109 protein-coding genes and 1 pseudogene (1 of these 110 running past the window's edge) are annotated in these 115343 nt (G+C 50.3%); 19 read left to right on the top strand and 91 right to left on the bottom strand.

Annotation, left to right across the window (positions count from 1 at the left end; translation table 11 throughout):
* From KJS57_RS12565 to KJS57_RS12545, 5 genes are all read right to left on the bottom strand, one after another.
* Positions 1–327: the 5' end (the start) of a carbohydrate ABC transporter permease gene (locus KJS57_RS12565; protein ID WP_211020765.1), read on the bottom strand. Its footprint begins 534 nt before the window's first position; only the first 327 of its 861 coding nucleotides appear in the window; the start codon lies at positions 325–327; its stop codon lies beyond the left edge, outside the window.
* Positions 328–345: 18 nt separating this feature from the next.
* Positions 346–1263, bottom strand: a complete 918-nt coding sequence (locus KJS57_RS12560; RefSeq protein WP_213655051.1) for a carbohydrate ABC transporter permease — start codon at positions 1261–1263, stop codon at positions 346–348.
* Positions 1264–1347: 84 nt separating this feature from the next.
* On the bottom strand, positions 1348–2820 hold the full coding sequence (locus KJS57_RS12555; protein ID WP_213655050.1) for an ABC transporter substrate-binding protein: 1473 nt from the start codon (positions 2818–2820) through the stop codon (positions 1348–1350).
* Between the two features lie 29 nt (positions 2821–2849).
* Positions 2850–3764 (bottom strand): N-acetylmuramic acid 6-phosphate etherase, encoded by a 915-nt coding sequence (gene murQ, locus KJS57_RS12550; RefSeq protein WP_213655049.1) that lies wholly within the window; start codon positions 3762–3764, stop codon positions 2850–2852.
* A gap of 206 nt (positions 3765–3970) precedes the next feature.
* Positions 3971–4843 carry a MurR/RpiR family transcriptional regulator gene (locus KJS57_RS12545; RefSeq protein WP_213655048.1) on the bottom strand — a complete coding sequence of 291 codons (873 nt, stop codon included), beginning with the start codon at positions 4841–4843 and terminating at the stop codon, positions 3971–3973.
* A gap of 302 nt (positions 4844–5145) precedes the next feature.
* On the opposite strand from KJS57_RS12545, the gene KJS57_RS12540 reads away from it, so the two are divergent.
* Positions 5146–5865: a L,D-transpeptidase family protein gene (locus KJS57_RS12540; RefSeq protein WP_213655047.1), complete on the top strand. Its 720-nt coding sequence runs from the start codon at positions 5146–5148 to the stop codon at positions 5863–5865.
* Positions 5866–5935: 70 nt separating this feature from the next.
* Here the strand turns inward: KJS57_RS12540 and KJS57_RS12535 are convergent, their stop codons facing one another.
* Complete coding sequence (locus tag KJS57_RS12535; RefSeq protein ID WP_211020771.1) at positions 5936–6979, bottom strand: HD-GYP domain-containing protein; 1044 nt, start codon at positions 6977–6979, stop codon at positions 5936–5938.
* A 218-nt stretch (positions 6980–7197) separates the two neighbouring features.
* Between KJS57_RS12535 and KJS57_RS12530 the strand changes: the two genes are divergently transcribed.
* The 4 genes from KJS57_RS12530 to KJS57_RS12515 are packed head-to-tail and all read left to right on the top strand — an operon-like array spanning position 7198 to position 11390.
* A complete protein-coding gene (locus KJS57_RS12530) occupies positions 7198–8790 on the top strand; it encodes a spore germination protein (protein ID WP_211020772.1) in 1593 nt (530 codons plus the stop codon).
* Positions 8791–8796: 6 nt separating this feature from the next.
* Positions 8797–10002 (top strand): Ger(x)C family spore germination protein, encoded by a 1206-nt coding sequence (locus KJS57_RS12525; protein ID WP_213655046.1) that lies wholly within the window; start codon positions 8797–8799, stop codon positions 10000–10002.
* 17 nt (positions 10003–10019) lie between these two features.
* Complete coding sequence (locus KJS57_RS12520) at positions 10020–10238, top strand: hypothetical protein (RefSeq protein ID WP_211020774.1); 219 nt, start codon at positions 10020–10022, stop codon at positions 10236–10238.
* A 30-nt stretch (positions 10239–10268) separates the two neighbouring features.
* Complete coding sequence (locus KJS57_RS12515) at positions 10269–11390, top strand: GerAB/ArcD/ProY family transporter (protein WP_213655045.1); 1122 nt, start codon at positions 10269–10271, stop codon at positions 11388–11390.
* A gap of 10 nt (positions 11391–11400) precedes the next feature.
* Here KJS57_RS12515 and KJS57_RS12510 read toward each other — a convergent pair whose 3' ends face one another.
* From KJS57_RS12510 to KJS57_RS12500, 3 genes are all read right to left on the bottom strand, one after another.
* On the bottom strand, positions 11401–12252 hold the full coding sequence (locus tag KJS57_RS12510; protein ID WP_213655044.1) for a prohibitin family protein: 852 nt from the start codon (positions 12250–12252) through the stop codon (positions 11401–11403).
* Positions 12253–12374: 122 nt separating this feature from the next.
* Positions 12375–13154: an ABC transporter ATP-binding protein gene (locus KJS57_RS12505; protein WP_211020777.1), complete on the bottom strand. Its 780-nt coding sequence runs from the start codon at positions 13152–13154 to the stop codon at positions 12375–12377.
* Between the two features lie 122 nt (positions 13155–13276).
* Positions 13277–14995: an ABC transporter ATP-binding protein gene (locus tag KJS57_RS12500; protein ID WP_213655043.1), complete on the bottom strand. Its 1719-nt coding sequence runs from the start codon at positions 14993–14995 to the stop codon at positions 13277–13279.
* 236 nt (positions 14996–15231) lie between these two features.
* On the opposite strand from KJS57_RS12500, the gene KJS57_RS12495 reads away from it, so the two are divergent.
* Together KJS57_RS12495 and KJS57_RS12490 are read left to right on the top strand one after the other, a co-directional pair.
* Positions 15232–16095 carry a class I SAM-dependent methyltransferase gene (locus KJS57_RS12495; protein WP_211020779.1) on the top strand — a complete coding sequence of 288 codons (864 nt, stop codon included), beginning with the start codon at positions 15232–15234 and terminating at the stop codon, positions 16093–16095.
* Between the two features lie 2 nt (positions 16096–16097).
* On the top strand, positions 16098–16865 hold the full coding sequence (locus tag KJS57_RS12490) for an RluA family pseudouridine synthase (protein WP_211020780.1): 768 nt from the start codon (positions 16098–16100) through the stop codon (positions 16863–16865).
* Positions 16866–16982: 117 nt separating this feature from the next.
* Here KJS57_RS12490 and KJS57_RS12485 read toward each other — a convergent pair whose 3' ends face one another.
* The 3 genes from KJS57_RS12485 to KJS57_RS12475 all read right to left on the bottom strand — a co-directional run bounded on the left by KJS57_RS12485 (position 16983) and on the right by KJS57_RS12475 (position 19349).
* On the bottom strand, positions 16983–17393 hold the full coding sequence (locus KJS57_RS12485) for a MarR family winged helix-turn-helix transcriptional regulator (RefSeq protein ID WP_211020781.1): 411 nt from the start codon (positions 17391–17393) through the stop codon (positions 16983–16985).
* A 207-nt stretch (positions 17394–17600) separates the two neighbouring features.
* The gene (locus KJS57_RS12480; protein WP_213655042.1) at positions 17601–18668 is read right to left on the bottom strand and encodes a branched-chain amino acid aminotransferase; all 1068 of its coding nucleotides are present in this window, start codon (positions 18666–18668) and stop codon (positions 17601–17603) included.
* A gap of 171 nt (positions 18669–18839) precedes the next feature.
* On the bottom strand, positions 18840–19349 hold the full coding sequence (locus KJS57_RS12475) for a hypothetical protein (RefSeq protein WP_213655041.1): 510 nt from the start codon (positions 19347–19349) through the stop codon (positions 18840–18842).
* Between the two features lie 138 nt (positions 19350–19487).
* Between KJS57_RS12475 and KJS57_RS12470 the strand changes: the two genes are divergently transcribed.
* On the top strand, positions 19488–20357 hold the full coding sequence (locus KJS57_RS12470) for a LysR family transcriptional regulator (protein WP_213655040.1): 870 nt from the start codon (positions 19488–19490) through the stop codon (positions 20355–20357).
* Between the two features lie 63 nt (positions 20358–20420).
* Here the strand turns inward: KJS57_RS12470 and gyrA are convergent, their stop codons facing one another.
* The 15 genes and pseudogenes from gyrA to KJS57_RS12395 form a co-directional block, all read right to left on the bottom strand.
* Positions 20421–22859 (bottom strand): DNA gyrase subunit A, encoded by a 2439-nt coding sequence (gene gyrA / locus KJS57_RS12465; protein WP_213655039.1) that lies wholly within the window; start codon positions 22857–22859, stop codon positions 20421–20423.
* A gap of 13 nt (positions 22860–22872) precedes the next feature.
* Positions 22873–24858, bottom strand: coding sequence for a DNA topoisomerase IV subunit B (gene parE / locus KJS57_RS12460; RefSeq protein WP_211020786.1), 1986 nt, complete (start codon positions 24856–24858; stop codon positions 22873–22875).
* An 80-nt stretch (positions 24859–24938) separates the two neighbouring features.
* Entirely contained in the window at positions 24939–25943 is a 1005-nt protein-coding gene (locus tag KJS57_RS12455) for a DUF2705 family protein (RefSeq protein WP_244861511.1), read from the bottom strand.
* Positions 25924–26907: an ABC transporter ATP-binding protein gene (locus KJS57_RS12450; RefSeq protein ID WP_213655038.1), complete on the bottom strand. Its 984-nt coding sequence runs from the start codon at positions 26905–26907 to the stop codon at positions 25924–25926. Before KJS57_RS12450 ends, KJS57_RS12455 begins: the two co-directional genes overlap by 20 nt.
* Before the next feature lie 18 nt (positions 26908–26925).
* On the bottom strand, positions 26926–27741 hold the full coding sequence (locus KJS57_RS12445; RefSeq protein WP_213655037.1) for a GDSL-type esterase/lipase family protein: 816 nt from the start codon (positions 27739–27741) through the stop codon (positions 26926–26928).
* 363 nt (positions 27742–28104) lie between these two features.
* Positions 28105–28611, bottom strand: a complete 507-nt coding sequence (locus tag KJS57_RS12440) for a DUF4178 domain-containing protein (RefSeq protein WP_211020789.1) — start codon at positions 28609–28611, stop codon at positions 28105–28107.
* Positions 28612–28651: 40 nt separating this feature from the next.
* A complete protein-coding gene (locus tag KJS57_RS12435; protein WP_211020790.1) occupies positions 28652–29326 on the bottom strand; it encodes a PspA/IM30 family protein in 675 nt (224 codons plus the stop codon).
* A gap of 147 nt (positions 29327–29473) precedes the next feature.
* Positions 29474–29917: pseudogene (locus tag KJS57_RS12430) on the bottom strand (CAP domain-containing protein); the annotation flags it as partial.
* 203 nt (positions 29918–30120) lie between these two features.
* On the bottom strand, positions 30121–31128 hold the full coding sequence (gene mglC / locus KJS57_RS12425; RefSeq protein ID WP_211020792.1) for a galactose/methyl galactoside ABC transporter permease MglC: 1008 nt from the start codon (positions 31126–31128) through the stop codon (positions 30121–30123).
* Positions 31129–31153: 25 nt separating this feature from the next.
* Positions 31154–32665 (bottom strand): sugar ABC transporter ATP-binding protein, encoded by a 1512-nt coding sequence (locus KJS57_RS12420; RefSeq protein ID WP_213655035.1) that lies wholly within the window; start codon positions 32663–32665, stop codon positions 31154–31156.
* A 164-nt stretch (positions 32666–32829) separates the two neighbouring features.
* A complete protein-coding gene (locus tag KJS57_RS12415) occupies positions 32830–33858 on the bottom strand; it encodes a galactose ABC transporter substrate-binding protein (RefSeq protein WP_211020794.1) in 1029 nt (342 codons plus the stop codon).
* Positions 33859–34046: 188 nt separating this feature from the next.
* Complete coding sequence (locus KJS57_RS12410; protein WP_213655034.1) at positions 34047–34868, bottom strand: MBL fold metallo-hydrolase; 822 nt, start codon at positions 34866–34868, stop codon at positions 34047–34049.
* A 112-nt stretch (positions 34869–34980) separates the two neighbouring features.
* Positions 34981–35961: a substrate-binding domain-containing protein gene (locus KJS57_RS12405; protein WP_213655033.1), complete on the bottom strand. Its 981-nt coding sequence runs from the start codon at positions 35959–35961 to the stop codon at positions 34981–34983.
* Positions 35958–37748: a sensor histidine kinase family protein gene (locus tag KJS57_RS12400; protein ID WP_213655032.1), complete on the bottom strand. Its 1791-nt coding sequence runs from the start codon at positions 37746–37748 to the stop codon at positions 35958–35960. The genes KJS57_RS12405 and KJS57_RS12400 overlap by 4 nt, the downstream gene beginning before the upstream one ends.
* Positions 37745–39406 carry a response regulator gene (locus KJS57_RS12395; RefSeq protein ID WP_213655031.1) on the bottom strand — a complete coding sequence of 554 codons (1662 nt, stop codon included), beginning with the start codon at positions 39404–39406 and terminating at the stop codon, positions 37745–37747. The genes KJS57_RS12400 and KJS57_RS12395 overlap by 4 nt, the downstream gene beginning before the upstream one ends.
* Positions 39407–39658: 252 nt before the next feature.
* Between KJS57_RS12395 and KJS57_RS12390 the strand changes: the two genes are divergently transcribed.
* Together KJS57_RS12390 and KJS57_RS12385 are read left to right on the top strand one after the other, a co-directional pair.
* Entirely contained in the window at positions 39659–40246 is a 588-nt protein-coding gene (locus KJS57_RS12390; protein WP_213655030.1) for a C40 family peptidase, read from the top strand.
* Positions 40247–40457: 211 nt separating this feature from the next.
* On the top strand, positions 40458–41333 hold the full coding sequence (locus KJS57_RS12385) for an AraC family transcriptional regulator (protein WP_213655029.1): 876 nt from the start codon (positions 40458–40460) through the stop codon (positions 41331–41333).
* 56 nt (positions 41334–41389) lie between these two features.
* Here KJS57_RS12385 and KJS57_RS12380 read toward each other — a convergent pair whose 3' ends face one another.
* The 14 genes from KJS57_RS12380 to lepB all read right to left on the bottom strand — a co-directional run bounded on the left by KJS57_RS12380 (position 41390) and on the right by lepB (position 59276).
* A complete protein-coding gene (locus KJS57_RS12380; RefSeq protein ID WP_244861510.1) occupies positions 41390–41845 on the bottom strand; it encodes a GNAT family N-acetyltransferase in 456 nt (151 codons plus the stop codon).
* On the bottom strand, positions 41842–43023 hold the full coding sequence (gene purT / locus KJS57_RS12375) for a formate-dependent phosphoribosylglycinamide formyltransferase (RefSeq protein WP_213655028.1): 1182 nt from the start codon (positions 43021–43023) through the stop codon (positions 41842–41844). Before purT ends, KJS57_RS12380 begins: the two co-directional genes overlap by 4 nt.
* Positions 43024–43208: 185 nt before the next feature.
* Positions 43209–46922 carry a dynamin family protein gene (locus KJS57_RS12370; RefSeq protein WP_213655027.1) on the bottom strand — a complete coding sequence of 1238 codons (3714 nt, stop codon included), beginning with the start codon at positions 46920–46922 and terminating at the stop codon, positions 43209–43211.
* 238 nt (positions 46923–47160) lie between these two features.
* On the bottom strand, positions 47161–47445 hold the full coding sequence (locus KJS57_RS12365; protein WP_211020803.1) for an NAD/NADP transhydrogenase alpha subunit: 285 nt from the start codon (positions 47443–47445) through the stop codon (positions 47161–47163).
* A gap of 34 nt (positions 47446–47479) precedes the next feature.
* A complete protein-coding gene (gene nth, locus KJS57_RS12360; protein WP_213655026.1) occupies positions 47480–48148 on the bottom strand; it encodes an endonuclease III in 669 nt (222 codons plus the stop codon).
* Positions 48149–48682: 534 nt separating this feature from the next.
* A complete protein-coding gene (locus tag KJS57_RS12355) occupies positions 48683–51409 on the bottom strand; it encodes an S-layer homology domain-containing protein (RefSeq protein ID WP_213655025.1) in 2727 nt (908 codons plus the stop codon).
* Between the two features lie 74 nt (positions 51410–51483).
* Positions 51484–52095: a GerMN domain-containing protein gene (locus tag KJS57_RS12350; RefSeq protein WP_213655024.1), complete on the bottom strand. Its 612-nt coding sequence runs from the start codon at positions 52093–52095 to the stop codon at positions 51484–51486.
* A 27-nt stretch (positions 52096–52122) separates the two neighbouring features.
* On the bottom strand, positions 52123–53565 hold the full coding sequence (locus KJS57_RS12345) for an N-acetylmuramoyl-L-alanine amidase family protein (RefSeq protein ID WP_213655023.1): 1443 nt from the start codon (positions 53563–53565) through the stop codon (positions 52123–52125).
* Positions 53566–53741: 176 nt separating this feature from the next.
* On the bottom strand, positions 53742–54344 hold the full coding sequence (locus KJS57_RS12340; RefSeq protein WP_211020808.1) for a GerMN domain-containing protein: 603 nt from the start codon (positions 54342–54344) through the stop codon (positions 53742–53744).
* Between the two features lie 44 nt (positions 54345–54388).
* A complete protein-coding gene (locus KJS57_RS12335) occupies positions 54389–55891 on the bottom strand; it encodes an N-acetylmuramoyl-L-alanine amidase family protein (RefSeq protein ID WP_213655022.1) in 1503 nt (500 codons plus the stop codon).
* 202 nt (positions 55892–56093) lie between these two features.
* Positions 56094–56684 (bottom strand): 3-isopropylmalate dehydratase small subunit, encoded by a 591-nt coding sequence (gene leuD / locus KJS57_RS12330; protein ID WP_211020810.1) that lies wholly within the window; start codon positions 56682–56684, stop codon positions 56094–56096.
* 27 nt (positions 56685–56711) lie between these two features.
* Positions 56712–58136, bottom strand: a complete 1425-nt coding sequence (gene leuC / locus KJS57_RS12325; RefSeq protein WP_211020811.1) for a 3-isopropylmalate dehydratase large subunit — start codon at positions 58134–58136, stop codon at positions 56712–56714.
* Between the two features lie 307 nt (positions 58137–58443).
* A complete protein-coding gene (locus KJS57_RS12320) occupies positions 58444–58680 on the bottom strand; it encodes a hypothetical protein (RefSeq protein ID WP_211020812.1) in 237 nt (78 codons plus the stop codon).
* A gap of 41 nt (positions 58681–58721) precedes the next feature.
* Positions 58722–59276, bottom strand: coding sequence for a signal peptidase I (lepB, locus tag KJS57_RS12315; protein WP_213655021.1), 555 nt, complete (start codon positions 59274–59276; stop codon positions 58722–58724).
* Positions 59277–59464: 188 nt separating this feature from the next.
* Here lepB and KJS57_RS12310 point away from each other — a divergent pair, with 188 nt between their 5' ends.
* Positions 59465–60373 (top strand): LysR family transcriptional regulator, encoded by a 909-nt coding sequence (locus KJS57_RS12310; protein WP_213655020.1) that lies wholly within the window; start codon positions 59465–59467, stop codon positions 60371–60373.
* Here KJS57_RS12310 and KJS57_RS12305 read toward each other — a convergent pair.
* A complete protein-coding gene (locus tag KJS57_RS12305; RefSeq protein WP_213655019.1) occupies positions 60361–61170 on the bottom strand; it encodes a carbon-nitrogen family hydrolase in 810 nt (269 codons plus the stop codon). The two genes, KJS57_RS12310 and KJS57_RS12305, sit on opposite strands and share 13 nt — an antisense overlap.
* 46 nt (positions 61171–61216) lie before the next feature.
* Positions 61217–61570, bottom strand: a complete 354-nt coding sequence (locus KJS57_RS12300; RefSeq protein ID WP_213655018.1) for a hypothetical protein — start codon at positions 61568–61570, stop codon at positions 61217–61219.
* A gap of 108 nt (positions 61571–61678) precedes the next feature.
* On the opposite strand from KJS57_RS12300, the gene proB reads away from it, so the two are divergent.
* From proB to mtnB, 4 genes are all read left to right on the top strand, one after another.
* A complete protein-coding gene (gene proB / locus KJS57_RS12295) occupies positions 61679–62785 on the top strand; it encodes a glutamate 5-kinase (protein ID WP_211020817.1) in 1107 nt (368 codons plus the stop codon).
* 30 nt (positions 62786–62815) lie between these two features.
* On the top strand, positions 62816–64063 hold the full coding sequence (locus KJS57_RS12290) for a glutamate-5-semialdehyde dehydrogenase (RefSeq protein ID WP_213655017.1): 1248 nt from the start codon (positions 62816–62818) through the stop codon (positions 64061–64063).
* A 35-nt stretch (positions 64064–64098) separates the two neighbouring features.
* Entirely contained in the window at positions 64099–64959 is an 861-nt protein-coding gene (gene proC, locus KJS57_RS12285; RefSeq protein ID WP_213655016.1) for a pyrroline-5-carboxylate reductase, read from the top strand.
* A gap of 72 nt (positions 64960–65031) precedes the next feature.
* Complete coding sequence (gene mtnB, locus KJS57_RS12280) at positions 65032–65682, top strand: methylthioribulose 1-phosphate dehydratase (protein WP_213655015.1); 651 nt, start codon at positions 65032–65034, stop codon at positions 65680–65682.
* 126 nt (positions 65683–65808) lie between these two features.
* On the opposite strand, the gene KJS57_RS12275 is transcribed toward mtnB, so the two are convergent.
* The 11 genes from KJS57_RS12275 to KJS57_RS12225 all read right to left on the bottom strand — a co-directional run bounded on the left by KJS57_RS12275 (position 65809) and on the right by KJS57_RS12225 (position 75744).
* The gene (locus tag KJS57_RS12275; protein WP_213655014.1) at positions 65809–66663 is read right to left on the bottom strand and encodes an undecaprenyl-diphosphate phosphatase; all 855 of its coding nucleotides are present in this window, start codon (positions 66661–66663) and stop codon (positions 65809–65811) included.
* Between the two features lie 57 nt (positions 66664–66720).
* Entirely contained in the window at positions 66721–67329 is a 609-nt protein-coding gene (locus KJS57_RS12270; RefSeq protein ID WP_211020822.1) for a DedA family protein, read from the bottom strand.
* A 30-nt stretch (positions 67330–67359) separates the two neighbouring features.
* On the bottom strand, positions 67360–69231 hold the full coding sequence (locus tag KJS57_RS12265; protein WP_244861509.1) for an ABC transporter permease: 1872 nt from the start codon (positions 69229–69231) through the stop codon (positions 67360–67362).
* 61 nt (positions 69232–69292) lie between these two features.
* Positions 69293–70063 (bottom strand): ABC transporter ATP-binding protein, encoded by a 771-nt coding sequence (locus tag KJS57_RS12260; protein ID WP_213655013.1) that lies wholly within the window; start codon positions 70061–70063, stop codon positions 69293–69295.
* Between the two features lie 79 nt (positions 70064–70142).
* A complete protein-coding gene (locus KJS57_RS12255; RefSeq protein WP_213655012.1) occupies positions 70143–71147 on the bottom strand; it encodes a sensor histidine kinase in 1005 nt (334 codons plus the stop codon).
* Positions 71144–71845 (bottom strand): response regulator transcription factor, encoded by a 702-nt coding sequence (locus KJS57_RS12250; RefSeq protein ID WP_211020825.1) that lies wholly within the window; start codon positions 71843–71845, stop codon positions 71144–71146. The genes KJS57_RS12255 and KJS57_RS12250 overlap by 4 nt, the downstream gene beginning before the upstream one ends.
* A 168-nt stretch (positions 71846–72013) precedes the next feature.
* Complete coding sequence (locus tag KJS57_RS12245) at positions 72014–72691, bottom strand: NAD(P)H-dependent oxidoreductase (RefSeq protein ID WP_213655011.1); 678 nt, start codon at positions 72689–72691, stop codon at positions 72014–72016.
* 39 nt (positions 72692–72730) lie between these two features.
* Positions 72731–73414, bottom strand: a complete 684-nt coding sequence (locus tag KJS57_RS12240) for a hypothetical protein (RefSeq protein ID WP_213655010.1) — start codon at positions 73412–73414, stop codon at positions 72731–72733.
* Between the two features lie 221 nt (positions 73415–73635).
* Entirely contained in the window at positions 73636–74733 is a 1098-nt protein-coding gene (locus tag KJS57_RS12235; RefSeq protein ID WP_213655009.1) for a hypothetical protein, read from the bottom strand.
* Between the two features lie 28 nt (positions 74734–74761).
* The gene (locus KJS57_RS12230; protein WP_211020829.1) at positions 74762–75214 is read right to left on the bottom strand and encodes an anti-sigma factor; all 453 of its coding nucleotides are present in this window, start codon (positions 75212–75214) and stop codon (positions 74762–74764) included.
* Positions 75211–75744: an RNA polymerase sigma factor gene (locus KJS57_RS12225; protein WP_244861508.1), complete on the bottom strand. Its 534-nt coding sequence runs from the start codon at positions 75742–75744 to the stop codon at positions 75211–75213. The genes KJS57_RS12230 and KJS57_RS12225 overlap by 4 nt, the downstream gene beginning before the upstream one ends.
* A 343-nt stretch (positions 75745–76087) precedes the next feature.
* On the opposite strand from KJS57_RS12225, the gene KJS57_RS12220 reads away from it, so the two are divergent.
* Positions 76088–77245: an asparaginase gene (locus KJS57_RS12220; RefSeq protein WP_213655008.1), complete on the top strand. Its 1158-nt coding sequence runs from the start codon at positions 76088–76090 to the stop codon at positions 77243–77245.
* Between the two features lie 148 nt (positions 77246–77393).
* Here the strand turns inward: KJS57_RS12220 and KJS57_RS12215 are convergent, their stop codons facing one another.
* The 23 genes from KJS57_RS12215 to KJS57_RS12105 all read right to left on the bottom strand — a co-directional run bounded on the left by KJS57_RS12215 (position 77394) and on the right by KJS57_RS12105 (position 100699).
* Positions 77394–78299 carry an ATP-grasp domain-containing protein gene (locus KJS57_RS12215; protein WP_213655007.1) on the bottom strand — a complete coding sequence of 302 codons (906 nt, stop codon included), beginning with the start codon at positions 78297–78299 and terminating at the stop codon, positions 77394–77396.
* 462 nt (positions 78300–78761) lie between these two features.
* Entirely contained in the window at positions 78762–79451 is a 690-nt protein-coding gene (locus KJS57_RS12210) for a DnaD domain-containing protein (RefSeq protein ID WP_213655006.1), read from the bottom strand.
* A 21-nt stretch (positions 79452–79472) separates the two neighbouring features.
* Positions 79473–80768: an asparagine--tRNA ligase gene (asnS, locus tag KJS57_RS12205; RefSeq protein WP_211020833.1), complete on the bottom strand. Its 1296-nt coding sequence runs from the start codon at positions 80766–80768 to the stop codon at positions 79473–79475.
* A 55-nt stretch (positions 80769–80823) separates the two neighbouring features.
* Positions 80824–82029 carry an acetate/propionate family kinase gene (locus KJS57_RS12200; protein ID WP_213655005.1) on the bottom strand — a complete coding sequence of 402 codons (1206 nt, stop codon included), beginning with the start codon at positions 82027–82029 and terminating at the stop codon, positions 80824–80826.
* Positions 82026–82898, bottom strand: a complete 873-nt coding sequence (locus KJS57_RS12195) for a 3-hydroxyacyl-CoA dehydrogenase family protein (protein ID WP_211020835.1) — start codon at positions 82896–82898, stop codon at positions 82026–82028. The genes KJS57_RS12200 and KJS57_RS12195 overlap by 4 nt, the downstream gene beginning before the upstream one ends.
* Positions 82899–83035: 137 nt before the next feature.
* Complete coding sequence (locus KJS57_RS12190) at positions 83036–84538, bottom strand: AAA family ATPase (protein ID WP_211020836.1); 1503 nt, start codon at positions 84536–84538, stop codon at positions 83036–83038.
* A complete protein-coding gene (locus KJS57_RS12185; protein ID WP_213655004.1) occupies positions 84531–85064 on the bottom strand; it encodes a hypothetical protein in 534 nt (177 codons plus the stop codon). The genes KJS57_RS12190 and KJS57_RS12185 overlap by 8 nt, the downstream gene beginning before the upstream one ends.
* A gap of 488 nt (positions 85065–85552) precedes the next feature.
* Positions 85553–86038, bottom strand: coding sequence for a cell wall elongation regulator TseB-like domain-containing protein (locus KJS57_RS12180; RefSeq protein WP_211020838.1), 486 nt, complete (start codon positions 86036–86038; stop codon positions 85553–85555).
* Positions 86039–86099: 61 nt separating this feature from the next.
* On the bottom strand, positions 86100–87401 hold the full coding sequence (locus KJS57_RS12175) for an amidohydrolase (protein WP_213655003.1): 1302 nt from the start codon (positions 87399–87401) through the stop codon (positions 86100–86102).
* Complete coding sequence (locus KJS57_RS12170) at positions 87379–88041, bottom strand: redox-sensing transcriptional repressor Rex (protein WP_213655002.1); 663 nt, start codon at positions 88039–88041, stop codon at positions 87379–87381. The genes KJS57_RS12175 and KJS57_RS12170 overlap by 23 nt, the downstream gene beginning before the upstream one ends.
* Before the next feature lie 37 nt (positions 88042–88078).
* On the bottom strand, positions 88079–90937 hold the full coding sequence (gene dinG, locus KJS57_RS12165) for an ATP-dependent DNA helicase DinG (protein ID WP_213655001.1): 2859 nt from the start codon (positions 90935–90937) through the stop codon (positions 88079–88081).
* A 187-nt stretch (positions 90938–91124) separates the two neighbouring features.
* Positions 91125–91754 (bottom strand): tetratricopeptide repeat protein, encoded by a 630-nt coding sequence (locus KJS57_RS12160; RefSeq protein WP_213655163.1) that lies wholly within the window; start codon positions 91752–91754, stop codon positions 91125–91127.
* Between the two features lie 108 nt (positions 91755–91862).
* The gene (panD, locus tag KJS57_RS12155; RefSeq protein WP_213655000.1) at positions 91863–92246 is read right to left on the bottom strand and encodes an aspartate 1-decarboxylase; all 384 of its coding nucleotides are present in this window, start codon (positions 92244–92246) and stop codon (positions 91863–91865) included.
* Entirely contained in the window at positions 92239–93144 is a 906-nt protein-coding gene (gene panC, locus KJS57_RS12150; RefSeq protein ID WP_213654999.1) for a pantoate--beta-alanine ligase, read from the bottom strand. Before panC ends, panD begins: the two co-directional genes overlap by 8 nt.
* Entirely contained in the window at positions 93141–94010 is an 870-nt protein-coding gene (gene panB, locus KJS57_RS12145; protein WP_213654998.1) for a 3-methyl-2-oxobutanoate hydroxymethyltransferase, read from the bottom strand. The genes panC and panB overlap by 4 nt, the downstream gene beginning before the upstream one ends.
* Positions 94011–94288: 278 nt before the next feature.
* Positions 94289–95263: a biotin--[acetyl-CoA-carboxylase] ligase gene (locus KJS57_RS12140; protein ID WP_213655162.1), complete on the bottom strand. Its 975-nt coding sequence runs from the start codon at positions 95261–95263 to the stop codon at positions 94289–94291.
* Complete coding sequence (locus tag KJS57_RS12135) at positions 95247–96569, bottom strand: CCA tRNA nucleotidyltransferase (protein ID WP_213654997.1); 1323 nt, start codon at positions 96567–96569, stop codon at positions 95247–95249. Before KJS57_RS12135 ends, KJS57_RS12140 begins: the two co-directional genes overlap by 17 nt.
* A gap of 25 nt (positions 96570–96594) precedes the next feature.
* On the bottom strand, positions 96595–97755 hold the full coding sequence (bshA, locus tag KJS57_RS12130) for an N-acetyl-alpha-D-glucosaminyl L-malate synthase BshA (protein ID WP_213654996.1): 1161 nt from the start codon (positions 97753–97755) through the stop codon (positions 96595–96597).
* Between the two features lie 39 nt (positions 97756–97794).
* Positions 97795–98508: a bacillithiol biosynthesis deacetylase BshB1 gene (gene bshB1 / locus KJS57_RS12125; protein ID WP_213654995.1), complete on the bottom strand. Its 714-nt coding sequence runs from the start codon at positions 98506–98508 to the stop codon at positions 97795–97797.
* A complete protein-coding gene (gene mgsA, locus KJS57_RS12120) occupies positions 98505–98927 on the bottom strand; it encodes a methylglyoxal synthase (RefSeq protein WP_211020847.1) in 423 nt (140 codons plus the stop codon). The genes bshB1 and mgsA overlap by 4 nt, the downstream gene beginning before the upstream one ends.
* A gap of 17 nt (positions 98928–98944) precedes the next feature.
* On the bottom strand, positions 98945–99748 hold the full coding sequence (dapB, locus tag KJS57_RS12115; protein ID WP_211020848.1) for a 4-hydroxy-tetrahydrodipicolinate reductase: 804 nt from the start codon (positions 99746–99748) through the stop codon (positions 98945–98947).
* Positions 99749–99779: 31 nt separating this feature from the next.
* Complete coding sequence (locus KJS57_RS12110) at positions 99780–100313, bottom strand: tetratricopeptide repeat protein (RefSeq protein WP_213654994.1); 534 nt, start codon at positions 100311–100313, stop codon at positions 99780–99782.
* 53 nt (positions 100314–100366) lie between these two features.
* Positions 100367–100699 carry a nucleotide pyrophosphohydrolase gene (locus tag KJS57_RS12105; RefSeq protein ID WP_211020850.1) on the bottom strand — a complete coding sequence of 111 codons (333 nt, stop codon included), beginning with the start codon at positions 100697–100699 and terminating at the stop codon, positions 100367–100369.
* A 152-nt stretch (positions 100700–100851) separates the two neighbouring features.
* On the opposite strand from KJS57_RS12105, the gene KJS57_RS12100 reads away from it, so the two are divergent.
* On the top strand, positions 100852–101715 hold the full coding sequence (locus tag KJS57_RS12100) for a YitT family protein (RefSeq protein WP_213654993.1): 864 nt from the start codon (positions 100852–100854) through the stop codon (positions 101713–101715).
* Positions 101716–101822: 107 nt separating this feature from the next.
* Here the strand turns inward: KJS57_RS12100 and KJS57_RS12095 are convergent, their stop codons facing one another.
* The 6 genes from KJS57_RS12095 to KJS57_RS12070 all read right to left on the bottom strand — a co-directional run bounded on the left by KJS57_RS12095 (position 101823) and on the right by KJS57_RS12070 (position 106302).
* Positions 101823–102725 (bottom strand): sporulation protein YpjB, encoded by a 903-nt coding sequence (locus KJS57_RS12095; protein ID WP_244861507.1) that lies wholly within the window; start codon positions 102723–102725, stop codon positions 101823–101825.
* A gap of 72 nt (positions 102726–102797) precedes the next feature.
* Positions 102798–103442 carry a DUF1405 domain-containing protein gene (locus KJS57_RS12090; RefSeq protein WP_213654992.1) on the bottom strand — a complete coding sequence of 215 codons (645 nt, stop codon included), beginning with the start codon at positions 103440–103442 and terminating at the stop codon, positions 102798–102800.
* A gap of 78 nt (positions 103443–103520) precedes the next feature.
* A complete protein-coding gene (locus KJS57_RS12085; RefSeq protein WP_211020853.1) occupies positions 103521–104399 on the bottom strand; it encodes a menaquinol-cytochrome c reductase cytochrome b/c subunit in 879 nt (292 codons plus the stop codon).
* A 65-nt stretch (positions 104400–104464) separates the two neighbouring features.
* Positions 104465–105136: a menaquinol-cytochrome c reductase cytochrome b subunit gene (gene qcrB / locus KJS57_RS12080; RefSeq protein WP_211020854.1), complete on the bottom strand. Its 672-nt coding sequence runs from the start codon at positions 105134–105136 to the stop codon at positions 104465–104467.
* Between the two features lie 16 nt (positions 105137–105152).
* The gene (locus tag KJS57_RS12075) at positions 105153–105695 is read right to left on the bottom strand and encodes a QcrA and Rieske domain-containing protein (RefSeq protein ID WP_211020855.1); all 543 of its coding nucleotides are present in this window, start codon (positions 105693–105695) and stop codon (positions 105153–105155) included.
* Between the two features lie 178 nt (positions 105696–105873).
* Positions 105874–106302: a DUF2487 family protein gene (locus KJS57_RS12070; RefSeq protein ID WP_213654991.1), complete on the bottom strand. Its 429-nt coding sequence runs from the start codon at positions 106300–106302 to the stop codon at positions 105874–105876.
* A gap of 71 nt (positions 106303–106373) precedes the next feature.
* Here KJS57_RS12070 and KJS57_RS12065 point away from each other — a divergent pair, with 71 nt between their 5' ends.
* Complete coding sequence (locus tag KJS57_RS12065; protein ID WP_211020857.1) at positions 106374–107645, top strand: MFS transporter; 1272 nt, start codon at positions 106374–106376, stop codon at positions 107643–107645.
* Positions 107646–107709: 64 nt separating this feature from the next.
* Here the strand turns inward: KJS57_RS12065 and KJS57_RS12060 are convergent, their stop codons facing one another.
* The 6 genes from KJS57_RS12060 to KJS57_RS12035 form a co-directional block, all read right to left on the bottom strand.
* Complete coding sequence (locus KJS57_RS12060) at positions 107710–107892, bottom strand: IDEAL domain-containing protein (RefSeq protein WP_211020858.1); 183 nt, start codon at positions 107890–107892, stop codon at positions 107710–107712.
* 22 nt (positions 107893–107914) lie between these two features.
* On the bottom strand, positions 107915–108421 hold the full coding sequence (locus KJS57_RS12055; RefSeq protein ID WP_211020859.1) for a gamma carbonic anhydrase family protein: 507 nt from the start codon (positions 108419–108421) through the stop codon (positions 107915–107917).
* A gap of 95 nt (positions 108422–108516) precedes the next feature.
* Entirely contained in the window at positions 108517–109605 is a 1089-nt protein-coding gene (locus KJS57_RS12050) for a hypothetical protein (protein WP_211020860.1), read from the bottom strand.
* A gap of 106 nt (positions 109606–109711) precedes the next feature.
* Positions 109712–110311 carry a histidine phosphatase family protein gene (locus KJS57_RS12045; protein WP_211020861.1) on the bottom strand — a complete coding sequence of 200 codons (600 nt, stop codon included), beginning with the start codon at positions 110309–110311 and terminating at the stop codon, positions 109712–109714.
* 122 nt (positions 110312–110433) lie between these two features.
* A complete protein-coding gene (locus KJS57_RS12040; protein ID WP_211020862.1) occupies positions 110434–111036 on the bottom strand; it encodes an anti-sigma factor in 603 nt (200 codons plus the stop codon).
* Complete coding sequence (locus tag KJS57_RS12035; protein WP_211020863.1) at positions 111033–111626, bottom strand: RNA polymerase sigma factor; 594 nt, start codon at positions 111624–111626, stop codon at positions 111033–111035. The genes KJS57_RS12040 and KJS57_RS12035 overlap by 4 nt, the downstream gene beginning before the upstream one ends.
* Positions 111627–111878: 252 nt before the next feature.
* On the opposite strand from KJS57_RS12035, the gene KJS57_RS12030 reads away from it, so the two are divergent.
* Complete coding sequence (locus tag KJS57_RS12030) at positions 111879–113081, top strand: GNAT family N-acetyltransferase (protein WP_213654990.1); 1203 nt, start codon at positions 111879–111881, stop codon at positions 113079–113081.
* A gap of 33 nt (positions 113082–113114) precedes the next feature.
* Here KJS57_RS12030 and KJS57_RS12025 read toward each other — a convergent pair whose 3' ends face one another.
* On the bottom strand, positions 113115–113993 hold the full coding sequence (locus tag KJS57_RS12025) for an ROK family protein (RefSeq protein WP_213654989.1): 879 nt from the start codon (positions 113991–113993) through the stop codon (positions 113115–113117).
* A 67-nt stretch (positions 113994–114060) separates the two neighbouring features.
* On the bottom strand, positions 114061–114846 hold the full coding sequence (locus KJS57_RS12020) for an SDR family NAD(P)-dependent oxidoreductase (RefSeq protein WP_213654988.1): 786 nt from the start codon (positions 114844–114846) through the stop codon (positions 114061–114063).
* Between the last annotated feature and the right edge of the window lie 497 nt (positions 114847–115343).

Here is a 115343-nt window from a genome sequence, read left to right as displayed (position 1 = left end):
GATTTTCGAAAAGGCATAGCCGGCCAGCGTCGCAAAGATCACATTGGATACGGTGACGCAGCTTGCGACGATCAGCGAATTCAGCAGCCAGCGGTAAGAATGTTCACTGTAATCAAAGAAAAACTTGTAGGAATCGAATGATATTTTACTCGGCCAAAGCGAATAGCTTAGAGCTCCCGCTTCCACCGGATCGCCGAAGGAGGAAATAATCATGAAGTAAATCGGAAACAGCGTCGCCAGCGCAAAGAGCAGAAGAACGACAGTTATCGTTGTATTACGGATGTATTTGACCGGTTTGTTGCCCGTATGTGTGCTATACAACGCCATGGATCATTCTCCTCTCCTCTAATATTCCACGTCATTGCCCAGGAATTTGAACTGAATCAGGGATATCCCGGCGATAATGACTGTCAGAATCAGGGATTGTGCCGCCGCTTCGCCAAACTCGAAGTACTTGAACGCATTGTTGAAAATAAGCAGACCGACCATCGTCGTGGCATTATCCGGTCCGCCGCCCGTCATCAGGTAAGCGTTCTGGAACACCTGAAACGAACCGATGACCCCGGTGACGAGAAGAAACAGCGTAGTCGGCTTGAGGCAAGGGATTACGATGTACCATAATTTCTGAAAAAAAGAGGCACCATCCAGCTCGGCCGCTTCATAATAACTTCCATCAATACCTAGCAATGCTGCCAGATAGATGATGATGCTGGTTCCATGACTCGACAGCCAAGCCATTAGCACGAGAGAGAACATTGCCGACGCACTGGACCCGAGCCAATTCTGATTGGAAATATCGAACAGTGCGAGGAACTGGTTCAGGATTCCGGATGTCATCGGATCGAAAATCCACAGCCATACGACCGACAAGGCTACGCCGGAAGCAACCGCAGGTAAATAGTAGACTGCTTTGAACGTCGTTTGCAGTCCCTTTTTGAGCGGAAGAATCATAATGGCGACAGCAAACGAGAGAAGTAGCGATACCGGTACGGTCAACACGGTATACACGATCGTATTCTTAATCGATTTCCAAAACAGGGAATCCCGGAAGGTGCTGGTGTAATTGTCGAAGCCGATAAACACGGAGCCGAGCGGCCGGTATTCCTGAAAGCTGATAATAAAGGCGCTGATTACCGGATAGGCCGTAAACATCGCATAGACGATCAACGCAACCGCGATAAAAGCATATGCCCAGCCTCCGTCTCCCTTCCATCTCCGCCGCTTTACGGGTTTAGCTATCGGTGCTTTTGCCAACTGAGCCATATGTCTGAACCCCTTTTTCATCACATTTGCAAAAAATGGACCGGATAGCCGCAGAATGACCCGCGACTATCCGAGCAGAATAGACTAATCGTTTACGATGCCGTCTTCGCCAAAGTTCTTGATCGCTGCGGCTTTAACGGCTTCATACATTTCTTCCGGAGAAATTTCGTCCGCAAGCAAGGCCTGCAATTTTGGAATGATGACTTCGTCTTCCATTTTGATCGCCTTGGCGCCAAGCTCGACCGGAATGTCCGGGCGGGCAGGATTGGCATGCGACAGCAGGGTTTCGACCGCGGCTACGTTGTCCGGATTCCGGTCAATGGTCATGCTTTCGGCGGCTTCCCTGCCCGACTTCGAAATATGAGCTGCAAACAGGTCATTGTTCGTCGTGGCCGCTACCTGGCCGCTGGCCAAGAAGTATGCCGCTTTTACCACATTGGCTTTGTGCTCCGCCGTAGGCTCTTTTTTGCCGCGGAAAGTAACATACCCGTCAACTACGGTACTCGAGACCGGCTCCTGACCGAGGAAGGTCGGGACCGGAAGGACGATGTACTCCACCGGAATGCTGCCCTGCACGGCGCTGCCGTCATTCGCCTTCAGTTTCTCATTGTTCTTGTTGGCCGAGTTTTCGAAAGTCGCCAGCCCTTTCCCGGTAATCATCGTTTGACCGGTGAGAAACATGTTCCAGCGTTTGCCCGCGTCCACCGAGCTGAGCTCCTTCGGCATCGAGCCGTCGTCGATCATGAGCCGGACCGCTTTTAAGACTTCCAGGTAGTTTTTGCTGGTGTAGGCATACTTCAAATCTTTGTTGAACGAAGCAGGCATGCCCGCGTTTTTGATCAAAATGTTCAAATAGTCCTTAGCTGTAACACCCGATGTTGCGAAGACAAAGCCGTACCGTTTCGTAGTGTCGCCTTCTTTGACAACGCCCTTTTTAATCGCTTCGCGGAATTCTTCGAACGTCCAGCCGTTCTTCTGCACGTTTTTCCAATCGATGCCTGCAGCTTCAAGATACTCCTTGTTGCCGCCGATGGCGTGCACTTCCATGTAGGCCGGGAAGCCGTAGAGGCCGTCGCCGTTCTTCATATATTCGAGCGGAGCGGGATCGTAATCCGATACCATCTCCGGGGTCGCCGTATCTTTAATGTCCATCAGCATACCCTGCTGCACGTACTTGGATATGCCGTCAGAGCCGATAAAGGCAATGTCGGGAGGGCTGCCGGCGTTGACTTGCGTATCGAGCTTCTGGGTCATGTCTTCCCAACTTGCCGGCTCGATTTTCAAAGTCAGATTCGGATATAGCGCATTAAAATCCTTTTCCATTTGCGCAAAATTGTTTTGGTAATTGCCCGAAACCGGCGGAAGCAGTGCAGTAATCGTATCTTTAGCTTCCGATTTCCCCGCGTTTCCGTTGGCTTCGCTGCCTGTAGAGCCCCCATTGCCATTTCCTGAATTCCCGTTCCCTGAATTGCTGTTTTTCGAACTGCATGCCGATAATGTCGTCAAGAGCATAAAGAGAGCCAATACGGAAGCCAATACTTGCATTTTTCTTGTCATCAGAAAAATCCTCCCCTCGGGATATCTTGCTAAACTACTTTATTGGTAGTACGAATAGCCATTTTCAAATTCCCATCGTTCTCTTGGAGCGCTCGCTCCGCTTTCTTTGCATCCAGTCCCGTTTTGATCATGAGTATCGCCAGCTTGCAGTTCATTGAGGCCAGCTCCAAATATTTGGCTGCCGTCTCGTTGTCCGCGCCTGTAGCGACTTTTATGATCCGTAAAGAACGGTCGTACAGCTTCTTGTTGCTAGCCTTTAAGTCCACCATCAGATTGTTGTACGTCTTGCCGAGCTTGATCATCGTGCATGTCGTCAGCATGTTGAGCACCAGCTTCTGCGCCGTACCCGCCTTCAGTCTCGTCGAACCCGTAATGAACTCCGGCCCGACGACGGGTGCGATGCATATGTCGCAAACGGACTCCAGTCTGGAGCCTTTGTTGTTAGCGACACCGATCGTTACCGCACCGAGTTCCGCGGCTCTTTGCAGCCCGGCGATAACGAAGCTCGCGGAACCGCTTGCCGAAATGCCGATTACGGCATCCTTTGCCGTGACGCCGACGCGATCGATTAGGGCCATCCCCTCCTCCGCACTGTCTTCGAACCCTTCCACGGCTACCCTTAAGGCCATATCCCCTCCGGCAATATGTCCTTGTACCAATGAGGGATCCACGCCGAAGGTTGGTGGACATTCGGATGCATCCAGAACGCCAAGTCTCCCTGAAGTACCCGCTCCTATATAAAACATTCTTCCACCGTTCTTTAACAATTGGTGTAGAACATCCACCGCCTTCCCGATTTGTGGAATTTCCGCAGCTACTGCAGCCGGAACCTTGGCATCCTCCTGATTGAGCAGTTGCAGCATTTGCTCGGTCGTGCACTCATCAATCATTTGCGTGTTTGGATTAATTTTTTCCGTAGTCAGTCCTGCAAAATATTGTTCCATAGCAGCAGATCCTTTCTCCTCACTGATGATGAACTCAAGGCCTCGTTTCTTGGTTTTTATATTAAATGGAAACCGCTTACATAGTCAATAGTTTTTGAAATAAAATTTTATCGTGAAATTTTATTTTGTTTTTTTAATTCTTTTTTCCTACAAAAAAAGACATCAGCCCTCGTGGGTCGATGCCTTTTTTAACGATAGGATTCAAGTCAGGATTTCCGGCTGCGGTGCTTCCCCGCTAGAATATTGTGCGTCTTGGTCAAATACTTCTTTACATTCTGGTAATCCGCGCTGGCCACCCCGGCGAATAATATGTCGATAACGGTCAACATAGCGATTCTGGAGCCCATGGCCCCGCTTCGCATCGTGACTTCCGGCGTTGAGATGCCGAGCAGTATATCCGCCTTGTCCGCCAGCTCGCTCTTGTTATACCTGGTGATGGCTATCGTGGACACATTATTTTTCTTCGCGATTTCCAGGGTCTCCAGAATTTCCACGGTATCGCCCGAATTGGAAACGAAAATAGCCACATCGCCTTTGCCCAGCAAGGTTGCCGCGGTAAGCTGGCTGTGTCCGTCCGTATAGGCGTGACAATGCTTGTTGATGCGGGAAAACTTCTGTTCCCCGTCCATACAAATTAAACCGGATGCTCCGATCCCGAAGAAAACGATCCTGCTGCTGGCGCGAAGCGCCTTGACCGCACGAGCCACCTCATTTCGGTCGATGACGCTCAGCGTATCCTCGATCGACTTGATATTGTTTCGCGAAATGTTGGAGGTAATGGTGAACAGATCATCCCCCGGCTGAATGTCGGTATATACGTCTTTCCGCTCCTCATCCATGGAACCCACTGCTGCGGAAATGCTCACGATAAAATTACGGTACCCGCTATAACCCATCGTCTTGCAAAACCTCAGCACGGAAGCGTCACTGGTCTTACTCTGTTTGGCAAGGCTCTTGATCGATAGATGGGGAATTTCCTCCGTATTGGCCAAAATATATTCGGCTACGAGTCTCTCTACCGGGGTCAAATTCTCTTTCATTTCCCGGATTTTGATCAAAATATTATCGTTAATCGCCATTGGCTTCCCTACTCACCCTATTAATCATTACTGAACTTGCACTCATATCTTAAGCGGTTTTCATTTAAAAGACAAGCGAAAAAGATATAAAATCTGGAAATTGTCATTGTTTTGTTGAAATTAAATTTCAGATTTTAACTATCATAATAAATTTTATTTCTGTATTTTATTGTTAGTTTCATGAATCGTATGCTATATTGGCCGCGATGCGAATTCTGTTCTTGGCAGCGGATCAGGGATACCTGGAATGAAAATAAATGTCATGGGTATCCTATCCTCAAATAATCATTTCGAGGACTGCCATGATCTCAACAATCGTTTGTCTTATGCGACGGGTTACTTTGGCGGCTTCCGTTCTGTTTGTGCTGTTGAACGGATATTCCGTTAATTTCGTAAACCCTCAACCGGTCGCTGCCGACCCTTCGTTGCCGATTCAGAAGGAGGACGGCATTTTTGCGATCGAAATCTATCCGCTTCAGCACAAGCTGGTCGTGCTCGTACAAGGGGAGCCTTTCAAAACTTACAGGATCGCCGTAGGCAATCCCTCCACCCCAACCCCTGTAGGCGAATATCAGGTTGTTTACAAGGGTAAGAACTGGGGGCCCGCTTTTGGCCCGCGCTGGCTTGGTCTCAATGTCCCTTGGGGCATTTACGGCATACACGGAACGAACCGGCCATATTCGATCGGCCAGCATCTCAGCCATGGCTGCATTCGAATGCAAAATCGAGATGTGCTTGATCTGTATGAGTTGATACCGGTCGGGACCAAGGTTACCATCTACGGACATGTTCTCGGCTATGCCAGCCAGGAGCCGCGAAATCTGGCTGAAGGCGATGTGGGCGGAGACGTCCAGCTCATTCAATCCCGCTTGAAAAGCGCAGGTTACTTCCAGGGAGTATGCAACGGCAAGTTCCGTTCGGACACCGCCTCCGCCCTGAGAAAATTTCAGGATGACCGCCAATTGCCCGTCAACGGGGTTGTCGACTTTCGGGTTTACGAAGAGCTTGGCTTAGTGGAATAACGACAGCGAGTACGACAATGCAAAAGCCGGGTTCCGCTTAAATGCGGAACCCGGCTTTTTAATGCCTTAACTACATAAAAATATCCTCTACAACAATGTCGCGTTCCACCGCCAAATCCCGAAAACGGTCTTTAACCTGGACCAGCGGTCTGAAAAAATCGCTCGGATTGTTCCAAACAATCGTTGCGGTTTCGCCATTGCTCAAGCGAGCCTGTTTCCCGATGAATTGCGGAATCAAATGGCGGGCAAGCGCCTGCACCGCCCGTTCGTTGAGTTCACCGAACCCAAGCTCGTACACTTTGCGGAGCACCGTTAGCAAACCTAAGCGGCCCTTCGCATTGTCTGGTGACGTCATTTCCACATAAGTATTGGCCACAGCGACAATTTGAGCGTACGGGTGAATCTCGTCCTTCTTCAATCCCTGAGGATAACCCGAGCCATCCTCGCGTTCATGATGCTGCAGCGCAACCAGAGCCGGAACTTCATCCGTCATGGAATCGCGGATAATTTCGTAGCCGTACCTCGTATGCCGCTTCAATTCGTCAATCTGCGCCTCATTGAATGGACCGGTATGATTGCGCAGTTCTTGGCGGAGTTTGCTTTTACCGATATCGTGCAAATACCCTGCCTTACTGATCTCGTAACATTCCGCCGGCGTGTATCCGAGCCAGGAAGCAATGTAATAGGACAAAAGACCCACTTGCAAAGAGTGCGTGTAAAGATTGGTGTCGTTTTCTCCAAAAGTGATCAACAGGGATACGACGTCTTTTTCACTGTCAATGATTTCGAGCATTGGCTGGAGCTTTTCTTCCACCATGGACTGGTTGAATTTCCCCGTCGTCAGCGCTTCGAGAAATATGGACTGGTAGCCCAGCACTGTGCGCTCGAAATTTTCTTTCAGCCGGTTCGTAAAATCCTGACGGTTCAGGCCTGAGAGAGACAGCTCGTCTTCTCTGGGCTCAATGTCCACATAGTTAATGTTTTGACGGATGAGAAGAGCAATTTCTTCTTTATGTATGCTTGTTCCTTTGGGAAGAACGTGGAGACCTGCCTGGTTAAATATGTCCGTCCGCAGCCGATCCCCTTCTTGAATTTCCATTACATGAGTTTTCAATTTAGCCCCCCTCTTATCTCGTTACTTCATTATATGATAGCGGATTCTCGCTGTTTGCCGGAATAAGGCGGATTTATGCTAGCTGCTATATCTTAAATATCGATCAAACGACATCACAAATAAATAGTTCCAAAGTCTGTATTTCCTTTCACAGAATAATTTTCCTGATTTTCGAGAATTTTATATGCATCATATGATTCACAAGGGAGGTCATCATTTTGCCAATTTGGAGACGTCCGAAGCATTCCGGGACCACCGGCGGAGACAAATCGAAGAAAACGGACGGGCAGCCGCCAAATACACTCCCTCCTTCCCGGCCATCGACTGGTAAGAGTCTCGAGAATAAGCTCGACTGGTTTCAACAACAATTTAAGAATTGCTCGGATGTGATCGTACGTCAATTTGATCTCAGTTCGGGACAATCCAGCGCTCTGATATACATTCGCGGATTGATCAACCAGACTACCGCCCAAGACTTCATCATCCGGAGCCTGCAAGAAGAAGCGGATAGCTTGGAAAAACCTGAAGATATTTATAAATTTCTGTTTGAAGACAAGGGACTGTCCGTATCCCAAAACAAGATTACTGAGGATATGAACGAAGGCTTGGACGCAATATTGGACGCAGGGGCTCTGCTGCTGATCGACGGGGACAACCGGATGATGACTTTTTCCATTTCGTCTTATCCGACCCGATCGATTGAGGAACCTCCAAATGAATCTGTCATCCGCGGACCACGTGAGTCATTCATTGAAGATTTGGAAATCAACCTCACCCTCATGCGCAGACGGCTAAAGAACAAGGGCTTTAAAACGGAATCCCTGATCATCGGGACAAAAACAAAGACCGACATCGTGCTCACATACATCGATGGCATATGCAAGCCCGAACTGGTAGATGAAATGAAGCGGCGCCTTTCCTATATCGAAATCGACAGCGTTCTTGGCTCGTCTTATATTGAGGAATCGATCGAAGACAACCCCTATTCTCCCTTCCCTCAGGTGCAATATACGGAGAGACCGGACGTCGTCGCCGCTGCATTGCTAGAAGGACGATTGGGGCTTTTCGTAGACGGAACGCCGATGGCGCTTATTGTTCCGGTCACGCTTACTATGTTGCTGCAATCTTCGGAGGATTATTTCCAACGCTTTATCGCTGCGACATGGATACGTTGGATCCGTTTCTTTTTTTCTTTCATTTCATTGCTGTTGCCTTCTCTGTATATCGCCATTACAACGTTCCATCCGGAGATGATTCCTCCGCAATTTTTAAGAACCATCGCAGCCGCTAGGGAGATCGTTCCGTTTCCTGCCTTTTTGGAAGCGTTCATGATGGAGCTGGCGTTTGAAGCACTCCGGGAAGCTTCGGTCCGGATTCCGAAATCAATCGGCCAAGCCGTCTCCATTATCGGAGCCTTAATCATAGGCACCGCCGCCGTGGAAGCGGGTATCGTCTCCGCCGCCATGGTCATTATCGTTTCGCTGACCGGGATCGCCTCTTTTATCATCCCGCATTTTGACCTTGGATTATCGTTCAGGCTCCTGCGGTTTCCGATCATGTTTCTTGCTGCGATGTTTGGCCTTTACGGTATCGCGTGCGGATTGATCCTGATCTATATCCATCTGAACAATCTGGCGTCGTTCGGAGTTCCTTATTTGTCCCCGGTAGCTCCGCTAGTGGTTTCGGACTTGAAAGATACCGTTGTCCGGGCACCTTGGTACAAAATGCATAAACGCCCGCTTCAAACAGCTGCTGTAAACCCCACTAGGCAGAAAAAAGACTCTCGAGGTTGGGCCAAAGATAAAGGATGATGAGATATGAAGCTTCTGACAAGACCGGCCTTTCGCGGAGCTTTGGCTATTCTGTTGCTGACCGCCATTTGCGGCTGCTGGTCGGCCGAGGAAATCAATAACCGAGCCTTCGCCATGATGATGATCGTAGATGAATCGGAGGACGGTCAAACGGAAATAACGCTTGGCTTTCCCCTGCCCAATCGGATGATACCAGGCTCGGCAGGAGGGGGAGGCGGAGCCACCACCGGTGATCCTTATACGTTTACGACCAGAAAGGCGAAAACGATTAGCGAAGCCGTGGAGTTGATCCAGCTTGATAACTCCAGAACGATCTCATTCGGTCAAACCCGGGTAATCGTAGTCGGCCGCAAGTTTGCCGAGAAGGGGATTGATCCAGTGCTGGAATTCGTTTCCCGGCAACCCGCCTTTCATCTTAGTTCCAATCTGTTCATAACTCCGAATAAGGCGACGGAGGTCTCACAAGTGCCAACCATATTCGAACGCTTCATTGCGGATATTTTACTGAAATTTATAACACAGAAGCAGACCCTCGACACGACGGTCAAGGATTTCTTAATGGCGAGGTACAAGGGCGGAGACATTCTTCTTCCGTTGCTAAGTTTTTCATATAAACCCGAAGTGGGCGCAGCGGATTCCTCTAAGATGAAACATTGGATGGGTACCGACGGAGCTGCCATTATGCGTGAAGGAAAAATGAGCAAAATCGTCCTGACTGATGAGGAATTAAGAGGCGCGCTCTGGATTAGTTCCCAGCTCGACACCTCCATCGTCACCTCTTCTTCTCCAACCGATGGAAAAGAGGTTACCGCCGTTGCGCAAGGCATTGGAACAAAAATCTTACCCGTCATAAAGAACGGCGAAATCTCCTTCAAAATCGAGAGCAGCGCGAGCGCATATATCCTCTCTTCCAGTTCCGATATCGATTTGAAAAGCCAGGAGGCGCTCAATCAGATGCAAGAAGCATTTCAAAAAAACATTGAGAAGAGACTGCGACAGGTCATCGATAAAACACGAAAAGCCAAATCCGATTCATTTTTAATGAATCAATACTTGTTCTGGAGATATCCAAAGGCTTGGAACCGGATAAAAGACGAGTGGAGAACCTATTATTCCGAGAAAATGCCGATCGATATATCCGTAAAGATCACCATTAAACGTACCGGCGGTGAAATTCGTTCGGTCAATTTACAAGAATATGAAGAAAAATAACGGAAGGCAGTGAAACAATGATCTGGATAGGTGCCATGTTTCTCGTGATCATCGTGTTCGAGTGGCTGAGTCAACGGAAGGCGAAGGTTAAACGCCGCGATAAGTGGATTGTGCTTGGGATTTCGGTCGGTCTGTTACTGCTTTCGGAAGTTTTATTTAAGCTCAAAGACAAGTGGAATGTAACCATGTTATTTGAGTTTGTCGGCAAATCCATTGATGTCTGGATATCTGGCTGAGGATCTTGAATAAGGAGGGAGTGAATCATCATGCAAAAGAGCGTTTCCAGCACCCAAATCTTTTCACTCTATAACTTGCATATTTTTACCACGGTCATTGCCTTTCTGCTCGGCATGCTGATCTCAAGCAGTCATTTTTCAGCTCCCGTTGCGACGGTGATCGGCGCATTTCTTGCCGTTGCGCTCGTCTACCCTTCTTATATAGTGGCTTCTTCCCGCCCGAATGAGTTTCTTACGGAATTCGGCGGGGAACTGGTCGGCAGAGGTCCGCACACGATATTTATTCTGATCATTGTGCTGATTAAATTGTTGCTTTCAGCCTTAAATCTGAGAGAGATGTCCGATTTCCTTTTGTCCATCTATTTGATCGATACACCTTCCTGGTCCGTCGTACTGATCTTCGGAATCTGCATCGCTTACGCCGTCAGATCCGGCCTGAGTACAATTTTCCGTGCGGCACAGGGCATATTTCTGATCAGTGCCATAGCGTTTCTGATGATCCCGTTTCTGGCCATGATGGAAATAGAAAAGGATGCTCTCATTGCGTTGGCAAGTCATTTACATTTCACAGACATAACCCATGGAGTAATTTACAACTTAGGAATGTTCGGCGAGCTTGCTTTTCTCTTTCTTCTGTACCCTTACTTAAAAGAACCCAAGAAAGTGATGAAAACCTATTTCTTTACGACGCTTAGTTCTCTCATTATTATCTTGTCCCATCTCATTCCCGTTCTGCTTACGTTCGGGGTGGACTTGGGTTCGAACCTCGTATATCCCGACTTGGAGTTAATTCGGTTTATTCGGGCAGGTTCATTTATAGAAACGCTTGACCCGATTCTGATTCTACTCTGGTTGACCAGCATTTTCGTCAAAATCTCATTCTTGTGCTTCACGGCCGTCATCTGTATAGCACAATTGACCGGGGTGAAGGATTATAAATCATTATCCCTGCCTATCGTTGCCTTCGTAGGCGTACTGTCCATCGCGATGGCCAGATCGCAGCAGGAACTGTCTAATTTCACGGCCAAAAATCTTTCTCCATTCGTGCTTACCGCTGAATATGTCATCCCAGCTATTTACATGATCATGTACTTCATACGGCGAAAAAAGAACAAATCAAAACCCGCCGAGACCAAGTCGGCGGGTTCCTGAGGGATATCGCTTACGGTTGTCCGCCGGTAAGCGACTGAATATCGATAAACGGAGTGGCTCCGCCTGTCACGGACGGCAAACGTCCGTCCCATTTCTCGAGTGCCTTCTCCTGCACCTCGATCTGTTTCAACTGAACCAGCTCAGGCGTTACTTCCTGTTTCTTCAATTTCAACGATTCCGCCTCGGCCTGAGCCTGCGCTATCTTCTGTTTCGCTTCGATCTCAATCCGCTTGAGGTCATTGCTCGCTTTAAGAGCTTGCTGCTGTGCCACTTGCTTGGCTTCGATCGATTGATTGAACGCATCGGAAAATTTAAAGTTGACGATGTTGATTTCATTGACGATCAAGTCGTATTTAGCCAGCCGATTCGTCAAATGCTCGCTGATTTCCCCGGCGACAACATCGCGCTTCGCAATCAGATCCTCGGCCTGATAACGGGCCGTTACTTCCTTGACGATCTCCTGTACGGCCGGGTTAATGATGATGGCGTCGAAGTTACCGCCGATATTATTCATCAGGTTATAGGCGGATTCCTTATTGACCGAGTAGTTGACCGCAACATGAGTCGAAACCGGCTGAAGATCCTTGGACGAGGCGCTCGTATCCGTCTCCGCCTTCGTAACTTGCGTGTTTACCTGAATCACCGACTGCACGAATGGAACCTTTAAATGGATTCCCGGTGATAATATGTTGCTGTTCAGCTTGCCGAACGTTTTATACAATCCGACATGTCCATATTCTACCTGTGCAAAGCTGCTTGCCCCTACAATGATCACTAGTAATCCGATGAGGACTGTTGCAGCCGCCCCCCGCAATTTGATTTCCTTTTTTGGCCCCTTGTTGGTTCCCGTTCCTGTCTCCATTTGCATCCCTCCGCTTTATCTATTGCTGCCGTTTCTCGGCTGTAACAGAAGATAACTTCCATTAACGGTTAATACGTACTAAGCGGAAAAAGGTGGCAAAAACAGAACGCGAAAAACATCTTTTATTTCCGGGACAACCAGGCGCGGTTTCCGTTCCAGTCAACCTGGACCGGCATTTCGAAAAACTCGGAAAGCGATTCGGTACTGAGCACCTCCGAGGTCTTCCCTTGCGTGAATTCCCGTCCCCGCCGGAGCAGGAGGGTGTGCGCGAAGATCGGCAAAATCTCCTCCGTATGATGCGTCACATAAAGCATGTTGGGAGCGTCAGGCTGACGAGCCAGTTCGTTGATGCTGTCCAGCAGCCCTTCTTTGGATATAAAATCAAGACCGTTGGTGGCTTCATCAAGAATGAGCAGCTTCGGCGAAGCCATCAACGCCCGCGCGATCAGAAGCTTCTGTTGTTCACCCTGGGAGCAGGTTTGATAAGTCCGGTCCTTTAAGTGTCCGCACCGAAGCTGTTCCATCAAGGCCGCCGCCCGGTCAAAGTCCTCGTCCTCCGGTTTGTCATACAAGCCGAAAGAAGCGAATTTGCCGCTGACCACCAGATGCTGGGCTTTTTCCCCGCTATGGATTCGTTCCTGGAGCGAGGAGCTTACCCAGCCGATCGATTTACGGAGCTCCCGCAAATCGATCTCTCCGAACTTATGGCCAAGAACGTGAATCTCCCCTGTGGTCGGCCAAATATATCCGCAAAGCAAATTAAGCAGCGTCGTCTTCCCGGAACCGTTCAAGCCGAACAGAGCCCAATGCTCTCCTTCGCCAACCTTCCAGTCAATCCCGTCGAGGACGGTTTTTCCCTCCCGCATCCAGCTGACATTCTTCATTTCAATGCATTCGTTCATGTGCCCTATCCCCCCGAAAAAAATAACAGTAACCTCAAGCTACTCCCGCATCTCCGGTTTGTCAACCCAGGGCTGCTTCGAAAACATTGATCTACGCATATGGTTCCAATCTGCAATTCAGATTAATTCGCCCCGAACTGAGCCTGATGCAAGCGGCTGTAATGGCCGCCGGCGCCGACCAGTTCCTGATGGCGTCCCTGCTCCGATATGCCTTCTTCCGTCACGACGACGATCCGGTCGGCATTTTTGATCGTGGCAAGCCGGTGGGCGATCACCAGCGTCGTTCTTCCTTCCGACAGTTCGGCCAAGGACTTTTGGATCGCCATTTCGGTTTCGGTATCCAGCGCCGATGTCGCTTCATCGAGGATGAGGATCGGCGGGTTTTTCAGGAACATCCGCGCAATCGCCAGCCGCTGCTTCTGCCCGCCGGACAGCTTGACCCCCCGCTCGCCGATTACCGTATCCATGCCTTCGGGCTGCGCCTGAATAAAGTCCTCCAATTGGGCGCGCCGCGCCGCCGCCCAGATTTCCTCCTCGCCTTGGCCAAGCTTGCCGTAGGCGATGTTCTCGCGGATCGTGCCCGAGAATAGGTAGACGTCCTGCTGGACGATCCCGATATTGCGCCGTAATGATGACAGCGTCATGCTGCGGATGTCTTTTCCGTCAATCGTAATATTGCCGCCGGCCAGTTCGTAGAACCTCGGCAGTAGACTGCACAGCGTCGTTTTCCCGGCTCCGGAAGGGCCGACGAAGGCGATCGTCTCCCCTGCAGCAATATTGAGGCTGATGTTGCTCAGCACATGCGCGCCGTCTTCATATCCGAAGCTCACTTCGTTGAACCGGATATCCCCTCGGAGCCAGCCGGCGTCGACCGCATCCGGCGCGTCGGCCACATCAGGCTCCGTATCCATGATTTCCAGGTATCGCTTGAACCCAGCGATCCCTTTCGGATAGCTCTCGATGATTGCATTAATTTTCTCGATCGGCCGGATAAAGACGTTGGCCAACAGCAGGAATCCGATAAACTCGCCATAGGACAGCTCGCCGCGAATGACGAACCACGTCCCGCAGATCATGACAAACAACGAAACTAGCCGCATCAGCATATAGTTGACCGACAGGCTGCCGGCCATGATTTTGTAAGCCCGGAGCTTGGTGCTCCGGTAACTGCTGTTGTTCTCGTTAAATAGTTCCTTCTCATGTTCCTCGTTGGCAAATGCTTGTACGACACGAATTCCGCCGATGTTCTCTTCGACCCGGGAATTGAAGTCCGCCAGGGCCGAGAATAGCCCTCGGTACGTGCTAGTCATTTTCCCGTTAAAATAAAGCGCGGTCCACACCAGCACCGGTACGACAAGAAACGTCAGAACGGCCAGTTTCCAGTTGATCGCCAGCATCAGCAGGAACGAACCGATCAGGGTCATCCCGGCGATGAACACGTCTTCGGGACCGTGATGCGCCACTTCGCCGATGTTGTCCAGATCGTTCGAAATGCGCGACATCAAGTGGCCTGTCTTATTGTTGTCATAGAAGCGGAACGACAGCTTTTGCAAATGATCGAACATGCTTTTACGCATTTTCGTCTCGATATTAACGCCCAGCATATGGCCCCAGTAGGTGACGATATAATTCAATACCGTATTCAGAACATAAACGCCCAGCAACGCGGCGCAAGCCCATACGATCATGGACCAGTTTTTGCCCGGCAGCAGTTTGTCCACAAACTGGTTTACAGCGATCGGAAAGCCGAGCTCCAGCAGCCCCGCTACCACTGCACAGGTAAAGTCCAGAATAAACAGTTTTTTGTACGGAATGTAATATGAAAAAAATCGGCGAAGCATCGTTACTCTCTCCCATCTATATGCATCTACTGCTGTTCAGACTATCACAGAACACCGTCTATTCAAAGACCCAGGTTGGCTTTAGTTGTTTCCTGCCCTTGACGCTTGGAGAATTTCGCCGAAGGCTGGCATGGCAATAGAAAAATAAGGTACAATAACTAGCGAACCCGAGAACTCTGGAATCGTTCAATTAGAGCGGCGCAGACCGTTCTTTAGACGGAAGGAAGGATTATGAAATGTACGTAGCAAACGACTGGCAAGATTATGAAGTCATTGATACCGGAGATGGCGAAAAGCTGGAACGTTGGGGCGATGTTGTCCTCCGGCGCCCGGATCCGCAAATTATATGGCCGATCCGCGAGGAGAGCCGGCAGTGGCGCGAAGTTCATGGCCACTACCATCGCAGTTCATCCGGCGGTGGACAATGGGAAATGAAGAAGCAGCTTCCCGAGCGCTGGACGGTTTCCTATGACCGGCTTAAATTTTATATCCGGCCAACCAATTTCAAACATACCGGTTTATTCCCGGAACAAGCGGCCAACTGGCGCTGGATGATGGACAAGATTTCCGCGGCCGGCCGCCCGATCCAAGTACTTAATCTGTTTGCCTATACAGGCGGTGCCACCGTGGCAGCCGCTTCCGCCGGCGCTTCGGTCGTTCATGTCGACGCGGCCAAAGGCATGGTGCAGTGGGCGAAGGAGAATCTAGCGTTATCCGGGCTTGGCGACAGACCTGTCCGCTTCATCACGGACGATGTTTTCAAATTCGTGCAGCGGGAACAACGCCGCGGCAACAAATACGACGCGATCATTATGGACCCGCCGTCTTACGGCCGCGGACCGAACGGCGAGATGTGGAAACTCGAGACGAGCCTGTATCCGTTTGTGGAATCCTGTATGTCGATCCTATCGGATACGCCTTTGTTCTTCCTCATCAATTCCTATACCACAGGAATTTCTCCAACGGTTCTTCACAACATTCTGTCGATGACCGTGAAGCGCCAGCATGGCGGAGTCATTTCCTCAGGCGAATTAGGCCTGCCGATTACGAAGTCCGGCCTAAATCTTCCTTGCGGGATTCTGGGCCGCTGGGAGGAATAAGCATGCCAGCCGAACCGTTGCACACGTCAGGGCACCCTCGGATGGCAATCCTCTACGAGGATAACCATTTACTCGGGATCGAGAAGCCGGTGAACGTGCCGACCCAGGAGGATGCCAGCGGTGACCCGGACCTGCTCAGCTTGCTGAAGGAAGATATCAAAGAGCGGTACGACAAACCCGGCAATGTGTATCTCGGACTAGTCCACCGTTTGGACCGTCCGGTGGGAGGAGCGATGATCTTCGCCAAGACATCCAAAGCGGCCTCAAGATTGTCCGAAGCGGTGCGCAGCCGTAAATTCGACAAGTCTTATATGGCGGTGGTCCGGGGGATTCCAGGTAAACAGAGCGGTAGGTTGACCGATTTCCTTTTGAAGGATGAACGTACCAACACCGTCCGGGTCGTTCCCAAAGGTACGCCGGACAGCAAAGAAGCGATTCTGGATTACCGCGTGCTGGGCAGCTCGCCTCAGGACAACTTGTCCCTGGTGCAGATCACGCTTCTTACGGGCCGGTCGCATCAGATCCGGGTCCAGTTCAGTCACATCGGCTGCCCGCTATACGGAGATCAGAAATACGGTAGCGCGGTCAACAAACCCGGTGAGCAAATTGCATTGTGGTCACTGTATGTCGGCGTCCCTCACCCAATCACGAAGGAGCCGGTCGATCTCATTTCGATGCCGCCGCGCCAGTATCCTTGGAATCTTTGGGAAGAGACGATTTACAAGCAGACTGCGGAGAATTGTACGGCGGGTTACAACGGTAACTTTTAATAACTAAAAAGAGAGGCTGCCCCGTAATCATTGGAATTCAATGAACTGCGGACAGCCTCTCTTTTACATCTCTTATGTATTCGTTCGCTCCGCCTTCTTACTCTTAGCTGCCAAGGATTATTTCGTCCCGGAGATTTTACCCATTAAATACACAAGAAGCTGCTGATTATGCGTCGAAATCCGATCCAGCACTTGGCTCAAATACTTATTGCGGACCTGAACGCCCCGCTCCGCTTCCCGTTTACCCTTATCGGTTATCGAGACCCAAACTATCCGGCGGTCACCCTCATCCCTGTCCCGGCGAATCAATTCGCCGCGTTCCATTCGGTCAAGCAGCATCGTGACCGCAGCCGGCGTGGTCGAGAGGAATGGGATCAATTCGGACGGTTTCAAATTCCCTTCCCGCTCCAGCACTTCAAGTACAGCCAGTTGTGAAGTTGTCAATGCAGGCGCAAGCTCTTCCTCCATATGCGTCTGATAATCCTTGACGATAATCCCCAAAAGTCTGGCAAACTCGGTAGTATGCATGATGTCCCCCCTAATCTTCTTGAAATGAATGCCGGCTTCTCTCTTGATTTACGTCATGAATAATTCGACAAGCAGACCGGAAATTCCTTCCTCTGATCGATGAAACCTAAATTCGTGCCATGTTAATGCGAAAAACCAAGGAGATTAACATACAAAAAAACAAGCCGTCCGACCTCAGGCCGAATGACTTGTTTTGGTATAGACAGATTAAACAATAATGTTCCGCCAGCCGAATGGATCTTCAAGAACGCCCTTTTGAATGCCGGTAATGGAATCATACAGCTTTTTGGAGATCTCGCCCGTTTGCCCTCCGGCAACCGCAATTTGCTCTTCTCCCCATTTCATCGTGCCGATAGGTGAGATTACAGCGGCTGTTCCGGTACCGAAAGCCTCCTCCAATTTCCCCTCTCGTGCGGCTTCAAACAGCTCGGCTACAGAGATCTTCCGCTCGATCACCTGAATTCCCCACGAACGCAGCAGCGTCATTACCGAATCTCTCGTCACCCCGGCTAGAATGCTCCCCGACAGCTCGGGAGTAATCACTTCTCCGCCGATCTTGAAAAATACGTTCATGCTGCCAACTTCCTCGATGTATTTCTTCTCAACGCCGTCCAGCCACAGCACTTGCGAGAACCCTTCCAGCTTCGCAATTTCCTGCGCTCTGATGCCGGACGCGTAATTGCCGGACGTTTTAGCCATCCCGGTCCCGCCGCGAACCGCACGGACGTACTCGTCTTCCACGAAAATGGAGACCGGATGAATCCCTTCCGGATAGTACGATCCGACCGGCGACAAAATAACGAGCAGCTTGTACTGCTTTGCTGCCCGCACGCCCAGGCACGGCTCGGTTGCGATAATAAACGGGCGGATATACAGGGACGTATCCTCGCCTTCCGGAATCCAGTCCTTATCAAGGCTAACCAGTTGAGTAATTCCGTCCAACAGCAGCTCAGGGTCCACTTGAGGAATGCTCATCCGTTCACAAGAAATATTGAGGCGTTTCAAATTCATGTCAGGCCGGAAAAGTGAAAATTGACCTTCGGCCGTCTTATAGGCTTTCATGCCTTCAAACACTTCCTGGCCGTAATGGAACACCATGGCCGAAGGATCAAGGGCAATCGGCCCGTATGGAACGATGCTTGGATCATGCCAGCCTTTGCCTTCCGTGTAATCCATAACCAGCATGTGGTCGGTGAAATATTGGCCGAATCCGAGATGATCGCTATCCGGCTTAGCTTTCAAGTTCTCTGCTTTTACAATAGTTAATTTATTCACTGAGATACGCTTCCTCTCTTAACCGTTTCGTTTGAATTAACTATACCCTTATCCTTTGCATTGATCAATATTATGATATCAATTATTATCATAGATTACTTCTATAGAACAATACATTTCAAACAGAAATGGACAGCCTTATATCACGCTGTCCATTTTATCATGTTGCATCTATAATTGAATAACATTTTTATTGTCTGATGAGGATATAGATTTGGCTATTTTGCTTAAATTGACGGTTCCAGTCACATTTTTAGCAACCCCATTTACCGTATATAATAATTCAATATTCACTGTATCATGTTCCCGAGCTTTTACATCTTGTATTAAATTTCTGGTGTTATAATTCACCTTTCCTTGAAAGGAATCCGGTAGTATAAAAGGATCGTCCGCTTGGCTTAATGACAAAATCATTGTTCCGCCAACAGATATACCGTAGGTAACACCTGAAAACTGCTTATCGTCTCCGATCCTCTCCAAATCATGTGATGTTATATAAACAGAGTTAGCGTTTGAATAAACAACAAATTCAATATCTTTTATTCGTAAATCCGCAGTTTCAACAGTGAAGCTATATACTTTCGGATCTTCACGAAGTTGAAATTGATAGTAAAGAAGAATGACAATAGTCGTGATCAGGATAAGCCCCAATAATGCTGCCGCTCTGTGTTTTCCAACCATATTGTCTCTCCTATTAGTTAGTTTTAAAGGATTATAAGCATTAAATGATTATGTAACCATTAAACAAATCACATATTATCACTAATTCTAGTATTATCTGCTATAATCATAGAAATTATCTATAATGGAGATGTTTTCATGGAACACCGGCTTCTCGATTATTTTCTGGCTGTGGCCGAGGAACTTCATTTTACAAAAGCAGCGGACAAACTCGGCATTACCCAGCCGACCTTGAGCCATCAGATACGCTTGTTGGAACACGAAGTCGGCACCCCCTTGTTTCACCGTTCGGGCAAAAGAATTCACCTGACCCAGCCCGGCATGATTCTGATGGAACATGCCCGCCGGATCATTCATGAATTGGAGCAGGCAAGGTTTGAGATCGGGGAGTTGGCTGGTTTGAAGCGCGGCAGGCTGCGCATCGGGTGCTCCGGCAATCATCTAATTACGGAAGCGCTCATCTCCTTTCACCGCCAGCATCCCGGCATCGATCTTAACGTAATCGAGCTGGCGACCGACGAGACCCACGACGGCCTGCTTGGAAACAGGCTCGATCTCGGCGTCGTATTCTTGCCGCTGGAAGACGAGCAGCTGGTAAGCCTCCCTCTTTATGATGAAGAATTGGCTCTTATTGTCTCCAAACATCATCCTTTGGCCGGGAACGTCTCCGTCCAGTTGACAAAGCTCGCCGATCTGCCGCTTGTACTGTTTCAGTCCAAGTTTTTGGTGCGGCAAATCATCGATGCAGCCTGCGCAGCCCAAGGCCTCATCCTGAAGCCGGTTATGGAGCTGTCCACGATGGAATCCCAGGTTCAAATGGTCGGGCATAATGTCGGAGGAACGGTTCTGCCCTTGTCTTACGCCAGAACACTGCGAAATTCGGACATTGCGGTCATTCCATTCGCCGAACCGGTGCCGCGAAAAAAAGTCGGCTTAGTCTATCGAAAAAATATGTACTTGGATCATACGATCCAGGCGTTCATCACTCATCTACTGGCTGAAAACTGACATTACATCTGGAAAAAAGAAAAAAAGCTTCACGGAATCAATCTATTTCCGTGAAGCTTATTATTATTGACTTCGAAGCAGCAAATCCGTGATCTCGTCTTTTTTGTCGACTGGAGCCAACACCTTGCCGATCGATTTGCGATCGGATAAAGGCGCATCCTCGGAACTGAATGAAAGCATGGCGCCTTCCTTGGTCACGGCGAGCAGCGCAAGCGGTTCTTTGCAATGGAACCCGCCGGATAAGCGGCTGCCGTTCGGCTTAACCCGTTTGCCTTCCTTGAATTCAAATGACTGAACGCCTTTGCCTCCGCGGCTTTGCAATGGATAATCGAGCAGAAGACTCCGTTTGCCGTAGCCCAGATCGGATACAACGAGCACTTCACCTTCTTCGCCTTCAACCCACAATGCGCTTACGACCTCGTCTTCTTCCTTCAAAGCGATGCCGCGAACGCCGGCCGAGACACGTCCCATGGAGTTGACTTCATTCTCCGCAAAACGGATGGCCATCCCCTGTTTCGTCAATAACAGAATGTCTTGGCGATTCTGGCTAAGCGTCACGTTAATAATCTCGTCCCCGTCGGCCACCTTGCAGGCAGCGATGGCTCCCGACCGTTTCGTTTCGTACTCTTTGAGCTCAGTACGCTTCACCTGACCGCGCTTCGTGACAAAGACAAAGCTCGTATCAGCCGAGTCAAAGTCCTTCAGCGGAACCACGCTGACGATCCGGTCTTCCTTAGCCATCGGAATGACATTGACGATCGCGGTACCGTTATCTTTCCATTTGAACTCCGGAATCTGATGCACCGGCAACAGGAAGTATTGGCCGCGTTGGGTGAAGATTAGAAGATTCTGCAGCGTATTCACATCAAGCACATGCTTGATATAATCGCCTTCCTTCACTCCGGACCCTTCCCGCTCCCCGCCGGAACGCGTAAACGAAAGCATGCTCGTCCGTTTGATATATCCTTCGTGAGACAGCGTGATCAGCACATCTTCCTGGGCCACCATAACCTCAAGATTAACCTTGAGCTCTTCCACTTCGCCCTGGATATCCGAACGCCGATCAATACCGTACTTGTCACGGATCTCGATCAGTTCTTTCTTGATGACGGCAATCAGCTTCTTATCGCTCTCAAGAATTCCGCGAAGAGTTGTGATCTTCTTCTGAATATCGTCCAGTTCTTTTTGCAACGAAGTAATTTCCAGGTTAGTCAACCGGTACAATTGCAGCGTCAGGATGGAATCCGCTTGACGTTCGGTAAATCCGAACATCCACTGCAAATTGTTCTGAGCATCCTGGCGGTTCTTCGACGCCTTGATGGCGGCGATGACCTCGTCCAAAATATTCAGGGCCTTAACCAAACCTTCCAGTACATGGGCCCGGTCTTCCAGCTTCTCAAGCTCGTATTGGGTCCGGAAAGTGACCACTTCGCGCTGGTGAGCGATATAAGCGTCCAGCATCGCCCGGAGTCCAAGCTGACGCGGCGCTTTATTGACAATCGCCACCATGTTGAAATTATAAGTGACCTGTAAATCGGTCTTCTTGAGCAAATACGCAAGGATGCCTTGAGCGTCTGCGTCTTTCTTCAGCTCAACGACGATGCGCAGACCGTTCCGTCCGCTCTCATCCCGTACCTCGGCGATCCCGTCGACCTTTTTCTCCAGCCGAATGTTTTCCATGGCTGTAACGAGCCTGGATTTTACGACCTGATAAGGGATCTCCGTGATGACGATCTGCTGCTTGCCGCCGCGCATCGTTTCGATCTCCGTTTTGGAGCGGAGATAAATCCGCCCTTTCCCGTTCTCATAGGCGCTCTGGATTCCATCCTCGCCCATAATAATGCCGCCGGTCGGAAAATCCGGTCCCTTCACATACGAACGGATCTCTTCCATAGAAATCCCCGGCTTTTCCATAATCGCTACGCAGGCATCGATCACCTCGCGCAAATTATGCGGCGGAATCTCGGTCGCAAAACCGGCGGAGATCCCGCTTACCCCGTTGACCAGCAGGTTCGGAAAACGGGCAGGCAACACAACCGGCTCCATAGCCGTATTATCAAAGTTGTCCTTAAAAGGGACCGTTCTTTTCTCTATATCACGGAGCAGCTCCATCGCAATCGGCGAAAGGCGTGCCTCCGTATACCGCATAGCAGCGGCCGGGTCATCATCCTGGGAACCCCAGTTGCCGTGACCGTCTACCAATACATGTCCCATCTTCCATGGCTGTGCCATCCGGACCATGCCCTCGTAAATCGAAGAGTCGCCGTGCGGGTGATAGTTACCCATGACGTCCCCGACCGTTTTGGCCGACTTACGATAAGGCTTGTCCGGGGTATTGCCCGAGTCGTACATCGCATACAGAATGCGTCGCTGCACCGGCTTTAGGCCGTCTCTGACGTCAGGAATAGCTCTATCTTGAATAATATATTTGGAATACCGGCCGAAACGGTCTCCTACGACTTCTTCGAGAAAAGCCGGTAAAAAATTCTCCAATGAACTCAAATCATGTCACCTTCTATTCCTCATACTCCGTGAAATCTACGTTCTCCACAATCCAGCGCTTCCGGGGATCGACTTTGTCGCCCATCAGCGTAGATACGCGGCGCTCTGCCTTGGCAGCGTCCTCGATCTGCACCTGAAGCATCGTGCGGGTTTCCGGATTCATCGTCGTTTCCCACAACTGTTCCGGGTTCATTTCCCCCAGCCCTTTATACCGTTGCAGCTCGAAGTTTTTGCCGAATTCCTTCAGATAGTTCTGAAGCTGTTCGTCGCTCCATGCATAACGGATCGTCTCCAGTTTACCCGACCGGCGGGTAATCTTGTAGAGCGGAGGCTGAGCGATATAGACACGTCCGGCGTCGATCAGCGGTTTCATGTAACGATAAAAGAAAGTGAGCAGCAGCACCTGGATGTGCGCTCCGTCCGTATCGGCGTCGGTCATGATGATGATTTTCGAATAATTGCTGTCTTCCACGGCAAATTCCGGCCCGATGCCCGCGCCGATCGCCGAAATGATCGCCCGGTATTCATCGTTCTTCAGAATATCGGCCAATTTGGCTTTCTCCGGATTCATCGGCTTTCCTTTAAGCGGCAGAATCGCCTGGATCTTCGAATCCCGTCCCTGTTTGGCCGAGCCGCCGGCAGAATCGCCTTCGACGATAAACAGCTCATTGCGCGTAAAATCTTTGGACTGCGCAGGAGTCAGCTTGCCGCCGAGATTGGAGCTTTCGCTCCGCTTCTTGCCCGTGCGCATTTCGTCCCGCGCTTTACGAGCCGCTTCTCTGGCACGTGAAGCCTGAATCGCTTTCTTGATCAGCGTCTGAGCAACCTGCGGGTTTTCCTCCAGGAACAACGCCATTTTCTCGGCCACAACTGCGTCCACAGCACTACGCGCGGAAGCGCTACCGAGTTGGTCCTTCGTTTGACCGACAAACTCAACTTCGGACATTTTAACGCTGATGACCGCCATCATGCCTTCGCGCAAATCGTTGCCATCAAGATTTTTATCCTTTTCCTTAAGCATGGCATTCTTCCGCGCATAGTCGTTCATAACCCGGGTATAGGCTGTCTTGAAGCCCGTCTCATGAGTACCTCCGCCGCGAGTTGGAATCGAATTGACGAAAGAAACCAGCGTTTCCGTATAGCCCGCATTATATTGCAATGCGACTTCGACTTCGATATCCTCGCGCTCGGCGTAGAAATGAATTACATCATGCAGCACGTCTTTCCCGTCATTCAAAAATTGAACGAACTGGCTGGCTCCGCCCTCGTAAAAAAACTCGTCGGAACGATCCGACCGCTCATCCTTCAAGGTCACTTTGAGGCCCGAATTCAGAAATGCGATCTCCTGTAAACGTTCCGCGAGCGTATCGTAACTCAGTCCGATTCCATTGACAAACACGCGTTTGTCCGGCTTGAACGTAACCTTGGTGCCTGTCCGGTTCGTATTTCCCAATACCTCCAGGCCCGTCACCGGCTCACCGACATGCTCTATCCCCTTTTTGTCCACCCAATACTCGAACCGCATGCGATGGATTTTACCTTCCCGGTAAATTTCGACTTCCAGCCACTCGGAGAGCGCGTTCGTCACCGATGCGCCAACCCCGTGCAAGCCGCCGGATTTCTTATATCCCGACCCGCCGAATTTCCCCCCGGCATGCAAAATCGTATATACCACCTGCGGTGTTGGAATGCCTGTCTTGTGCATTCCGGTCGGAATGCCGCGGCCATTATCAAATATCGTAACGGAACCGTCTTTGTTCAGCGTAATGTCGATTTTGGTACAAAATTTCGCCAAATGCTCGTCGACAGCATTATCCACAATCTCCCATACCAGATGATGAAGTCCCGACGAGCTCGTACTGCCGATATACATACCTGGTCGTTTACGTACCGCGACAAGCCCTTCGAGCACCTGAATGTCGTCCGCGTCGTATCCCGAAGCCGCATGGCCAGGCTTTGCACCGGAGGCGTCTTCGAACAAATCGATTTGTTCGGCCATTCATGCTCCCCCTTTTAGCTATTATGTAGTCCATGATTTGTACTACAATGCAAACAAATGTTTTGTTATCCTTGTCCATTTTAATTCAATATATCCTGTTTCGTAAAGACAAGGAATGAAACAACCAATGAAACGGCCGCCCAAGCCGCCAGCACTACGAGTGAAAATCCAAGGTTCATTCCTTCGATCGGAGCCGGGGTTCCTGCCAAATAATTGGTTAGTCCAAGATTCACCATAAACAAATATTTGGCGCTTGTCCAGGAAGAAGCCATATTGCTGAGAATATTCCCCGCGATTAGCGCCGCCATCATGATGACAATGCTAGCCGCAGTGCTCCTTACCAGCACCGACACCATAAATGCGAGGATCGCGACAACGATGCCGACGAACCAGATCAGGCCCGCCTGCATAAAGAGATATTTCCACTGGGGCACCGAGTGCACCGCCGACATGTCCACGTCCGCGCCTTGCAGCTGAAAGCCCGTAAATACAGGGAAATTGAATCCTTTATATCCGAAAAAGAGACCCGATATCAGATAGCAGATGATAAAGGAAGAAACCACGATCAGCGATACAAAGAGCAACAGCGTAATCAGCTTGCTGAGCAGCACCTTCCAACGGCGGACCGGCCGGGTCAGCAGCATCTTCACCGTTCCGCCCGTCCGTTCCGAGGACACGATGTCTGAGCCTATTCCCATGATCAGCAATGGAATGAACAGGGTTGACGCATTGTCCAGAAACTCCCGCGTGAACGAGACGCCTCCCGGTTGGGCCGGGTTTACATCATGCTCCAAATAATATTTCATCTGCTGAATATAGATTTGGCGGTATTTCTTCCATTCCTCCGGCACCCGGTCGCTGCCGAGAGAATTCTGATTGTCGGTAATCGCCTGCTGCACTTCCCGGCGCCAGTCCGCCCCGTAGGTTTCTCGTTTGTCCTCGGCTTGCTTCATTTGGGCATATGCAAAAATAGGAACCAAAATCAACAATACCAACACGACAACATAGAATCGTTTCTTCTTGATCATTTTGATCGTTTCGTTTTGAACAAGCGATAACATATGATTATTCAATAGTTTCACCATCCGTCATCTCCAGGAACAGTTGCTCAAGTGTAGGATTGATTTTATGCACGGCGCCTACATGAATCCCTGCGCCGACCAGACTGGCCAACAAACGTGGAATGTCCTCGGGCTGCATTTGGGCCACGACGGCGTTGTCGCCGATTCCGGCCATAATCGCATCGTCGAGCACATCGCCCGCTTTTGAGACCACAGTCACGCCCGCCGCCTTTAACAACGCTTCCCCTTTGTGGCGGGGCTCCAGCTCCCAGACCACGTAATTCGAGCTTCCCTGGATAAGTTCGTTGACCGTTCCTACAGCAAGAACGCTGCCGCGGCTAATGATCGCCACACGATCACAAAGCAATTGGATTTCGCTGAGCAAGTGGCTCGACACGAATACGGCCATCCCTTCATCCGCCAAGCCCTTGATAAATTGGCGGAGTTCCTTAATCCCCTTGGGATCCAAACCGTTGGTCGGCTCATCCAGTATCATCAGTTTAGGCCTGCCGAGCAGAGCCTGCGCGATCCCTAGGCGCTGGCGCATGCCTAGGGAATAAGTTTTCACCTTGTCATGAATTCGCTCGTCCAGTCCGACCATTTCCGCTACCTCAGCAATCCGCGCCGCATCCACACCGTTCATCATTCTAGCGAACTGCTCCAGGTTCTCCCAGCCGGTCAAGTAATTATATACTTCCGGATTCTCCACGATCGAACCGACATAGGCTAACGCGCGTTCCGGCTCCCGGTTCACTTCGTGTCCGCATACCTTTACGCTTCCTTCCGTAGGGCGAATCAGGTCAACCAGCATCCGGATCGTCGTAGTTTTACCGGCTCCGTTTGGGCCTAAAAACCCGAAGATTTCCCCTTCCCGCACCTCAAACGACACATCCCTGACAATCCAGGTACGACCGATCTTTTTCTTTAAGTGTTCTACCTTCAAAACGATCTGCCGCGGCTGTTGCCCGGCTTTATTCTGCGCTGCCAAAGTTCTTCACTCCTTGTGTCACTCTTGTACGCCGATCCCCTGTACGATGCGCTCCGCGATGGCCTGATACCCCGTCCCGTTCGGATGGAAATGGTCGCCGGAGAGATACCGGCCGGCCTGTAAAGTAAACAAATCAAACGTAGGCACGACCAGGCCGCCGTCTATGGAAGACATCGTTTCCGCCGCAATACTGTTCCATTGCGCTACTGCTTTATCCCCGGCATTTTTCAACTCTTTCATATCCGAGAAAGGGTTATACAGGCTGATGTAGACGATCCGGGCTTGTGGATTAATATCATGCAGCTTGGCCAAAATTTCGCTCAAATTTTCCGTTGCGCTCTTCACCTTTGCATTCAGTTCCGCTTCCGAGGGCAGCTCCGTCCGGGTCTGCAGCGGCTCCCCTCCTTCGAACAAATCGTTGGCTCCTATGGAGAGCATGATCATGCCGGCCTGTTTAAGCGCATATTGAACCCCCGGTTCGTCCAGCATGGGCAGCAGCTTTTTAGTAGTTAGCCCGTTAATTCCCAAGTTGTTTACGAGTTTACTTTCCGTACCCTGCTTCTTCAATATCTCGACGGTTCTTTTGGCAAAACCTTTCCCCGTATCATCTCCGGTGCCTTTAGCCAAAGAATCTCCGATTGCCGTTACATCCATTGCGGACACTTGTAGCGGGACATTTAATGAATGATCCCCGGGGGATCCGGCCCCGTTCGGTTCGCTTGTTACAGGATAAATAACGTCACGCACCGCATATATAAATCCGCATAATAACAGCAGTGTCGACACGGCCGAAATCAGACCCGCCGCCCGCCATATCCGGGACGTAGTGTTCATCTGCAACTCTCCTCCTGTAGAAATAGCCCCTTCTTATTCTCTCCAATTTATGTAATTACCATAAAACTTCTTGAACCAAGAATCAAATTTATCGCAGTCCATGGGATGCTGTTTGCTAATCATAAACTATATAAGATGGACTGGCGAAATTGATATGGGGCAAGTACGTAAAATGTTCCTACGATCGCTGTTGGTTCCAGATTTCTTGATTTTATAAAATCCAATTCGGTTGAAATCCGCAACCAAAGGCGAACGCTCCGCTTCTTCGGAATCATTTTACTACCTTGCCTTTATCATTTTCTTCTTTAGTCCTATATAGTATCGCAAAAAGAGCAGTGCCCATGGGCACTGCTCTACCAGCTTTTAACTCGCTCTGATTACCTTAACGTCGGCAGTAATTACCTTCTCACCCTCATAGAGCATGAAACGTCCGTTTTGCCATTCGATGCGCATCAGCGCAAAATCATCGGACTGGAACTGCCATACATACTGCTCGCCTCCCTGCATAAAGGGAGTACGGCCGGTAACGGTTACCGAGCCAACATACTCTTCATCCAGGTAATAAGTTCTTCCGTCCAGTTCCATTTCAGACGGAACCTCGTCAGGCGTATCCAGCCGGCCGTCGATCGGGCGGTAGAGCTGATATTGCAGCGTCTCCCGTTCTTCAATCAGCAAATAGCTGATCTTGGCGCCGTCCTGCAGTGTCAGTACGACCGCATTCCGTCCACGGTTATGAACCCGTCCCGTCACTTCATAAGTAACCAAGGACACTTCGCACATATCTCCGGGGGAGAGCGTCAACATGCTCTTTTCCACCTGTGGCGGCTCCGGTTTCGCGAACAGGTTTCCGATTCTTTTCCACATACTCATGAGCTACATTGCCTCGCTTTACGTTCAATTCAAAGCGTTCTTATTTTTGATTGTTGTCGTACTGTTTCAACAAAGCAGCCAGTTCATCTTCAACCGCCTGGTCCTTGCCGAGCTTTTCGAATTCGTCGTCCAGATCGGATCCTTTGGAGTTCAATTCGTTGCTTGCTTCGGCCTGCGCTTCCATCTGCATCATTTTTTCTTCCATGCGTTTTAGACCGCTGGCAGCGGAGTCCGAGCTAAAGCCGGTCATCGCCTTGTTGATCTCGTTTTGAGCCTTAGCCGCGTTATAACGGGCTACCAGCGTCTCCCGCTTGTTCTTCATCTCGGTAAGCTGTTTACGCATCTCTTCCAGCTTAGCGCGAAGGTTATCGGCGGAAGTCTTGTTTTGGTCGTAGTTCGTTTTATACTCGTTCATCTTCGTTTCAGCGGCTTTCTTCTCTTCCAGCGCACGGCGGGCCAATTCTACGTTTTGGGCTTGAGCGGCCGTATGAGCCTGCTGCGTACGCTTGGCTACCAAAGCTTCCTGCTCTTCATAAAGCGCCTTGAATTTCTTCTCAATCGCGATTTGAGCGGCGACCGCCTTCTCGGCGTCCTCCAGGTCCTCCTGCATATCACGAATATATTGATCCGTCATCTTGATCGGATCCTCCGCTTTATCAATCATCGCGTTAATATTAGACATGGTCAAATCACGTAATCTTTTAAAAATCGACATGGTTTAGTTGCCTCCCTAAAAATTTTAACTTCTTGATAAATGTTTACGTAGCGATTGTTTCAAGGTTTCATCCTTATTAAAAATATTTTTATTCAAGCAAAAAACACGCCTCATTGGCGTGTCTATTGCTTTCGCGTTTCAATCATCTCAATCTTTTGTACCGATGAATTCCTGAACCCAGTACTCGTTGTAATAACCGACGCCGATGAGATTGTAATTGGCATTTAAAATATTGGCTTTATGGCCCGGGCTGTTCATCCAGTCCTCCACTACCTCTTTGGCGGTTCTTTGCCCCATGGCGATATTCTCGCCTGCATAACGGTATGTGATGTTAAATGAATCCATCATGTCAAAGGGGGACCCGTAAGTAGGTGATGTGTGATTGAAATACTTGTTTTTAAACATGTCGATCGCTTTGGTTTTTGCCATTTTCGATAAATTAGTGTGCACGGTAAGCGGTTTTAATCCCGCTGCAGCCCGCTCCTTGTTGACCAGGGCAACTACTTCAGCAGCCCGTTCGGTCTGAATTTTCGCATAAACTGCCGCTATTTGTTTAGATGAAGCCGCATCAGCCGTACCGCTTCCTGCCGGTACCAGCATCAAAGATCCTGCCAAGACGGAGAAGACAAGGCCCGCAGAAATTCTTCTTAAGTGAGACTTCTTGTTCATCGAAGTTTCTCCTCCTTAGTCAGATGATTCCACAAAAAATGAGTTCCTTGTCACATTTTAACATGTTCCCCGTTAATACGCATGAGAAATAACTGGAAAATTGGAAATAAAAAATGAAAATTCGTTTATTTTTTGGATGCATATTTCCGCATGTCGAATGCAACAGCGGCAACGATAATCGCACCTTTAATGATTTGCTGCCAGTACGGGCCAACCCCGACAAAGGTCAGTCCATAGTTAATTACCGTGAAGATCAGCACGCCGGCCATGACGCCCGGAACCGTACCTATCCCGCCTGTCGTAGATACCCCGCCAACTACGCAGGCCGCGATCGCATCAAGCTCATACATATTCCCGTAGTTGTTGGTGGCTCCGCCCGTTCTGGCGGCCTCAAGGACGCCGGCCAACCCGTACAGCGCACCTGCGATGGAGTAAATCAGAATCAGGTATTTGTTTACGTTGATGCCGGATACCTTCGCTGCCTGTACGTTGCCTCCGATGGCGTACATGTTTTTACCGAGCCGGGTTTTGTTGAACATGACCCAGACGATGAAACAAACGGCGATCGCAATAATGACGATATAATGCAGCGAAAATTGTCCGATGTGGATGCTTCCTGAACCAAGGTCCGTGAAATCCTTGCGCAGTCCGCCGATCGGCTGTGACTGGTTGGGATCCATATCGAAATACAAAGAATTGATACCGTAAATCGCGACCATGGTACCGAGGGTGGCGATAAAGGGAGGAACTTTGAATTTGGAGACTATGATTCCGTTAATCATGCCGAAGATTAGACCTACGACGATGGCGATGATGATCGGCAGGATCATCCATAATTGCGGGAGATCCGGGAAGAACCGCCGCCCGTATTCTTCCGTTTGAAGCATGGACGCTGATATAACCGCAGTTAAACCCACCATCCGTCCGGCCGACAAGTCGGTCCCTCCGGTAATCAGGATAAAGGCTACGCCTAGCGCAATAATCACCCGGGTTGATGATTGAGCCAGTATATCCTGAAGCGTATTCAGTCCGATAAAGCTTGGTTCGTACACGGCAATCCCGATGACGAGCACCGCTAGGACGATATATATCGCATTTTGGGTTACGAAATTTTGTACTTTTCTAATTTCCATGATGTTCTCCTCCTTCTCTTTCTCGCTAATGCTGGGCAGCCAGCCGCATAATTTCCTCTTCCGAGGCCTGGTATCCATCCAATATGCCCGTCAGTCGACCTTCGGACATAACCATCACCCGGTCGGACATGCCAAGCAGTTCGGGCATCTCAGATGAAATCATGATGATGCTTTTACCTTGCTGGGCCAGCTCCGCGATAAGAGAGTAAATCTCGTATTTCGCCCCGACATCGATTCCCCGGGTCGGCTCGTCGAGCAGCAGAATCTCCGGTTCCGTAAGGAGCCAGCGCGCGAGCAGAACCTTCTGTTGATTTCCCCCGGACAAATCCATAATCAGAGTCTTTGGAGAAGGTGTTTTGGTCCGCAGCTTCTCTACCATTTTGTTGGTTTCTGTCTTTTTTCTGCGGTCGTCGATCAGTAAGTAAGGCTTTACGTACCGGTCCATATTGGCGATGGCCGCATTCTCGTGTACGGATAATACCGGGAAAATCCCCGTTGTACGTCGTTCCTCAGTCAGCAGCGCCAACCCGTGACGTTTCGCATCGCCGGCGCTTTTGATTCTGACCTCTTTGCCATTGATCGAAATGCTGCCGGACTGAATGTCTCGAAGCCCGAACAAGGCTTCAACCAATTCGGTCCGCTGGGCTCCCACAAGACCGCCCACGCCGAGTATTTCTCCCTTTCGAAGCTCGAAAGACACATTCTTGAACGACTTCGGATCAGGGGAAGTCAGATGATCCACCTTCATAATTACGCCGTTTGGAACGTTATGGCGGTCAGGGAATCGCTGTGTCAAATCCCGCCCGACCATTTTGGAAATAATCAAATCGGTCGTCATTTGGGCCGCCGGCCAAGTTCCGATTTTCTTTCCGTCCCGCATGATCGTCACGTCGTCGGAAATACGTAATATTTCTTCCATCTTGTGCGAAATATAAATGATAGACACGCCGCGTTTCTTCAAATCATTAATAATGCGGAATAGATGCTCCACCTCCACACTGGTCAACGACGAGGTAGGTTCGTCCATGACAATGATTTGCGAATGAAATGAAACCGCTTTCGCAATTTCAATGGATTGAATTTTGGAAACCGATAGCTTTCCTACCAGCGTATCCGGACTTATATCAATATCTAACTGTTTAAACAGCTCTTCCGTGTCCCTGAACATTTTGCTATGGTTCACAAATTTGAAGGGAAACCAGCCCCTCAGCGGGAAGCGGCCGAGCCATATGTTTTCCATGACATTGCGGAACGGCACCGGGTGCAGCTCCTGGTGAATCATCGAAACTCCAAGTCTCAGTGCGTCGCTGGAGTTGTTAATTTCGACTTTTTGTCCATTCAAATAAATTTCTCCGCCGTCGGGTTTATAGATTCCGAACAGGCATTTCATTAATGTTGATTTGCCCGCGCCGTTTTCGCCCATTAGCGCATGTACGGTCCCGGGTCTAACCTGCAGAGTTACCTGATCCAGCGCTTTGACGCCGGGAAATTCCTTGGAGATATCCTTCATCTCCAATGCATATTTCTGTTCCATCATGGTTCCGCCCCCTAAATTGTTCTATTCCTAAAGAGGCACAGCAAGCGTTCCCTCCAAGACTCTATCCTTCAAGCCATCCATATAAATTGGGAGGTCCGTCCCTTTAGGTTCGAACCTCCCATGCTTAAATTGCTTATGAGAAGTCCTGCTGCGTACGCTGCGTTTTATTTGAAATTAGCTGCGTTATCTTTCGTTACTTTTTGATAAGGAATCCAGACATATTGATTGTCCGTAATCTCGAAGCCTACGCTGTCTTTGTTAATCTCGCTGCCTTTTGCCAGCAGGGAAGCCAACATCACAGCCGCTTTGCCTTGGTTTTCGGCATCGTTGAGCACCGTGCCTAGCATCGTTCCTTGTTCCAGTGCTTGAAGAGCTGGCGCAGTAGCATCCACGCCGACTACCGGCATAAATTTATCGCCTGTAAAATATCCGGCAGCTTTCAACGCTTCGATGGCACCCAATGCCATGTCGTCATTGTTCGCAAATACGGCTTCAATCTTATCTCCATTGGCAGCCAGGAATGCGGCCATCTTCTCTTGCCCTTTTACGCGGTCCCACATCGCAGTATCTTCGGCTACTTTTTCTACCTTAATGCCTGCATCTTCCACCGCTTGAATGGAATATTGCGTGCGCAGCTCGGCATCCTGGTGACCCGGCTCGCCTTTCAGCATGACGTATTGGAGAACGCCGTCGCCGTTTCTATCAGCCGATGAATTGGCTTTCCAGTAGTCGACGATAATTTGACCGGACAAGGTACCGGATTCTTCCGCTTTCGCACCGACATAGTACACTTTATCCCACTTCTTCATATCTTCCGGAAGCGGTTCGCGGTTCAGGAATACAACCGGAGTATCCTTAGCTTTGGCCTTATCGATAATGACTCCAGCTGCAGTACGGTCAACCGGGTTAATGACCAACGCATTTGTTTTCTTCGTTAGGAACAAGTCGATTTTATCGTTCTGGGTTGGCTGGGAATTTTGGCTGTCGACAATGTCCACTTTAGCGATGCCGCTTGCGTTCTTCTCAATGGAATTCCGCACGCCGGTCATGAAAGTATCGTCAAACTTGTAAATGGCCACGCCTACCTTCGGCTCGCCCGCCCCGCCGCTATCTTTGTTTCCGCCGCTGGAGCAGCCTGCCATCGTGGCCCCGAGCACTGCTGCAACTAATAATGCTGTACCGACTTTTTTCATTCTTTTGACCTCCTGAACTGATATTCGTTTTCTTTTTATCCTGTTGGTTACGTTTTCATTATGCATGGAATCCTCAAGATTGCGAATCAAATATTCTGAGATGTTCTATGAAAATTCTGAGGATGTTATATTGATCATTTCATACTAAAAAAGCCCCGGGGTTATCCCGGAGCTGGCGCCATCACGCTTTAATGCCGATCATCATCCACATATTTACCTTGTTCCGGGACGGCAAGTTCATCGAAATTCTCGCTTAGCATCTTGAGCCCGGTGCGCAGTTCCTCGCCCGACATCGGCAAGCCGTGACCGGTAACCGCCGTTTCCAGGGGTAATGCAGCCAGCTTGCGCAGAGATTCTTTCGCGGACTCCCAATCCGGGGTAAAATACCTCGGCGGCCCATGTATCTCTTTATTCTGCTGCATCACCGCGAGCGCCGATTCTTGTTTGACCGTAATAAAAGCATCCCCGGCAATCAAAGTTTGATCTTGTTCCCGGTACAAAGAAACCTGCCCCGGACTGTGTCCCGGCGTGGCGATCCATTTCCAGCCTGGCGCTCCAGGGACGGTGCCATCCTCCGGAAGTGGTTGCAATCTGTCTCCTATATCTATGGGGCCGTTCGGATACAACGGGGCCACTCCGGCCATCAGCCCGCCGCCCACGGAAGGATCACCTTCCGGATAATCCCGAAGCCCTGTTAAATAAGGGAATTCCTCAACATGGGCATAGACGGGAACCTTCCAGTATTCCGATAACTCGATCACGCACCCGACATGGTCAAAATGCCCGTGCGTCAAAATGATCGCTTTGGGAGGCCTTCCGTAAATATGATCGGCTTCCTGTATTAGTGCATGCTTAAAGGGGCCCAGCCCGGTATCGACAAGCACCCAGTCTCCCCGTTCCGGATGTCCCACAAATACCGTATTTACGATCAGGGTCCGGACGCACCATAAGTCATCAAGCACCTTGGTCGTATCGACAGTTCCCGTGTGCAGCATATCCTTATCGCTCATCATGATCTCCTTCCCGATTATATAATTGCGGAAATTTCTGGTTCTCCAGTAATTTACCCCGAATATACAAAAATACTCCCCTGCCAGGCAGGGGAGTATTTGATGCTGCCGCTTATTTAACAAAAGGAAACAGCAGCTTCTGATTTTCGGGCCACAGCATGTTTTCCAGATCAATGAGCTTTGTATCGGTCGGAATTCGATCCTCCAGCTTTTCTCCATGGGCAGCTTTAACCGCGGCCGCGACCGCCATATATCCGTTATTGAACGGATTTTGCACGACCATCGCCTGAACCGTTTCTTCCTGAAGCAATTCCAGCATTTCAGGCGGATTATCAAATGCGATCATATTGATTTTGCCTCCGTACCCCATTTCCTCCACGGCTCTGCCCGCTCCGATCGAGGATTCCGCGCTCAAAGATACCAGCCCGTCCAGACCTGGATAAGCTGTCAGCATATTTCGCGTTAAACGGTAGGCCAATTCCTCGTCAGATCCGCAATACTGGATATCCACTACCCGGATTCCCGAGAATCGCGCCACGTAATCCAAAAAGCCTTCTTCCCGCTGGTCGGCATTGCGGGCTCCCTTTACGAAGTTCACGATTCCAATATCGCTTTGTTTGCCGGTGAGTTCCACCAAGCGTTCGGCCGCTTTCTGCCCCGCTTCATAATTGTTCGTTCCGACATAAGTTTTCACTTTTGTGGAAGCGACCTCGGAATCCATGGAAATCACCGGGATCTCGTAATAGGAGCTGCGGTCGGTCACTTGTCCCAGGGCCTCATAATCGCTCGCGGCCAGAATGATGGCGTCCGGCCGGCGAGCGATCGAATGTTCCATCAGCTGGATTTGTTCCTTGTAGTCGTTCTCATTTTCGGGGGCGAGAAAATTCAGTTTTACGTTATATTCCTTCGCCGCCACTTCGGCTCCCATTTTGATCGTGCTCCAATAATCCCCACGGTCCATTTTGACGATCATATCAATCACGGTCGTCTTTTCGCCTTTTTGCAGGTTGCCTGCCGGCGCACAGGAAGCCGTCAACGGCAACATGAATAACAGCAGCAGCAGACCATTCTTCAGCCAGTAACCGAACTTCATGATTCATCCCCCTCTATCTTCGGGGTCTCCGGCCTGACGATCGGCAGTTTAATAGTAACGGTAGTCCCTTCTTCCGGCTCGCTTTCATAGTGCAGCCCGTAATCCTTACCGTAGTAAAGGGCGATCCGCTCCTGGACATTGGTGACACCGACTCCCGAGCCGCTTTCGCTGCGAAGTCTTCCGGACAACAGCTTGTCTACGGTATCCTGCGTCATTCCGATGCCGTTATCCCTGATGACTAATTCCAGGTTGTTTCCGTTTATCCGGGCGTAAACGCCGATGAAACCCTCCTCGGCCGACTTCTCAATGCCGTGGTGAATCGCGTTTTCCACCAGAGGCTGAAGAATAAGCTTCAGGGTCAAACAATCAAGCGTATCCGGCTCCGCCTGGATTTCGTAACGGAATTTATTTTTAAACCGGATGGTCTGGATAATCAGATAATGACGCACATGCTCCAGCTCGTCCGCTACCGGGATAATATGATTTCCTTTGCTCAAACTGATGCGGAAAAACCGCGAAAGGGACGTGATCGTCGTTACCACTTCCTCATTACGGCCGAGCTCCGCCATCCGCGTCACCGAGTTCAACGTATTGTATAGAAAATGAGGATTGATCTGGGATTGCAAGACATCGAGCTCGCTTTTGCGCTTGGCCTCCTGCTCCTGAATAATCTGATCCATCAACTCCCGTATCCGGCGCAGCATCAGGTTAAACCGCTTCGACAGCTGCTCGACCTCATAGGCCCCGCTGACATACACGTTCGTACCGAAATCGCCCTTTTCCACCATCTGAACGGAACGTTCCAAACGGCGGATCGGTTGTGATATTCTGGCCGAGACGTACAAATTAATAATAAGGATGACGGCAATAGCGGCAAGTAAAAAACCGTAGAGGAATCCGCCAAGCTCCTTTTTTGTGGTCAAAAATTCATCCGCATAAGCCACGCCGACGATCTTCCAGCCCGCCGGCTTCACCGTCTGGATCGTGATGAGCCGTTGTTCGCCCTCGGAATCGTCAAGATAACTCCCGTATGCGTAATTCAGCACCGGTTCGAGATTCTCATACTTGAGGCCGGCATAAATCAGCTGCTGCTGAGGATGATAAACGATGTTTCCAACGCTATCGATGATGTAGACGTATCCTTTTTTGCCAAGTCCAACCCTTTGGCTCAGTTCATCGATCGTACGAAAGTTAATATCCATAACAAGCACACCTTGCCTTATACGCGAATCGTCACGGTAGGTAATACTTTTGCTCATCGATACCACCCAGCGGTAATCCGATTTAAACAAGTTCTGGATATGCGGAGGAGTAAACTGCAGGGTCCCCGGGTTCTGAATCGCCGATTCGAACCAGAGCTGCTCGGTAAGCTTCGTATTTTGCCGCATCGGAAGTTCCGGAACTCCCCGCACCAGGTTCCCGCCTTTGGTGAACAACGCCATCGATACCAGGTCTTTGCGCGTATTCAAAATCGTCCCGAGCTGTTCGCCAAGCTGCCGGTCGTCAGGAATATCGGAAGCGGCATTGATCTGCTCTTGGGCTAGTTCGAAAATATCCTGCATCCCGCTGACATAGAGTTCCAGATTGGCGTTCACCTGCTCGATAATCTGCCCCAGATTGAGATATGCGTTCGCTTCCGCCGCTTTGGAGAAGCGGTTGAAGAGCAGGGCACTTACCAGCACGACGGCAAGAATGGTAATGGTAATCGAAGATAAAGAGATTAACACTTGAATTTTTCTGACATGAAAATTTCTTAGAAAGCGGGAAATGGTCTGCGGTCCTTTCATGCCTTACCGGCTCCTCCCCGGTATTCTTTCGGCGAAATGCCGAATTTTTTACGGAAGCAAAAGCTGAAATAGTTCGGATCGGTGAATCCGACATTCTCCGCAATTTCAAATGCCTTTAAATCCGTAGTCCGCAGCAGTTGCTGAGCCGACTCCATACGCACACCCATCAGGTAATTTACGAATGTCATTCCAGTCTCTTTTTTAAAAATATTGCTGAAATATCCGGTGCTGATATGAAGCTGTTTGCACACCTTGTTAATCGACATATCGCTCTCTCCAAAATGCAGCTGTATGTATTCCTTGGCTTCCTCCACCAGCTTGTTATAGCTCGTCTGTCTCTCGCTTGCAATGGAGTGCTTCAGCTTCATACATATTCCTGCGAACCAGGCCTTCGCTTCCGCCGCATGCGACAATTTGGACAACATGCCGAGAAACACCGCCCCGTCTCCGAACAGCTTGTCCATATCCACATGGACATCCTGAGACGCTTTAATGACGGCAGTGAGCATCATCAGCAAATAAACCTGAAAATCCTGATACGAAATCCGGCTGTCGAGCAGCCCGCCGAACAGGGAATCAAGAAGATTTCCAAGCTCTTTATCGCTCCCAACCTTCAAACATCGTATCAGTTCCTTCTCTTTCACTTCATCGAACACAAAGGGAATGATTTGACGGGATTCCACGTCATTGATCCAGATCACCTTGTTGCTGCCCAGGATCAATCGATAATCCAGCGCACGCAGCGCTTCTTGATAAGATAAGGACACATCCCCGATATCCGAAATGGCCATGCCAGCTCCGATCGTAACCGTCAGCTTCAAATAACGCTCCACGCTGAGCCGGATTTCCTCCAGCAGATCCAGACTCCGGCCCACCATTAACTCAATGTCAGCGCTATCAAAAATGCTGAGCAGCACGACTTCGTCATGATGAATAAACACCTGGTGATCGCCCGGTATCGAGCGGACGATTTCTTTAGCTATATTCAATACGGCAAACAGCTGGAGCTGAGTATCGTTCGTTTCTCTCAGTGAAAGTGATGAACCTCGTAAACTCGACCTTGTTTCGCGGCTTTGGTCCAAAAAAGCGTCATCGATTCTTAGTACAGAGATCATATAACCGGTACCCTCGAGATCAAGATCATAGTGCCAGCTTTTTTCGCGGATCTCCTGTTTCGGAAGGCGCCGTGATACCAGCGAAGAGAGAAACAAGCTTTGCAGTACAGGCAGATTCTTCCGATAGTGCTCGGTCAGAAGCTGAACATTTTCCCTGGCCGCCCTCTCCTCATCCATCTGCTCCTTGACTTTGCGTAACACCGCCGCCAGTTCACCGGCCGAGAAAGGCTTGAGCAAATATTCGTCAATGCCGAGCCGGATTGCTTTTTGGGCATATTCAAACTCTTCATAACCGGTCAAAATAATGATTTTGGTGTCCGGGTAAGTTTCTCGTATCCATTCGGAGAGCTCCAGGCCGTTCATAAACGGCATTTGGATATCCGTGACCACAATGTCGGGCAGGTGCTTGTCCACCAGCTCCACCGCTTCTTTTCCGTTCTCCGCGGTATCGGATACTTGGCAGCCCAGGCTATCCCAATCGATTAACTGCAGCAGCCCTTCTCTTACATCTTCCTCATCATCAGCCAAAATTAACTTGTACATCGACAACCATCCTCTTCCTTCTCGCATTGCCCGCCAAAGTGCCTTAATTTCCCCCCGATTTTATCCTATCAACCAGCTTTTGTAAATGATTCGGAACGGGGCTTCCCAAATTAAACCACGACCTTAGTCCAGTTTTATTTCCGTCTTCGGTCCGTTTCGCTATTCCCCGAATCGCCGTACCATGATAATATCAAATGGAACATAGAAATATCTGGAATACATAACCAATAATATAATGGCGGTTGAATACTAATGACAAAGAACAAACAAATTTATATTTTACTAAGTAATCCGAATACGGTTGTAGCTAAAATGATCGGCTTATATACACGGGCACCTTATAATCATGCATCTATCGCGTTCGATCCCGAGCTCCGGGAAGTATACAGCTTTGGCAGAAAACACCCGCTCCTTCCGATGTTCGGCGGCTTCGTCCAAGAGAATATTCATGCCCGCGTGTTCGAAAGAGCCACCTGTGCAGTCTACAGTTATACTGTCAGCGAGGAAACCTATAATGATATGCGAAATTACGTCCGGCAATTCGAAGAGAATCGCGATCTTTACAGCTATAACTTCCTGGGGATTCTAGGAATCGTCCTCAATATGGAGCTGGGCGGAGAAAATTCTTATTTTTGTTCCCAGTTCGTTAGCAGCGTTTTTCAAAATGCGGGCGTCAAGCTCCTCGACAAATCCGCCGGGCTTACAACACCCCATGATTTTTCCAGTTGCTGTCATCTTAAACTGATGTTTCGGGGAGAAATGGAAATCTATCGCCGGAATTATTGCCACCGTAGAAGTGCTGCGGCTTTGGAGCCGGTTTCCGTTTATGCGGCAAATTAACAGGTTTATGTCACGAAGGACCGTTAGGCAATTTCCGATTGCCGGGCGGTCTTTTTTAGATATCAGAAAGTATAAACTTCGGACCTCTAGCTGCCTGATATCGCATGAATAATTTCCGCTAAACGCAGCTTATCCTGCATAACTTGCACTGGATTTGTCGGGAACACGTTAAAACCCTCTGTTAATCTTACGTTGAAAGGGAGGAAAAACCATGGATTCGTTACTAAGCATGAACCGTGCAATGGAATATATCGAACGGCACCTGGATGGGGAAATCGAAATGCGGGAGGTAGCGCGGACGGCCTGTTGCTCGGAATACCATTTCAAAAGAATGTTCTCTTTTCTCGCCGGGGTTCCACTGTCGGAGTACATCCGCCGCAGACGCCTTACGCTTGCCGCATTTGATCTGAAGAATAAAGACCTGAAAATTATAGATGTGGCACTAAAATACGGCTACAATTCCCCCGATTCTTTTGCCAGAGCCTTTCAACTCTTGCATGGAATCACCCCTTCCGATGCCCGTAATCACGGTTCAATGCTCAAAGCGTATCCGCAAATGACCTTTCAGTTGACCATTCAAGGAGGGAACGAAATGAATTACAGAATCGTAGAGAAAGATGATTTTCGCATCGTGGGAATCATGAAAAGGGTCCCGATAGTATTCCATGGAGTCAATCCGGAGATCGCTTCGATGTGGGCCAGTTTAAACGAGGAGAAGATTACCACGCTGAAACAATTATCGGATGTCGAGCCTCATGGCCTGATCAGCGCATCGGTAAATTTCTCGGAGGAACGTATGGAGGAAAAAGGGGAATTGGATCATTATATCGGCGCTGCGACTACGAAGGAGTGTCCGGAGGGACTGACGTCCCTCGAAGTTCCGTCTTCTACATGGGCCGTTTTCGAAGCAGTGGGCCCTTTTCCCGATACACTGCAAAATGTTTGGGGACGCATTTATGCCGAATGGCTCCCCTCCTCGGCTTATGAACTGATCGAAGGACCGGAAATACTGTGGAACGAGAGTAAAGAGATGTCGTCTCCTCATTTCAGAAGTGAGATATGGATCCCTGTCTCAAAGGTGAAATAACATGAAAAAAGCTATGGAAAATGGGCGGAATCCCTTTTCCATAGCTTTTATTTCGGTTATGCCAATGGCTTGCTTAAACGGTAGCCTGTGCAGGTAAATCCCGAATACTCATAGAATGATTTGGACGTAATATTGTTGTCTCCGGCTACGGATACGAACATCTGCGAGCTGCCGCGCTCTTTGCCCCAGGTCTCCGCCTCAAGAAGAAGACGTTTCCCGATCCCGGTTCCCCGATGCTTCTCGTCAACTACCAATGCCGTAATGCTAGTAACAGGTTTCATCATATCATGCGTCTGATGCTGCTTTAGAAATATGGTTCCTACCACAACTCCATCCACTTCAGCGACCAAACTGCAAAGTTGTTCGTGACCTTCCAACATCGTAAGGCGTTCTTTCAGCACGCTTGGCGTAGTTGGATAGCGAAGCTGACGCATCAAAGGAAGCATATGATGTACATCATCGCTGCAACATCTGCGGATTGCCAAGGCCGGGGCACAAACCTGATTACTCAATTTGACCATACCACCTTTAATATATTTGCCGCTTGCTTGGCGCGGCTTCGGGCTGTTTCTACATCATCGGCGCTGCTAAGGGCGACAGCCATTCGTCTGCCTGGTTTGCAAAGCGGTTTGCCAAAGACGCGAATTTGCGTTCTTGGCAAGCGGAGCGCTTCTTCCATTCCGCCGATCTCAAAGTCCTCCCCTTCGCGGTCGGCTTTTAATGTAGCCGAAGCTCCGGGGGTCAACAGTTCCACCGACGGAATCGAAAATCCTAGAATAGCCCTAACATGCAAGGCAAATTCCGATAAATCCTGGGTCACCATCGTTACCATACCTGTATCATGCGGTCGTGGAGACACCTCGCTGAAGACAATACCCTCCGGGGTCACGAACAGTTCAACGCCGAAAATACCATAACCGCCAAGCGCCTCGGTTATCTTTCCCGCGATGGACTGGGCCTCGAGCAGCTGCTCTTCCGTTAATGGATGCGGCTGCCAAGATTCCACGTAATCCCCGTCTTGTTGGATATGACCGATCGGCGGGCAAAACACCGTGCCTGAAGCGGATCGTACGGTAAGAAGTGTGATCTCGCTCGTAAACGGAACAAATGCTTCCACGATTACGCGCATCTTCTTGGCGCGGGCGCCTTCCAAAGCCAGGGTCCAGCAAGTGGATACCTCTTCCGGCTTGCGGCAAACGCTCTGGCCTTTGCCCGAGGAGCTCATCAGCGGTTTAATCACACAAGGAACGCCGATTTCCGCCACGGCGGCTTCCAGCTCTTCGAGACTGTCCGCAAAGCGGTAGGCGGCGGTCGGCAAACCAAGCTCTTCTGCCGCAAGCCGGCGGATCCCTTCGCGATCCATCGTCAGCAGGGCGGCTCTGGCTGTAGGAATAACCGTAAAGCCTTCCTGCTCCAATTCTACGAGCGCCGGAGTAGCGATGGCCTCGATTTCCGGCACGATAAGGTCCGGGTTAATCCGGACAATCAGAGATTTTAAAGCCTCCTCATCCAGCATATCGATGCAGTAGGCTTCATGGGCTACCCCCATCGCCGGTGCATGCTCATACCGGTCGACAACGATAGTCCGGAGTCCAAGGCGCTGTGACTCTATGATGACTTCCTTGCCCAGTTCCCCGCCGCCAAGCAGCATTATGCTCTTGGCGCGTTCTGTTACAGGAGCACCCCACATGAGTTTTCGGTTCCCCCTTGTTTAGACATCTATCTACATCTATTGTCATGGTTTATGCCGAATAATGCAATAGTCCAAATTTAAGGAAAGCGCTTTTTCGACAAAAAGTTACAAAATTCGAAACTATGCCAAAAATACTTGCCTACCGTAGACGACAAGATAAGAAATCTTTGCCCTCTAGCCGTTTAATCAACAAAAGTCTTAGCCAGTTGATTTAACCGTTCCATTACGGCTGTCCAGTCGCTCTCTTTGCCGGTATCCGAGTCAAGATTCGTAAGGCCCGTCTCCCATTCCGCCCATTCCGCTTCATATCGTGCGGCCAGCGCGGCAAAACGCCGAGTAGTTTCCAGACTGTAATACTCCCCAAGTCCGTGACCGGCTTCTTCCACCGCTTCTTTCAGGATATCTCCGATCGGCTTGTCGAGCGCTTCACGAAGTTTCTGCTTACCGCCGCCTTCGAAGAAAAATTTAGGACTTTTAAAATAACCTGCATAGTCCCGTGCGCTCATCCGCTGTTCCAGCATTCCTTCTTTTAATTCCGGCGTAACCCATGAATAAGCTGAGGTATCCAAGTTCCCAAAAGCAGGAACATTTCTTAACGAGGACTTCACCTGGTCAAGCCATTCCTTATTACGGACGGTCAGGATCGCGTCGCCCTTCTTCTCCAGTCTTAAGGAAGTCGCCTGAAGCTCGCGCTCCAATTCTACCGACAATTGGCCGAGCCAACCGCGAAAAGAAGATGCGAATTTTACTTTGAGATCGCCTCCCTCTTCCTGAAGCAGGGTCGGATGGAAAAATTCGTGGAACAGGTCTCCCGCAAGAAGCTGTAGCCGATTGCGAACGTGGAACAACAGCTCTCCGGCCTCCTGGCGGAGCTGCGGGCCCGGGTCACTCTCCGCAAGGTTTTTCAACAGCCCCGCAAATTCCTGTTTGTCCGCGCGGATCATACTCAGCTTCTGCTCACGCTCTTCCTTGCTCTGAGCCATCGCATCGTTCCACTCCTGCGCCCGTTCCATCACGGTATGCAGTTCACGTCCGGCAGCGTCGAAGGCAAGACCTGTGAGCTCTTTGCCGATAAAATCAAAGAACACTTCTTCGAACCGGGCAAATCCGGAGGCTGTAAACAAACCGGCGTCGCCCGAAGTTTTGGCTGACAATGCGGTAAGACTGGAAACAGCATGAATCTGCGGCTGTTCAATCCCGGCACCGCGCAAACCGCCCTCCACATGGTCCATGACCGAAGCCAATTCCTCTCTGGTCGATGCCAAATCCGAGGCATTCACAATAAAGAACATCTTGTCGAGCGCGAAGCTTCCCTTCACTCTTCCCAGGTGGGCCAGAAACTGGCGATCTGCCCGGGAAAAAGCGTGGTTATAGTAAGTCACGTACAATAATGCGTCACTGTTTCTAATATATTGAAATGTCACGCCGGTATGACGGGCATGAATCGAATCGGCCCCCGGCGTATCTACGATCACTATCCCTTGTTCCGTCAACGGGCAGGAATAATAGAGATCCATCTGCTCCACAAAGCAAGCCTTGCTCTCCTCCGCCACATAAGCGGCAAAGCCTTCAAGTCCGGCGGTTTCTCTAGTGCCCAGACGGGAAGCGTTGTCGTCCCAGCCGATGGCCGCAGCCTTTAAGAAGCTGTAATGGGCGCGCCCCGACGGCGGGACATCCACGGCCCGAAGCTTCTGAACTTCAGACTTCCAGCTTCGTTCCTTCCAAGCGCCCAGTTGCAGTGCTTCAAAGGAGTAAGCAAGGTCCCCCTTCATCGCTTCCGGCGACTTGAAGATGACCGCCGCTTGCCCGTGCTCCATGCCATCCGCCGGAGCTAGAATCCGGTTGATCGCCGCGGTGGTCGGATGCGGCGATACCGGCAGTACCTGCGCGCCAAGCAGCGCGTTCGCGAAGGAGGATTTACCCGCGCTGAACGCCCCGAACAGCGCAACGGTAAAGCGGCCGCCCGACAGATGGGCCGCGCGGGCGCGCAGCTCCCTTACCCCCGATCCGAAGGCCGGGTAAGGGGCCAGCGCCTCCGCCGCGGCTTCCAGTGCCGCGGCCGCATCCGTGAGCCGCTGCCGGCCTGCGGCGGCGGCCTGCGGCGCCATGGCGGCGCGCGGCGTCAAGCCCGCCGCCGCGGCATCAGCCGGCGCGGGCGCGTTCACGCGCGCCGCCTGCGCCGGTTGCGGCTGTGGCGGTTGCGGCTGTGGCGGTGCAGCCGACCGCCGCACCGTGACGTCCCTCACCTCCGGCAGGAGGCCGGGAGGGAGGGACGGAGGAGGGCCGAGCAGCGCCTGGAGGCGCTCGACCCGCTCGCTCGCGGCAGCGCGCTGCGCTTGCAGGCGCACCGCGGCCGCGGACCGCGCGAGCAGCGTCTCGCGCTGCGCGGCATGGTCCGCCTGCGCCGCCGCCAGGCGCGGCGCGAAGGCGTCAAGCAGCCCGTCCGCGAGGACGAGGGCTGCGCGGCGGTATCGGCCGGTAATGCCGGCCGCGACATCGGCGGTATAGTGAAGCGTATACTCGCCGGATACGACCGCGCCTTCCCTGGCCGGACCGCTGATCCAATCTTCCTCCGCCACGGGAAGAGCTTCCTCCATCCGGCTTTCCCAAGCCGGGTCCCAAAGCTCGAGGCTCCGGCCAAACTTGCGCAGCAAATCCCGTACATGCCAGTCAACCTGCGCGTCTACTTGTTCCTTCAGCTTCGCCAGGAACTCATCTCTTCGACGCTCCTGTTCCCGCTGCGTTTTGCCGCGTTGGAACAACAGCCCCGTCTTGAATCCGGGCTGTCTGCTTTCCAAATACTCTCCCGCTGCTTCGCGAAGCGCCGGAGTCATTAAATATGCGCTTCCCAAAAGTGTATCAAGTTCACCGATCCACTCACGGCGAAGCTTATCTATCTTGTCATCGCTATTTTCCATCTCCTGATCAAGAGCTGTAAGCTCTTGTTGCCAAATCTCAACGCGTCCTTCGCCTCCTGCTTCCGATAGCAGTCGTTCTTCCGTTTCTTCTTCTGCTGCCGTGCAGCGTTTAAGAAACCCCTCGCCACCGTGACGCAGTGAGCAGGCAACGCTATACTCCAGAAGTCTTTGAGGATCCTTCAAGAGATCATGTATCGTTTGTTTCAATAATGGAAGCATATTGAGCGGGTGTTCAGGCTCTTTGAGCGAGATGTAAAATATCCCTGAGGAAACAATCCCCCACAGTTCAAACGCCTGCTCCACCGAAGCCCTGTAATCCTCAAACTTCAATTCCTGTTCCCGGTGCTTGTCGATCTGGTTCACCACAAGATAAAGCGGCTTACCCCAGTCAGCGAGCCTCCGGGCGAAGGACAAATTGCTTTCGGACAGGACATGATTATAATCCATCACATAAAATACGACATCAGCCAGGTGCAGCGCCGAATTTGTCGCTAACGCATGGGCGGCATCCCCGGAATCCACGCCCGGCGTATCCAGCAGCACTCCGTGGCTGCCCAGAAGCGGAATATCATCCCAAACAGACACCATTTCATAGGAAGCTCCGTCCCGGCAGAATTCGTCCAACTGATCCCGCCTTACTTCAAGCGGTTGTTTTCGTTTTCCTTCCGGATTTAACGGATCAATAGCCGGGGTTAGCATCGCTTTGGGCGGTCCGTTATATAGTGCCGCTATATTTGCCGTTGTCGGAAGCGGACCGGAAGGCAGCATGGGCTTGCCGCACAATGTATTGATCAGGCTGGATTTTCCCGCTGAGAAATGCCCGCAGAATGACAGCGTTAAATTTCCTTCCGACAATTTTTGGCGCAGATCCGAATTCTCTCGTTGTACCAAAGCGTCGCCGTGGGAGTCGTACCATTTTTCCAACCGTTCAAGTTGTTCTTGCAATGTGATGTCAGAGCGGACTGTAATCGTTTCCATCATTAGCACTCCTTCTTTCCGTCTTAATCCTAAGACAAGGCCGGAAAGTCCAATTGTCTTAATTTTTCTCTAACACTTTTTTAAACACATTCATTTTAACCTACCTTAATTCGACTTGGAAGTCTTCTGCCTTTAATCCGTCAAATTAATTCATAAATCACTTTAAAATTCTCCGACTAAATAAAAATCGGCCGCCGGAATAAAGTCCCGACGACCGAATCAACAACATCTTAATTTTTTACAAGGAAGCCGCTTCAATTTCATCCGCATCGGACGGAATCAAAATTTCGAACACTTTACCGTGCTGCAAAATCGTGATACCTTTGTTGCGGTCTTTCATAACTACCACTTCCGGTTTAACGGACATACGCTCAAGATAGTGCTTAGGCACTTCACCAGAATCGCTGACTGTCACGCCTTCCAGTTCGCGCTCGTCATTTTCCTGCAAATCGATCTCAATGACTTTCTCAAATACATCGGAAAACAATTCAAAATTGTCAGTATAAACAGAAATACATTTCATGGGTTCCCATCCTCTACTATCATTGTCTTTTTTGTCACTCTTCTATATTTTTACTGACTTGTGACCTTTTCATACGTTTCTTGCCTTCCCTGCACACGTCAAGCAACGGGCAAACCTGGCAGTTGGGGTTCTGGGCTTTGCAGTGATATCGTCCGAAAAAGATCAGCCGATGATGCGTCAATGTCCATTCTTCCCGAGGAACCCGCTTCATCAACTTCTTTTCGACTTCCAACACCGAATCTTTCCAATTCGCCAGTCCAAGCCGCTTGCTGACCCGCTCGACGTGCGTATCGACCGCGATCGCAGGCACTCCGAAGGCATTTGAAACGACTACGTTTGCCGTCTTTCTTCCGACTCCCGGCAATTCAACGAGCTTATCATGTTCGCTCGGCACATCTCCGCCATACTGTTCAATCAGAATACGGCACAAATTATGGATGTGCTTGGCCTTGCTCCGGAACAGGCCGATTCTGCGGATATCCTGTTCCAGCTCTTCCAGCGGGACAGAGACATAGTCTTCGGGTGTCTTGTATTTTTGGAACAAATCCGCGGTCACTTTATTAACGGTCGCATCCGTACATTGCGCCGACAACAACACAGCGATCGTTAATTCAAAAGCGTTGCTGTGATCGAGCTCGCAATGCGCGTCCGGAAACATAGCGGCTATGGTGTCCAATATATGGCGCACCCCTGCAGCATTCATTCCCCCACCCCCTAGAGGTAATTTACTAATTCGTCTTTTGATCGCGATGAATTGCTTCGAAGTAAACTCGGCATTGAATCTTGCATTCAGCCGGGCCTTCCGGTGCTCATGTAGGCTTCTCCTACACTCCGCTCCTCTGTCCCTAGCTTCTTGCAACCTTCTCGGCGCTGAAAAGCCAAATTATTAATTCTTCATTTTACTGAGGTAATTTACTAATTCGTCTTTTGATCGCGATGAATTGCTTCGAAGTAAACTCGGCATTGAATCTTGCATTCAGCCGGGCCTTCCGGTGCTCATGTAGGCTTCTCCTACACTCCGCTCCTCTGTCCCTAGCTTCTTGCAACCTTCTCGGCGCTGAAAAGCCAAATTATTAAATCTTCATCCTTCTAACAACCTTCTACCGCCCAAAAGAAGCTTTTCTGGCGATTATAGAATGGATTAGCTCTGAGTAGAACTTATACTTTCTATAATCCCCAAAAAACCGCCTTGAGCGGGAAATATCCCGCATCAAGACGGTTATTCTCACAAAAATGATTATTGTTTTTCCACTTCAACCAGCTTGTCGCCGTTGAAATATAGAACAATTTTATCATTTTCTTGGAGGGATTGCACGGATAATGTCGTGTCACCTTGGTGAATATATGTTTCCGGTGTCACAACAAAGCGATAATTGTTGTCGGTCAGAGAAGGTCTGTAGACGATAATTTCTTTGCTTACCCCGTCATAACGCTGAAATTTCCGTTCCAGCGGAGACAGAACCTGAATAATTACCGATCCGTCCGTATCCTTGCTGACTTCGACATGATCCGACGTAGTCAGGCTGGTCACGCCGGTGCTTACCGAAGTACCGCGTACAACCTTCACTCCGCTATTTAAGGAGAATGTCTCCTGAGCCCCGGCGAAAGGCTTCAGAACCAAGGAAGTTCCATTCACGCTCAGAACCTTGCCAAGCGTCAGCTTGACGATTTGCACCGAGCTGGCGGTCCGGCCGTTAAAGACCACGTTGATCGTTTGACCGGCCTGGATGTCGGCAACTTTGATAGCTCCTCCGTTGTCCGCAAACAGTGCAGCCTGGTCTACGTAGAAGTCATCCGTAATTCCATTCGCCGTTGCGCGAATCCGGCTGTTTGCCGTGTTCACCGATACGACCTTAAATTGAACGGCTTTCTTCACGGCCAAGGTTTGCAAAGCGTCCTGGTTCGCGGACAAAATAGCGGTGACCGGGTCTCCTACTTTAATATCCGCAAGCGTAGCGCTGCCTTTGCCATACAATTCGATGGAAGGAGCGGTTCCTTGATAAGGCACGACTACCGTCTTGCCGGATGAAGTCAACAAAGAGATTTTCTTTGCGGTCGTATCCGCCGACAAGAATGTTCCATCATATTTATAGACAACCTGCAGGGACAATACGCGATCCCCGATATGCGTCACATTGATCTTTCTGCCTTCGGACAATAAGGATTCAGCACCGGAAAGCGTAGGCGTCGTAGAGTTATATTCTACTTTAGTTTTGTCATCCAGTGTAAAGGCATGAACCTTTTTGGAGGCATCGACAACCATCAGCGCTTTATATTTGGCTTCGTACTTCACAACGGAAAGATCGCTCAACTGCTCCGATTGACGACCTGTCACCACGATTTTCGTGATTTGGTCGTTAGGATTGATCGTCAATTCAACCTTGTCTCCGCCATTCTCGTCATCGATCAAATCATCCAGCGTCGCTTCTGCGATTCCGTTAATCACAATGGCCGGCTTGTCGGCAAGCGATTTGATTTCGGCTTTACCGGAAGCGTTAGAGAAGCTAATAAACTTGTCATTGACGTCCAGCAAGGTGCCGGTGACGGTACGCTCCATGCCTTGTGTAATTTCCAGGCGGGTAATCAAGCTATTCTCAACCGTGTATTTGACGGAAGCTCCGGTCTGGATCTCACCTGCATTGTTCAAAAGCTGATTTTGGTAGATCATTACAAAATTGTCGCTATACTTAAAAGTTTCAACGTTTCCGGAAGCATCCTTGAAGCGTATGGTTTTGTCCGTTAGGTTGACCGAATCCACAGTTCCACTGCCGGATTTATTGACAATAGCCGATTTCACCTGAACAATTACCGGCTTCTTTTCAGCACTGAATGTTTCGCGTTGAACAACAACCGTGCTATTTTCCGTCAAGCTATCAATGTTAATCGAATTCCCATTTTGATCGATAAAGCTTGTGTTAGCGTCATATGTGTAAGTGACGGTGTCATTATTAATGAGCATGACTAAGCGGTTACCCGAAAGTTTTTTAAGCAAAGTCCCTTCCGTTTGTTCCAGTTGCTGCTTCGGATCGCGAACCTCTACATAAGCCGCAGATCCTACCTTATCAACCGCAAGCACTTTGGTATAGAGCTGAAGCTCGTTTTTGGTGCTCTTGACTTCGGAATCCTTTGTAAAATACACGGTACGGCTATCCAGCGTAAAGCTCTTCAATTTGCCGTTTGCAAACAAAGTCAGCTTGTTGTCCGTCAGTTCGGTAACGATGCCCTCGTAGACTGTGGAATAACCCGGAGTGACATACTCACTTCCCCGGCTGAAGAAGGTAGCAAGCTGAGCGCGCGTTACTTTACCAAGCGGGTCAAATTTGTTGCCTTCTACCCCTTTGGTCAGATCAAGCTGTACCGTTACATTGACGTAACCACGAGCGGACGACGTGATGCTGGATTGGTCGGCAAAACCGGTTGAAGCTCCGGCAGCAGCCTTCGCTTCCGTATCTCTGCCCAGTGCGCGCACCAGAATTTTGGCGATCCATTCGCGGGACGCTTTTTTCTCGCCCCAGGATTCCTTCGCTCCGGTTGCTTGAACTTCCTCGGTTTTATCGATCAGCTTCTGCTGTACGGCAAGCTCCAGATAAGGTTTGAAATAATTGCCCACTTTCATATCCGCAGGCGCGCCTGCTCCGTCCCCAAGCTTGGATTCCAGATTCATGAAACGGATTGCCATCGTAATGGCTTCCTGCTGAGTCACACTGTCGGCAGGACGAAATTTCCCTGCATCTCCAAGAATAATCCCTTCTGCAGCAAGCTTGTAAATATGTTTTTCCGCCCAAAAGCCGTCCTTCACATCGCTAAAAATCAAAGAGGACACAGAGCTTTGCGTTGTCGCTGCCGGTGTTCCGGCCTGATCCGCAAATGCCGCCGCTCCTCCGCCAAGGCACATTGCCGTCACAAGCATGGTGGATACTGCCTTCTTGGTGCTGCGTCTAAAAGTGCGTTTATAAGATGACATTACATTCTCCCCTTTTAAAAAAAGTTCACTTTACCATGTTCGACGGCCGGCCCCCCGGTTCCTTTAAAAATCGACTAATTTCTTGTCATCGGATGTTCCAGCTCTTCATGGCCCATCAAAGTATCTCTTTGTTTGCCGTCAACGAGCAGTTCGATCGATTTCACCTCATCGAACTGAAACATGGTTTGCTTCAGGGCGTCCAGGGCCAACACCTCGCCGCCGGCTCCCAAGCGAGCTTCATCGGGCAGCGTAATATCGATCGTCAGTTGACCGTTCTCAAGCTTGGCCGAATGAAACTCAACATTTTTCCACAAAGCGAACAAATCGGTGTCGGCGCTGCCTTTTAAAGTTTGAAGCGCTGCCAGGTACTTCTCTTGCTCTTCCGTGTACTTGATTTCTACGGAAGATTTGGTCAATTCCAGCATTTCATCATCCGTATAATAGGTTTCGATCGTTTTCGTTACCGTTTGCTCGGTTGAAACCTGCTCCCCGGTTCCGGCATCCGTCCCGTTTCCGCCTTCCGCTAATCCGGCGGCAGTTGTGGTGTCGGTGGTTGTAGTAGTTCCCTGAACGTTCCCCTCTGCGGAATTGTCTACCGGAGAAGAAGTACCGGGCTTTTGCCCGCATCCGGTGCTCAAAGCGAGCAGGAGAACGATCACCCCGGTGATATATAGTTTTCTGTTCATTGTCGCTTCCTCCTTTACCGAATGCTATCAGTTCAAGCCTAGGTATTCTTTGATTCCTTTAACAACACCTTCAGCAACCCGATCCTGGAAATCTTCCGTATACAGCACGGCATTGTCGTTTTTGTTGCTGAGATAACCGCATTCCAGCAGTACGGCCGGCATTTTTGTTTCCCGCGTGACATGCAAACTCTTCGAGCGCACACCGCGATCGCTAAGTCCGGAGGACTGCACCAGATATTTATGCATGACCTTAGCCAAAGAGAGACTTTCCGATCTCGTATAATAGGTCTCAACCCCGCTTGCAGTGGCACTGCCGGCGTTAGCATGGACCGAAATGAAAATATCCGCCTTCAGGTCGTTCGCAATCTTCACCCGGTCCTGCAAAGTCGGATAGGTGTCGCTACTGCGAGTCAGCACAAAATCAATATCAGATTCTTGCTTCAACAATTCCTGGACTTTCAATACGACAGCGAGATTAAAATCCTTTTCCTTCTTCTTGGTGACGCTAATCGCACCAGGATCGCTGCCGCCATGTCCGGCGTCAATGACGACCAGCTTTTTCCCGTTTCCGCCAGGAGCGGTTCCAGGAGTGGAAGACTCCGTATTCAAGTTTACGATAATGAGTCCATCATTGTTGTTGATCAGTTCATATTTCTTGGTATAGTTCATATCCAAAACTACACGAATGGTCGATGGCTGATCATCGAACAGGGCGTAGCGGACCTTGGAAACATCCGGGTATTCCGTTACGTCAAAATATCCGTTCTGGGTTTGATCCAGCATTAGATTGTTTGAGAACGTATCCGCAAATTTGGTATTCGGCAGATCGATGACGATCCGGTCCGGTCCGGCCATTGTAAAAATGCTTGGCTTAACGTTCTTATCGACTGCTATCATCAAGCGATTGTCGCTAAAGCTGATACCGCCGACATTGGCCAGATTAGCCGTAGGATCGGGAACCGGATCAGGCGTTTGTTCTTCGTTTCCGCCTCCCGCATTTTCTCCGGAACCTGTACCGTTTCCGCTGCCGGAATTCGGGGTAATGAGATGTGCAGACTTCTTAACATTATCCCATGTAACGGTAAGACCCATTTGCTCCCCTACAAACCGAAGCGGGACAATCGTAGTGTCACTAACCAGTTTCGGTGCGGCGGCAAGCTTAACTTTAGTGCCGTTCACCAATGCCGTGCTCTGACCCACGACCAGTTTCAATTGTGTATCGGACTGCTGTATGGTTATCGTGCGCGTCTTTTTATCCCAGTCGACAACAAAACCCAGCTCCTCTACGACGACACGAATCGGAATCATCACATTTCCATTCACATTTTGGACTTCTCCGTTCTTAGGCAGTTCCAGCGCCTTACCGTCCAGATAAATGCTGGTGCTCCCTGCAGCGGCTTGTCCCCATTGCGGAAAAATAAACAAAAACATGGCAAAAAACATTAACGCGGTAAACCCAATTTTTTTCATCCGTCACCCCTACCATCCTTAGATTTTGCCTCATGATGACCGGGTGAACAGCCTAGTTCCCCAGGCACCACCAGACGACATATTAGACGCCCAAAATCCTCAAAAGTTGCGATAATATGCTATTTTTCTTACCAAAAAAAGAGAACCCCGGAAGAACGCTCCGGGGTTGCCACGTATTATTTTTGTATCGGATGTTCCAGGTCCACATGTCCCATCAGGGAATCAAGCTTCTCTCCATCCACGGTCAATTCTAATTTCTCCACCTCTTCAAACTGGAAAAACGTCTGTTTAATTGATTCAATGGCTAACGCTTCTCCACCTGACCCCAAACGAGCCTCATCCGGAAGTGAAATGTCAATCGCGAGCTCTCCCCCGGCAAACTGCACCGAGTTCAGAATAACCTTCTCCCAGAGGGAGATCATGCCCGGCTCCGCCGTTTGAAGTGCCTTGAAGGCCTCCTTATATTTCAAAAGATCCTCCGTAAAACTAATACTCCGCTCTGTTGCATGAAGCTCCATGATATCATCGTCCGTAAAGAACACTTGGATTTTTTTCGTAATTTTCTCAGGTTCTTGCGGTTCCTGCTTGGACCCTTCGCCATTTCCGGCTCCCTGTACGGTTTGACCTCCGTTCGCGGCTTCAACCGTTTCAGCAGGATCGGTAATATTCGTCGCTGCAGACGACTGCTCTCCTACTGGAGCCGCTTGCGGCTTCTGGCCGCATCCGGCTGCAACGATTAGCATGATTAGGAGCATTCCCGAAATCCCTATTTTTTTCATACCCTAACCCCCTTTTACAGAACTTATGGTTGCGCTTTGGAGGATTAAACCCCCAAGTATTCCTTCATGCCCGCAACAATTCCTTCAGCAACACGCTGTTGAAAATCTTCCGAGTACATTAGAGCCTCGTCTGTTTTGTTCTTCAGATAACCCACTTCCAGCAAAACGGCTGGCATCACCGTTTCCCGTGTCACATGCAAGCTTTTTTTACGAACTTTACGGTCCGGAAGTTTCGTGGACTCGACAAGATGACGATGCATTACATCGGCAAGAGGGATGCTCTCATCTCTTGAATAGTAAGTCTCCGAGCCGCTTGGACTAGTCTTGGCATCCACGCTGTTACCATGAATCGATACAAAGATTGTCGCATTGAGGTCGTTAGCCAGCTTTGCGCGGTCCTGCAAGGATACCGTTGCGTCTGTAGAACGGGTAAGAACATAATCAAGTCCCGTTTCTTTCTTTAGCAGCTTCTCTACCTTCAACGCAACTGCAAGAGCAAAGTCCTTTTCCTTTTTGTTCGTTATGCTGATCGCTCCAGGGGCACTTCCCCCATGGCCCGCGTCGATAACGACAAGCGGCTTGCCGCCGTTACCAGGCTGCGTAATCGGTGTTGTTGAAGCGGCGGACAGGTCGATGATAACCAAGCCGTCCCCGACGTTTATAACCTGGAATTGAGTCGCATAATTCAAATCCACCACGATCCGAATCGTGGAAGTTTTGGTGTCGAACATCGAATAACGGATTTGTGACACATCCGGGTAATCTGTAACCGCAAATTGCCCTCTTAAGGTCTGATCCAATGGGTGAGCAGTTTGAAATGTGTCAGCAAATGCAGCATTAGGAATATCGACTACCAGGCGATCCGGCCCGTTCATAGTAAACACGCTAGGCTTTATCCCGCCCGTCTCGGCGATAATCAGCTTGTTCTCGCTAAAGCTGATTCCTTGAATCATGCTTAAGTCCGCTACGCCAACACTTCCGTTCCCGATCGGAGCTTCCGGTATGTAAGCTTCTTCCTGCTCGGAACCGCTTTCTTCTGTCGTTTCGGACTGTCCGTTGCTCGAGTCGGGAGAAGAACTGCCCATTCCGGGAATGACCGCACCGGCCGCACCGCCATCCGGGCTATACAGGTATGCGGATTTGGAATCATTGTCCCAGCTGACCTTAAGGCCCGTCTGTTCGCCGACAAACCGCAGCGGAACCATCGTGGAGCCTCCTTGAAGCATCGGAGCAGCCGACAATTTGACACTTTCGCCGTCAACCGTCGCTTTGTTGCTGCCTACGGTCAGTTGAAGGTTCTTGTCTCCTTGTCGAATCGTAACCACACCGCTCTTCTGCTCCCAATTCACGTCATAACCGAGGCTTTCGATAATAACGCGTAGTGGAACCATGACGCTTCCGTTTACATTGCCCGCCTGGGCTTTGACAGGCTGTTCCAGTTCGACCCCGTCCAGGTAAATATGAGTACCCGCCGAAGCGGCCTGGCTCATACCCGGAAATGCAAGCAGAAAAAATGTCAATACCATCAAAAATCCGATTTTCTTCATCATGGAATCCTCCGCAAGATTACTAATTGCTTCCATAATATCAGAAAAAAGACCAGGCTGATAGACTTATATTTTCATAGAGAGACAATTTCGGACACGGTATCTGCCTGACTGCCGCAAACACTGCAATTAAAATAAAAAGCCGCCCCGGATTCTCACGAATCCTGCGGACGGCTTGCGTTTTAGCAGATAATGATTTTCTTTAAGCAAACTTCTTTGCCTCGTAAGCGGAGATCAAATCTTCATGCTGAAGTGTCAGACCGATATCGTCCAATCCTTGCAGCAGGAATTGACGGCGATGCTCGTCGAGATCGAATTGGATTTCCAGACCGAATTGATCCGAAATCTTCTTGTTCTCGAGATCGATCGTCAATTGGTAACCTTCATTCGCTGCCGTACGCTGGAACAAATCTTCTACCTGTTCTTCAGACAGCTTGATCGGCAAAATTCCGTTCTTAAAGCAGTTATTGTAGAAAATATCGGCAAAGGACGGCGCGATCACGCAGCGGAAGCCGTAATCCAGGATCGCCCAGGGAGCATGCTCTCTGGAGGAGCCGCAACCGAAGTTGACGCGTGAAATCAGGACGGATGCACCCTCGTAACGCGGTTTGTTGAGCTCAAATTCAGGGTTTACGTTGCCCTCTGTATCAAAACGCCATTCATAGAACAGAAACTGTCCGAATCCCGTACGTTCGATGCGTTTCAGAAATTGTTTCGGTATGATTGCGTCAGTGTCGACGTTTACGCGGTCCACAGGACCTACGACACCGGTCATTTTTTTAAATGCTTCCATGGTAGGTTTCTCCCCTCTTCGGCTTGGTTAGCTTACGACTTCACTCTTCACATTCCACTCGCGCACATCGACGAAACGGCCTTTGATCGCCGCTGCCGCCGCCATTGCCGGCGACACAAGATGCGTTCTGCCGCCGCGGCCTTGACGGCCTTCAAAGTTACGGTTGGAAGTGGAAGCGCAGCGCTGACCCGGCTGAAGAACGTCAGGGTTCATCGCCAGACACATACTGCAGCCGGCTTCACGCCATTCAAATCCGGCTTCGATAAACACCTTGTCGAGCCCTTCCTTCTCCGCTTGGATCTTAACGCGGCCGGAGCCCGGTACTACGATGGCCGTCACTTTGTCGGACACTTTGTAGCCCTTGGCAACCTCTGCTGCCGCGCGCAAATCCTCGATCCGGCCGTTGGTGCAGGATCCGATAAATACGTAGTCGATTTCGATATCGGTCATCGGCGTACCTGGAGTGAGACCCATATATTCAAGCGCCTTCTCGGCCGCTTTCCGTTCGTTATCGGAAGCAAAGTCCGCAGGGTTAGGAACACGGTCGCTAATGCTGGTACCCATGCCAGGGCTGGTACCCCAGGTTACTTGAGGAATCAAGGAGTCCACATCGAAGTCTACGACGCGATCATACTCGGCTCCCTCATCGGTAGTCAGTTCTTTCCACACGGCGACGGCAGCTTCGAAAGCTTCTCCTTGAGGCACATGTTCCCGGCCGCGCAGATAGTTGAAGGTCGTATCGTCCGGCGCGATCAGCCCGGCTCTCGCTCCGGCTTCGATCGACATGTTGCAGACGGTCATACGCTCTTCCATCGACAGCTCGCGGATCGCTTCCCCGGTATATTCGATAACGTAGCCGGTCGCAAAATCCGTTCCGTACTGCGCGATAACGCCGAGGATCAAGTCTTTGGCCGTTACGCCCGGTTTACGTTTACCGACGAAACGAACTTCCAGCGTTTTTGCCTTGGCTTGTTGCAGACATTGAGTTGCGAGAACATGCTCAACTTCGCTCGTACCGATCCCGAAGGCAAGTGCGCCGAACGCCCCGTGCGTAGAAGTATGGCTGTCGCCGCAAACGATCGTTTTGCCGGGATGCGTCAGCCCGAGTTCAGGACCCATGACGTGAACAACCCCTTGGTCAATCGTGTCCAAATCGTACAAAGTAACGCCGAAATCGCGGCAGTTTTGAGACAGCGTGTCGATTTGCTGCTTGGAAATCGGATCCGTAATATTAAAGCGGTCTTTCGTAGGCACGTTATGGTCCATCGTTGCAAACGTAAGTTCCGGACGGCGAACCTTACGCCCGCTAAGACGCAAGCCTTCAAAAGCCTGCGGCGAAGTTACTTCGTGGACAAGATGCAGATCGATATACAAAATGCTTGGCTTGCCCTCTTCCTGATAGATTACGTGATTATCCCAAATTTTCTCATACATTGTCTTTTTGCTGGTCATAGAATTCACCCCACACAAGAATTCGAACATGTGACATAACAGGAAACTGAAACATAGTGGAAAAGCTATTTAATATCCTATTTGTCTGTTGAAATTAATATAACATTTCCTGTCTCATTGTTCCAAGATATAAAAACTATAATTGTAATAGGTTTAACCTATTAAAAAAACATACTTTATCCTGGCCGATAGACTATGTGCTGCTTTGTTCTATATATAAATGAAAAGGCGATGCCAACCCTGGGGGAGTTGCACCGCCTCTTTAAAATAAGAGTTCATCTATATACTGTTCAACCTCACTGGCCGCCTAAGGCTTCCATTTATGACGGCAAGAAGTGCAGCGATTGACCCTCGGCATCATAAAGCTGAAGATCGACACTATTATAAATACGAATCCCAGAATCATGGACGGCCAATAAACGAGCAAACCGATCCACATCAGAATGCCGCCTAAAGCGAACCATAGCAGAAAGTAATACAACTTGCCCCGGGTTACCACCTTATCGGATTTGCATCTAGGACATGTTTCCCATACGTCTGACATTTCTTTCTCTCCTCTGTCGTAACCTCTGCGGAACTCCGCAATTAGAACGAATCGATACCCATGACATGATCCGTAGGCACCGGTCCGATGCTCCGGCTGTCATTGCTGTTGTTGCGGTTGTCGCCCATTACAAAGATATGGTCTGCAGGTATTTCCCAAACCTGATTCGTTCCGCTGTCCATCCGCTCCTTGATGTAAGGCTCATGCAATGCTTCGCCGTTCCGGTATACCTCGCCGTCCTTGATTTCAATCGTATCGCCCGGCAAGCCGATAACTCTTTTGACATAAAAAATTTCTTCCTCTTTCGTACCTGAAAGCAGTTTGATTAACGGGTGTTCCTTAAAATCATCCATAAAAGAGCGGTCCCGGTCGACCCGGCTGTCGATAATCACGATATCCCCGTATTCCGGCAGCTTATCCAGCGCATGCCTTACCTTCCAGGCGTAGATCCGCTGGTTATCGTTGAGCGTCGGCTCCATGGAATGTCCGTCTACCTTATAAGGCTGAATGATAAAGATGCCGATGAACAAGCTGAGCACAAAACCGATGACGACGGCAATGCCCCATCCTTGTATCTCTTTCCATACCTTCTTCAATTCTCCTACCTCCACAGCAATTCATTTGATTCTATTATACATAGAAAACAACGTTCATCTCAAATAGTTGGCAATAGGTTATAATAACAAAGATCGACATCGAATCAACTTCTTGTTCTGCTTCGTCGTGGAAAGATGACTTTTTGAATAACCTATAATAAATGAGAAACTTCATGAGGTGAAAGTTAATGGAACTCCGCCAACTTCAATATACTTTGCAGATTGCCGAGGAGCGTAATTTTTCCCGGGCTGCGGACAAACTTCATATCGCTCAGCCTTCGCTAAGCCAGCAGTTGTCCAAGCTGGAGCAGGAGCTTGGCGTAAAGCTGTTTCAGCGGAATACAAGCACCGTCGAACTGACTCACGCCGGAGCCAGTTTTATTGAACATGCACGGAAGATCATGGACGCGGTACAGCAATTGCGCCAGGAGATGGACGACATTTCACAGCTTCGCGCCGGCCGGGTTGTCATCGGCAGCATGCCGATTACGGGATCGCATCTGCTTCCCTATGTCCTGCCCGCCTTCAACGCCGCATACCCGGACATCCAGGTAACTTTGCTTGAAGATACGTCCTTAAACTTGGAAAAGCTGACCGCGGGGGGAGGAACCGATCTTAGCCTCTTATCCCTCCCGCTGCAGGAGCCCAGTCTCACGTACGAGCCGATCGGCGAAGAAATTATCGATCTGGCCGTTCCTCCTCAGCATCCATTGGCAGCTCTCGAAAGCAGCTCCGACGGAGTCTCCCTGGAACAGTTGAAAGATGAGCCATTCATCGTGCTGAAAAAAGGCCAAGGCTTTCGAAAATTAACTATGGACCTGTGCCGGGGTGCAGGCTTTGAGCCGAACGTTGTCTTCGAGAGCAACAATATCGAAACCGTGCAATCCCTGGTAGCCGCCGGGATGGGAATTACCCTCGTTCCGAGGTTTATCGCCCGCGCCAAGCGGAGTGAGCTGATCCCGGTGTACATCCCGCTGGCCTCTTCGCCAAGCCGTACGCTCGTAATTGCGTACCGTCGTGGTCGCTATTTATCCAAAGCGGCGGAGGCGTTCATCGAAACCTTTAAGACAACGTTAGCACAGCGTTACAATTCGTAAAGATGCGGCCGTCTGTCGGCAAAGACAGGGATGCGTTCCCGAACCTGGTCCACCAGGGACAGATCGATCTTACCGTTGACGATCTCTTCGTCCTCACCGCCCTCGGCCACAATCTCACCCCAAGGGTCAATAATGAGCGAATGCCCGAAGAATGAATCGTCTCCGCTCTTTCCGGTGCTGTTGCAGGCTATGACATACATCTGATTCTCGATGGCACGGGCCATCAGCAGCGTGCGCCAATGATGAAGCCGGGGATGCGGCCACTGCGCAGGTACGAATAAAGCTCGGGCCCCGTTTAGCGACAGTGTGCGGGCCAATTCCGGGAACCGGATGTCATAGCAGATCGATGCGCCGGACTTGATACCGTCAAGTTCAAACAACACCGGCGCTTCGCCGGGAGCCAGATGCTTCTCTTCCTCCATGAGCCGGAACAGATGAATTTTGGAATAGGCGCCGATTTCACGGCCATCCCTGTCAAAGATCAGCATCGTGTTATAGACTCGGCCCTCCCGCTTCTCCGCGATCGACCCAGCGATGATGTAAACCCCGTAGCGCCGGGCAAAATCGGACATCCAGCCTCGGGTTTCACTTCCCTCCGGGTCCGCCAGCTGTTGTATTTGCGATAGGGCGTATCCTGTATTCCACATTTCCGGAAGCATCATTAAGTCAGGTTTATCTTTAGCGGCAACGGCCTGTTCCATTTTTATTTCCAGACGTTCACGGTTAAGCTTGGGATCTCCCGGAACAATTTCACATTGAATCAGTGCAATCTCCCAACAGCTTGTATTCTCCACCATTTAGCTATCATCCTTTCACCGAAATCACGTTTCGTTCACGGTTACATTACTTGCCCTCATCATACTGGCCTTCCTCCAACCGCGCAAGCGTGCAAGCCGAAAGCGGTAAACAGGCATGCCCGGGTACAGTACCGAAGTGAAGTGTGAAACGGATCGGCGAACTGGGATTGTTTTGTTCCTCCTCGTCTTTTTCTTTTGCAAAGCCTGGAATGGCATGGTATCCTAACAATAAAACGTGATGACGGGACCAGTAGGAGATGAAAGCGGCCCCCAGAGAGCAGATTCCTTGGCTGTAAGAATTTGCAACCCGCGCTTCTTCGAACCCTATCCCCGAACGGCCGGCGCCAAAGCCGGACAGCGCCCCTGTTACCGGGCATCGAGTCGGATGATGAATCATCAATAAAGGTGGTACCGCGGAAGTTAAACTTTCGTCCTTTGCATGCAAAGGCGGGAGTTTTTTTGTTTTATCTATAAGATTGATTTATTTATTTCATAAGGAGTGATCTCCATGCTACGCCGCATTGTTGTCAAAATCGGGAGCAGTTCGCTGACTACCCCGGAAGGAGGACTGAACCGGGATTCCCTCATTTACTTCGCCTCGGAGCTCGCCGCCCTGAAGTCGGCGGATGTCCAAGTGGTGCTTGTGACCTCCGGCGCCGTCGCTGCGGGCTTCCGCGAAATCGGTTATACCGAACGGCCAAAGCTGCTGCACGAAAAGCAAGCCGCGGCCGCTGTCGGCCAAGCGCTGCTGATGCAGACCTACCGGGAGGCGCTGGCGGTCCACGGAGTGTCCGCAGCCCAAGTCCTGCTTACGCGTTCGGATTTTCAGAACCGGAAGCGGATGGGAAATGCCAGCATGGCGCTGGAAGAGCTGCTCAGCCGCGGCATTCTGCCGATCATCAACGAGAACGACACCGTCTCGGTCGATGAGCTGAAATTCGGGGACAACGATACTTTGTCGGCATTGGTCGCCAACCTGATCAAAGCCGAGCAACTGCTCATTATTACGGATACCGACGGGCTGTACACCAAGGATCCGAGAATCGATCCTGCTGCCGTTCGCATCGGACGCGTTCAGGAAATTACCGAAGAAATTTACGCCATAGCCGGAGGCGCGGGTTCTTCCGTCGGCACCGGCGGTATGCGTTCCAAAATCGATGCGGCTAAAATCGCTTCCCGGGGCGGTGTTCCGGTCTTTGTCGGCAAAGTGGATCTCCCGGGCGAACTGCAGCGATCCTTTGAAGGAATCGGGCGAGGCACCTACTTTGAAACCCATAGCTCCGCTCTTCCACGAAAAAAACAGTGGCTGGGCTTCTTGTCCACTCCGATCGGGACGCTGACCGTCGATGCCGGGGCCGAGGAAGCGATGCTCCGTAACGGACGCAGCCTGCTGCCGGTCGGTGTACGCAGCGCTAAAGGCCATTTTCAGACCGGTGATGTGGTAGAAGTGCAAAATTCAGACGGCGAGGTACTGGGCCGGGGAATCGTGAACTACGATGCGGACCAGCTGGGGCAAATTCTTGGCTTGCCTAGCGGCGAAGTCATGAAGCGGCTGAACGATGTTCATCGGCTGGAAGTGATTCACCGGGACGAGTGGATTTCTTTAAAATCTTAAATCATTTTAAATTATAGAGGAGGTATTTCAATGAGTGAAGTAAGACAAAAAGCGGAGTTAGCCGGTAAAGCGGCTGCAGCATTAGGCAGTTTGACCACGGATAAAAAGAACGAAGCCCTGCTCTCGGCAGCAAAAGCGCTGGTCGAGAACAGCGAGGCTATCATCGCGGCCAACCGTGAAGATTTGCAGCGCGGCCGGGAGAACGGCACCTCGGAATCCCTGCTGGACCGGCTCGCATTAAATCAGGACCGTATTGCCGGCATCGCCGAGGGTCTGCGGCAAATCGCCGAGCTCCCCGATCCTGTTGGAGACGTGCTCGAGACGATTGACCGCCCTAACGGCCTGCATATCGTCAAACAGCGTGTACCGCTTGGTGTTATCGGCATCATTTATGAAGCCCGGCCTAACGTGACGGTCGATGCCGTCGGCCTTTGCCTGAAAACCGGTAACGCAGTTGTGCTGCGCGGCGGCTCCTCCGCCCTCTCCTCCAACCGCAAAATCGTGGAGATCATTCATGAGGCGCTTGCCACGACGGCCATTCCGCAGGATGCTGTACAGCTCATTGAGGACCCTAACCGTTCCTCCGTTGACGAAATGCTGAAATTGAACGGCCTGCTGGATGTGGTCATTCCGCGCGGCGGCAGCTCCCTGATTCAAAATGTCGTCCAGAACGCCACCGTTCCGGTTATCGAAACCGGGGCCGGCATCTGCCATACGTACCTGGATGCGACAGCGGACCCGGAAATGGCTGCTGCCATTTCGCTAAATGCCAAAGTACAACGCCCTTCCGTATGCAACGCTATGGAAACTTTGCTTGTTCATCAAGACTTTGCGGGCCAACACCTGGCTGATTTGGCGGAACGCTTTAAGGACGCCAAGGTCGAGCTCAGAGGATGCGACGCTACGAGAAATATTCTCCCTTGGGCAAAACAAGCAACCGACGAGGATTATGCAACGGAATACAATGATTACATTTTGAACATTAAGGTTGTCTCCAATCTTGATGAAGCGCTGGCCCATATCGCCTCCTTCGGCACGAAGCATTCCGAATGCATTGTGACGGCGGACGGGCAAAACGCCGCTCGCTTCCAGCAGGAAGTGGACGCCGCAGCCGTTTACCATAATGCTTCAACCCGTTTTACGGACGGATTTGAATTCGGCTTTGGCGCGGAAATCGGCATCAGCACCCAGAAGCTCCACGCTAGAGGACCAATGGGTCTGCCGGCTTTGACTTCCACCAAATACATCATTCATGGAAACGGACAAATTCGCCAATAAAAAAGTATCCTTACAAACCATAGGAGGGGCTAACGATGAATTCCAATACTTCGACATCACAGCAATTGATCTGTTTTTACGGGGCCGGCTCCATGGCCGAGGCGATCGTGCGCGGGCTTATTCACAAACAGGTCGCCGCTCCTGAAAGGATCTCCATGCTGAACCGCAGCAGCGTGGAACGGCTGGACTACTTAAAGAAGCAATACGGCGTGATGACAGGCAACAGCGAGGAGCAAAAAAGCAAGCACCTCGGCGACGCTTCCGTCATCGTACTGGCCATGAAACCGAAGGACGCCGGCGAAGCGCTTAAAGCGCTCGGTCCGCAACTCCGAGAAGGCCAGCTCATCGTCTCTCTCATTGCCGGCCTGTCGATCTCTACGATTCAGGCGCTGCTTGGCGTCCAAGCACCCGTGGCGAGAACGATGCCTAATACGTCGAGCTCTATAGGGCTTGGTGCAACCGGAATCTCTTTTTCATCCGAAGTAACGCAGGATCAAAGGGATCAGGTGTTATCCATGTTTGAGGCCGTGGGAACCGTAAGCGTCATTCCCGAGGAAAAAATGGAGATATTAACCGGCGTGTCCGGCAGCGGACCTGCATACATTTATTACATGATGGAGGCCATGATCGCAGCAGGAACCGAAGGCGGATTATCGCCGGAACAAGCTCGTGAGCTGACCGTGCAAACCGTACTCGGCGCCGCTTCCATGATGATCGAAACCGGCGAAGACCCTGCCAAACTGCGCAAGGATATTACTTCGCCGAACGGATCGACCCAGGCGGCGCTTGAAGTGCTCAGCGCGAAGGGCTTTAGCGAAGCCGTCAAAGCCGCCGTTCACCGCTGCGCGGAGCGTTCCCGCGAAATGGGCGAAGCGGTAAAAGAATCACTGCTTTAATAGCTGAGCCTGCCGAGACTTGCCGGACCTAGCCAGCGACCGATTTTATCCGGCCGGGAAGGAGAACGATAGATGGTGTTTTCAGAGATTCCTTTGGAGGAAAAGCAAGTTGCCTTGAACAAGCTCCACAGCATAAAAACGGAGCTCGCGGTTCGAAACTGGTTCCCGGGGAATAGCGGGAATTTGTCGCTGCGGGTCGGCGGCTTCTCGCCGGATCAGTTTCATTTCGCTGTCAGCGCGTCCGGTACAGATAAGCCAGTCAACACCTCCGAAGAATTCCTGTTTGCCGATACCGCCGGATATCCGTGCGAGACGACCCGGCTTAAGCCATGCAAAGAAACTCCGATTCACGCCAAAATATATCGGATGACCGGCTGCGGGGCCATATTTCACGTACATACTGTGTATAACAGCCTGCTCAGCGAATATTACGGGGATCAGGGCTATGTACCCGCGCAAGGCATCGAAATGATCAAGGAACTCGGCATCTGGGAATTGAATACGGAAATTCAAATTCCGGTGCTTCCGAATTACGCCGATATTCCATCGATTGCGAAGCTGATTCCCGGCACCTTCAAGCCGGAAATCCCCGGTATTCTGCTTCGTAATCACGGTATCTTCGCATGGGGCAGAGACGCCTTCGAAGCCAAACACCATCTGGAGGCGTTCGAGTTCATATTCGAGGTCGTATACCGAGGGCTGCTTCTCCCGCCGCGTCGTTAAGCATAAACAAAACCTCCCTTTAATTTGCCGATTGTCTGCCATACAGGCGTTCAATCCTTCAAATTAGAGGGAGGTTTTTTCGTTAATTCTATACCGAAACCTAATAGACTATTAATCAATCCATAATCACAAAAAGTAAACCAATCCAATCACCGCCGCGAGCAGCAGGCGATACACCGCGAACGGAACCAGCTTGATCCGGTTGATCAGCTTCAGGAAGAAGCGAATCGACAAGAGCGCGAACACAAAAGCGCTAATGAAACCGGCTATGAAAAAAGGCAGTGCGTCCATCGTGAAGTATTCCCAGTTTTTCAGTAGAGACAGCCCGCTGGCCCCAGCCATAATCGGCACGGCCATAATGAAGGTGAAATCCGCTGCTGCCCTGTGGCTTAAACCGAGCAAGACACCGCCGGAAATCGTCGACCCGGATCGGGAGAAGCCCGGCCAAATCGAGACACATTGAAACAGACCTACTGCAAATGCCTGTTTGTAAGTGATCTGATCAACCGACTCGGTCTTCGGCTTCGCGGGACCAAAACGGTCTGCCGCAATCATCAACAGCGCTCCCACAACAAGTCCGATCAGGACGGTTGCGGTGGAGAACAGATACTCGTCGATAACATCCTCTAGCAGGAAACCCAGAATCCCGGCCGGAATGAGACCGACGATGACTTGGCCCAGCTTGAGGCGGGGGCCTGCAGGCCTTTCTCCTGCCACCTCTCTCCCCTTGCGATTTAACCGCGACAAGCCCAGCAAATCGATGAAACGGTCTTTAAATACGACCAATACGGCTAGAATAGAGCCCAATTGAACGACAACCTTAAACGTGTTGGCCACATATTTCGAAGCAAACAGCTGCTCCGTCTTCAACCACATATCATCCACAATAATCATATGCCCGGTCGAGGAAACCGGAGCAAACTCGGTCAGCCCCTCCACCAGGCCGAGAACAATCGCTTTAATTATAGCTATAATATCCATGAATTGACCTCTCCATCTTTTACATTGAATCGTTTAAGCCCCTTCTGTATCTCTGATCTAGGCTCTTTTTCTCTTCCGCAAAAACAGATAGATTCCCCCAAGGCCGAAGACGGCGATGGCCACATAGGCGATGTTCGAATACACATCCATAAACCCGACGATTTTCTCCCACGATCCCCCTACCGCCGCGCCTACCGAGACGAGCACGATATTCCATATCAGTGTACCGATCGTCGTATACAACAGGAACAAACCGAACTTCATTTTCGAGATGCCCGCTGGGATTGAAATTAAGCTGCGAATGAGCGGAATCATCCGGCAAAATAGCACCGTCCAGTATCCGTACTTATCAAACCAGGCGTCAGCACGGCGGATATCCTCTTTTTTCAGGCGCAAAAACCGTCCGTACCGGTCAATCCAGCCCTCCAGCCGATCCACGTTGATCAAATAACCGGCTCCATACAAGATCACCGCACCGAGAACGGATCCGACCGTTGCCGCGATGACGACACCCGTTATCGTTAAGCTGGAATAAGTGGTCATAAAGCCGCCAAAGGTCAAGATCACTTCCGAAGGGATAGGAGGAAATACATTCTCAAGCGCGATCAGAAGCAAAATTCCGGCATAACCGAATTGTTCCATAATATTCGTAATCCAATTTTCCACGGGTTACCTCCAACATGTTCATGATTCCGTTTATTGATGTACTTTTTGTAAATTGCGCAAATAGCGGGCACGGATAAACCAGAAATAGATAACCTGCACGAAACAAAAGCTGGCCAGGATCGCCCCTGCTTCCCAAGCGATTGATAAGTATACGTAACGTTGCAACGCAATAAAGGCAAACAAGCTGTGCACCATAGCTACGCCAACAGGGAGGAAAAACAGCAAGCCCAACTGGCGGGACACCATCTTTTCCATCTCCTTGCGCGTCATTCCTATCTTGGTTAGGGCGAGATACTGCCTGCGATCATAATCCAGGTCGCTATATAACCGGAAATAGAGAAAGCTTCCAGCGGCGATGAAGAATACGGTGCCGACCAACAGCGCAAAAAACAACAGCGCTCCAAACGTGGTCCTCTGTACCTCAAACAAGGTTCCGCTTACCGACAAGGCATACGGTTCGTTCTTCTCGTAGTCCATTTTTCCGTTCTCTGTCAAACGGGATGCGATTCCCTCGGTTAATTCCATGGAATCCGTGTAATAAGCCGTGTACCGTTCGACTCTGGAGGAATCGTCCTCCATCCATAGCCGTTCTTTCACGGCATCGTTCACTACAAGCCCCGAAAAGAAACCTTCCCGCCCATTCCCGAGTTCCTGCGTCAGATGGTCGGCAATGGACACCCGTTCGGTTATCCCGATTTCATGCAACAGAAGTCCCGCCTCACCCAATCGGTAACTTGCCGGTTTTCTTTCCTGTAGAAGCAATTTTTCCCGGTGCGAGTTCAGCAGCACGTAAGCTTCATCCTCTGACGGCGGCTGTTCGCCGACGGAGTACCCCGCAGCCGACAAGGCACGGCCATAGTCGGAATAAGATATCACCGGGAGCCATTCCGGTCCGGAAGCAAGTGAAGACGACAGCACGCGAACATAGACCAAGTCTATCTTTTCCGTATGGTAAGAAACTCCCCGGGCACTCAGTTCTGCCGAGATTTCCTCCAAATGTTCCTTCTCCAGGCTCCCGTCTTCCTTGGATACATAACCGATTTGAGCGGGATGGTCCAAGGCAAAATCGCCGGACAACCGGTTAATGGATGCGAATACGCCTACAGCGCAAAACGTAATCGTCGTAATTATCGTTACGAGAAAGAACATTCTCGCATTATCCTTCATCCGGTAAGACAAGTTGGATATAAGCACCAGATTGCTTTTCTTCCAATACCGGGTCAGATTTCGCTTCATCAAACCGAGCAGAGCTACACTGGCCTGGGTGAAAAACAGATACGTACCCACGATCGTCATCGCGGTTACCGGCAGCATGCGAACCTTAACGGTGGATGCCGTCGTTGTCACCGCCAGCGTATAACTGGCGAGCAGCAATATGCCCGCAAGCAGGGCCAGCAGCTTCGAAAACTTCGGTTTAACATCCCGCTTGACCCCCGATTGGAGCAGATCGATCAGCCGGGTGGAACCTAGCAGAACCGTCGTACAGAGCGAGATGACCAGGAAGAGCAGCAGGAAGGAAAGGATCGTCAACATCAGGCTGGATAGGGAAACGTGAAAAGACAGCGTCTCGATGCCGAGCAAATTGGATCCGGCGAGCAGGAACAGCTTGGCGGTCAATAGTCCGGCAAGGATGCCGGTTCCGAGCGAGCCTGCAGCGACCAGCATATTTTCCATAAACACCATCTTGCGCAGCTGCTTCACAGTCATCCCGTTCATCAGCAGAATTCCGAATTCCCGCTTACGGGATCGCAGAAACGACCCGACGGAATAGAGCACAAACAGAAAGCAGAACAAAAACATGATGACTTCCGCTTGTGCAAGCACCAATAATGCGGAGTTCCAGGCCACCTGGGCCTTCAAGTCCGGGTGAAACAGGAACAGGGAGCACACGAAGAAGACCATAACCGAGAAGGCGCTGCTCAAAAAATAAGCGGCATAGGTACGCTTGTTGCGCAACACATGGCTAAAGGCGAATTGACGAAAGGTGATCGGTCTCTCCCCCCAGCAGCGACATCATATCGATGATTTTTTGGAAGAAAGCCTGCCGGTTCTCCCCGCGGTAAATCTCGTTATACAGCCTGCCGTCCTTAATAAAAAGCACACGATGGCAAAAGCTCGCGGCGAAAGCATCATGCGTAACCATCAAGATCGTCGTCCGTTCTTCCCGGTTCATCATCCCAAAGGCTTCCATTACATCCTTGGACGCTTTGGAATCCAGATTCCCGGTGGGTTCGTCCGCTAACACCAGCGAAGGATGATGAATCATAGCCCGGGCGATCGCTGTCCGCTGCATTTGTCCTCCGGAGATTTCCTGGGGAAACTTATGTAAGACGGATTCGATGTCCAATCTGCGGGCCAGTTCGAGACTACTCTTCTTCATTTCCGCTACAGGTGCGCCATCCAGGGTTAAAGGAAGAACGATATTTTCTTCTACCGTCAACGTATCAAGCAGGTTGAAATGCTGGAAAATGAAGCCCAGTTCACGTCTCCGAAACAGAGCCATCTCTTCTAGATCCAGTTTGTGAGGATGTTGCCCTTCAACGACAACATCACCTGATGTCGGCTCGTCGATCGTCGCGATGACGTTAAGCAAAGTCGTCTTTCCGCTCCCCGAGGGGCCCATAATCCCGACGAACTCCCCCCGTTCCAAAGCAAAACTCACATTGTCCAGCGCCCTTGTCGATATCGTACCTTCATAAATTTTGGAACATTCTCTGACCTCCAAAACAGCCATGGATGCAACTCCTTGTCGGTGATGTTTTCATTATACGGTTGGCCTAATTCAGCAACCATGGATCAATCTTACAATCACCTTACTCCTTTGTAAGGTTGCTAAATTCGGATCGGAAGATCAAACGGACCAATGTACCTTGACCGACGGCGGATTCCAGTTCCACCCGGTGTCCGAGCTGTCCGCAAATCTGTTTCACAAGATACAGACCCATCCCTGTGGACTCTCTGAAATTCCGCCCGTTCTCTCCCGTAAAATAAGCGTCAAACACACGCGGCAAATCGCTGTCCGGTATGCCCACGCCTTCGTCCCTGATTTCGAGAAACGCCTCATCTTCCTTACGGTAGCCCCGGATCGCAATGGTTCCCGGCTCATTGGCAGTATATTTGACCGCATTTGTCAGAATTTGCGTTAGCACAAACGTAAGCCATTTTTCATCCGTGGCAATGAATAACGGCTCCTTCGAAGTAAACTCCAGCTGCGGGAATACTTTGCTGCGGATAAAAAGCCGCTTTTGCGCCGACACGGCCGCGCGCACAAGACTCTCCAGGTCCAGCTTCTCCACCACGAAATCATGGGAAAAGGAATCCAGTCTGGCTGTATACAGAACAAGATCCAGACCTTTACGCAGCCGGTCCACCTCATCTCCGATTGCCGTCGATCTTGAATCGTCGCTATCCTGGACCATGAGATGAATGACGGACACCGGCGTCTTCATTTGGTGGACCCATTGTGTAATGAACTGTAAATGATGATTGATTTTATGCTGCTGGCGGTTCAGTTCGGAGACATAATGCCGGTATTGCTTCTTTAATAACCGGTGCAAGTATTCGGATAGCGGCGTCTGAGGCGACACTTCCTTAAAAGCATCCAGCCCTTCCCCCTGCTCCAGACAGCGGTAAAACGAACGGTTACTCATGTAGCGGAACACCAAATACACGGCCAGCAAGCATCCGCTAAGCAGGGCGGCATAAAGCACCATAGCGATGTTGCGGTAGCCGTCCAGCCAGTATACTCCGGACACGGTCAAAAGCTGGAGAATATAAAACGAAAATAAAGGCCGCTGATCCTTCAAAAATAGCTTCACTGTTTCTCCTCCCAGCGGGGAACGAGCCGGTAGCCCTGACCGCGCACGGTCTGAAGCGCATCCTCGATGCCTAGCGCAGACAGCTTTTTACGCACCCGTGTAACATACACATTCAGCGTATTGTCGTCGACAAAGGTCTGATCGTCCCATATTTTTTCGAGCAATCGGTCGCGGCTGACGATTTCTTCCCCCCGCTGCATCAGTTCCTCCAGCATTTTCACTTCCGTCAGACTGAGCTCCACTCTTTCATCGTTCAGACTTAAATAAAGGCGATCTTTATCCAATCTTAAACCGTCAAAATTCACGCTCCGCTCCCCGCCTCCTCCGGCATACGTCCCGTAGGCTCTGCGCAAATGACTCATGATCTTCGCGATGACGATATCATAATCGAACGGCTTCGTAATGTAATCGTCCCCACCGTTTTCCAGGGCCATGACCTGGTCCATTTTCCCCTCGCGTGCCGAAATAAACAGAATGGGACAAGTGGAGAGATTGCGAATCTGCCGGCACCAATAATACCCGTCGTATTTAGGCAAGTTCACATCAAGCAATACCAGATGCGGGGCTGCCGCTTCGAACTCCTGCTTCACCCGGTCAAAATCTTGAACGATATGCGTACTATAGCCGAACCTTTGCAAATATTCCTGCAACAGCACGGCCAGTCGTTGATCATCTTCAACGATAAATATTTTGAACATATGATAATCTCCTTTACTTGCCCCTAACATCTAATTCGATAGATCATCTTATATAGAACCTTCACCCTGACTGCATTGTAACAAAAATAGGCCCTTGAAAGGAAATAGAGAGGCCCTGCAGCCAGCGCAGTCCTCTCTATCTTTCCTTTTGTTCAAGTTCAAAACTACCTACTCCACCCATTCAATCACTTCTTGCGCGCATCGACGGGTCTTATCGGACGGAGCATGCAATCGATAGCCAAACGCCGCCATAACCGATATCCCGAAATGTTCAGGATCCATAATTCCTTCCGCAGCTAACAGTTCATTGATTTTTGCTCTGTTGAATCCTTCAATAGGGCAGGAATCAATGCCGATTAAGGCGGCAGCGGTCAACATATTACCTAATGCAATATAAGTTTGTCGGCAAGCCCATTCGAACATCACTCTGGGATCGTCCTCGATGGCTATGCTTGTTTTCAAAAAATGATCATAGTTTTCCCGCTTGGCCTGTGCAATTTCGTGAGGGAGCTTTTGGACATCGTCCAACATGCGCTTAATATAATCAGAGCCGGCAACCATATCCTTCGGCAATCTCGTCAATATAATCATAAAATGACTGGCCGACTGTAGCTGCCTTCTCGCTCCAGTTGCATACTCCGCAAGTTTGGAACGAAGTTCCTTATTTTGCACAACAACAAACTTCCAGGGTTCAAAGCCATAGGAGCTAGGCGACAATCTCCCGGTCTCCAATATGTAATCGAAATCAGCGGCACTTATCTTCTTGTCAGGATCGAAATCTTTCGTTGCGTGTCTGAATTGAAAGGCTGATAGGACTTCGGTTTTCTTGGTTTCTTTATCTATCATTATTTAAACTCCTTAGTTGAATATTCGTCTTTGAGTTCATCAGTCGCCCAGCTTGGTTTCATATTCATCTAGCTTCTCCATGACTCCATTCACCCATTCCTGGTCATCCCACAATTCAGGATTATCAAGTCTTCTTTCCGCAGGGTGACCCGTTGCCATCGTATCGACGCCATCTTTGTTTCCAAAATACAAATCTTCGATTTTTAATGACTTGTTTACAGATTGAATTAATAGCTTGCAGCTCATCCCAGAACCCTGATTTAAAAAGGATAAATCGAGACGATAAAGATTGTTGTCCAGCCTCTTAAACTGTACTTCTTGAAACTCATTACTCAGGCCGAAGGTCACACTAAATCCACCTTTTAATACCTGCCGCTGTTCTAGCTCCAGCATTTTATTAGTGAATTGAAGGAGCTTGTCCTTAGAGATATAGTTATTAAACGATACTCTTTCCTGATTGGCAACAGCCCCGGTATAAAGATTTACGAAGGATTTTCCAAAGTCCTCCATTGTATCGTGATCATCTTCACCAAGTTGATCTGCTTTCAGCGTAAACTCTTGATTAGCCAATTCACTTAGTAGTTCTGCTTCCGATTTCTCAGGCGATTCAACTGGAGCTTCTATATTGGATATAGATTCTTTTGTTGAATGATTCTCCTTTTGAGAACAACCTGTAAGGACTACAAAAATCAATACCGCAATAACTAACGTAGATTTCTTCATAGTACCACCCTCCATCGGTAAGGCGAGCTTCAAGACAAATCATCCAGTCTCTTTGCGCATTCTCTTCTAGTCTTCCTATTATCAGAATACACTAGATTTCTCAACCACAGGGTAAAAATAAAAATAGGCTTGTTATCGCATTTGGCAATAACAAGTCTATTTTCTGACTATACTCTCTAGTTGACTACCTAGTTAAGTTTCTACGTCTAACAATTTTGACTTTAAATCTCCTCGTCATCCCACTTCAAACTTTGTACCCGATTGCGGCTCGAGAGCAGTTTGATACCCCCGCCGATCAAAATTACAGCCACAAGAACCGGGCGCAAGTATTCGCGAATCATATATCTAAGCTCAAGATAAGGGAACCAGCGGTCCAGCGCCGGGACGATAAACTCCATGCCCACATAGTAGACACCCAGCAGGAGCAAGGCAACCCCCAGCCAATGCTGTCCGTTTCCTCTACCCTTAATCAAAGGAATATCCTCCATGGGAAGAATGCCATACCTGCTAGTCTGCTGCAACCCGTCAAAGAAGCTGTAAAACCAGATCACAGGCACTAAGAATAAAAAGAGGGACAGCCTCAATACATCGATGATATAAAAGCTTCCGAGAAACAGCACCATCATCTGCAGGCCGCGTTTTTGCATGCCCAGGTACATTTGTCCGGCTCCGGGAAAAGCCGAGAGCAGTGTGGCGAGCACTTTGCTGCGCCGACCCTCGATGCGTCCGGATTCCCATTCATCCAGCAGGGAGCGATCCTCCACAATTTCCCCGGCTTGCTTGCGATGAATGAGCTGAACGGCATCGAACATGCAATACAGCCAAATGATCGGCAGCAGTGCCAGGAAGAGCAGGAACACGGTTTCGTGCGTAATGCCGGTGACGAAGAACATCATGGTGATCAGGCCAAAGAACATGATCAGGAAGGATAATCCCCGCTGCATGAGACCCATTTGAAAATGGCCCAGACCCGGAATAAAGGACAGTAATATCGTAAAGAAACGTTCGGTTTCAGCATCCCCCCGTCTGCCGCCCCCTCGTGGGTCATAAGGCGATCTTTCCTGAGCCGCAGGCTCGCGAAGCATGAGGATAAGCAGGTCAAGCATGGATATGACCCAAAGAATCAATTCCATGATAAGGACGGCCAGAAAAAACTCTCCTTCATTGGTAGCCAAGGCGATAAGAAATCCACCGAGCAGTCCGCCAAAAAAGAAAATCGGATAGAGTATCCCCCTTGCTTTGCGCCCCCAATAGAAATGGCCCAGACCCGGGATAAAATTCAATAGAAATGCCAGCATTCGGCTTCGATAATAAGTCAATTTCGTTCATCCTTTCTTTCAATCACTTTTAAGGAGTGTCGGACGGCTTAATCTTTTCCATCCAGTTCGTTGCCCGTTGCATAAGCTGATCGCTCAGCGGAGTATCTCCCGCCTGCCGCTGGACAGCCGCATTAGCACCGGCCGACAGCAAATCGAACACGCCTCCGCCAAGCAATAACAGTGTTATGGATGCGGCGATCACATAGTGGACCAAAGGATTTTGCCAACGTTTGCGGTGTTCCTTGTTGGCATGGCTCCGGGCTTGAGCGGGAAGCGCGGAAAGCACGTCATTAGCGAAACGCTCTTCATCAAGGAGACTCGGAAGCTCGTCTTGGTTGGCCATGAGTTCCGTCATATAAACCTGAAACATAGCATCATCGTCCTGCAGCAACTGATCCAGCTTTTCAGCCCTTTCCGGGCTCAGTTCGCCGCGGATATATGCTTTCCACATTTCTTCAGGTGTGTTGCCCGTATCTTTCATCGCCATTCCTCCTCCTTCCAATGCTCGCGAATCCAGGCTCTGGCCCGGTAAAGCTTCGATTCTACGGTTTTTACGGTCTGTTCCAGATCACTCGCAATTTGTTCATAGCTTTTGCCATCCAAATAAAAGGCCGTTACCACTTGCCGGTGTCCCGGCGGAAGCTCGGATATTTTCGTATGGAGCTCGCTTCTTCGTTCGTCAATCATCATTTCCTTAAGCAGATCGTCCTCCACCGCGGGTAGCTTTTCAGCCACATCGGCGGGATCCCACTGTTCTTCGCGCCGCCGGTCTCTGCGCCGTTTGAAATCAATCGCTTTGTTGATTGCAATTCGTGTTACCCACGATTTAATTCCTTGAGAACGGTAAGCGGGGAGAGATTTATAAACTTGAAGGAACGTTTCCTGCGCGGCGTCTTCCGCCTCTTTCTCGTCATGCAAAACGGAATACGCGGCACGGAAAACGAAATTTCCGTATTGTTTAACGAATTCGCGAAAAGCGGCTCGGTCGCCCTGCCTCATTTTTTCTATCAAAGACTCCTCGCCAATAACTCTCCCCTCCTTCCAATAGAATAGACGACACCAATTGGGCTTACCCCTGCAAAATTTCAAAAAAATATTTCAACTCAATCGCAGATTATTAACTCGCGTTATATTTCCTAACACATAAACCCTCAATTTCTATTCATGTTTATTTAATAAATAGAGAAATACCTCGATTTTATTAGCATTAATAAGATTTAAACGCTTTCTTTCATACATGTTAGATTTGTTAATAATCTTAACATCAATATACAATTCAAACACAGTTAGCTTATTTCGTGTTAGTTATTATTACATAAGGCTGACTAATACACACATTGTGGAGGTTGAACCAATGAACAAATGGAAATCGCAAAGCTTCAAAATGCTTCTTGCCGCAGGACTGGCATTTTCTGCGGTACTACCGAGTATCCCATTGTCCAAGGCTTTCGCAGCCGAAGTTTCTATCAGAGGCGAAATAACAAAAGCCGAAAAAAAGATGCCAAAGGTCCAAGTCATCGCCACAGGCGGGACGCTGGCCGGCAAATCAACGGACGAAACCAGCTTTACTACTTATAAGGCCGGCACGTTGTTGATTGAAGATATGGTTAAGTCATTGCCTAATAAAGATAAAATAGCGGAAGTAAGTACGTATCAGTTCGGAAATTCCGGTTCCAGCGCTTATACCATTCAACAGTTATACGAGTTGTCACTAAAAGTCGATGAAGCATTGAAAACGCAAGATGGCGTCGTAGTTACCAGCGGCACCGATACCATGGAGGAGATCGCTTATTTTCTGGATCTGACGGTAAGAAGTCCTAAACCTGTTGTGGTCACCGGCTCCATGCGCCCATGGACCGTTATCGGGACCGATGCCCCGGCAAACCTGTACAACGCCATTAAACTTGCAGCTAGCGGTAAAACCAAATACTTCGGCACCGTTTTGATGTTAAACGATGAATTTCATGCAGCTCGCGAAGTCACCAAGAATAATTCATACCGTACCGACACCTTCGTTACCCCGGAAGTCGGAGCACTCGGTTATATCGACGAAAATAATATCAGGGTTTACCGCGCTCCCTTCCGGGCTTTAAAACCTGCCAGCGAATGGTCCACCCCATTTGATCTCAGCAAAATCACCAAAAATGATCTAGCCAAGGTGGAGATCGCTTATTCCTATCAGGATGCCGGTCCAGGTGCCATCAGCGGTTTTGTAGCCAATGGCGCTAAAGGTATCGTAACCGCTGGAACCGGGGCGGGCGGGATTTCGAAAGCCATGAGTGAAGAACGTGCCAAAGCGATAGAGCAAGGTGTTATTTTTGTAATGACCACGCGCACGGGTTCGGGCAGCAACTATTCCAGCGGGAAAGGCATCATCGCCGGAGACAATCTGAATGCCGCCCATGCGAGAATCATGCTGCTGCTAAGCTTGTCCTTCTCCAAAGACTTCGCCACGATCCAGGATTGGTTTACGACTTACGGGTATGGACAAATTGAAATACCCGAGAAATAAGCCCCTCCGTACAGACTCGACTAGCAGGAGAAGCCCCTCTCCATGTATAGAACGAAGCAAAAGCAAATAAAGACTGCAATTCCCGCACACAACAAAACCATTCCCAAAAGAAACTATTCTTTCCCGGGAATGGTTTTTCTTTTTCAAACTAGAAACGATTCAGTCTCACTCTTAGAAAATTGTAAATTTCCTCGGAGATATTCACATTGCAGCAGGACTCGATTCCTTCAAATCCCGGCGAAGAGTTAGCCTCGCATATTTTATAATGGTCTCCGTCAAACAGTAAGTCGATCCCTGCAATGTCCAAGTTCAGTAGACGGGAAGTCTCAAGGGCCAGCCATTCTATTTCCGGATTGATTTCATAAGGCTCCACCGTGCCTCCGCGAGAATAGTTCGCTTTGAAGCTATCGCTGCCGGAATTTCGCTTCATGGCGGCGACCGCACGTCCACCGATCGTAATAACGCGTAAATCCGTTCCCCGGCTGGACTCTACGAATTCCTGCAAGATCATCGTGGCATTTTCCTTATAAGCGTTGATCATCTCCAGAAGATCGATAAAGTTCGATTTGTTCTCCGCCAGAAACACTCCGCTGCCTTGGGAACCGGAAATGGTCTTTACCACCACCGGAAATCCGAGGTGCTTTTCTACCAGATTGACATCCACCTTGGAGCGGATCAGCATCGTTTTGGGAACCGGCAGATTATGCTCCGCCAAAATTTGCTGGGTATACAGCTTGTCCTTAACCGTATCGATACTTTGGGAAGAGTTGAAGGTTCGTACACCAAGTCGTTCCAGATGCCGGATCAGGGCTAGTCCAAAATAATTCGTGCCCGCTCCCATTCTCGGCAGTACGAAGTCGGGAAGCTGCAACACCTCTCCGTCGACCATCACGCTTTTGCGGTCATCCCGTGTAACGATCAGTTCAAATTGCTCAGGCGCAAGTACGCGGATATCGATCTCCTGCCGCACCGCCTCTTCAACCAGACGTTTGATTTCAAACGTCTCGGGTTTTACATCCTGGGGTAAATGCTTGTAAATAATCCAACCCTTCAACGGTCAAGCCCCCTTAATAGAATGCTAACTTTGCACATTTTTAACATATCATATCCGTGATTGATTTATATGATATTATTGTAACTTTCATGTAAAAAGTGTGTTTCATTCCTAAAGGACTTCGGTCCCCTCCCGCTTGCCCCCATACCTTCGATGGATAATTTCCAACAAGCTCTCCCTTATGACAGGGGATTCGGATGCTATATTGGATAATTTCCAATGAAATCGGTGTTGCGCATCAAATTCCCTCTATAATCTCAGCATTGGTTGGCTTAATTCCAATCAAGCTTGGGCTTCTCTGTCTTTTGGCGGTTGTTCATTGGATTTTGTCCAATGAAACATGGATAAATGTTTAAAAAACACAACAAAGACCTCCGAATCCTGCTTCGGAGGTCTTTGCATATAAACTATTTACTGATTCAACATCATTGCGGAATTTTCACGCTGCCGCTAACAACAGACTTACCGACCGCCGTTACGGAACTTTTGCGTGTAGGCCCTCGCATCTTCCGCGGTCTTAACGCGGTTGCGGCTCCACTCCAGCAAAATGCGGTCGATGTAGCGAAAATGAACTTTGCCGGCAAAGACCGCTTCCTTTAGCGCCAACAAAATCAATTCCTCCAGATAACCGTCCTGGTCCACCCAGCCGGAAATCGTTTCGCACTCCATCGGAGATAACGGACGGGCGAACTCTTTCTCGAAAATAACGAACAGGTTCCGTTCCTGCTCGCCGCGTTGCAACCCTGATAATTCCTTCTCCAATTTCTGCTCATTAATCGCTGCGGAACGCTCCTCAGCCAGATGCTGCCCAAGCTTGACGTACATGCCCGACAAATTGTAAAACTCCGAATGAACTCCGGACGACTCTTCTCTGGCTTCGTCGATACTGAGCCAGCCCTCCTTCATCAAACGGCGGATGACCGGGGCAAGCTCGCCTGGACTCGTGCCCATCCGCCGTTCCAGTTGATCCATGGTCGGAAAGTCATTGCGTTCAACCTGCTGGAACGCAAGCAATTGCAGGAGCAGCATGGCCTCCATATCGGTTAATCGGAGATTCCGGTAATGAGCCAGTAGCGCAAAGGGAACATTCACTATGCCCGATTCCAGGCCGAACGAGATCCCTTTGCCCCATACTTTCCAGCTATCGGTCATACCTATGCATTCTCACCTTTCTTATGGATACAGGCGGTACAATGTACGAGGGAACGGTATAGTTTCCCGTACATGGTCCAGTCCGCAAATCCACGCTACCGTACGTTCCAATCCCAGTCCGAAGCCGGAGTGCGGCACGGAACCGTATTTTCTCAGGTCCATATACCATTGATAGGTTTCCATGGACAGGTTATGTTCCTTGAAACGGGTCTCCATCAGCTCAGGATCATCGATCCGCTGCGAGCCGCCGATAATTTCGCCGTAGCCTTCCGGGGCGATCATATCCGCACACAGCACGACTTCAGGACGATTCGGGTCCGGTTTCATATAGAATGCCTTGATGCCGGCAGGATAATGGGTGATGAACACCGGCTTGTCATAGCGCTCGGCAATCGCCGTTTCGTGAGGAGCCCCGAAGTCTTCACCCCAAGGGATGTCAAAGTCCTGCGTATGCAGATATTCAATCGCTTCATCATACGTGATACGCGGGAACGGCGCTTTAATGTTTTCCAGTTTGGAAACATCGCGGCCCACCGCTTCCAGCTCCGTCCGGCAATTGGCCAGAACCGATTGCACGACATGAGAAATAAATTGCTCCTGTACCTTCAGGCTTTCCTCATGATCCGTAAACGCCATTTCCGGTTCGATCATCCAGAACTCGATCAAGTGGCGACGCGTTTTCGATTTTTCCGCACGGAATGTCGGGCCGAAAGAGTACACCTTCCCGAGCGCCATCGCCGCAGCTTCCATATACAACTGACCGCTTTGGGTCAAATAGGCGTCTTCTTCGAAATATTTAGTATGGAACAGGTTTGTTGTACCCTCTGCGGAAGTCGGGGTCAGAATCGGCGGATCCACCAGGGTAAAGCCGTTCTTGTCAAAGAAATCCTGTACCGCACGGATAATTTCCGAACGGATCACCATGATCGCCCGTTGCTTGGACGAGCGAAGCCATAAATGACGATGGTCCATCAGGAAATCGACGCCATGCTCCTTCGGAGTAATCGGATAATTTTCAGTCAAGTGGATGATTTCCAAATCGGTTACGGTCATTTCATATCCCGATTGGCTGCGCGGTTCTTCACGAATCACGCCCGTTACGTACATCGATGATTCCTGGGTCAGGCTCTTGGCATTATTCCAAGTGTCCTCGGACACTTCGCTCTTAACGACAACCGCCTGGATATACCCGGTTCCGTCCCGCAGCTGAAGAAACTGGATTTTGCCACTGGAACGCTTGTTGTTCAACCAACTTCCGATCACGACGGTTTGCCCGACGTGCTCGTTCACCTGACGGATCACAGTTTTGATCGCCATGCTTCTATCTCTCCTCTAAGGTCCCTAATATTAAATCTGCTTACCTGCTTACAGATTACTTCATTTCTTGAACGATGCGCAACGTATCGCGGGCGATCACGAGCTCTTCGTTCGTCGGAACAACCAACACTTCCACCTTGGAATTCGGTGTGGAAATTCTGCGCGGGTCTCCCGAGCGGATTTTGTTCAATTCTTTATCGATCTCAACGCCGAGATAAGTCAGGTTTTCGCAAACCTTTTCCCGTACGATCGCCGAGTTTTCGCCTACGCCGGCCGTAAATACAATGACGTCGACGCCGTTCATTGCCGCTGCATAAGAGCCGATGTATTTGCGAAGGCGGTATTCATACATTTCAAACGCCAGCGTCGCATTCGGTTCGCCCTCTGCCATGCCGTCGGTAATATCACGCATATCACTGCTGGATCCCGAAATCGCCAAGAGTCCGCTGTGCTTGTTCAGCATGGAGTTTACTTCGTTAATCGTAAGCTCTTCCTTATTCATGACAAAAGGAACAATCGCCGGATCCAGATCACCGCTTCTCGTACCCATGATCAACCCTTCCAGCGGAGTCATCCCCATAGAAGTGTCCACGGATACGCCGTCCATGACGGCGGTCAAACTGGCACCATTACCGATATGACAAGTAATGATTTTCAAATCCTCAATCTTGCGCTCTAAAAATTCCGCGGCTGTCTTGCTTACGTATTCATGCGAAGTGCCATGGAAACCATAACGGCGGACTTTATGTTTCTTGTACAGCACTTTCGGGATAGCATACAAATAAGCCTTCTCAGGCATCGTTTGATGGAACGCTGTATCGAATACTACGGTTTGCGGTACGTTCGGCAGGTTCGCTTCAGCCGCTTGAATCCCCATCATACAAGCCGGGTTATGAAGCGGAGCCAGGTCGAACAAACGGCGGATTTCGGATTTCGCTTCGCCGGTAATCAGGGCAGAACCTTTAAACGCTTCGCCGCCGTGAACAACGCGGTGTCCAACAGCATCGATTTCTTCGATCGAGGCAAGCACGCCGTGCTCTTTATCGACCAGTTTCTCAAGCACCTTACGGATCGCCGTCGTATGCTCCAGAATGTCGCTGACTTCCGTAACCTCTTCCTTCCCTGTCGGCTTATGCGTCAGGATGGAGGAGTCCATGCCGATCCGCTCCACCAGACCTTTGGCCAATACGGATTCGTCGGTCATATCATAAAGCTGATATTTAAGGGAAGAGCTTCCCGCGTTAATTACTAGAACTTTCATATCCGGTCACCATCCTTGTCGTATTTGAAAAATCCTTCGCCCGTCTTAACCCCGAGGGAGCCCGCGCGAACCATTTTCTTCAACACATAAGAAGGACGGTACTTCAGTTCCCCGAATTCGCGGAACATGCGTTCCAGAGCTGCCAGGACGGAGTCCAGACCGAAACGGTCGGCCATCTCAAGCGGTCCGTATTGGAACTGGTACCCGATGCGCATCGCGTCGTCGATATCCTCGGCAGTAGCAACGCCCTCGCCCAGAACATGCAACGCTTCGTTGATCATCAGACAAATAATCCGGGACGTTACGAAGCCCGGCGATTCATATACCATGATTCCGTGTTTATCGACAACTTCATCCACAAATCGTTTCGTTTCTTCAAATGTGGATTCGGATGTTTTGAGCCCGCGGATAATTTCAACCAGATTAATTTTAGCAACGGGATAAATAAAGTGCATGCCGATCACGCGCTCCGGATACATTGTCGAACCGGCGATTTCGGTCAAACTAAGCGTCGATGTGTTGCTCGCCAGAATAATGTTGCTCGGGCAAACTTGGTCCAGCTGTTTGAATACCTCTTTCTTGGCATTCAAATCCTCCGAAATGGTCTCGATCACCATATCGCAGGTTCCGAGTTCGGCAAAATGAGTAACTTTATGAATTTTGTTCAAGATCAGCTTTTTCTCGGCCTTGGTAATCGCCCATTTCTCAAGCTGCTTGTCCAGACTCGTTTCTATCATGCTATACGCATGGTTTAATTTTTCGGTCGTTTCTTCAACGAGTAGCACATCGAGTCCTTTGGCTGCCAGCATTTCGCTGATCCCTTGGCCCATCGTGCCGCCACCAATGACACCTATTTTTTTGAAGTTCATGGTCCTCTCGCTCCATCCTTTCATGGTCTCTCCATAATATTGTACCCCTGATGTCGAATAATACATCATTTTATACCCAACATATAATAATATCTTAGCACGGCCGAAAAGTAAAAAAAAATAACCGGCATAAAGAATTATGCCGGTAAAGTTAAGCTGTCACGAAATTGACAACGGAATTGGTCTCCGGAGAGACGTTCTTCTCTTAGAAGGATTTCCAACGATTGATCGAACACAGCTGAATTGTCGACCAAAAGCTGTTTTGTCCGTGCTGCGAGGTCGTCCAGAATTTTGGAATTCTCGTTCATCAGCACTTCCTTGGTGACCATATCCATATGGATGATCCCGAGTGAAGTAAGGCCGGAAGTCATCATCGTCTGCACCAGGTTCAGCGCCTGCTCGAAATCATTGCTCGAGCCGGTGCTCCGGCCGCCGTAATAGATTTCTTCCGCCGCCGCTCCAGCGAGGGCGATCATGATCTGACCTTCAAGATACTGCTTCGTATACAGGTATTTCTCTTCCTGCGGATTATGTCTTACATAACCGAGTGCTCTGCCGCGAGGGCTAAGCGCTACCTGGTTCACACTGCCCGGTGCCACGACTTCGGCCGCTACGGCATGTCCCAGTTCATGAACCGCAACCCGGCGTTTTTCTTCTTCCGTCGATTGACGGTCCGTCTTCTCACCCATCATGACCTTATCGATCGCCATCGAAAGATGACGCTGGTCAATCACGCTACTCTCATCACGCATAGCGTAAATCGCCGCTTCATTCATGACGCTCTCGAGCTGGGCGCCGGAGAATCCGTACGATTCCTCGGCAACCTTCTCCAGATTGACGTCGGACGCAATCGGTTTGTTCTTAGCATGCAGCTCAAGGATGTGACGGCGTCCCTTCTTGTCGGGCAGATCGACCTGAATATGGCGGTCGAACCGGCCTGGACGCAGCAGAGCGCTGTCCAGCATCTCTTTACGGTTGGTTGCCGCAATCAGCAGGATACGCGGTGTTTCGGACGTATAAATACCGTCCATCTCGGTCAACAGCTGATTCAGCGTTTGATCATACTCGCGCTGTTGGCCGCCTTCCCGCTTGCCGCCGATCACATCGATTTCGTCGATAAAAATGACGGCGTTCTCTTTATTTTCCTTAGCCGCGCGAGTGCGCGCATCTTTGAACAAGTCTCGGATCCGGCTGGCGCCGACCCCTACATACATCTCTACGAATTCACTACCCGATGCCGCAACGAACACGGCATTTGTATACTGAGCCGCAGCCTTGGCCATCAGAGTTTTACCGGTTCCCGGAGGCCCCGTCAGCAAAATCCCTTTGATCGGCCGAATGCCGAATTTTTTGATTTCTTCATGCCGAACCATAAAATCAAGCGCTTCGCGCAATTCCTGCTTGGCGCTGTCTTGCCCGCCGATTTCGTCGAAAGTCAAATTGGACGAGCCGATTTTTTTGCGTTTACGTTCCTGGGAAGCCGTGGCAACGATGCCGCCGCGCATCTTGACCGCCGCGAACAATGCCCCCAGCATAACTATGCCGACAAGCAGCGGAATGACATTATATCCGATAAAAGCGAGGAAAATGAACAGGACGGGTACAAACCCGGCCGCCAGCTCCAGCATCCACTTACGCATTCGGCCACACCCCCATATTCTGCGATACGCGAGGTAAAATAATAAATTTGCTCGCTTGTCCATCACTCAGCGTAATATAGACGTTCCGATCGTCCATTTCAGCCTTGGCTGACAAGTTGCTGTCTTTTTCCCGCAATTTATCCAGAGTGTTGGTAATACCGGTATACTCTTTATTTTCCATCGCCTGCGCGATCGGGAACAACGCCTCTTCCCACAAATCGTTAAGCTCCTGAGATGCGTTATCTTGCACTTCCAGCTTCAACTCCCGATTTCCGATCCACTTGCGGCCGTCATTCTGAATTTGCTTCACCAGACTGCCAAAATCGGTTCCCGGTTCTAAATTAAGTTTCACCAGGGCCTGTTTCTGGGTAATATCTGTTTGAACGCTCTTCACACCCTCGTATTGATTCAATTTATTTTCAAACGGGCTCTCGACAGCCCATTGCTTATAGGCAAACCATCCTCCGAATAATAGAGTCGCGGAAACAGCCACGCTCGCGATAATTGGTCCAACGCGCAATTTCACGGCATAATCCCCCTTGATGTAATATTAAATTCATATATCAAATAATACATTCAAACCACATTAGTATATATATCAAACTTACAAATATGAGTATATCACATCGTATATACATTTTCGAATAAAGTTGTGAATATATTTAAAATTTTTATAAAAGTGCATGTTCAAAAAGTCAGGTTTGCAGGACCGAAGCGTATACTCTCGAAGTGCGTTTTTGCAAAACGCTTTAGGTCGGATGAAGTTAGGGACTGAGTAGCGGAGCTAAACGTTTTCGTAGAAAACGACTTCGTAAGCATTTGCTCATGGGGTACGTGAGCAACGGAAGGCCCGGCTGAATTCAAGATTCGACGTCGAATCCGCTTCATGATCCCCTTCGTCTTGGAAAGATGACTTTTAGAACAACCTATAAAAAACAGCCTTGAACTGAAGCACGGACCGCTTGACAGGTCCATGAATTCAGCGCAAGGCTGTTATTATTTCTTATGCAACATTTACCGGTTCGGCAATGTGAATACCTCTTCCAACGCCTGGCCGTCGCTAAACCGGAAAAAACGGTAATAATGATGCGCCTTTTCCTTATAAAAAAGCTGCCAAACCAATTCATTGTTGTAGATACCCGGCATAAGCCGCACGACTTCAATACCGGGATATTGATCATGTATGATTGTACGGACTTGGCTTTCCGATACGCCCTCGGACAGCGGCTTTACTTCAGCCTGCCCGCCCTCCGGCAGCCAGACCATGATCTCTTGTCCGTCTGCATCCTTGCCTTCCACTACCCAGCATACTTTGTCCCAGACCGATTTCCACACTTTTTCGGCTTCCGTCAGTCCGGTTTCCTGTCTGGCCCGTTGAACGGCTTCATTCTCTCCTTGCCATATATCCTCGTGGACATACAGATAAAAGCGGTGAAGGCCAATGAGCACCAGCACCAAAATCACAATGGAGAGCAGGATCCATTTGGTTCTGTTCTTCAACCTACTCTTCCTTTCCCCGATGCCGGCTTATTCCGGTTTCTCTTTCATACCCTGCGGCATGTTATCGGCCTAACAGGCCCTCAAAGGCAGCCTGGGCTTCAAACCGGACCTTCTCCTCGTCAAGTGTCAGACAAGCTCCGTGCTTAACTACCTGCTTACCGTTCACCCAAACATGCTCGACATCCTTCGAACCCGCCGAGTAAACGGCATGGGAAATATAATCCGTCCGCGGCAAGAAATGGGCTTGCTCCGTATTCAGCGCGATGAAGTCCGCCTTCATGCCCGCGGCCAGTCTGCCCGTATCTTGAAGGAAGAGCGATTTCGCTCCGTATTCCGTACCCATTCTGAGCGCTTCCGCAGCCGGAACTGCGGTCGGGTCGCCCGAGACTCCTTTGTGAATAAGAGCTGCCAGGCGGATTTCCTCGAACATATCTAGGTTATTATTGCTAGCTGGTCCGTCTGTGCCCAGGGATACGGTTACGCCCGCTTTAAGCAGGTCCGGTACGCGGGCAACTCCGCTTGCCAGTTTGAGATTGCTGCCCGGGTTATGGGAAACGGCCACATTGTGCGCCGCCAAAATTTCGATCTCCTCATCCGTCAAATGCACGGCATGTGCCAAAAGTGCCGGACGGCTGAACAATCCCAGGTTCAGCAAATGCTGAACCGGACGCAATCCGTAATCCGCTACGTTCTGCTCGACCTCGGCCCGTGTTTCCGACATATGCGTATGCAGCGGCAGATTCAGGTCATGTGCCGCCTGAACGATCTTCTCGATATAATCCGGCGGACAGGTATAAGGCGAGTGCGGCGACATCATCGTCGTAATCCGCCCGTCCGCTTTACCATGCCAATTACGGGCAAAAGCCACCGCCTCATCCAGCTTGTGCTGCTGAACGTCAGGCGGGCATAGCCCGATGACTCCGCGCGTCAGTACCGCCCGGATCCCCGATTGCTCGACAACGGAAGCCACTTGGTCCATGTGATCGTACATATCCAGGAAGGTCGTTGTTCCGTCTTTCAGCATTTCCAGAACGGACAATGCTGTGCCGCGGTAGACATCCTCCCCGGTAAATTTAGCTTCCATCGGCCACATTTTTTCCTGCAGCCAGGTTTGAAGCACCATGTCATCCCCATAACCGCGAAGCAAAGACATGGCGGCATGACCATGGGTATTGACGAGTCCCGGCAAGAAGAGCAGGCCTTTACCGTCGAAGGTTTCGGCGCCCTCCACGCCTTCTTCCGGGCGCTGTTCGCCTATATAAGTAATCGTGCTGCCTTCTACCAGCATATATCCGCGAATGACCGGCTTCTCCCGGTCCGGCACGGCGAAGGTTCCGTCTTTAATCAACCATTTCCGATTCATGTTCCGAATGTTCCTTTCCTCCGTTCAAATAATAAGCAAGACTCATCAAGTCGGTTGTGAAATCGGCCGCATGCACCCGCACCTCAGAAGGTACCTTAAGGATCGTGGGCGCAAAATTCAAGATAGCCCCAATTCCAGCGGCCACAAGCTGGTCAGCTACTCGCTGGGCTTCCGCTGCGGGAACCGTAATAATTCCGATCCGGATCTGGTTGCCTCTTACCGTATCCACCAGATCTTCGATCGGTTGAATCGTGATATTGTTGATCTGGGTACCGATTTTACCAGGGGATGCGTCGAATACGGCGACGATTTTCATATTGTCCTTCAAATAAGCGTTGTAATTCGACAATGCTTGTCCGAGATTACCGGCTCCGATCAAAGCCACGTTGATCTGCTGGTCCAGGTTCAGAATCTGGCGGATTTTCTCGATCAGATAGGAAACGTCATATCCGATCCCCTTTCGGCCAAAGTCGCCGAAATAAGCCAGGTCTTTACGGATTTGCGCCGGATTGAGATCCAGCTTTTGTCCGAGCTCCTGGGAAGAAACCGTCGGGACCTCCCGGCGGCTCAGTTCATTAAGAAAACGTAAATACACCGGCAATCTGCGTACTACGGCGTCAGAAATTTTTTCCGATTTCATTTGGTTATCCCCCTAATAGGCGCGATTTGAAGAACGTTTATTGTTCCTCTGCGTTCAGCCATTCCGAAATTCGCGGAATCATCTGCCCGAGCGGCATATGCTCCATTTTCGGTCCGGGCAAAGAATATAAAAAGTATTTCCCGTAGTAAGATTCCAAGATGCGTGTATCGTAAACAACCACGATCCCGCGGTCCTGCGAGGACCGGACCAGACGTCCGAAGCCCTGCTTGAACCGAATGACGGCTTGCGGAACGGACAGCTTCATGAACGGGTTCTTCTTCTGCTGCTGCAGTCGTTCGCTCTTTGCCTCCACAAGCGGGTGGTTGGGCGGCTGAAAAGGCAGACGGACGATAGCGAGACTCGTCAAAGCTTCCCCCGGAATGTCCACGCCTTCCCAGAAGCTGCTCGTTCCGAGCAGCACCGAAGCATGTTGTCCCTGGAAGCGACGGGTCAGCTTGGTCCGGCTTCCGCTATCCATTCCCTGCCCGATCACGGTAATTCCTTGTCCGGCCAGCAACTCCTTCAAAGGATCATATACCTGCCTCAGCATCCGGTACGAAGTAAACAGGACCATCATACGGCCCTTCGTTACCACCGCTGTGTCGGCGAGGGACTGAACCAGGGTAGCCACGAAATGATCGTCCCCTACACTTCCCTTTACGCTCGGAAAGTCCCGCGGAATGACCAGCAGCGCCTGTTCCCGGTAATTGAACGGGGAAGGCAGCATCGAAGTAATCAGTCTGTCCTCCGCCGCGGCTTCGGTTAATCCAAGCTGATCTATCATATACTGGAACGATTTGTCGACCGACAACGTAGCCGAAGTCATGACTACACTTTTCTTTTTGTCGAAGAAATAACCCTTCAATTGCGCGCTCACGTCGATCGGAACCGCGAAAATTTGCAGGGACCGGCTACGATAATTGCCGTTTCCTTCAATCCAGTATACCGTATTCTCGTCCTCCAGCTTAATAAAAAATCGCAGCGCTTCGCGTTCGGTTCCGAGATCCTTCAAGAGTCCGCTAATATCGGTGATCAGGCTCTCATAGCCGTAATCATGGTCGTCTTCCTTAAGCTCGTTGATCATCCGCTCGCCTTTGCGGAGAACGTCGCCCATAGCCACAAAAATTTGATTCTCCAGCGCGGCAAGCGTATCCCACGCCTTCGGTTTCTTTTGCGGCAGCAAGCGCAGCACAAACTGTCCAGGATCCCCTGGCGCTGCATCGCTGCGTTCAGGCATCAGCGTAAACATCAGCTCGGCCAGCCGATCCCAGTTCTCCTTCACATCCACAAGGGTCGGATACAATCCGTCAATAACCGAACACCATTCCGCGGATTTCTCACTTCCCGATTGCTGCAGCATACTGCGCAGGTTCGGGAATTGCCCGGTTTTACTATCCTTAAACAGCCGGGTGAGCGTATGGACAACGGTAAAATACTTCATTTGAAGTCCCAAATGCTTGCCTGCCACTTCTTCCAAATGATGCGCTTCGTCAATTACCAGACGTTCGTATCCAGGCAGCAACTGGTGGCCGGCTTGAATATCGGTGAACAGCTTGGAATGGTTCGTAATGACCACATCGGCAACACCCGCTTCATGCTTGGCCTTGTGATAGTAACATTTGCGGAACCACGGGCAAGAGCGGCCAAGGCACGAGTCCGATTCACTCGCCACCGTTTCCCAAAAATCTCCACCGCGGTTTCCAAGGTTCAGCTCCTCGTCGTCGCCCGTCTCCGTATGGGCCAGCCATACGATCATCTGGGCGGCCGTCATCACCTCTTCTTTAGGTGTCGCAAAGTCTCTTCTATTAATTTTATGTTCAAATTTGCGCAAACACAAATAATGCTGTCTTCCCTTGAATACAGCTGCGCTGAACGGAAAAGGCACGACCTCCGTCAACAGGGGCACATCCCTTTCCCTCAGCTGCTCCTGGAGGTTGATCGTATGCGTGCTGACCATTACCTTCTCATCATTCTTCACGCTGTGGTAAATAGCCGGCAGCAAATATCCGAGCGATTTACCCGTTCCGGTCCCCGCCTCGATCAGCAAGTGCTTATCTTCGTCAAAAGCCCGGGTCACCTCGTTCAGCATCAGGTTCTGTGCTTCGCGCTCCTCATAATCGGGCAGCTTGGCGCGCAGCTTCTCCCGGACCTGCTCCATGAATTGCTCAAAGGACACATCGCGAAGCGGATTGCCAAGCATGGAGTTTCTGGCAGGCTCGATGTCCATCCAGTCCTCCACCTGCAGCGCAAACTGCCGGTAATACGTATAACCGTCAGGGCTTTGATCGGCCTCCCGTTCTTTTTCTTGAAGCATGGCATCAAAAAACCAGCCCAGATCGCTGTCTTCTCCGGCAAAAAGGTCTGACAACCTTTGCAAGACAATCAGCGGCAAATCGGCCAGTTCCTCGAGACATTTCAAGAAAATGAGCGCGGTCGCCAAAGCATCGCTATCCGCCTGGTGGGGCCGGTCATGCTCTACCCCAAACTCGGATGCGACCATTCCCAACTGATAAGTGGTCAACGAAGGGAAAAATATTTTCAAAAAATCCATCGTATCGAGAATGCGTCCCGTAAAAGGCAGATACCCGGTTTTATCGAGTGCACTCTGTAAATAATTAAAATCAAAAGCGACGTTATGTCCCACAAGAACGGCGTCGTCAAGTAACGGCACCATTTCCATCATGACTTCGTCCAGATCCGGCGCATCCTTGACATCGTCTTCCGAAATTCCCGTAAGTCCCGTAATAAAGGGAGGTATGGGTATTCCCGGCTTCACATAGGAACTATAGACCCGGGATACTTTCAAATCTTCATCTATAATGGCAAGCCCTGCTTGAATAATTTCATCAGAGGACTGGTTCCCCGTCGTTTCAAAATCGAGTACGGCATATTTCATGAGTTCCAAAGTCCCTTTCGTTCCAGTCTCTTTTACAGCATAACAGAAGTAAGCCGTTTTGAAAATTCCGGTGTAGACGGTATCCCCGGCAATGCGGACACAATAAAGAGCGATGCTCCCCCATTGAAAGGGGACATGCACCGCTCTTCTGAATCATGGCTTTTGTAACTCAGGTGACCGGATTACATTACAGCAGCGACGTCAATTCGTTTCCGTACTGGAGCTTCCCGGAGCTCTTCATACAGGCTTCCAGATTGGCCAAAGGCTCGGGCAGCGAAGGATCATGATAATGGGCCAAAGTAAAATATTCCTTCGCTTTCGTGCGCACGCCTTGCCGGGCTTCAATGCAGCCGAGCGCGTTATAAATAATCGAACGAAGTCGTTTACTACCGGAACCCTCCAGCACTTTCCAGAAATGAGCAACCGCTTCTCCAAACTGTTCCAGATGCATATGGCACATCGCCAAATAGGTTCGAACCACCGTGCTTTCTGGATAGGTTTCCAAAGAAATCTCAAACTGAGGCAATGCCTGGGAAAACATTAAAAGTTTATAATACCCTTGTCCTTTAATAAAAGCAGCGCAATTCATTTCGGGAAGCTGGGCGCTTTTTCCGCTGTCCGGACTTGCCCAGCTCTGGTGGAAATCGCCCATTTTCTCTTCAAAATTAAGCCATTCCTCAATAATGCCGTCACTCATATGCTTGAGCAAATGCCATTTCTTAGCCAGTTCTTGCTTCTGGTCGCCTTGGGCAACAGGGTATAAGGTCACGATTTCATCCAACATGTCATTCATTTCCGCAAATACATGCTGAAACATCATTCGCATCCCACCTTTAACGAAAATGAAAGCAGCTTGAGCCTTACGTTCATTTTTTGTCTTTGGCGGGCTTTTCATTCCCGGAGGCATTAATTGCATACGAAGGGGTTAGCGTACCGTCGCGTGCAGCTCCTGGCTCCCGGTTTCGACCGGAAAGTTATTCTCGTCCACGAACACGACCGTAGGCTTGTGGCTTCTCAGCTCTTCAGGCGACATTTGTGCATAGGAGATAATAATGACCTGATCGCCGGGTTGCACCAGCCGTGCAGCGGCTCCGTTCAAGCAAATGACCCCGCTTCCGCGCGGTCCCGGAATAACATAGGTTTCCAGCCGGGCACCATTGTTGTTGTTGACGATTTGCACCTTTTCGTTTTCAAGCAGATCGGCCGATTCCATCAAGCTCTCGTCGATCGTAATGCTGCCGATATAATTTAAATTCGCCTCCGTTACGGTAGCGCGGTGAATTTTCGATTTCATCATCGTTCTATACATGCAGCGCCTCTCCCTTCTTCATCAAAATTACGTTATCGATTAAGCGCGTCGTTCCGAATTTTACGGCCAGCGCAACGAGGACCGGTTCTTCCGCATCCTTGAGAATTGTCGACTCCTCAACAGGATTCAAGCGCGGATAATGGACAATCTCCACATAATCGATTACCGCCTGTGGCTCGGCCTGAATCGCCTCCGTCAATGCCTTGAGTGCTTCCCCCGCAGTAATGCTCTCACCGGCCTCCACGCCGGACTGCAGCTTCTGCAGGCTTCTGGATAACACCTTGGCTGCTTCCCGCTGCTCAGCGCTCAAATACACGTTACGCGAGCTTAACGCGACGCCGTCGCTCTCGCGGATAATTGGACAAGGTATGATCTCGACATCGAAATTGAGATCCTGAACCATTTGCGCGATCACCGCCGCCTGTTGTGCGTCCTTTTGTCCGAAATATGCGTTAGTAGGCTGAACAATATGAAGCAGTTTGCCCACGACAGTCGTCACTCCGTCAAAATGTCCCGGGCGTGAAGCTCCACACAACCGCTCCGTCAATCCCTCCACCTTGATCTTTGTCGCCGTAGGATGGGGATACATTTCTTCCACGCTTGGCAGGAACACGGCGTCCACGCCTTCGCGTTCAGCCAGCGCCAGATCCTTGTCTTCATCGCGAGGATAGCGGTCGAAATCCTCATTCGGTCCGAACTGGATCGGATTCACAAAAATGCTAAGAACGACGATTTCGTTATCCTGACGTGCCCGCTGCAGCAAGCTCGCATGGCCCTCATGCAGAAATCCCATCGTAGGAACAAGTCCCGTTTTGGGAAATTTTCTATCTTTAGCGGCTTTAATCCGCTCGATCTTTAAGTATTCCTTTAGTTCCCTGATCTCTCTAAACACTTTCATGACCGGGACTCCACCTTCCCTTTGCCGTATAATTGCTCGATCACACCGTCTTCGGCGGCAAACCCGTGTTTTTCTTCCGGAAACGCTTTGCCCTTCACTTCACTTACATATTGTGATATGCCAGTGCGAATCTCGGCACCGATATCGGCGTAAGTTTTGACGAACCGCTTCTCCCGGTAATCCGAGCCGTATTTCAGTACATCATGAAATACCAGCACTTGACCGTCAACCTTCCGGCCGGCACCGATGCCGATCGTCGGAACGGAAATCTGCTCCGTAATTGCTGCGGCTACTTCTTCTGTCACCAGTTCCAGAACGATGCCGAACACTCCGGCGCTCTCCAACGCCTTTGCTTCCTCCAGCAATCGCCGGGCATCGCGCTCATCCTTACCCTGTATGCGATAACCCCCGATCTGGTTGACGGACTGAGGCGTCAACCCGATATGGCCTAGTACAGGGACACCGGCCTCAACAATTCTTCGAACCGCAGGGGCAATTTCGGGGCCGCCCTCCATCTTCACGGCATGGGCGCCGCCCTCCTGCATGATCCGCCGCACGGTCTTCAGAGTTTCATCAATACTTCCGTGATATGTCATAAAAGGCAGGTCGGCTACGATAAAGGTATGCTGCGCTCCGCGGGCAACCGCCCGGGTATGGTATACGATATCGTCGGTCGTTACCGGTATGGTGGAATCATATCCGAGCACCACGTTCCCGAGCGAATCGCCGACCAGCAACACGTCGATGCCCGCCTCTTCCGCCAGCTTGGCGGAAGGATAGTCATAGGCGGTAATCATCGTAATCGGATTGCCTTCCTGCTTCATTTTTTTCATCTTTACAATGTTCAGTGGATGTTTAACAGCCATTGTTTCTCCATCTCCTCCGGCTTTCCGGTCGTGAGCGTTTCGTTCGCGGACACGCCAAAAAAACCTTTTAGTTTAGGCACTAAAAAGGTCCGAAATCCAAAGAAGAGTCACTGTCGCTCGTTCTTTCTGTCTCGGTCCTCTTCGGCTCAGAGCAGAATCCAACGTCACCGTGGAAATCTCATCAACTCAAAATAAGCTATATTGTGCCCTCAAGAGTGCAATTCGAATACCGATATCGCCTCTTGAGGACAGTATAACAAAATGTTTTGCATTTTTCATCATGCAAGTTGTACATCTCCTGAGAAAATCGTGATGATATTGCCTGTATCGTCCAGCAGAACCAGCGCGCCGGTCTCGTCTAAAGCCTCGGCCGTCCCCTCGGTCTCGCCGCGTGGGGTCTTCACGGTCACGCGCTTGCCTAACGTCACCGATAAGGCTTCCCATAAATGCCTGATAGGTGCGAAGCCTTCCTCTTCATAGAGATTGTAGAGCTGCTCCAACTCATTCATTACGGCCGAAATCAAGGTTGCACGGCTTTGAGTTTGGCCGCTCTCAATCTTGAGCGAGGTAGCGACTGTATGAAGTTCGGTAGGCAGTTCTTCCAGCTCTACATTGACATCGATCCCGATACCGGCGATGCAATATTTGATCCGCTCATCTTCGCCGACGGATTCGATCAAGATCCCGCATATTTTTTTGCCTTGAACCAGCAAATCGTTCGGCCATTTGATTCCCGCATCCACCCCGGTAACTTTTCTAATCGCCCGGCACACCGCCACAGCGGTCAACAGGGTGAGCTGCGGCGCAAATGACAAGGGACGCTGCGGTCGCAGGAGCAAGCTCATCCATATCCCTTTACGGGCTGGAGAATACCATCTCTTCCCTTGGCGGCCGCGGCCCCCGGTTTGCTCCTCGGCGATGACCAATGTTCCTTCGGGTGCGCCCTCTTCCGCAAGCAGCCTTGCTGCCTCCTGCGTCGACGACGTTACTTCCATCAGGTTCAAATGTCTGCCGAAAGATTTTGTTTGGAGTCCTTCCAACACATCGCCTTCCTCTAGCTTGTCCGGTGCAAAAACAAGACGGTACCCTTTACGGGACACCGCTTCGAATTCATAGCCTTCCTCCCGAAGCTTATTGATCTGCTTCCATACTGCAGTTCGGCTGATTGAGAGGCGCCGGCTGATCTCCTCGCCCGATATATACGCTCCGCGGTGTTCGCGCAGAATGTCCAGCAATCTAAGATGTTCCATTATCATTCACCACAACTTTCGCATGTTCCAGCAGAGTTTCCCGTTCGTTTGCCCAGTCCCCGGCAGCGGCCCCGAGCAGCAAGCGGTTCATTAATTCCCCTAACCACGGACCACCCCGCTTGCCGAGATGTTGCATCACATCCCCGCCGGTCACGGCCAACTCCTGTAGCGTATGGATAACGACTTCCTCATGCCACTTCGCTTCCTCTTGCTCCAGTAGACTGAGTCTCTCATGAGTGGTAGGGTCCGAACTAAGGACTCCCAGCAGAGTCTCCTGACGAAGCAGCCAATTGGCGGCAACCGCTTTTCCGAATGCCAACTGCAGCTCTATCCAGCTTTGCCGCTTGAGCCGCTCTTCCATCCCGGACAATTTCACGGTACTCCAGAGCTCGTCAAACCGGACGAGTGCGGCAGCCATTTGCGCCGCTGCATTGGAGAATGTCCATTCTTTCATCAAGATTGCAGACTCATCCCCAGTTACATCAAGTGCTTGCAGCAGTAGAGACCATCGTATTTCAGGCCGGTCCGGCGAACATCGTTCCAAGGCAGCAATCCATGACGAGCGCTCCTCCGTCTTCGAAAAAGGAATCAGGGCCGCTTGGGGCACCGGTGCCTTCACATATTTGAGCAATCCGCTGCGCTGAAGCATGGCCAGTCCCCGCACCGGATACGGGCCCAGCACGATCTTTTCCAGCTCGGTTCGAATTCGTTCCATGGCGATGAAGGCGATTTTCGATCTGCCGGCGCGCATCGCCGACCATAGGCTTTTCACCGGACGGAACGCGAATACGGATGCGAAGCGGACAGCTCGCATCATGCGCAGGGCGTCTTCGTCAAACCTCTCCGAAGCATCGCCCACGCAGCGAATCAGGCCGGCTTCAATATCTTCGCGCCCGCCGAAAGGATCGGTAAGCCTGCCTTCCCCGTCTCCGGCTATCGCATTCATCGTAAAGTCGCGCCGCTGCAAATCCTCGGTGAGCCTCTCTACGAATTCCACGCTAGAGGGATGACGGTGATCTTCATATTCCGACTCTTTACGAAACGTGGTTACCTCAAAGACATGATCACCAGATACCACAGTAACCGTCCCATGCTGGAGTCCCGTCGGAATGGTGTGATCGAACAGCCTTATCACATCTTCAGGCTTAGCCGAAGTTGCTATATCCATATCATGGACGGGTCGTCCCATAATTTCATCGCGGACACAGCCGCCGACGAAATAGGCCTGGTACCCGTTTTCCAGCAGGCGCGCAAGCACCTTTTCCCCCTGATGTCGCATCAGGGGGTCTGCCATCTTCCATAGGCTCATGATCCATAAACCTCCAACTTGCCGTTTAACCGCAGGCCGGCTTAATTTGCGGCAGCTTACGGTCCAACACGCGGTAATAAATCGATTCATAGGCGGCTGTAATAATATCGCTGCTGAACTCGGACTTCGCCCGCTTCAAACACGCTTCACGGACCCGTGCTGCCAGCTCCGGCTGACTTAACAAGGAAATGCAGTAGTCGGCCATTTGGCGAACATCTCCGATCGGCGCCAAAAATCCGGTCTCCCCGTGAGCCACAAGCTCCGGAATTCCGCCTGCTATCGATCCGACGGTCGGCACGCCGCAGGCCATAGCTTCCAAGGCCACGAGACCAAAGCTTTCCTTTTCCGAAGGTAGCAGAAGCACATCGGCCATCGAGATCACTTGGGCGATGTCGTCCTGCTTGCCAAGGAAATGGACTTTGTCGCTGAGTCCCATCTCTTTGATTTTCCACTGTACCTTAGGTAAATCCGGTCCTTCTCCGACAAACAGCAACCGGGATGGAATTTGTTGATTGACCAAATTAAAGACGTCAACGACGTCGCTTACGCGCTTCACCGGTCTGAAGTTGGAAATATGCATCAGCACTTTCTCTTCCGGATCGGCAAAATCGCGGCGGCATTCGCAGGTACTCCGCGGATAGTATTCTCTTCCGTCCACAAAGTTGTAAGTCAAATCGATATCCCGCGTAATATCCAGTACTTCACGAGTTTCCCGCATCAAATCCAGGGAGACCGAGGTTACGGCATCACTTTCGTTAATCGCAAGACGAATCAAATCCTTAAGAGACTCGTCCTGAGCCAGAACCGTGATATCCGTCCCGTGCAGCGTCGTGACAACCTTCAGTTTGTCCCCGACCATCTGCTTCGCCAGAAAAGCACATACCGCATGAGGAACGGCATAATGGACATGCAGCACATCCAGCTCCTGCTCTTTCGCCACCTGCGCCATTTTGGTCGCCAGGGACAAATCGTAAGGAGGATACCGGAACACGTAATAATCGCTGACCTCGACCTCATGATATTTAATATTTTTGTGAAAGCTGCCGAGCCGGAAAGGAACGCTGTGGGAAATAAAATGGACCTCATGTCCCTTTTCCGCCAGCTGTTTACCCAGTTCGGTCGCTACTACCCCCGAGCCGCCAAGCGACGGATAGCAGGTAATTCCTATTTTCAAAAATGGGTCCATATGGTGGGGGCCTCCTTATTAGTTCTGATCCTGTATAGTTTATGAGCGGCCGGACCCGAATAGATTAACCAGATACGGTGTTTTAACAGCAAAACCTTCCGCATACGGAATCAGCTTGCGCTGTCCTAGCAGGGAGTCTCTGGCTTGAACCCGCTCCACGTAACCTTGATTCAGCGGAGTAAGAGCCACATCCTCTCCTGCGGAAGCCTGTCCGAATTGCGAACGGTAGCAGCCGAGTGCCTCTATCTTGCTGGGGTAACAATCCGTTACATCCACCAGTAAATCCGGGGTTTTCCAGTCGTTGATGAAATAATAATACAGCTCCGGAGCCGGTACCGCCGGCTTGTCCGGCATATAGCGGCGGAGCTTGGCGTTGAACGCGGCTTCTTCCACGAGTTTGCTGCAAGCCACATGATCGGGATGACGATCCTCCCAATATGGGGCAAAAATTACCGAAGGTTCATACATGCGGATTACTTCGGTCACCTTCGCGATTTGTTCGGGTGTTCCCGACAATCCACGGTCCGGCAATCCCAGGTTTATGCGGAGCGAAGCTCCGAGCACCTCGGCCGCCGCCAACGCTTCCTGCTTACGAAGCTCCACGGTACCGTTGGATGACATCTCCGCCTGGGTCAAATCGCATAAGCCCACCTTATATCCTGCGGCTACCTGCTTGGCGATCGTACCTGCCATTCCGATCTCCGCATCGTCGGCATGAGCGCCGAAAATAAGAATATCCAGGTTCTCGCTCATTGTCCCAGCCCCGGCTTATTATTCTCGACCAGCTCCCGCCATGCGAAATCCCCGCGATCGAGCGCTCTTACGAGAATCTCCGCCGTCGCCAGGTTCGTTGCTACCGGGATACCATGAACATCGCAAAGACGCAGTAATGCCGTAATATCCGGCTCATGCGGCTGCGCCATCAACGGATCACGGAAGAAAATCACGAGATCCATTTCGTTCTGCGCGATCAAAGATCCGATTTGCTGATCGCCGCCGAGCGGACCGGACAGAAATCGATGAATTTTCAACTCCGTCGCTTCCATGATCCGCAGACCCGTTGTCCCGGTAGAGTACAGCTTCTTATCCTTAAAGACATGCTCGTACGCAATTACAAAATTAACGATATCTTCTTTTTTACGGTCATGGGCAATAAAAGCAATATTCAACATGTTTAACTCTCCCTCTGTCAATCCACAAAATGGTCGAATCCGTAGATCATGCCTTGATATTCCAGCACCTTTTTAACCGCCAGATTCACGCCGGGCATATAACCCGCGCGATCATAGGAATCATGCCGGATCTTCAGCGTCTGTCCGAAGCCGCCGAAGATCACCTCCTGCTGCGCGAATACGCCGGGCAGGCGGACGCTGTGAATACGGAATCCGTTGTAGTAACCGCCCCGCGAGCCTTCGATCGTTTCTTCTTCCTTCGGATTTCCTTGACGAAGCTCCTCACGGTTCATTGCGATCAACTCCGCGGTTTTGACCGCGGTACCGGAAGGGGCATCCAGCTTCTGATCCCCATGATACTCGATGATCTCCAGATGAGGGAAGTATTTCGCGGCCTGAGCTGCAAACTTCATCATAAGAATGGCGCCGATCGAGAAGTTCGGAGCTATCAATCCGCCGATGCCTTTATCTTTGCACTGCTTGTCCAGAAGCTCGATTTGCTCCGGAGTAAATCCGGTCGTTCCGACCACCGGAGCTACCCCGTGCTTGACCGCTAATGCAGTGTTGTCATAAGCGGACGCCGGGGTAGTAAAATCGACCAATACCTGAGGTTTACTCTCAACTAAAGCAAGCTCCAGATCCGTAGTCATCCGGACGCCGCATGCCGGAAGCCCGACGATAGAGGCTGCGTCAACTCCTTCATCACTTTGGCCGATAGCAGCGACCAATAGAAGTTCCGGATCTTCCAGAACCATCTTTATTACTTCTTTACCCATTCTGCCTGCCGCTCCTGCAACAGCTACTCTAATCTGTTCACCCACCCGAGATCCCCCGCATTCTCTAGAAATTATTTTACTCCATATATTCCCTGATTCTTTGTTCCAATTCTTGCAGTTGTTTGGCAATCCCGTCATCCTGCGGCAAAGAGGCCGCTTCTTGGGCGGCGTTTAAAGCCGATTCGTATTGCTCTAATTCCGTATACGCGATCGCCAGCCAGATTTGGGCGTCCACGGACAACGGATCCAACTCCACCGCCCGTTCCAGCAGTCTTAATGCAGGCTCTGCGGCTCCCGCTTTATTCACCGAGCTTCCTCCGGATTCTCCCTCCAGCAATCTCTTGGCCATAAGGGTCAGTTCCTTGGACTGCAAACGGTCAAAGTGCAGCATATATTCCTCCTGCAAAGGAGCCAAAGCCGCCGCCAATCGGGCATGGACCAGCGCTTTCTCCAAGCGGTTGCTTCTGGCGCAGGTTATCGAACATCTATAGTGGATATCCCCATTGTCCGGCTCGAGGGCAAGCGCCTGCTCAAACCATTGGATCGCCTGTTCAAAGTCGTTCTCGTAGATGCTCCGGTAAGCTTTTTTCAAGTATTCCTCTGACTTCATCTGCCGTCCCCCTGTCGATGGGCTGATATTACTACAGCATATGAAGATTGGTCCTAATCGGTGTTCTTTTTGGTCCAACGTGTAGCATCGCGGGTATTAAATTTATGCATCACTTTATCGTGTGCAGACGTTAAATCAATACCGAGCGAATTGGCGAAACACATCGTGATGAACAAGATATCGCCTAATTCCAGCTCGATCGAATTATCGGCTTCGTCCGCCTTTTTCGGCTTCTCACCATAAGTATGGTTCACTTCGCGGGCCAATTCGCCGACTTCTTCGCTCATCCGGGCCAGCATCGCGAGCGGACTGAAATAACCTTCTTTAAATTGGGATATGTATTGGTCCACTTCACGCTGCAGCTCGGCGAGAGACTTCTCTTTCAAGGGCCATCCCTCCGTTTAAGGTCTGATATCATAACTATGTTATCGTAAAGAAGATTTGAAAACAAATCATTTTTTAATCGTACCGTAAAAAGGTATACTAAGGTGTACTGCTTAAAAATCATCATACAAACGATAGGTGAGGGATTAATTGAATGAACACTGGTAAACTCTCAGGTTACATGAAGACGATACTTCCAATTCTTTTGGGGACGGCCGTCTATGCCTTCGGGCTTCTTTATTTCATTATACCCAATCAATTGATGGAGGGCGGCGTAACGGGCATAACCATCCTGCTCAAATACGCTTTCGGGATTTCCCCCTCGCTTTCCAACCTGGTTATTAACATCCCGCTGTTCTTTCTGGGTTGGAAAATCCTCGGCGGCCGCCAAATTATATATACGGGAATCGGAATCGGGTCGCTTTCGTTCTTTCTATGGATTTTCGAAAAAATGATTGATTCCGGATGGATCGAGACGTTTGAAACGGATTATATCCTGGCATCTTTGTATGCCGGGGTCACTCTCGGAGCAGGGCTCGGCATTGTTTTCCGCTTTGGCGGGACAACCGGGGGATCGGACATTATTGCCCGGATTTTGGGGCGGAAATACGGATTCAGCATGGGACAGGTCATCCTGACGATCGATATCATCATTATCGGATTGTCTCTATTCTATGTAGCCAAAGAAAATATACTGTACACTCTCGTCGCCGTATTTATCGCCTCCAAAGTCATCGACTTCATTCAGGAGGGGGCTTACGCAGCCAAAGCACTTACGATCATCAGCGACCATGCTCCGCAAATCGCGGACATTGTTACACGGGACATGGACCGCGGGGTTACGCTGATTCCGGCGATCGGCGCTTATTCTAAGCAAGCCAAGCACATGGCTTACTGCGTCGTATCCCGGCAGGAGATCAGACGCCTCACTGCGATCGCCAAATCGGTCGATCCGCGGGCGTTTATCATCATCAGCGATGTGCATGACGTGCACGGCGAAGGCTTCAAGGAGGATTAGAATATCCTACAAGGGTTCCGTTCATGGTTATATGAAATCATGTCAGGAACAAAGAAAAGACGCCTTAAACGGCGTCTTTTTTATAATAAAGCACTTTGAAACTTTCTTTAAAACCGGTAGCTGTCCGCCCTGTCTTTTTTTGCATGAACCGACATTACGGTCTGGTCGGCTCGGTATTTCCGGAGTCCGGTATAAGCCAGCGCCAGCACAATCCACCCGCCGATCAGCACGCTCCAGTACCAGGGGCTTCCGAATCCGGTAATCGGCAAAAATACGGGTTCCCCCGTTTTTCGTCCAAACAGCTCCTTGAGCAGTCTTTCGCCTTGGCTCACCGCCTTGCCTGCGGATGGCTCATCCCAAGCTTTATCATTGCTGAGCCGCTCGACATAGGACATCCAGGAATCGAAGCGGTTGATTTCGGAAGCGTCCTTGCGAATCACCGCAGCGGGCCGGATCATAGCATAATGCGACTGCAAAGCCAGAAAAGCCTCACGAAACAAAGCGGGACTCCCCTTGGTTCTGCCTCTGTGCATCTTCTCCATATCATCAGCCATCACTTTGTAGTATTGAAGCCAAAGCGCATTATCCTGATGTGCCAGGCTGTTTACCGCCAATCTGAGCCTTGCGGACGATGAAGCCCATTCTTCGGGAGAGACCTCTGCCCTAGCTAGCGTCTCACGGACATCTATGATGCTCTCCGCCAGGGCATGTATTCCCTCAACCGAGGTCAGCCCTTTAAAAGAGAGTCCCTCCAGAGAGTCGGTCAAACGCTCCATTTGCTGATGAGCCCCTTGCGTATTCCCCTCTTGCATATCCCGATACAGTTCTTCGGCCGCTTGCTCGAATAGGGCCAGCTTCTCCTTATCCCCCTGTACCAAGCCTTTGGTAGTTTCCTTTGGCGAATCAGAGGCGGCTGCGACCGATCCGGCGCCATATGGCAGCAATCCGCCGAGCATAAATGAAATACCCAGTAACGAATACAATATAATTTTCCTAATTGCATTATTCACGGACAATCCCCTCCCTACCACCATGGTATGGCGGGCTGTCCAACCTTAGAACTTGGGTCCAATTAAGATGATCTATTGAACTCGGCTGATCCTATTTCTTTTAGCGCCTCTGAGGGCCAGCCAGCCGGCTCCCACACTGGCCATGGTCAGGCAAATGGTAAAGACCATGACAGCCGGAACGTCATCCCACAGCGGCTGCGGCAGCCAGGGATATACTTCAAACATATAGTCTACCGCATCGTTAAGCAGCGTCCAGGCACCCGCGCACAGCAGCATGCTTGTCCCAAATTTGAACAATCGGACATACAATAGGGCTTCGACGGCCATAGCCAAATGGGAAGCGACCAGCATCCAGTCCTGCCAGACCAACTCCCCGCCTTGAGCATATCCGCCAAAAATCATACTGACTGCCCATACTCCATATTTCACGCTGGTCACTACAGCCAATCCTTCAATAAGAGTGCGGAGGAAATGATATTTTCCCAGTTGGGCCGGAAACAGTAGGAACAACAGGGCCAATGTAAAGAAAAGACTTGCCGTCGGACTGTCCGGAACGAAAACAAGCTGCCATTTCGGATGATTTACCCAGGTGTCCCGCAATTGGCTTTCATACCATATGTATCCGTAGATCGTACCAAGTAGATTACAAATAAACAAAGGCCACAACAGCAGCCGCGAAGATAAGAATGAACGGCTCCAGAAGAGTGATAATTTCAAACCTCTACCCCTTTTCCCTATGTAAAATCTAAAAAAAACCTGACCGCCAAAACGATCAGGTTTTCGTTTACTACTATTTTACTGTTCCGTTTTTTGTTTCGCAAGCCACTCGGCCAAATGGTCGATGTCCTGGTCGGTCAGACCGTTGCTGATCGCCGTGTCGTACATCGGCGGCATCTTGCCGTTGTAGCCTTCCTTAATTATGGCAAGGATAGCATCCTTATCATGCTTGTCGCCAACTCCGCGAAGCGAAGGACCGCCCGCGCCTTTTAGATCGGCTGCGTGACAAGAAATACACGTTGCAGTCTTATAGGCTTCCATCGCCGGATCGTCCTTATCCACGATCGCGACTTCTTCCTGCTTCGTTCCGCTTGAGGTCGGCAAACCTTTCTCCCGGTTCTCCCTCGCTTTTTCTTCACGCTGGATATGTTCCGGCTCTGTTCCCGAAGCTTCAAGTTCATGCTTGTAATGCGTCCATGCAAAGTTCGTCAAGTACACCAGGGAAATCAGCGACAGAAACATGAGTGCCGATGCGATCGGACGTTTGTAAAAGCGCCGTTCTTTGCCGCGGTCCAGGAACGGAGCCAGCAGCAGTCCCCCGAAAGCGACGGTAGGAATACCAAGGGTACCCAATACGACAAAATCACCGGAAGCATAAGGGTATTTCAGATATTGATACAGGAACAGGAAGTACCAGTCCGGCATCGGAATAACCGAAGCGCTGGGATTGGCCGGAAAACCGAGCGGTGCCGGTTCCGAAATCGTCAGTACGAGAAACCCGACAAGAACGACAACCCCAACCATCCATTCTTTGAGCAGAAAGTTTGGAATGAAGGCCTCCGATTTACCCGGATAGGCCGTATAGTCGGGAGGAGTAATGAACCCTTTTCCTCTGCGGACCCGTGAATCGCCGACAAATACGACTTTTTCCTGTTTCGATTTGTCTCCATGAGCCATGTAAATGCCTCCCTTCTCAATTTGTTGAAATGATCACAGTTTACCTTCTAGCGCTCTATTACATCTTACAGAGGACCGGAAATCCCCTGTCTGCGGATCATAATAAAGTGTCCAACCAGAAGGATCAACAGCACGGCAGGAAGGAAGAACACATGGATGGCGAAGAAACGGGTAAGTGTTTCGGCGCCGACAATTGTACCGCCCTGCAGCAGTTCCTTAAGTATCGGTCCCAATACGGGAATCGAATTCGCAATTTCCAGTGTAACCTTGGTCGCAAAGTAAGCCTTATTGTCCCAAGGAAGCAAGTATCCCGTCAAACCGAGTCCGATCATAACGAAAAAGATGAGCATGCCCACTACCCAGTTCATTTCGCGCGGCGCTTTGTAAGAGCCGGTGAAGAACACGCGCAGCGTATGCAGGAACATCATCACGATGACCAAGCTCGCTCCCCAGTGGTGCATCCCGCGGACGATTTGTCCGAACGCGACCTGGGTCTGCAGATACTCGACACTGTTGTAAGCATTAATGATATCGGGAACATAGTACATCGTCAGGAACATCCCCGAAAGAATCTGGATTACCGTAATAAAAAACGTCAAGCCGCCAAAGCAATATACGAACGCCGAGAAATGATGCGCCGGATTGACATGTTCCGGTACTTCATGATCGGCAACATCTCTCCAGATCGGCGTGATATCAAGACGTTCGTCAATCCAGTTGTACACATTTTTAAACATCTGAATCTACGCCTCCTTATTTCACAATGGTATTCGGGATAATCTCGCCCAAATAGACCCAGTCGTCCTTCAGCATTACCTTGTACTCGTCGAGCGGTTTCGACGCAACGGCAAGCTGTTTGCCTTCCTTCGTATAATGCGCTCCATGGCACGGACAGTGGTATTCGTCCGGGAAATTCTTGTCGTTGTTCCAGCCGATTGTGCAGCCCAAATGCTTACAGATCGGTGAAAGCGCATAAATTTTCCCGCTCTCGTCCTTCCGGATCCAGGCCGTGAGATTCGCCGTACTTAAGTACCATCCGTCCTGCTGTTTCAGTTCGAATGTAAATTCCTGCGGTTCGCTCGTAATTTTGCTGATTTCGACCACTTTTACAAAAGCGCCTTCGCCTTTCTTCTGCAGAATAGGGTCCACGGCAAAACGAACCATCGGAAGCGTCACACCGGCTGCCATAAAAGCGGTAGCGCCTCCCAGAGTATATGTAAGAAACTGCCGACGGGACATTTCCTTACGTACGGGCGGTTTATGCGATGATTCATGCTCTTCGTGCTGATTGCTCATACTGTCTTCAACCCCCTTTGCCAGCCAATTCTTTCTCCATTTCAATGACATTAATCACACTTATGTGTAAGACATATTAATAATATATTAGCCTTCTAAGAGCGTCAAGAATTTGACACATCTTTTCCACCTTCCGGGAGCTAACCCTTCTGAAAATGTCGATAATTTGTCACAATCATTACTTGCGGCCAGTTTGCCACATTTGTTGAATTTGACCTTTGACCTCCAGAGTCGCCGCACGGTTGTCATTAGGTGAATAACGGCCCGGAGTAATGATCAGATCGGCGTCCGGCAGCACATCCGATGCAAATTCCACATTTTCAGAGATCACGATAGCGAAAGCAAAACCGGAACTCTTGACTTTACGGCAAACCGAATTGATCTGTTCGGCAATCTCTTCCCGTCCGTATTGAAAAGAAGGATATGTGACAACTCTCCCCTGGAAAGGGAGCTCCACCCAATCCATGATATCTCTTAGCCTTTCCAAAGCCCCCGTCACTTCATACGGTTTTTCTTCTCCGGTAAGGCCGGTAACAGGAATCAAGCATGTATCCAGGTATGGGCTCAGTTCTTCCCATGTCTCGGGTTCCACTTCGCTGAATTTCATAAAAAAATCCCCCTCCTATTATCTTTACTTTATAATATATAGAAAAAAGCGCTTATGGAGGAGTCCCTTTTATGGAAATTGAAACACAAAGCCAGCCCCGGGCAACCGGAAGGATAAAATTTATAGACCAGTTTGCCGCGCCTTTCCGGCAATCCCGACCATTCCCCTTCCTTTGGCTTGGGCAGCTGATTTCTTTCCTGGGCAGCTCCGTTACGATGATTATTCTTCCGGTAGTCGTTTATACCATTACCGGATCGACGACCATTATGGGCTTTATTATGGCCACGTACATGCTCCCCAACATTTTGATGCTCCCCGTGTCCGGATGGATCGTGGACCGTTATAACCGGACCGGCATCATGCTCTTCACCGATGCGGCGCGCTTCGTCTTGATGATGGCTATCGCCATTCTTTTGTTTACCGACAGCTTGTCCATCGGCATTCTGTTTGTGCTCGTTGCCTTATACGGGATGATGGACGGCCTTTTTCAGCCGGCATATGCCGCTGTGCGGGCCAGTGTGTTTACACCCGATATTCGCAATTCCGCCAATGCATTGACCCAGATCAGCAACCAGGCCGTCCGGCTGATCGGCCCTTCCCTTGGCGGACTGCTGGTGACCTTTCTGTCCGCGGGCTGGGGAATCGGGCTCGACGCTTTGACCTACGCCGCTTCTTTCGGATGTCTCTTATTCCTGCGCAGGCTGATTCCAGCCCATAAAAAGGAGATCAAGCAGAGCTCCGATATTAAGGGAGATTTTGCGGAAGGCATAAACGTCCTCAAAAGCAATCCATGGCTTTGGGTTACGATTCTGGCATTTTCCTTCATTAATATTTGTTACGGCGGATTGGTGATCGTCCTCATTCCGTGGTTATTTAAAGTCCACCTTGAAATGACCCCTTACATATATGGCATCGCCGTAACTTGTTCGGGTGCCGGTGCGATCCTCGCCGGGCTACTGTTCGGTACGCGCAGCCAATGGCGCCGTCGTGGCCTCTTAGCCTACGGCGGAGCCTTCCTAAGCGGTTTGGCCCTGTTTCTGATGGCCTTTACCACGTCGGCGATCGGTCTTTGCGCCCTCTTTGCTCTGGAGGGATTCGGCATTATGATGTTCGGACTGATCTGGGAGACGAGCCTCCAGGAACTCGTACCGGAGCAGGCCTTCGGCCGCGTAGCCAGCCTCGATATGCTGGGATCGTTCGCCCTGCTCCCGCTAGGCTATATCGCCATCGGGTGGTTGGCCGATCATATCGGCGGAACGGAGACCATGACTCTTTTCTCCGGGATGGGTATCCTGACTGTTCTGTTGGTCCTGTCGCTGCCATCCATTCGCAGATTCGATTAAACCTTAAAAAAATAGCTGCCGAGACTTTCCCGGCAGCCCAAGAAATGCCTTCGGGCATTTCTTTTTATTTTTCCAATGTCTTCAGTTCATCCGTAAGAAGCCGGAAGGCCAGCTCATCGCCTTTTGCCAGAGCGTTGTCGATCTCGCTGTAAATTTGCTCCGACCGATGTTTGCGTAACGCCTCGTCCCATACCATCTCCGCCGCCAAACTGAGCATTGCTTCATAAGTAACCTTCATCTGATCCATAGGATGCACCTCCAACCCATTGTTAAGAGATCCTATATTCTTTTCCTTTCACCACATAGCTCTCCGCCGTTAATTTCATTCGCAGCAGATCCTCCTCGGTCAGCTCGCGAACGACTCTGGCCGGTGAACCCAAGGAAAGAGTATAGGGTGGAATAATCTTGTTTTCCGTAACTAGAGAACCTGCTCCTACTAAAGCATATTCACCGATCTCGGCGCCGTTTAAGACGATCGCCCCCATACCGATTAATGTGCCTTGGCCTATCGTGCAGCCATGGATGATTGCCCCGTGGCCTACCGAGACATCATCCATAACGATCAACGGTTGATTGGTATTAACATGACCGATTGCCCCGTCTTGAATATTGCTGCGCTTCCCGATGGAAATACCGGCCAAGTCGCCTCGGAGCACGGCATTGTACCAAATCGTAGATTCTGCGCCTATTTTGACGTCGCCAATTATCTTAGCTCCGTCCGCTACAAATACCGAATTATCGAGCAAAGGCTTTTTCCCTTGATATCCCAGCAACATGCCGACCACTCTCCCCTGGTTATGAACTGCTACCTTAATTGGGAGTGATTTTAACAATACCCACGACAGTTGTCAACGGCGTTAAGGTAAACGTGTTAGCCTTTGAGCAGCTTATGTACTGCGGACTTTCCGAATGGAGTCGTCTGCACGTACCTTACCCCCTGGCCGTCTTCTCCGAGCCTTACCATCCCCAAATGAAGCATCATTCTCAAAATGCGTTCCTCGAAAATGGATTCCGGCGAATCATAGAAGAAAGGCTTGATCAGGGACGACATCCTGTCATACAGCGAGGATGCGGTTACCCACTCTCTGGAGCAGCGTTCAATCCAATATGCCAAAGAGAGCAAGTTAGGGATAGGCCCTTTATAAAGTCTTAACCAAAAGTAGACGAACTGCATCATCGGCTCGCGTCTTTCCTCCGCCAAAAATGTCTCTCCCGCCGTCGTCAGGATTAAACGGTCCGTATTTTCCCGGATCCATCCGCAATGACTGGCGTAGTCGTACAATAAGGAAAGCCGGTTCGGGTAATCCTTAAAACGGCGGCCGTATCCGAAACGCCATCCTTTACCGACAAGTGCTTCTGAAATATGGAGCTTTTCCAGAATCTGCAGTTGATTCCGGCGATACATCACCCCTTCGTTGTTAAGAGGAATCTCATGCTCCTGCACATAGCGCAAAAACAGGATCAAATCTTCGGAGAGCAGTTCGGGCTCTTCCCGGTACATCGCCGGCTCTCCGTTTGCGGTCATGAGTTCGGATCTGAACCGGTTCTCCAGGGCTTCACGGAAACGCCGCTTCAAATCTTCGGGTACCTCGAACAAATAACGTGTGTTGTGGGTCATCCCCTGGAATAACCATCCCCGCTGCCTGAATCTGGCGATGACATCTCTCGGGCTTTCCCGTTCTCTGGCATCTTCCGTAAAACGTGACTGCTGGGCACAGGCGATCAATTCTTCCAAACTGAATTGGCGGCGTCCGTCAAAGATCAACCCATTCAGGAACCGCAAATCTTCCAAACTCATTCCCTCTACATGGTGTTCTATAAATTCCCTTCGCCCGATCGTCTGTAGAATGGATTGAATCAATTCGTGCTTGGAATTCCCGTTGCATTCGCATTGGTAATGGTTTGCTATTCTGCTGAGCTGTCCGATGTCGGCAAATGTAAGCATATCCGCCAGATTCATATCCTAACCGCCTCGCCGTTTTACTACCATTATGGGAATTTTTTCGGCATTTATTCGGCAGCATAAAAAAAAGCAACCCGGACGATTGCCGGATTGCTTGAATATTTTACTTCGATTCTTCTATGATCTCTTCCAAATGACGGGTGCAGTTATATAATCGCAGCGCCCATTCCATCTCTGATTTCTCCAGGACGGTAAGCGATAGATTGCCAATCCGCTGGGTACACTGATCTTGATATAATGCCGTAAACAACTGGGCAAGTAGTCCTCCATGGGTCACGACCAATACATTACTGTCCCCGTATTTCCCTTCCAGATCCTGAAGGAAAGCAAGCGCCCGGGCCCGGATTCCTTCTTCTTTTTCCTGTCCGAGCTCAAGCAGGTTCCAATCCTTACCCCACTTCGCCTCTCTCTCCAGAGCCGTCAAGCCTTCAACCTGACCAAAAGCTCTTTCTTTAATCCGTGAATCGGGTTCAAGGAGAGGGATGTCCAGTTTATCGGCAATAATTTTTCCTGTCTCTTCCGCGCGCATCAAACCGCTCGTAATGACATAATTCCAATGATACTCCTTTTCATCAAGCAGACGTGAAGCCAAAAGCCGTGCTTGTCTGCGGCCTTCTTCATTTAGCGGAATGTCGCTTTGGCCTTGAATTCTTCCGGCCGCATTCCAATCGGTCAACCCATGACGTACCAATCCCACCAACATGATTTCCCCTCCTAATCCTGATGAAGAATTCTCGTGAAGTTCATTATAACATGTAATAAAACAAAAAACGCTTCTCACCGCGGCGTTGCGGAGGAAGCGTTCACTGCTAGTTACGGAAGCCATTATCTTCTCGAACGGCGAATCCCATTCCAGGAAACGAAAGCCAAGGCCATCCCTGCCGCCGATAAAAGCATCCAGTATTGCGGATATGCAGGCCCCAATTGAACGACGAACGGCTCCACGATTCCACGCGATACACTCGGTAACGCAAACAAGAAATCATTCGAAATCTCGGTATCGGCAGCAGCCACCGCGGCGGGTACGATTCCGGTCGTCGGCTTGCTGGCTTCATTACTGCCCTTTAGAGAACCCCCAATAGCGAACAACAGCGTACTGCAAAGGAAAACGGCCAGGAAAACACCCGCCCATATCGAGACACGCCGGCGCAGACGTTTGGAATGACCCTTGTCCCGAATATCCGGGGCAAGCCACGGGGATTCCGCATAAATGCGATCCATTACTTTGCGATTCACGGCTTCGGCCTGCTCTTCGCTGATTTCAATCGGCAAAGCTTGAACAGCTTCCAGGCTTTCCATCCAGATGTGATATTCAGCCGCGCAGGATTCGCAGCCCAAAAGATGCCATTCCAGCATTTTGCGCTGTGGATGACGATCCGGAAGATCCGGCATCAATCCGAACAGTTCTTGGGCCTCTCTACAATTCATCTGCTTTTCATCCCCTCGTAATGCTCGTAAATCGGTTCATAAAAGTAGGGTTCAAGCTGACTTTTAACGCTACTCCGCGCACGGAACAACAGAGATTTCACTGCGCTGACGCTTTGTCCTAAAATGCTGGCGATTTCCTGATAATCCAACTGGTCGTATTCGCGTAAAATAAGAGCCGACCTTTGTTTTTCAGGCAGATTGTTAATCGCTTCCCGTACTTTGCCAACCTTTTCGCTCCGCAAAACGGCTTGCTCAGGAATGGCCTCGCCGGGTGCTACCGGCACGAAACCGCTCTCTTCCAACGGTACATTGGCACTGCGCTGCTTACGCAGCTCACTGAGTACGGTATTTCTTGCGATGGTGTACAGCCAGGTGGAGAAAGAAGCGTCTACTTCGCGAAATGAATCCAAACTGCGGAATGCTTTATAGAACGTTTCCGAGCATATATCTTCTGCGAGCAACTCCAGATGAGCGCTCTTCAACATGTGATATACAAAGGCCAATATCTTGCGCTGGTACCTTCGCATCAGCTCCGAGTACAGCTCCGTATTGCCTTCCTTGATCTCACGAATCATTTGGGAATCCGTCATCTGAGTGCGATCCTCCTCGCCCATCCATGCGCTTCTTCCCGTTCGATTCTTCTTTCATTATTACCGAACAGGATTCAAAAAGTTGCGGTTGATATGTAACAAAATTTAATTATTAGTTTAAAAAGGTTAAAATATGACTATAACAGCAGGTTTCCAACAATCAATCCATATTATAGCATGAAACTAGGGATTAAAAAAATAAAAGGGCTCTCTTTTTTAAAATTAAGGAAAAAAAACTAAAGGGAATGATGAATGATGGAAATCAGAATAGTCAGGGAAAATGAACTAAACGAGGCTGCGGCTTTAGCGAATAAAGTATTCCGCAGCGGGATGCAAGGGGATATGGGGGCTTTCTTCCCCACCCTGTTTCGGACGGGGATAAGCCATTCGTACGGAGCTTTTGACCCGGCTGGAAACCTGGTATCCTTTATGGGCTTGGTTCCGGTTCAAATTAAGTCGGGGACGGGCCGGATCCTTGCATTCTCGGTGGGGGCCGTTTGCACGGACCCCCAATCCCGAGGCTTGGGACTTGCCAGTGAACTGCTGAATCAATGCCGGGAGCACGCTGAGCGCTCAGGCGCTTCGCTGCTGTTCATTTCGGGAGAGCGCTCGCTTTATACCCGAGCAGGCAGCTTGGCCTTCGGTAGAGCCAGCAAGTTTGTGATCAAATCAAATTCAGACAAGCCGCTCGAGGTTGCGGGAGAAACAGGATCAGGATCAGCAACAGCGACCGTCCGCGACATGATACCGGAAGATATATTTAATGTACATAATCTGCTACAGCAGCGGCCTGCAACGATTGAATGGAGTCTCCAGGAATTACAGCAATTTATAGGCTCAGCCCCGTACGCAGGTGTTAGCGGACTCCGGCAGCACATCCGGGTCGTAGAGTCCCTGACCGGTCAGATCATAGCTATGGGGGTATTTGCGGTTCCGATGGATCCGGAAGTTCCGGAGGTTGAAATTCCTGTTACCGGGGCACCTCCGACAGCCGATGCGGACGTCCTTCGCAACGGCCATCTGCTGGAGTGGGCCGGTAACCCGGAGGCCATGCCATTGCTGATCTCCGATGCGGTTTCCCGTTTCCGGTTGGATGAGCTTACGGCCATTTTACCCTGGCATGATGCAGTTTTGTCGGAAGTGCTTCAACAAGCATTTCAGGTTCGTCCCGACAATCAGAACAACGCTGGAACCGTGATGATCGTCGATGCAGCCGCTTTGATCACCCAGGCTGGATTCTCGGAAGACGGCCAGCCGGACAAGCCGGTCATTTCCGTCCTGACGGACAGCCAATTCGAACTCCGTATAGGGGATCACACTATCCCGATCAACGGGAACTCCGAGTTATGCTCGGTGCTGTTCGACCCGGAAAGTCCGGTTCTTAAGCCAACAGGTCTGAGCGAAAATCCAACTACCGTTCAGCTCCCTTATATGTATGGACTATATTTTATATAGTCCAGGTGTCACATTTCAGTGATGACCTGCCGATTAGGTGCGCTTCAATGCCTGGAGTCCCAGAACAAGCGCACCTTTCAGGCCGGCGTCATTTCCCAGCCCCGGCGGAACAATGTACCGGTCAATGTCGGCGCCCAGCTCAGCAGCGCTGACATAACCTTGCAGGTTCTTTTGCACCTCCGAGCGAATCAGCGGGAAAAGGTGACTCTGTCCCATCACTCCTCCTCCCAAAATCACCTTTTTAGGAGATAAGGTTAGAATGGTGGTCGTAACGGCCTGGCCAATATAATAGGCTTCAAGCGACCACGCAGGGTGTGAATCCGGAAGCTCACTGCCTGGTATTCCCCATCTCAGCTCCAGCGTTGGTCCTGCGGCCATACCTTCCAGACAATCACCGTGATAAGGGCAGCCGCCTTGAAACGTATCCTCGGGATGACGTTTTACCGGAATATGTCCGCCTTCCGGGTGTACCAATCCGTGAATTCCTCGGCCTTCCGCCACGATGCCCAAACCGATCCCGGTTCCGATCGTGTAATATACACAGCTGTCCAAACCTTTTGCCGCGCCCCATGTCGCTTCACCCAGCGCTGCCGCGTTTACGTCCGTATCCCAGCCATAAGGCACCGGGAATTTGTCTTTCATGGTCCCCAAGAAATCGAAATTTCCCCACCCTGGCTTCGGCGTCGTCGTAATATGTCCGTAATGAGGGCTGTTAGGATCTATATTGATGGGACCAAAACTGCCGATCCCGATCGCGCTAACCGGTTTATCCGAAAAATAGCCGATGATATGCGCCAACGTTTCTTCGGGCTGAGTGGTCGGAAAGCTGACCCGGTCCAGAATCTCCCCCTGTTCGTTCCCGATACCACAAACCATTTTTGTACCGCCTGCTTCAATGGCGCCAATATTCATAACTGTTCCTCCACCCTTATAGATGTACTGTTCCGTTAAGATGCTCCGCTCGATTTACTTATATTGCTTATAATACTGTGGATTTCCCGCCATCAATATTGACCGAAGTCCCTGTAATATAAGATGCCGCTCCCGAAGACAGGAAAACGATGACATTCGCAGCCTCCTGCGCTTCACCGATCCGGCCTAACGGGATATCATGGCGCGGATCCCGGGCAAACTCTTCCCATTCCAGTTCTGGTGCGGCCGATTTCCATTTTCGTTCGATTTGATCGCTGCGAATTAAGCCGATGCACACCGCGTTGACCCGTATGCCGTCCCCTGCAAGATCCTTGCTCATCGCCTTGGTCAAAGCCAGGCCGGCCGCCCGGCTTACTGATGTAGGCATGGACGAGGCCCCAGGAGTTTTGCCTCCGATCGCTGTGACATTCACGATCGCTCCTCCATTTTCCGCCTTTCGCAAAAACGGTAAAGCCGCACGCGAGAAATGAATCGCGCCGAACAGCTTTAAATCCAGATCCGCTGTCCAGGCATCATGCTCCACCTCCGGAAATGGGCGTGCTGCCGACGTACCGGCATTGTTTATGAGAATATCCAGGCCGCCAAGCCGCTCTGCCGCCTCTTGAACAGCCCGCTCGGCTTCTTCACGGACGGACACGTCTGCGGAAATCCATATTGGGGCGTTGCCCGTCTTTTCCTGAATCAACTTCGCGGCTTCCCTCAGATTGTCTTCATTACGTGCCACAATAGCCACTTGCGCCCCCTCGGATGCCAGCGTAGTCGCCGTCGCTAGTCCGATTCCCTTGCTGCCTCCGGTAATAATCGCCTTTTTATGCTGCAGTCCCAAATCCATAGTATCAACCTCCAGCTCAAAAATTCGTCTTCCGTCTATTGTAAATCATTCTACACTGACATTCTAATTTCACAGCAATAGATTCGCCTTCTGATTAGATTTTTCCGATAGAAATGATCCGTAACGCCTCGCTCCATCGGTTTGTTTGGATTTGTTCCAATAAAAGTGACCCTATACGCTTCGATCTGGCGTTTTGATTGGATATTTCCAATGAATATGATCCTATTCGCTCCGGTCTTGCGGTTTCATTGGATATTTCCAATGAACCATCAAGCAACAGCTCCTATACAGCCCTTTTGATCTATTCATATTGGAAATTTCCAATTAAACTCCAAACATCCATACAAAACCTCTTATCTCATTGGATATACGGCTAGGCCCCTTAAATCCGGAGTCTTACCCACCAAAAATGGCTCGTTCGCATAATAGCTCACTATTTCAAACAATTACATCGCTTTATGAAATTCAGACGTATCCTCCTGCGTTTTAACCCAAAC

It is taken from the genome of Paenibacillus vini (assembly GCF_018403325.1).
Lineage (GTDB): Bacteria > Bacillota > Bacilli > Paenibacillales > Paenibacillaceae > Fontibacillus > Fontibacillus vini.
The sequence above is the reverse complement of the archived record's forward strand: the minus strand, read 5'-3'. Positions and strand labels throughout refer to the sequence as shown.

Bases quoted from the DNA above. Each gene is read 5' to 3' on its own strand.
- mtnB (WP_213655015.1), top strand. From the start codon at position 65,032: ATGGTGTTTTCAGAGATTCCTTTGGAGGAAAAGCAAGTTGCCTTGAAC.
- KJS57_RS12085 (WP_211020853.1), bottom strand. From the start codon at position 104,399: ATGGCTCATGGAGACAAATCGAAACAGGAAAAAGTCGTATTTGTCGGC.
- mgsA (WP_211020847.1), bottom strand. From the start codon at position 98,927: ATGTTGAATATTGCTTTTATTGCCCATGACCGTAAAAAAGAAGATATC.
- KJS57_RS12470 (WP_213655040.1), top strand. From the start codon at position 19,488: ATGGAACACCGGCTTCTCGATTATTTTCTGGCTGTGGCCGAGGAACTT.
- KJS57_RS12320 (WP_211020812.1), bottom strand. From the start codon at position 58,680: ATGTCAGACGTATGGGAAACATGTCCTAGATGCAAATCCGATAAGGTG.
- bshA (WP_213654996.1), bottom strand. From the start codon at position 97,755: ATGGACCCATTTTTGAAAATAGGAATTACCTGCTATCCGTCGCTTGGC.
- mglC (WP_211020792.1), bottom strand. From the start codon at position 31,128: ATGGAAATTAGAAAAGTACAAAATTTCGTAACCCAAAATGCGATATAT.
- KJS57_RS12065 (WP_211020857.1), top strand. From the start codon at position 106,374: ATGGAAATTGAAACACAAAGCCAGCCCCGGGCAACCGGAAGGATAAAA.
- panB (WP_213654998.1), bottom strand. From the start codon at position 94,010: ATGGCTGTTAAACATCCACTGAACATTGTAAAGATGAAAAAAATGAAG.
- KJS57_RS12355 (WP_213655025.1), bottom strand. From the start codon at position 51,409: ATGTCATCTTATAAACGCACTTTTAGACGCAGCACCAAGAAGGCAGTA.
- KJS57_RS12370 (WP_213655027.1), bottom strand. From the start codon at position 46,922: ATGGAAACGATTACAGTCCGCTCTGACATCACATTGCAAGAACAACTT.
- KJS57_RS12500 (WP_213655043.1), bottom strand. From the start codon at position 14,995: ATGCTTCGCCGATTTTTTTCATATTACATTCCGTACAAAAAACTGTTT.
- proC (WP_213655016.1), top strand. From the start codon at position 64,099: ATGAATTCCAATACTTCGACATCACAGCAATTGATCTGTTTTTACGGG.
- KJS57_RS12515 (WP_213655045.1), top strand. From the start codon at position 10,269: ATGCAAAAGAGCGTTTCCAGCACCCAAATCTTTTCACTCTATAACTTG.
- KJS57_RS12455 (WP_244861511.1), bottom strand. From the start codon at position 25,943: ATGGTGAAACTATTGAATAATCATATGTTATCGCTTGTTCAAAACGAA.
- KJS57_RS12445 (WP_213655037.1), bottom strand. From the start codon at position 27,741: ATGAACACTACGTCCCGGATATGGCGGGCGGCGGGTCTGATTTCGGCC.
- KJS57_RS12520 (WP_211020774.1), top strand. From the start codon at position 10,020: ATGATCTGGATAGGTGCCATGTTTCTCGTGATCATCGTGTTCGAGTGG.
- KJS57_RS12060 (WP_211020858.1), bottom strand. From the start codon at position 107,892: ATGGATCAGATGAAGGTTACTTATGAAGCAATGCTCAGTTTGGCGGCG.
- KJS57_RS12385 (WP_213655029.1), top strand. From the start codon at position 40,458: ATGGATTCGTTACTAAGCATGAACCGTGCAATGGAATATATCGAACGG.
- parE (WP_211020786.1), bottom strand. From the start codon at position 24,858: ATGGCCGAACAAATCGATTTGTTCGAAGACGCCTCCGGTGCAAAGCCT.
- KJS57_RS12170 (WP_213655002.1), bottom strand. From the start codon at position 88,041: ATGAAATCGGAAAAAATTTCTGACGCCGTAGTACGCAGATTGCCGGTG.
- KJS57_RS12440 (WP_211020789.1), bottom strand. From the start codon at position 28,611: ATGAGTATGTGGAAAAGAATCGGAAACCTGTTCGCGAAACCGGAGCCG.
- KJS57_RS12220 (WP_213655008.1), top strand. From the start codon at position 76,088: ATGAACAAATGGAAATCGCAAAGCTTCAAAATGCTTCTTGCCGCAGGA.
- KJS57_RS12275 (WP_213655014.1), bottom strand. From the start codon at position 66,663: ATGGATATTATAGCTATAATTAAAGCGATTGTTCTCGGCCTGGTGGAG.
- nth (WP_213655026.1), bottom strand. From the start codon at position 48,148: ATGAATGCTGCAGGGGTGCGCCATATATTGGACACCATAGCCGCTATG.
- KJS57_RS12030 (WP_213654990.1), top strand. From the start codon at position 111,879: ATGATGGAAATCAGAATAGTCAGGGAAAATGAACTAAACGAGGCTGCG.
- KJS57_RS12400 (WP_213655032.1), bottom strand. From the start codon at position 37,748: ATGAAAGGACCGCAGACCATTTCCCGCTTTCTAAGAAATTTTCATGTC.
- KJS57_RS12195 (WP_211020835.1), bottom strand. From the start codon at position 82,898: ATGAACTTCAAAAAAATAGGTGTCATTGGTGGCGGCACGATGGGCCAA.
- murQ (WP_213655049.1), bottom strand. From the start codon at position 3,764: ATGGAACAATATTTTGCAGGACTGACTACGGAAAAAATTAATCCAAAC.
- KJS57_RS12475 (WP_213655041.1), bottom strand. From the start codon at position 19,349: ATGGTTGGAAAACACAGAGCGGCAGCATTATTGGGGCTTATCCTGATC.
- dinG (WP_213655001.1), bottom strand. From the start codon at position 90,937: ATGAAATATGCCGTACTCGATTTTGAAACGACGGGGAACCAGTCCTCT.
- purT (WP_213655028.1), bottom strand. From the start codon at position 43,023: ATGTGGGGTGCTCCTGTAACAGAACGCGCCAAGAGCATAATGCTGCTT.
- KJS57_RS12560 (WP_213655051.1), bottom strand. From the start codon at position 1,263: ATGGCTCAGTTGGCAAAAGCACCGATAGCTAAACCCGTAAAGCGGCGG.
- KJS57_RS12135 (WP_213654997.1), bottom strand. From the start codon at position 96,569: ATGAGCCTATGGAAGATGGCAGACCCCCTGATGCGACATCAGGGGGAA.
- KJS57_RS12545 (WP_213655048.1), bottom strand. From the start codon at position 4,843: ATGGCGATTAACGATAATATTTTGATCAAAATCCGGGAAATGAAAGAG.
- KJS57_RS12335 (WP_213655022.1), bottom strand. From the start codon at position 55,891: ATGAAGAAAATCGGATTTTTGATGGTATTGACATTTTTTCTGCTTGCA.
- KJS57_RS12245 (WP_213655011.1), bottom strand. From the start codon at position 72,691: ATGATAGATAAAGAAACCAAGAAAACCGAAGTCCTATCAGCCTTTCAA.
- KJS57_RS12350 (WP_213655024.1), bottom strand. From the start codon at position 52,095: ATGAACAGAAAACTATATATCACCGGGGTGATCGTTCTCCTGCTCGCT.
- KJS57_RS12415 (WP_211020794.1), bottom strand. From the start codon at position 33,858: ATGAAAAAAGTCGGTACAGCATTATTAGTTGCAGCAGTGCTCGGGGCC.
- KJS57_RS12110 (WP_213654994.1), bottom strand. From the start codon at position 100,313: ATGAAGTCAGAGGAATACTTGAAAAAAGCTTACCGGAGCATCTACGAG.
- KJS57_RS12190 (WP_211020836.1), bottom strand. From the start codon at position 84,538: ATGCGTAAGTGGATGCTGGAGCTGGCGGCCGGGTTTGTACCCGTCCTG.
- KJS57_RS12435 (WP_211020790.1), bottom strand. From the start codon at position 29,326: ATGTCGATTTTTAAAAGATTACGTGATTTGACCATGTCTAATATTAAC.
- proB (WP_211020817.1), top strand. From the start codon at position 61,679: ATGCTACGCCGCATTGTTGTCAAAATCGGGAGCAGTTCGCTGACTACC.
- asnS (WP_211020833.1), bottom strand. From the start codon at position 80,768: ATGGCGATCAAAACTGTGATCCGTCAGGTGAACGAGCACGTCGGGCAA.
- KJS57_RS12175 (WP_213655003.1), bottom strand. From the start codon at position 87,401: ATGAATCGGAAATGGTTGATTAAAGACGGAACCTTCGCCGTGCCGGAC.
- KJS57_RS12070 (WP_213654991.1), bottom strand. From the start codon at position 106,302: ATGAAATTCAGCGAAGTGGAACCCGAGACATGGGAAGAACTGAGCCCA.
- KJS57_RS12540 (WP_213655047.1), top strand. From the start codon at position 5,146: ATGATCTCAACAATCGTTTGTCTTATGCGACGGGTTACTTTGGCGGCT.
- KJS57_RS12525 (WP_213655046.1), top strand. From the start codon at position 8,797: ATGAAGCTTCTGACAAGACCGGCCTTTCGCGGAGCTTTGGCTATTCTG.
- leuD (WP_211020810.1), bottom strand. From the start codon at position 56,684: ATGGAAGCATTTAAAAAAATGACCGGTGTCGTAGGTCCTGTGGACCGC.
- KJS57_RS12555 (WP_213655050.1), bottom strand. From the start codon at position 2,820: ATGACAAGAAAAATGCAAGTATTGGCTTCCGTATTGGCTCTCTTTATG.
- bshB1 (WP_213654995.1), bottom strand. From the start codon at position 98,508: ATGAGCGAGAACCTGGATATTCTTATTTTCGGCGCTCATGCCGACGAT.
- KJS57_RS12240 (WP_213655010.1), bottom strand. From the start codon at position 73,414: ATGAAGAAATCTACGTTAGTTATTGCGGTATTGATTTTTGTAGTCCTT.
- KJS57_RS12020 (WP_213654988.1), bottom strand. From the start codon at position 114,846: ATGGATTTGGGACTGCAGCATAAAAAGGCGATTATTACCGGAGGCAGC.
- KJS57_RS12250 (WP_211020825.1), bottom strand. From the start codon at position 71,845: ATGTTCAAAATATTTATCGTTGAAGATGATCAACGACTGGCCGTGCTG.
- KJS57_RS12410 (WP_213655034.1), bottom strand. From the start codon at position 34,868: ATGAGCGATAAGGATATGCTGCACACGGGAACTGTCGATACGACCAAG.
- KJS57_RS12365 (WP_211020803.1), bottom strand. From the start codon at position 47,445: ATGAAATGTATTTCTGTTTATACTGACAATTTTGAATTGTTTTCCGAT.
- KJS57_RS12395 (WP_213655031.1), bottom strand. From the start codon at position 39,406: ATGTACAAGTTAATTTTGGCTGATGATGAGGAAGATGTAAGAGAAGGG.
- qcrB (WP_211020854.1), bottom strand. From the start codon at position 105,136: ATGTTTAAAAATGTGTACAACTGGATTGACGAACGTCTTGATATCACG.
- panD (WP_213655000.1), bottom strand. From the start codon at position 92,246: ATGTATAGAACGATGATGAAATCGAAAATTCACCGCGCTACCGTAACG.
- KJS57_RS12075 (WP_211020855.1), bottom strand. From the start codon at position 105,695: ATGAGCAATCAGCACGAAGAGCATGAATCATCGCATAAACCGCCCGTA.
- KJS57_RS12490 (WP_211020780.1), top strand. From the start codon at position 16,098: ATGCCAGCCGAACCGTTGCACACGTCAGGGCACCCTCGGATGGCAATC.
- KJS57_RS12230 (WP_211020829.1), bottom strand. From the start codon at position 75,214: ATGAAAGATACGGGCAACACACCTGAAGAAATGTGGAAAGCATATATC.
- KJS57_RS12035 (WP_211020863.1), bottom strand. From the start codon at position 111,626: ATGACGGATTCCCAAATGATTCGTGAGATCAAGGAAGGCAATACGGAG.
- KJS57_RS12200 (WP_213655005.1), bottom strand. From the start codon at position 82,029: ATGAAAGTTCTAGTAATTAACGCGGGAAGCTCTTCCCTTAAATATCAG.
- KJS57_RS12510 (WP_213655044.1), bottom strand. From the start codon at position 12,252: ATGGAGACAGGAACGGGAACCAACAAGGGGCCAAAAAAGGAAATCAAA.
- KJS57_RS12045 (WP_211020861.1), bottom strand. From the start codon at position 110,311: ATGTTGGTGGGATTGGTACGTCATGGGTTGACCGATTGGAATGCGGCC.
- KJS57_RS12310 (WP_213655020.1), top strand. From the start codon at position 59,465: ATGGAACTCCGCCAACTTCAATATACTTTGCAGATTGCCGAGGAGCGT.
- KJS57_RS12305 (WP_213655019.1), bottom strand. From the start codon at position 61,170: ATGGTGGAGAATACAAGCTGTTGGGAGATTGCACTGATTCAATGTGAA.
- KJS57_RS12260 (WP_213655013.1), bottom strand. From the start codon at position 70,063: ATGGCTGTTTTGGAGGTCAGAGAATGTTCCAAAATTTATGAAGGTACG.
- KJS57_RS12495 (WP_211020779.1), top strand. From the start codon at position 15,232: ATGTACGTAGCAAACGACTGGCAAGATTATGAAGTCATTGATACCGGA.
- KJS57_RS12485 (WP_211020781.1), bottom strand. From the start codon at position 17,393: ATGCATACTACCGAGTTTGCCAGACTTTTGGGGATTATCGTCAAGGAT.
- KJS57_RS12345 (WP_213655023.1), bottom strand. From the start codon at position 53,565: ATGAAAAAAATTGGGTTTACCGCGTTAATGTTTTTTGCCATGTTTTTG.
- KJS57_RS12405 (WP_213655033.1), bottom strand. From the start codon at position 35,961: ATGAAGTTCGGTTACTGGCTGAAGAATGGTCTGCTGCTGCTGTTATTC.
- KJS57_RS12160 (WP_213655163.1), bottom strand. From the start codon at position 91,754: ATGTTTCAGCATGTATTTGCGGAAATGAATGACATGTTGGATGAAATC.
- KJS57_RS12050 (WP_211020860.1), bottom strand. From the start codon at position 109,605: ATGAATCTGGCGGATATGCTTACATTTGCCGACATCGGACAGCTCAGC.
- leuC (WP_211020811.1), bottom strand. From the start codon at position 58,136: ATGACCAGCAAAAAGACAATGTATGAGAAAATTTGGGATAATCACGTA.
- KJS57_RS12055 (WP_211020859.1), bottom strand. From the start codon at position 108,421: ATGTTGCTGGGATATCAAGGGAAAAAGCCTTTGCTCGATAATTCGGTA.
- KJS57_RS12390 (WP_213655030.1), top strand. From the start codon at position 39,659: ATGACAAAGAACAAACAAATTTATATTTTACTAAGTAATCCGAATACG.
- KJS57_RS12265 (WP_244861509.1), bottom strand. From the start codon at position 69,231: ATGGTCTTCTTCGTGTGCTCCCTGTTCCTGTTTCACCCGGACTTGAAG.
- KJS57_RS12290 (WP_213655017.1), top strand. From the start codon at position 62,816: ATGAGTGAAGTAAGACAAAAAGCGGAGTTAGCCGGTAAAGCGGCTGCA.
- KJS57_RS12040 (WP_211020862.1), bottom strand. From the start codon at position 111,036: ATGAATTGTAGAGAGGCCCAAGAACTGTTCGGATTGATGCCGGATCTT.
- KJS57_RS12210 (WP_213655006.1), bottom strand. From the start codon at position 79,451: ATGACCGATAGCTGGAAAGTATGGGGCAAAGGGATCTCGTTCGGCCTG.
- KJS57_RS12025 (WP_213654989.1), bottom strand. From the start codon at position 113,993: ATGAATATTGGCGCCATTGAAGCAGGCGGTACAAAAATGGTTTGTGGT.
- KJS57_RS12420 (WP_213655035.1), bottom strand. From the start codon at position 32,665: ATGATGGAACAGAAATATGCATTGGAGATGAAGGATATCTCCAAGGAA.
- panC (WP_213654999.1), bottom strand. From the start codon at position 93,144: ATGAAAGTGTTTAGAGAGATCAGGGAACTAAAGGAATACTTAAAGATC.
- KJS57_RS12100 (WP_213654993.1), top strand. From the start codon at position 100,852: ATGAACACTGGTAAACTCTCAGGTTACATGAAGACGATACTTCCAATT.
- KJS57_RS12340 (WP_211020808.1), bottom strand. From the start codon at position 54,344: ATGAAAAAAATAGGGATTTCGGGAATGCTCCTAATCATGCTAATCGTT.
- KJS57_RS12505 (WP_211020777.1), bottom strand. From the start codon at position 13,154: ATGAACGAATGCATTGAAATGAAGAATGTCAGCTGGATGCGGGAGGGA.